Origin of the sequence: Klebsiella sp. WOUb02 (genome assembly GCF_050058015.1) — a bacterium.
Taxonomy (GTDB): Bacteria; Pseudomonadota; Gammaproteobacteria; order Enterobacterales; family Enterobacteriaceae; genus Klebsiella.
The window spans coordinates 3,110,751-3,226,093 of record NZ_CP170110.1; the positions used below are offsets into that span (position 1 = coordinate 3,110,751).

Sequence of the window (115,343 nt, forward strand, 5' to 3'; positions counted from 1 at the left end):
ATTATGAATACGGATGATAAAAGCAGAAAGCCAAGAACAGAAAAAACAATTAAGCAAAAAATAGCATCAGCTCAAATGCGTCTGAATCGCCTTAAGAGTAAAGATAAATCTCTATCCAAGAGCGCAGAGACACGCTTAAAGATCATTTTGGGTGCAGAAGTGGCTAAAGCTATGGGCTGTAAAGTTGAAGATGTCGATAAGGAGTTCGTATTGGGGATATTATTACAAACTTCGAACATTAATGCGGATGCTAAAGCAAGAGTTAAATTACGAGGGAAAAGATTCCTTGAGAATTTGGTTGGACGGCAGGAGTAATGACTCAAATGTATAACATAATGATAATAAAGATTTTTGCCGCATTCAGCGACAGTTGGGTATTTAGAACTACAGAGGTGATTGTTCAAATAGTGTTCGTTTTTGAGATCGTGCTCAAGAAAATCCATGTGCTTTATGGTGTAGTTTAGCTTAGGTGATTGTTCATTAAAGTATTGTGGAGAAGGTTTTTTTGAAATTTGGCTTTTCCATGAAACCACAATCTTTTTTATTGAGGTGAGGTGGATGTTATGGATGAAGTCAATGTTGCTCAATATTTGAGAATGTCTACAGACCATCAGCAGTATTCAATATTCAATCAATCTCAATTCATAAGTAAATTCGCGTCAGAACATAAGATGAATATCATTCATACATATGATGACTCTGGAAAAAGTGGGGTTACGGCAAACCGAAGACTGGCATTTCAACAGTTAATAGATGATGTGGTTGAAGGGAAAATAAATATTAAAGCAGTTTTAGTTTATGATATAAGCCGTTTTGGGCGATTTCAGAGTATAGATCAATTTGGATATTATACCCATCAACTTCAAATGCATGGTGTTGGCATCATATATTGTGCAAACCCTATTATTGAAGGTAATAGTGATTATGCTGATTTTCAATTATTCATAGATCGAAAAAAAGCTTCTTCTTTAAGTCGGGATTTATCACAAAAAGTCTTTCTTGGACAAGCTAATCTGGCTGGTCGTGGATATCACCAAGGCGGGCCTGCTGGATATGGTTTACGAAGAATGTTGATAGATGAAAACCGTAAACATAAAGGGATACTTAAATATAGAGAGTGGAAAAGCATCCAGACTGATCGAATAATCTTAGTATTAGGGCCGGAAGATGAAGTCATAACGGTTAGATGGATATACGATCAATTCGTTAATAACTCTAAGCCAGAGAGGGTTATTGCGTCTGAGTTGAATAGAAGAGGGATTACTGCAGAGCATGGCACTAAATGGACCAGAGGAAAGATACACGAGATTTTAACTAACGAAAAGTATATTGGTCATAATGTCTATAACCGAACCTCTTCGCGTTTAAAGCAGCGTCTTATCCACAACCCACAGCATGAATGGATAAGATGTGAAAATGCTTTTGAAGCTATTATTTCTCCTGAGTTATTTTTACAAGCGCAGACTATTATTAGTAACAGAAGTATTCACCTTAGTAATGATGATTTACTTGGTAAACTCTCCGAGCTTTTTAAAACGAAAGGGAAACTATCCGGTATAATTATAGATGAAGATGATGATACACCTTCCTCATCTGTTTATAGGAAACGTTTTGGTGGCCTATTACAGGCTTATAAATTAATTGACTATAAACCAAAGCATGATTATGACTATTTGCGAATTAATTCCTTGCTAAGAGAGAAATACCATAGCTTAGTTGAAAAACTCATTTTTGATATTACAGAGCAAGGCTGTTATGTTGATTATGATGAGGAGTCTAAATTATTTACTATTAATGATGAAGTAAAAATGTCTGTAGTTATCTCCCGTTGTTTCATGAATAACATGAGAAAACGTTGGAGAATACGGTTTGAGCGAAAGTTTAGCTATGATATTTGTATCGTTGTTAGACTTGATAGTCAAAACGTGAACACCAAAGATTACTATATATTCCCTTCAATAGAGTTATTAGATAATCAGTTTGTTTTTGAAGAGTTAAATCCTTACCAGTTAGAGTTTTATCGATATGATGACTTGATACCCTTTTTGCAAATCCTTAAACGTGATGTTTTTTAAAAGGAATCCACTGATGAATGAATATGAAGAAATAAAGCTTATAGATATCTCAGAGATCAGGATCGTTAATCCACGTTCAAGAAGCAAATCTATTCACGATGAACTTGTTGAAAGTATAAAAAACATAGGGCTAAAAAAACCTATTACGGTTAGGTTATCTGACTCAACCAGTAAGACGTATGTGTACGATTTAATTTGTGGTCAAGGGCGGATTGAGGCTTATCAAATATTAGGGGAAAAACAAATTCCAGCAATAGTAAAGTCAGTAGATCCTGAAGATGGTCATATCATGAGTCTTGCAGAAAATATTGCTCGAAGAAAACCACGTTCGACTGAGCTTCTCAACAGCATTATAGAATTAAAGAATAAAGGTTTTTCTGAGTTAGAGATTGCTAATAAAATTGGTCGTTCTAAAAATTGGGTATCTTCTATTGTATCATTAAAAGAGAATGGTGAAGATAAATTACTTTCTGCTGTTGAGTCTGGCAGAATCCCGATATATATAGCGGTAGAAATATCAAGAGCTAAAGGAGTTGATATACAACACCTTCTTTTAGAAGGATTTAATTCTGGTGAACTTAACTCAAAGCAGATAGGTGCAATTAAAAGGATCTCTATCTCAGAGAGAAACATCAGGTAAGGGAAGTGATAATAATTCTTTTGTTCAGGGGGTAAAAAAGAAGCGGATTACTTCTGATGAGTTAAAAGAACTTTATCAAGAAAATGTCAAAAGGCATAAAATTATTCATACAAGATCTGAGTTTACAATATCTAGCCTAATGGTTGTTAAAGAGATAATGGTTAATTTATTGAGGAATAGAGAGTTTTCAGAACTTCTATCTGTTGAGAGCCTGAATTCTGTGCCTGCATTTATTCTGGATAATGTTGACCCAGAACGAGGTCTTGAAAATGAATAAACCTAAGTTCGGTAATAAGTGTTTTATTATTAATGTTTCTGATCTGCTATATGGGAAAGAGTTGCCTATAAATGTGAAATCAAGCGTAAAATATCATCAGATCCTTTCCACGGTGAAAACAGTTGGTATCATAGAACCCATAGTTATTTATATTAATAATTTGTCAGAAAAGATAATACTTGATGGTCATTTAAGAGTTGAAGCATCAAAGGATATAGGACTATCCACTGTACCTTGTTTGATTTCTGAGGATGAAGAATCTTACAGCTATAACAAGTATGTCAATCGATTACCAGTTATTCAGGAATATCGTATGATATTACAGGCTGTGGATGCTGGTGTTTCAGCGGAAAAAATTAGTCAATCTCTGAATATATCAGTAGATACTCTCAGGGCAAAGTTTAGATTACTTGATGGGATTAGTCCGGAAACTACCGCTTTATTAGCAAATCAACATGTTCCTCAAGCCATATTCGCTATTTTACGTAAAATGAAACCAGAAAGACAGACTGGAGGCGGTATCTACGATGATGAGTATAAACAATTTTAGTCGTAAATTTGCTCTATCATTATTACATTACACTCCCGATGATATGCTAATAAATCCTAAAGATTCGAAACTAAAGCAACAAGACATAGCAAAAAATTTTGCCAGAATGGAACGAGAAATGGCTGCTATGGAAATAGAGACTAAACAACTCGAGAATATATATGGAACAAATAATTTAAAGTTAGCCGTGATTATTGGACACATAAAAAAACTACTTTCTAATTATTCTGTATTAAATTGGTTGGTAGATAATAATCCGGATTATTTAGCTCAACTAAAGAAAATTGCTGCTATTGACTCATTGCCAGTGTACGAAGACAAAGAGTTGCGTTAAATACTATACGGACCACTATGGACAATGCATTTTATGTTGTAGTGTGTTGTTCATAGTTGTGCTATATAATTATATATTGTTTTTAAATCTGAAAGTTTTAGAGAAATAAATTTGACAATTGATATTTAATATCGTATTTAATAAGTGTTCCTTGTGAATATTCACTTCAACGAAGTGTCTGATTGCCCCACATATGGGGAGGTGTTTACAGCCCAATGGGCTGATTGAGTTGCCCCACGTATGGGGATAAGTATTCTCTCCAATGGAGAGTTCCCTTTAAGGGAAAACGAAAGGGCCGAAAGGCCCTTTCTTTATTATATTAACCGTTCATTTTCGCGGAGATGCTTCTAACATTAATAAAAAGGGTCAAAAAACCCTATCTATTTTAATTATTTTGATTCTCGGATTTGGGTTTTCTTTTTTTCCCACCATCCTCATCTAATTTTTCTTCTTCTTGCCCCCAATATAATCCGGGACGAGGAACTCGATAATAAGATGAATCTTCATCAATATTCGGTCTTTCAGTTGTGATTACCGATTTGAAGCGGCCTACTGCGCCTTGTAGATATTCTTCCACCATTTCACAGCATATCCAGTTTCGGCCTAAACGTTCCGATACTTCACCAGTCATGCAACTACCGCCAAATGGATCAATAACGGTATCACCGGCATCAGTTAACATTCTGATAAAATACTCAGGTAAATCAGATGGATAACGTGCAGGATGTGACTTTATACCTTCATCTTGACAATACCGTAAATAAGAGCTATTACTTTCTGTATTGGGTATAGCCAGAAGATTTGGTGGTATTGCTGCACCATTATCGATACTAAATTTTTCACTTATGTCATGCCCACTAGGTCTTTTCTTAGCTTTGTATCCTTTCTCTAATAATGTCCTCATACTTGGGCTATATGGCTGCAATACCTTACGATTACTCGCCTTTGGCCAAGGGGATTTTGATAACCACCATACAGTATTTATTGCATCTTTAACTCTTATTCTTCTAACTGTAACCCATTCAGCAGGAGTAGGCAATTTTGAAGGATTCCACCAATAAAACTCTTGTGCAAGATTGAATCCGAACTCTTCGCATAACATAATTAGCAATTTAAAATGATAAAGGCTTCTCGTTGGCTGTCCTTGATTCCACGCACCACCGATATCTATCACGAGACTTCCGCTATCTTTTAAGATTCGTTTGAATTGGATAGCAAAACTCTTGAACCAGTCAAGATAATCATCAGAATGAACATTTCCATATTCTTTTTTTCTTACCAATCCAAAAGGAGGACTCGTCATGATTAGATCGACACTACTATCTGGTAATGTACTCATGACATCCAATGAATCACCAAGAAAAATTTTACCTAGATCAGTTTTATGATAAATTCTTGGTTTGATTTTTTTGTTACTCATACAAATTCTCTTAGATGTCAAGTTTCTTCAAATTCATAGCATGTGAAGCTTCTCTATTGAAAGCCTCAACTATATATGATGGATTATCCCTGATTATATTCAAGTCGTCTCTATCGACCATTACCACGCAAAGATTAGATTCTGCCATAATTTTGTTCGCATAGCGACGAGCTTCGCTTCCAATATCTCCAGTACTAACCATTACAATTGCATTAGACTTTAGGAAATGAGTTAATCCGACTTCCTTAGCTACATCATCTAAAGATACACGTGATGTATTTTTACATTGGACTTGCCACCTTGAAAAGACAAGGTGGGATGACTGAAATATGATATCAATCTCAGCACCACCAGTGGATTGTGCTCTAAGCCGTGTAGCTGCATAGTCCATTGCTAAGAGTCGCATAAGTTTGAACGCTAAAGCTTCCAATGCGAGCCCGCTAATATAGCGATCAGAAGAATCGATTTCCTCTAATATTTCTGCAAGAGGCTTTCTTAGTAACTCAATTAATTTAGGATCTGTTTGTTGCTCTAACTGATTCAATAAAGGCATGATTATTTCTGCAACTAATTTATCAGTTGCTGTAATCATAAATGGTTTCGCCCCTCGCCCTTCTGTCGTTTTTCTAGCAAGAATATAGCCACACTCTTCTAATTTATTCAACACTTGCTTAGGTAAGCTTTTTTCAGGAAACTCAATTCCATAAGTAGCCTCCGCCAACTTTACTATATGGTTTGCGGGTATTTCATCCTGACTATCAATATTAGCAAGCGTAAGGACAAACGCTTTTTGCTGAGACGTTAAAGACGCTAACTGAGGGAAGTCATCGGTATCCAAGCCAAGTATATCTTTTATCGCTTGATCATTTACTTGCCAACGACTACCGATAAACACCCCAGCTTTAGCTAACCAAAGACGCATCATACTCGGATGCTTTCCACCTGAAGGATAATGCACTCCTCGCTCAGCTAACCCTTTTCGGAGGGTGGTCAGATTGACTATTTCGCCTGCAACAGTCATGTCTTTTATACATTGGACAAGAGTCATACCATTCAAGTTCAGTAATATATGTCGCGCAAGTTCTTTATATAAATCTGATGATGATATTTTTAGCGTAAGTAATTTCCTACCAAAATCAGTAAATTTTCCATCTGCATTAATTATTCCATATGCCTTCAACCCCAGCCGACAATTCATGGCAAGTTTATTCTGGTTTCTTATATTCCCATTACCATGTTTGGAAAAGAAAGCATTTCTGATTGCCTCTTCTAAAGTTTTATTGTTCTCATTTTGCGCGATCATGTCCAAAAGCCCGACAAGATCAATTTGGGACGGAGAAAACTCACTTCCAAATGGTAAATCGCTTCGCTGGCTCATAATCACTCCATAATTAAAAAACTCTCAATTATATCGCAAGAAATGTTGAAAGTCAAATATTTATATCATCCAATGTTTGGGGATAGTTAATGAAAATGCACTTTCAGCATATGTGAGATTTTTCATAATACTTAAATATTTTTCTTTATCGTAGGCTAATTTATTATTTTTTGCAGCTAAAATATTTTTCAACTCTTTTAATTCAAACATATCTAACAGAAATAAATTTGTCCACGTAGCATCTCCAAACAGGTTATAAATAGTTTCTGTACCATCCCTTTCACTAGCTAGTCTTTTTTCACCAACGATTTTTGAAAGATAATATTCAGCTTTTTCTTTATCTTCATATGTATTTAAAAGTTTCATATTAAAATCTTATAAAGTGATTGAAACATAGATCCGTCAGAATTTAGCGGATGCGTAATGTCTACATTCTACGTCATAGACATATAGCCATCAACCTAAGATGGCTAATTATGTTATTGTAATGAAATGATTATTTCATTTGCTTACGCAAAGATATGTTATTTATTGGAAAAATCAAATGGCCTTACCATATAGTTAAGATTGGCATCAAGATAGTCAGCCCACCACTGTAGCATTAACCTACGCTCATCGAGATGCTCAGCAAGGTGGATGTAAGCGGCGCGAACATTATTACGCTCCTGATGGCTCATCTGACGCTCAACAGCATCCCTTGACCATAAACCTGATTCTATCAACGCACTACAGGCCATTGCCCTAAACCCATGCCCGCAAACTTCCGTTTTGGTATCATAGCCCATCGAGCGAAGGGCCTTGTTAACAGTGTTCTCACTCATTGGCCTATCGGGCTGGTGATCGCCTATGAATACCAATTCGTAGTCCCCACTGATCTGTTTTATCTCCTCTAAGACTATCAGTGCCTGACGGCTTAAAGGTACGAGGTGAGGGCTACGCATTTTAGAACCACGATGTGAGTATTTAATGCCCTTTAGGGGTTCTCGTTCTGCAGGTATCGTCCAAAGCGCATTTTTAAAATCGATTTCTTGCCACCTTGCAAAACGCAGTTCACTTGAACGTATGAATACCAGTAGAGTGAGTTTCACTGCCAATTTCGTCAACTTTCGACCTTTAAAGCATTCGATACGATCAAGTAATTCGGGTATACGTTCGAAATCTAGAGCCGGGCGGTGCACTCGTTTAGCTACAGCGATTGCACCAGCCATATCTTGAGCTGGATTATAATCAAGTAGACCATTTTGTACGGCAAAACGTAGGATTGCAGTCGTTCGCTGTTGAAGGCGCGAAGCTACTTCATATCGCCCACTCGCCTCTACTACCTTTATTGGAGCGAGTAGATCCCGAGTTTTCAGTTCCGAAATCTTACGTTTACCTAACGCAGGGAAAAGATTATCCACTAAGCTTTTAAGCACCCGCTCACTATGGGACTCCGACCATTTTTTGCTACAGGATGCATGCCAATCTCTTGCTACAGCCTCAAAGGTTAGTGCTCCGCTTTCTTCAATTTTATCCTCTTTTTTCTTTTGAGAGGGATCAATACCATCAGATATCAGTTTCTTTGCTGCATCGCGCCTCTTACGAGCCTCTGCCAACGAAACCATTGGATAAACCCCTAACGCCAGCATCTTCTGTTTGCCATTAAAACGATATTGAAGACGCCAGTATTTTGAGCCATTGGGGTTAACCAACAGGTGCATCCCCTCACCATCGGTAAGTTTGAAAGGTTTGTCTGCAGGCTTAACTGTTCTGACTTTGATATCAGTAAGAGCCATAGATCCCCCTCCCCTTGTTGGTATCAATTTCAATCGAACCGAAGCTACCAACAGTTATACCATCATTTGTTGGTAGATGTTGATATACGACAGTAGACTTTAATAGACCTGAAACAAGAGGCAGGATATCTAACTTATTGATTTTGTATACGTAAATAGACTTTAGTAGACGAAAAAAAAGACTTGATTGGTGCGAAACCCGGATCCTAACCGGAACTCAAATACCATAAAAAAGTTTTTTTGCATTTAACTGTTCACACTGTTCACCTCCTTATTTTTCTTTTTAATATCATAATGATAGATGGTGAACGGTTGGTGAAGAGTGAACAGTCAACTCTTCACCTCAGCGCGTTTCTGGCCTGTTTCCGGCGACCATCACTGCAATACGATGGTGATGAGGGGGGGTAAAAAGTTTTTTTGGGTTTAACTGTTCACACTGTTCACCTTTGGTTTTTTATCAATATTTTCATAGTGATACAGGGTGAACATACGGTGAAGGGTGAACAGTGGATTATTCACCCTTGAGGGAGGGACAGATACAAAAAGACCGGCGGTTGCCGGTCTGAGACAGGTTAAGTCGCGGTGGGTTCGTCGCACTTCGGCAGCCAGTCGCCGTAGCTTTCTTCTTTCAACGTCAGGTTGGTTTGTATCCCCTGCTTGGTGTGCCGCTTCTCATAATTCATCCCGTACTCTTTCAGCATCATGGGCAGTCCCAGCCCGAACATTTTCAGGCTGAGCACATTCCTGTACCCGTTGGCCTCCATATAGGCCAGATACGCGTGATAGAGATATTTACGGTAATTACGCGGGATGATACTGGCATTACCCATAAACATCCCGTTGGTCTGCGGCAGCGCCTCCAGATAGCCACAAAAATCAAACGTCGGGTCAGCGTCGCGTTTAATACTGAGCGCCTCGTCGGAGTTCTGCTGCGACTGGAGCAGCGCGCGGGCACTCATCGGGTCGCTGAACTGCTGCATCAACTGGCGCACAATTACGGCCAGCTCGCGGGCGATTTTATCCCTGAGCTGCGGGTCGCGCTCCTCCGGGGCTATCTGCTCCGGGAAGTGGATGATTACCCGTCGGCGTGACACGCCGCCGCTGCGGTCGGTGAAGCGCATCGGGTTATTGTTCACGGCCAGAATGACCGCCGGAATGTGCGTCGAGTAGGGATTCTGGTATTTCGGGTCAACGGAGACCGCATCGCCGCCGGTAATGGCCTTGAGTCCGGCACCGTCACCGCTCCATTTCTCCTGGTCAGGCAGACGAATGAGCGAGAAGCCAATCAGGGAAGCACGCTTGCGCGGGTCCTCCAGCGTGTCGATGTCGGCTGATGTGGCGTTATCCTCTCCGGCCAGCATCGTGGCAATTTCGGCGAGAATACTTTTCCCGCTGCCGCCGGGGCCGGTCACTTCGAGAAAGAGCTGCCAGTCGTAGCGGTTCGCCAGCACCATAAACAGCGCGGCCAGAATCACGTTACGTTTTGTCGGGTTGCTGCTGGCCGCCCGGTCGAGCCAGCGCCAGAAGTTCGGCGCGTGGGTTTCCAGCGTTTCCCCTTCCACCGGTGGGGTAAAATCCACGTCGCACAGGGTGCGCAGCCAGTGTGATTTGCTGTGCGGGCTGAACAGACCGGTTTGGGTGTCGAGTACCCCGTTGCGAAAACCAATCAGACGGCGTGCCGGTGCATCCTGCTGCGGAATAATCAGTTTCAGGGTCTCCACCACCGAGGCAATTCTCCCCGACGAGAACGGGGCGCGCAGGCGCTGAAACAGTCCGGCCACATCGCGGGCAAAATCAGACGGCGTTATCACCTTCCAGATGCCGTTTTCATAGCGGGACAGGAGCTGGCCGTTCGCATCGACGGCCAGCGCTTCGCCGTAATGCTCATGCACCCGCATCGCCTTATCACTGGCGCTCATGGCGGTAAATTCCGCCTCGCTCATGGTGTCAAACGGGCTTTGGGCCGCTGGCCGGATGGCGGCATAAATGGCTTTCCTCGTGGCGTCCTCCCCCTTCAGCATCATCGCATCATTCCAGTCACCGAACACCGGCGGCAGGGCGACAACGCCCTCACAGGCCTGAGCGGCTGCGGTGGCTTTGTTCTGGCCGTCGCCGTTCAGGTCACGGTCGGCGGCGAGGATAATCTGACAGGCCGGGTGTTTCTGACGGGCCAGGCTCGCCAGAGAAAGAAGGTTCACGGACGACAGCGCCACCATGACGGTTTCTCCGGTCAGGTGATGCACGGTAAGGGCCGTTGCATAACCCTCCGCTATCCACAGGCGTTTCCCGGCCTGTTTCTGCCCGTCGATAAGATGGCATGCCGCTTTCACCAGCCCGCCTTTCAGGGTGCGCTTGAGCCCCTCAGCGTTAATAAACTGGAGGTTAACCAGCGCGCCGGTCCCGTCATACAGCGGCACCACCACATCACCGGCACAGTAGGCCACGCCGCCGGTTTTGTGCGACGTGGTCAGCGTCAGACACTCACGACCGGGAAAGCCCTTGCGGGTCAGGTAGGTGTTGCCGGTGGCCGGGCGGGTTTTCTCCAGCAGTCTGACGGCCAGCGCGGCCGCTGCTTTGCGGTCGGCATCCGTTCCGGCGTCTGCGGCCGCCACCACCTCCGGGGCCACCGGTGGCAGGTGGCCGGTGACGGCGTTCACCTTCCCGGCGGCCTCGGATGCCGATATGCCGAACACCTTCTCAACCAGTGTCAGGCCGTCACCGGCGCCGCACTGGTTACAGAACCATGTGCCGCGCCCCTCTTTATCGTCAAAGCGGAAACGGTCAGCGCCACCACACACCGGGCAGGCCTGATGGCGGTTTTTTATCACCTTCATGCCCAGCGCCGGGAGAATGCGCGGCCAGTGGCCACATGCCTGTTTTACGGTGTCCGTTACGTTCATTTTCATTGTTATTTTCTTCCTCAGTGCAGTACAGGCGATGTGATGTGACGGGCGCAAAGCTCATCCATCACGGCGAGCCCGAGGAAGGACAGCGACGGAGCGGCTTTCAGCGGCCCGGCCTCCATCAAATCTTCCAGCAGCGCACAGGCAATCAGACGGCCTTTTTCCTCGCCGTGCTGGCGCAGGTAGAAGCCCTCCAGCTCGGCGGCGATGGCGCTTTCCAGCGCGTCGAGGGTGAGGTGGGGATAGCGGCGCTGACGTTCGCACAGGGTCAGCCAGGCACAGGCCACGGCGCGGCGATACAGGGCGGCACGCAATACAGGCGGCAGAGGAGTTTTCATACGTTGCCCTCCCCGGTGAACCAGCGGTGGTTGCAGCGCTCGACCACGCCGTCAAGCTGGGCGGTCATCAGGTAAATCACGGAGGTGAGCTGTAACTGCTGAGTCGGGTCACGACGCAGGGAGGTGCAGTCCTGCACCTGCATCAGCTCGCCGACGAACTGGCCGACATTACGCAGGTGCTCAAGGCATTCGAGGTCTTTCACGGTGATGGCGGGCTGTTTCATGCGCGCACCTCCACCACCGGCAGACGACCGGCAAACGAGAGGACGTAATCGCGGACGAGCGAAAGGCGTGCGGCGTGTTCATCCCCGGCGACGGCGCGGAGCATACAGATACGGGGTTTACGGTCTGCGCGACGAACAGCGGCAAACACAAAGACAAACTGCGGGTGTGACGGGGTGAGGATCGTAGCCATAAGGCAACCTCCGATGGATAGCTGATTATTGCTATCGCCGGAGTTCTCACGCTCGATGGCGATAGCCCAGACGGGGGTGAGAATACCGGCTCCATCGAGTACCGGCCAGCCCGAGGGCTGCCCCGCCTGAGCTACCATTGACATGACGGCATAATGTACGAATACGGGCAGGAGACAGAGAGTTACACCTGCACGAATGTTCGCACACCACACCATTATCTGGTGCTCTGTGGCGTTGATTGCGACACAAAAAAAGACGCGTGGCGCGTCTGGTATCGCCGATGGATTGCTCGGGTTCTCACGCCCGGCTGCCGATTTTGCGACAGCGATAAAACTATACCTGGAAACGGCGAAGGGAAGCAAGCCAGAAAAAGGGGCTTTTTGCGGAACGGGCATCATCATGCGTCATAGCCCCGGTTGCGTTCGGCGATACGGTCAGCCATCCACCCGGTGATTTCCGACTTCGCCCACGCCACGTTTTTTCCGCCAAGGGAGATTTGCTTCGGGAAAGCCTCCCGACTGATGAGGTCGTAAATCGTGGAGCGGGACAGCCCGCACAAATGCATCACTTCGGGCAGACGAATAAAGCGCTCGTGAACGGTATCAGAAACCGGCATCAGCGGCGCGGCAGGGGCAGAAGACGGGGAAGAAAAAGCGGTGTGCATCGGGCTACCTCATAAAGTCCATACAGTGCCGGTCGTGTCCGTCCGGCTTCGGGTAGCTCTCTATTTTGTGAATATTTTCTCTGAGGGCAACAAGTCATTTTGTGGTGTCCCACCACACAACAGGCTAATTTTTAACCAGAAAAAGGTGCTGGCCTATATTGGCCATTATTGACCGTTATTGGCCATTGTTGGCAAAGCGATTAATTTCTAAATGGAATTTTAAATAAATTATTTATACCAAATAATTCTAAGTACCTCAAAAACGGTCAGCGGTTAATAAACAGCCAGGGTGAACAGTGGTGAACAGACGGTGAACAGTCAACCCCTCAACTGTTCACCCTTTATCTCACTGTATTACTTATATTTTTTATTATGGTGAACAGTGGTGAATAGTTAACAGTAAAAAAACAAACGGTGAGTATGCTTTTCCTGAGACCTTTCTCTGGCAAGCCGGGTTTTGACGTCCTGTTTGTGCCAGAACTACCACAACTGCAACAGGTCGTGTTGTTGTGTGTGCCCCGGCAGAATCACCTCATGTTGAAACCACGAGGAAACCTGCCATGACCGACAACACCTTGATCCCTGATTACCTGAAACCGGCGCTGGAGCGACTGGCCGCAGCCAGAACGGCCCATCTTGAACAGGCCCGCCTGATGGAGGACACCCTGACGGCCATCACCCGCGCGGAGGAGCAGAAAGCGGCGCTGGAGCAGGACAACGGCAGCGACACCCGCAACTGGCGCGCCGCTTTCCGTGCCGGGGGCGCCATGCTGACCGATGAGCTGAAAAGCGGCCATATCGAACGCGTGGCCCGCCGGGAGCTGGCGCAGGAATGTGACAATCTGACCGAAGTGCTGGCCTTTGAACGTGACCAGCTGAAAGCCACCTGCAACAGCACCGCGCGTGCATTCCGGCAGGCGCATCATGCTGTGTTGAGTAAATACGCTGAGGAAGAGCTTAACCGCGCGCTGAATGACACCCTCGGGCCACTGGTCCGGGCGATGGTGCTGAAAGCGGATGTGATGGCAAACCCGCTCGCCAACACCACCGGCCATCAGGGGTACACCGAGCCGGAGAAGGAGGTTATGCAGCAGGTGGTCACCTTCCTGACCGGGAAAGTGAGCGCCTTCTCTGTCACGCCAGCCGATGAACCGGTGCTCTCCCTGACCGGCTTCCCGGTCGTCGCGCTTCCGCATATGAACCACGACGCCGCCAGCACGCCCGGCGAGCGTAAGGTCTGGCAGGAGAAAATCCGTCAGCGCGAGGCTGACCTGAAAGCGCGGGGGCTGCTGCCATGATGCACTGTCCGTTCTGCAAAAAGTCAGCGCATACCCGTACCTCCCGTTACCTGTCGGAGAACGTCAAACAGCGCTATCACCAGTGCACCAATATTGAGTGCTCGGCGACGTTCCGCACCACTGAAGCCATTGACGAGGTTATCCGTCCTCCGGCGGAGAAAATGCCGACTGTCGCGGAGCCGGTCACACCTCCGGCACCCCGTAAAGTGCAGGGCTGCTACAGCTCGCCATACCGCCATTAATCAGGGGAGAATTGACCATGACCGCCATTACGCTACAGCAGGCCTTTGAGGCCTGTCAGAATAACAAAACCGCCTGGCTGAACCGTAAAGCCGAACTGGCGGCCGCAGAGCAAGAATACCGCGAGCAGATGCTGGCCGGGGATGAACGTATCCCGGCAATTATGCAGGGACTGCGCGACATTATGGACGTCAAAAAATGGGAAATTAATCAGGCAGCCGGGCGCTATATCCGCTCCCATGAAGCGGTGCAGCGCATCAGTATCCGCAACCGGCTGAATGACTTCATGCAGGCGCACGGTGCTGAACTGGCGGCCACGCTTGCCCCGGAGCTGATGGGACTCAGTCAGCAGCCCGCCCTCCTGACCGGCCATGCGCTCGACCGTTCGGCTCATTACCTGAGGGAAGCGCTGTCCGTGTGGCTGAGTACCGGTGAAGAAATTAATTATTCGGCAGAAGACAGCGATATTTTAACGGCCATCGGATTCAGGCCTGACGCGGCTTCGCGGGTGGATAATCAGGAAAAATACACCCCCGCACAGAGCCTGATTTATGCCCGCCGGCGCACGGAACTGGCCAGTAAGTAGCTCCGCAAAAAATCCCCGAAAATACCGCTATTTTTCCCGAATTAAGCCATGCATCCACAGGGTGCATGGTTTTGCATGCGTTTCCTCGCCTTGTTATTCCTGTCCGGCCCCTGTCCCGGCGCGGCCTGAGCCTGTCGATGCACCTGCATGAAAACCGCCCCACGAAGCGGGCAGGCGAGGCGGGGAAAGCACTGCGCGCCAGCGGTAAAGTATTTATTTAATGATATTTAATTTCGCGGCCTGGGCGCATCGCTGCGCTGCGCGGATTCGCGGGAGTGTCGGTGGGTGGTGCGGTGCTGTTCGGGGGCGTGGCGAGCCTCTGAGGCGGTCAGGTGAGGGATAAGAAAACACAATACAGTGGATGAGGGAAATCAGTTATTTCGGCGTTGATACTATTGCCCCTTAACGTACTCACCTCCTGTCCATGCATTCATCTGATGCATTCGGGCCTGTTGCAGCTTAATCCACGCCATGCACCTGCATGAAAATAGACCCACGAAGCCCGCAGGTGTGGCGGGGGGAGCATTGCGCGCTATTGCAACTGACAATTTATTTAAGACATTATAGATTTAATGTAATCTTTGATAACATTAAACAATTAGTATGAAACCAATCTTACAAGTTAAGCCCCTAGAGGGTGTAAATCTAAAAACGGGAAAAGTTATGGAAAGCATAGTTTTTTTAATAACAAAGGTGGTGTAGGTAAAACCACATTACTGTGTAATGTTGCTGCCTATCTAAGTTTGGAACTTAACAAAAAGGTACTGGTCGTTGATGCTGATCCTCAATGTAATACTACTTCGTATTGTTTAGGTGAGCAGAAGATATCTCAAATATATAGCAGTGAAAAACGAATTACTATCGAGTACTTTTTAAACCCTGTGCGTCGAGGAAAAGGATATGCTTCGGAAAGAATAGTCCCTATCAAAACAAGTAGGTTTGGGTTTGATCTAATACCTGGAGACCCCAAATTAGCTCTGAGTGAAGATTTTTTAGCATCCGATTGGGATCCAGCAGTGGCTGGGAAACCTCGAGGCATGCAAACAACATTTGTCTTCTCTCATCTTTCCTCACTATACAACGACTATGATTATGTATTATATGATGTTGGTCCATCCTTAGGTGCTTTGAATAGAGCAATAATCATATCATGCGATTTTTTCATAATTCCAATGTCTGTTGACATGTTTAGTTTGCTGGCATTAAACAACATTAATCTGTCATTGAAAAATTGGATGAATGGTATTAAAACTGGCTTAAAAAATCATATAGCCGAAGAAGGGGAAGAATTTACAATTGGAAATGAAGCCTGGAATGTAATTTGCAATTTTTAGGTTATGCAATGCAGCAATACCGAGGAAAAACAGTACGAGGTGAGAAAGTCAAAGTTAATGCTTATGAAAAAATAGCATTAAAGGTTCCTAAAATTATAAAGACGGAAATAGTGGCAAACTACTCTCACAACAAAAACATTGATTTCGAACTGGGCCAAATTGAAAACATGTATAGCCTAATTCCATTATCACAGATGGCTAACGCACCTATTTTTTGCCTTAAGAATAAAGATGGTGTCGTGGGGTCACATTTTTCAAAAGTAAATGACGCCAAAAAATTATTTGACAGCATTTGCTCAAATATCCTAAAAAATATTGAGGCAGTTAAACCATGATAAATTGGGATGAAGCTTTAATATCTGATCTAGCCAGAAGAAAATGTATTCTTTTCCTTGGCGCAGGTGTATCAATGAATAGCACTGGTAACGGAGGAGTCAGGCCTCCAAGTTGGAAGGAGTTTTTGGAAAACTGTTTGCCGGAACTGAATGCGGCGTCTTCAACCCAAATAAAAAAACTAATAAAAATGAAGATTACTTAACGGCATGTGAACTAATCAAGTCAAAATTAGCAAAAGGCAAATTCGACCACATAGCTAAAAGTGCATTTTTAACCCCACAGTATACTAAAGCAGAAATACACGAACTTTTATTCAAGCTGGATTGTAGAATTGTAGTCACTCCAAATTTTGATAAAATTTATGAAACTTTTGCGATAAGAGAAACTGAAGGCACGGTAAGTGTTCGGAACTATTATGATACAGATATAGTTTCTGCAGTGAAAGATAGCGGCAGGGTCGTTTTGAAGATTCACGGTACAATTGATAATACCTCAAAATTAATTTTTTCCAGGACCGATTACGCCAGTGCAAGATCGCAGCACAGAGACTTTTATGAAATACTCAATGCATTAGGGTTAACACACACATTCCTATTTATAGGATGTGGGGCAAATGATCCGGATATCAGATTGCTGCTTGAAGATGCATTTTTCAAACATAATGCCGTCAAGCCACACTATATGGTTGTCTCAGACAAGAGTATTCATAAAGACATGATGCCTGTTATCGAAAAAACATTAAATGTCAACATGCTTGTTTACAAAACCAGTAAAGGTAGCCATCAAGAATTAATTGATAGTTTAAAAAGCTTAGTCCAACAAGTTGAGATTGCACGAGTTGAATTAAAGGAGAATATGAATTGGTAAGCCCCCCCCCCTCATTCATATATTTTAAATGAGGGGGGCAGACTTCGCAAAATCGAATGGTGATATGTAGCCATTAAAGTTACTATAAATATAATCAGCCCACCATTGGACCATTAATGTACGTTCATCCAAATGCTCAGAAGTATGAATATAAGCTGCACGCACATTGTTACGCTCTGAGTGACTCAACTGACGTTCTATCGCATCATCGCTCCATAACCCTGACTCACCGAGCGCACCACGCGCCATCGTCCTGAATCCATGCCCGCAAACCTCGGTTTTCGTGTCATACCCCATAGCACGCAATGCGCTGTTTACCGTGTTTTCACTCATAACCTTTGTTGCGTCATGATCACCCGGAAAAAGCGACTCTTTATCACCACTAGGCTGTGTCCCTTAATTACATAACCTCTTGTAAAACAATCGGATGCAACCCAGTTTCACCATCGCCAGATAATTCCTCGCCGTTTTGTCGTAACGTGTGGCAATGCGGCGGTATTCTTTCAGGCGACCAAAGCACCTCTCAACAACATTGCGATTGCGGTAGGCTTCACGATCGAGTGGTGAACGACCATCTGTGGCCATTTTTTCATTGGATTTACGCGGGATGACAACTTTTATCCCTCTTCTTTTCAGTTCGTTACGTAACGCATGTCCGGAGTAGGCTTTATCAGCCAGTACTGCATGACCACGGCGCTTGATACTTCCGTTCTGGCGCTGAACACCGATACCGTCCAGAAGACGTTGTGCAAACTGGCTTTCGTGAGCCTGACCGGGACTCAGTACGATGTTTAACGGCAGACCACTTCCGTCTGTCGCCAGATGAATTTTGGTGCCAAAACCACCGCGAGAGCGACCCAGCCCATTATCTCCGGTGATATCGGGTTGTTTTTTTGCGCACCGGCAGCACATTTCAGCGCCCGGATATTGCTGCCATCCAGTGCAGTGGCCGACCAGTCCACGAGGCCATGTGCATCCAGAGCTGAAAGTAACTTGTTGAAAATAATGTTAATCACACCCGATTTTGACCATCGGTTAAAGCGGTTATAAACGGTCTTCCATGGGCCGTACCGTTCAGGTAAATCACGCCATGGTGCACCTGAACACAGCACCCAGAACATGCCGTTGATGATCATACGATGCTCCGCCCACGGACGCCCGGCCTGTGGAGAGGCAGACGCTGCTGGCAGAAAGGGTTGGATGATAGTCCATGCTTCATCGGGAATGTCGTAGCGAGCCATAGTTTAATATGTTGTGGAAACAGACAGTTACTATAGCTCAGGTGATTACGGGACACAGCCTAATCTGCTTTAACTGGTTTAGCAAAATCATCGCCTGCCGACTAAGCGGAACGATATGCTCCTCTTTCATCTTCATGCCACGGTATGAGTAACGCACGCCTTTAATTTCTTCTCGCTTTGCAGGTACACGCCAAAGAGATTTATCGAAATCAAACTCTTCCCAACGAGCAAAGCGTAACTCGCTGGAACGTACAAAAGTTAGCAGAGAAAGCTCAACCGCGATCCGCGTCATTACACGGCCACGATATGCAGCAAGACGAGCAAGAAACTCAGGGAACCGGCTAGAGGGTAAAGCAGGATAGTGTCTTGCTTTGGTTGTTGATAAAGCACCAGCCATATCACTGGCCGGGTTAGAGTCTATGTAATCGTTCTGGACGGCATAACGCATAATGGCCGTGACACGCTGCTGAAGACGCTGCGCGACGTCATGCTTGCCACTGGCATCAACCTTTTTAATCGGGGCTAACAGGTGGCTGGTTTTGAGCTGGCGAATGTCGGACGAACCGATATGAGGGAAGATATAAAGCTCAAGATAGCGAAGAACTCGCGCTCTATGGTCTTCACTCCAGCGCTTGTTACTGGCATGCCATTCACGAGCGATAGTTTCGAAAGTGTATGCCCCCGAATTCTCGGCCTGAGCTTCTTTCTGTTCGGCTTTAGGGTCAATGCCCTGCACTAGCAGCTTTTTAGCTTCGTCGCGCTTTGCTCTTGCCTGAGCAAGCGTCACAGTTGGCCAAACACCAAAAGCGAGGCGATCCTCTTTTTTGTCAGAGGGGCGTCGGTATTTCATGCGCCAGTATTTAGAACCCTTGGCCGTAACCTCGAGATACAAACCGCCGCCATCGGCCATTTTGTAGGTTTTGTCTTTTGGCTTTGCGGTCTCTACCTGTCTGGCGTTGAGCTTCATTTTGGGGGCACATTTCTAATCGAAGTTAAGATGCCCCCAATTATGCCCCCAATGACATCCGGATTTCAACGGACAACCTCGGACGACTCAGGGCGTAAAAATCGCTGCAGGCATTGATTTTTAAGGGATAATTGGACTTTCTCGGATGGTCTTGGAAGTACTAATGGTGCCGAAGGCCGGACTCGAACCGGCACGTATTTCTACGGTTGATTTTGAATCAACTGCGTCTACCGATTTCGCCACTCCGGCACAGAAGGGATACGGAAACGTTGTGGATTATACCTGTCGATGGCCGCCATGCAAGCAACAGCATGTGCAAGCTGTGCTAAGTGTCGAAAAAAACAACACAAAGGAATCACGGGGCCGTACGGGCCACGTTTTCCCCCTTTCCCCTCCATTTTCCATAACCGTAAACACAAAACGCCCCCGCCCCCCTTTCGCCACCGCCATCGGCCACCAACAGATACCGTTGATCCCCATCTCCCGCCACCGAAATCCCCTCACGACGCTTTGCTGAAAGACCTCATACCCCGGAAACGATTCATTCAGCGTTCACACTTTTCTCAATTCATTCCCACTTCATCCCCTTTCTCCCCCTTATCTCTCCCAACGCCGATAAACATTCCCGGCGCGCCGCCACAGCCGGGCCCTGCGAACTCCTTTTTAGACATCCCCGCCCGCCCCGCGATATGCCTGTTCATCCCAGGAGCTCACGCAGCAGAAAGCACGCCGTTCCCTCTTCTTAGGGCAGGCATCCCCGCCCCCAATGCTCTACACTTCCTTCTTATCTCCGCCAAACCAAGGAAACCGTGATGAGCACAATTAAAAGCTACGCCGCCAAAGAAGCGGGCGCCGATCTGTCGCTGTGGGAATACGACGCCGGCGAACTCCGGCCGGAAGATGTTGAGGTTCAGGTAGAGTACTGCGGCATCTGCCACTCCGACCTGTCGATGATCGACAACGAATGGGGCGTGTCGAGCTATCCTCTGGTTGCTGGTCACGAGGTGATTGGCCGCGTGGCGGCGCTGGGCAGCGCGGCGCAGAATAAGGGACTGAAGATCGGCCAGAAGGTCGGCATCGGCTGGACGGCGCGCAGCTGCGGGCACTGCGACGCCTGTATCAGCGGCCATCAGATCAAATGTCTGGAAGGCTCGGTGCCAACCATTGCCAACCGCGGCGGCTTCGCCGATAAGCTGCGCGCCGACTGGCAGTGGGTGATCCCGCTGCCGGAAAGCATCGATATCGCATCCGCCGGCCCGATGCTCTGCGGCGGGATTACGGTGTTTAAACCGCTGCTGATGCACAACGTCACCGCCACCAGCCGCGTCGGCGTCATCGGTATCGGCGGCCTCGGTCATATCGCCATTAAGCTGCTGCGGGCGATGGGGGCGGAAGTCACCGCCTTCAGCTCCAACCCGGCGAAAGAGCAGGAAGTGCTGGCGATGGGCGCCGATCGGGTGGTCAACAGCCGCGATCCTGAGGCCTTAAAAGCGCTGGCCGGCCAGTTCGACCTGATCATTAACACCGTGGCGGTGGATCTCGAATGGCAGCCGTACTTCGAAGCCCTGGCTTACAGCGGCAAATTCCATACCGTCGGCGCGGTGATGAAGCCGTTCCCGGTGCCCGCCTTTACCCTGATCCGCGGCGACCTCAGCATCTCCGGTTCGGCCACCGGCAACCCGTCCGAACTGCGCACGCTGATGAAGTTCGCCGGGCGCAGCAAGGTCGCGCCGATCACCGAGCAGTTCCCGATGTCGCAAATCAACGCCGCGCTCAAGCACGTGCGCGAGGGCAAAGCCCGCTATCGGGTGGTGCTGAAAGCCGACTTCTGATGATATCCGTCACATGCGTCTTGTCTGAGCACAAATGATTCAGGCCATGCGCTAACCTTCCCGCCGGGCGCCCCGTCTGCCCGGCAGTTGCTCCCTCGGTCATTAAATAGTCATCTCTCCGCCATATTTTTGCAGTCAAAGCTTCTCACAATCCGTGCTTCGATAATGCCCGATTGAGACGTCGCCGTTATGAGAAAAAGCTGGCTCCCCTGGCTGATACTGTCGCCTTCGCTGCTGTTTTTACTGCTCTTTACCTGGTTCCCGCTGGGGCGCTCGGTCTACGACAGCCTGTTCGATACCCGGATGGTCAGCGACGGCGCGCAGTTCGTCGGCCTCGATAATTTCAGCCGCCTGTTCGCCGATAGCGTCTTCTGGCAATCGCTGGTCAACAACCTGCTCTATATCCTGCTGACGGTGGTGCCGGGCGTGACCCTCGCCCTGCTGCTGGCCGTCGCGCTGAGCGAAAACCACCGCGTCAACCGCTGGCTGCGCACCGCCTTCTTCTTCCCGATGATTATCCCGATGGTCAGCGCCGCCGCGCTGTGGCTGTTTATCTTTATGCCCGGCCTCGGCCTGCTCGACCACTATCTGGCGAAGATCGTCGGCCCGATGAACAACAACTGGCTGGGGCGCAGCAACACCGCCCTGCTGGCGCTGGCGCTGATCGGGGTGTGGAAGTTTGCCGGCTACTACATGCTGTTTTTCCTCGCCGGCCTGCAGAGTATCCCGGCCTCGACCCGCGAAGCGGCGATTATGGAAGGCGCCACCCGCAGCCAGGTGTTCTTTAAGGTCACCCTGCCCCTGCTGCGCCCGACCCTGAGCTTCGTCATCACCACGGCGCTGATCTACTCCATCACCCAGATTGACCACGTGGCGGTGATGACCCGCGGCGGGCCGGACAACGCCACCACCGTGCTGCTCTACTACATCCAGAACCTGGCGTGGGATACCCACGACCTCGGCAAAGCCTCCGCCGCCACCTTCCTGACCCTGGCGGGGCTGTTCGCCTTCTCGCTGCTTAACCTCAAACTGCTGGAGAGAGGAGCCCACCATGAGCGCTGAAATCTCGCCGCTGGCCGTGCGCTCGCCGGGCGCATCGCGTCCGCTGTGGCTGCGCCTGCGCCGTTCGCAGCCCTTTACCCTCAGCGTACTGATGTGCTGCCTGGCGCTGCTGTGGATCAGCCCGTTTATCTGGATGCTGGCGACCTCGTTCAGCGCCACCACCTTCGGCGAGGATATGGCCTCGCTGCTGCCCCGGCTGCCGCTGACCCTCGATAACTTCCGCGACGCCTGGGCCAGCGCCGACTGGCTGAGCCTCTACGCCAACACCCTTATCTTCGCCTTCGGCACCTTCGGCGTGCAGCTGCTGACCATCACCACCGCCGGCTACGTCTTCGCCTGCCACGAGTTCCGCGGCAAGCAGACCCTGTTCCTGCTGTTTTTAGTGCAGCTGATGATCATGCCGGTGGTGATGATGGTGCCGAACATGCTGACCCTCAAAACCTTCGGCCTGCTCAACACCCTCACCGGGGTGATGATGCCCTATTTCACCTCGGCGTTCGGCGTGTTCCTGATGCGCCAGGCGTTCCTCGCTATCCCCAAAGAGCTGGAGGAAGCCGCGCTGATGGAGGGCTGCCGCTGGTGGCAGGTGCTGTTCCGCGTGCTGCTACCGATGTCATGGCCGTCGGTACTGGCCTTCGCCACCGTCAGCATTACCTACCACTGGAACGAATACCTGTGGCCGCTGATGATGCTCAACGATCCCGATAAGCAGGTGCTGACCGTGGGGCTGGTCTCCTTCGCCATGGGCGCCGAATCCGGCGGCCAGTGGGGCACCATCGGCGCCGGGACGCTGATGGTCTGCCTGCCGCTGATGCTGGCGTTCATCCTTTTCCAGAAACAGTTCCTGCGAAGCTTCGGCTTCTCCGGGATCAAATAAGGAGTTATTGATGCTGTTAGCGCAAATTTCCGATACCCACTTCCGCAGCCACGGCCAGAAGCTGTACGGCTTTATCGACGTGAATGCCGCCAACGCCGACGTAGTTTCCCAGCTCAACGCCCTGCAGGAACGTCCGGACGCGGTGGTGGTCAGCGGCGATATCGTCAACTGCGGCCGCCCGGAGGAGTACGAGGCGGCCCGCCAGATCCTCAGCGGCCTGAACTACCCGCTGTATCTGATCCCCGGCAACCACGACGATAAAGAGTCTGTTTCTCGAATACCTGCATCCGCTGTGCCCGCTGCTCGGCAGCGACCCGCAGAACATGCGCTACGCGGTGGACGATTTCGCTACCCGCCTGCTGTTTATCGACTCCAGCCGCGCCGGCACCTCCAGCGGCTGGCTGACCGACGAGACCATTAAATGGCTGGAAGCGCAGCTGTTCGACGGCGGCGATAAACCCGCCACGGTATTTATGCACCACCCGCCGCTGCCGCTGGGCAACGCCCAGATGGACCCCATCGCCTGTGAAAACGGCTATCGCCTGCTGGCGCTGGTGGAGCGCTTCCCGTCGCTGACGCGCATTTTCTGCGGCCACAACCACAGCCTGACGATGACCCAGTATCGCCAGACGATTATCTCCACCGTGCCGGGAACCGTGCATCAGGTACCCTATTTCCACGAAGATACCCGCCCGTACTACGACATGTCGCCGGCCTCCTGCCTGATGCATCGCCAGGTGGGCGAGCAGTGGGTGAGCTACCAGCACTCGCTGGCGCACTATGCCGGGCCGTGGCTGTATGACGAAAACATCAGCTGCCCGACGCAAGAGCGCTAATCACGATGCTGAGTCTGCAAAATATCACCAAACGCTTCGACGGCAAGCCGGCCCTCAGCGCACTGTCGCTGGATATTCACGAAGGCGAGTTCGTGGTGCTGGTCGGCCCCTCCGGCTGCGGTAAAAGCACCCTGCTGCGCCTGCTGGCCGGGCTCGATCGGGTGAGCGACGGTGAAATCTGGCTGCACGAGCAGAACATCACCGATATGTCGCCGCGCGAGCGCAATTTCGCGATGATCTTCCAGAATTACGCCCTGTTCCCACATCTATCGGTGCGCGACAACATCACCTTCGGCATGAAGGTGCGCAAAGAGGAGAAGGCCAGCTGGCAGCCGCGGGTGGATAAAGTCGCGCAGATGCTGCAGCTGGACGCCCTGCTGGATCGCAAGCCGGCGAAGCTCTCCGGCGGCCAGCGCCAGCGGGTGGCGATGGCCCGCGCCATCGTGCGCAATCCGCGGCTGTTCCTGATGGATGAGCCGCTCTCCAACCTCGACGCGCGTCTGCGCAGCGAGGTGCGCGACAGCATTATGGATCTCCACCAGCAGCTGAAAACCAGCACCGTGTACGTCACCCATGACCAGACCGAGGCGATGTCGATGGCGGACCGCATCGTGGTGATGAACGCCGGCCACGTGCAGCAGGTCGGGCGTCCGGAGCACCTCTACGCCCACCCGGCCAACCTGTTCGTCGCCGGGTTTATCGGCTCCCCGGCGATGAACCTGCTGTCGCTGCCCTGCGCCGACGGCGAGGTACGGCTCGGCGAGCTGCGTCATCCGCTGCCGTCGCGCTATCGCGACGAATCCCGCGTATGGGTAGGCATTCGCCCGGAACATATCAGCGATCGCGTGGAGGAGGGCCACCTACGCCTGCCCGCCACCGTGCTGCAACGAGAACTGATGGGAGCCGACTATCTGCTCCACGTCAGCACCCCTATCGGCACCCTGCGCTTTAGCCGCCGCCATCGCGGCGCGGCGCCGGAGAAAGGCGATTCGCTGATCCTCGGCTTTTCGCCCGGGGATATTCATCTTTTTCATGCTGAGCAACAGCACAATTTAGCGCCGGCTCATCAGGCGTTTACTCCAGGAGATTGACCATGCTTAAAACTCTTACAGCGGTCGGGCTTTCGCTCGCGCTGAGCGGCGCGGCGCTGGCGCAAGAGAAGATCGATTTCATGTTCCCGGCGCCGGTAGACGGCAAGCTGACCATGGAGATGACCCGCGTCATCAAAGCCTTTAACGACTCGCAGCAGGACGTGGAAGTGCGCGGGATCTTTACCGGCAACTACGACACCACCAAGATCAAAGCCGAGTCGGCGCAGAAGGCCGGGCAGCCGCCGGCGCTGGTGATTATGTCCGCCAACTTCACCACCGACCTGGCGCTCAAGGATGAGATCCTGCCGATGGACGAGCTGTTTAAATATGGCGACCAGAAGGCCGGGGATTTCCTGGTCAACGAGTTCTGGCCGGCGATGCACAAGAACGCCCAGGTCATGGGCACCACCTACGCCATTCCGTTCCATAACTCGACGCCGATCCTCTACTACAACAAAACCCTGTTCGAGCAGGCCGGGATCAAGCAGCCGCCGCAGACCTGGGCCGAGCTGCTGGCGGATGCCAAAAAGCTGACCGACGAGAGCAAAGGCCAGTGGGGCATTATGCTGCCGTCCACCAACGACGACTACGGCGGCTGGATCTTCTCGGCGCTGGTGCGCGCCAACGGCGGGAAATACTTTAACGAAGACTATCCTGGCGAAGTCTATTACAACGCCCCGACTACCATCGGCGCCCTGCGCTTCTGGCAGAACCTGGTGTATCAGGACAAGGTGATGCCCTCCGGCGTGCTGAACTCGAAGCAGATCAGCGCGTCGTTCTTCTCCGGCAAGGTCGGGATGGCGATGCTGAGCACCGGCGCGCTGGGCTTTATGCGCGAAAACAGCAAAGACTTCGAGCTCGGCGTGGCGATGCTGCCGGCCAAAGAGCAGCGCGCGGTGCCGATCGGCGGCGCCAGCCTGGTGAGCTTTAAAGGCATTTCCGACGAGCAGAAAAAAGCGGCCTATCAGTTCCTCACTTACCTCGTCAGCCCGCAGGTCAACGGCGAGTGGAGCCGCTTTACCGGCTACTTCTCCCCGCGCAAAGCCGCCTACGATACGCCGGAAATGAAGGCCTATCTGCAGCAGGATCCGCGCGCGGCCATCGCCCTGGAGCAGCTGAAATACGCCCATCCGTGGTACTCCACCTGGGAAACCGTCGCCGTACGTAAGGCGATGGAAAACCAGCTGGCGGCGGTAGTCAACGATGCGAAGGTCACCCCGGAAGCGGCGGCCCAGGCGGCGCAGAAAGAGGCCGATGCGCTGATGAAGCCGTACGTGGATAAAACCGCCCTCGCGGAGATAAAGTAATCTCCCACCTCGTCGCCCCGACGGCCGCACCGCGCCGAGCGGGGCGACAAGGAGTTTTAACACCCTCCCCCGCGGGGATACTTCGGGGTAACGCCGACTTAGACCTTATCCGCCTGGGATTCGGCCCACACCTTACGCGCGCTCTTGCGCTCTTCGCTGGTATCAAGCCGGTCCTGCAGATAGTGCTCAATCTGCTCGAGGCTGCGGTTGCGGGTTTCCGGCACGCATTTAATAACGAACAGCGCGCCAAATACGCCGATTCCGGCGAAGATAAAGAACGTCCCGGAGAGGCCAATCCACGACAGCAGTATCGGGAAGAAGAGCGAAATCAGGAAGTTGGCGATCCACATTGAGAACACCGCCCCGCCCATAAAGATCCCGCGCAGGCGGGTGGGGAAAATCTCCGACAGCAGCAGCCAGGTCACCGGCGACAGCGCGCCCTGCTGGAAGCTCAGGAACAGCAGCATGCCCGCCAGCACCATGTAGGCCCGCAGCGCGTCCGGCTGGCCGTTGACGGTTTCCGGCAGCAAATAGCTCACCGCGCCGATAAACACCAGGCAGGCGGTACAGCCAAATTGGCCGATCATGGTCATCGTCCGACGACCAATTTTACCCAGCATCCAGATGCCGACAAAGGTCATCAATACCGACACCACCCCGTTGGCGATGGTGGCAAACAGCGCGGCGTTATCGCTCATCCCCACCGACGTCAGCACCGTTGGCGCGTAGTACATGATGGTGTTTACGCCGGTAAGCTGCTGAATAACGGCAATACCGATGCCAATCATAAACAGCTTGAACAGCCACGGAGTCATAATTTCGCGCAGCCGCGGCTTGCCGAGATTGCGCTGCTCATCGAGGGTTTCGCTAATCTCCATCAGCTCCCATTCGACGTCCTCTTTGCGGCGGGTGCGCTCCAGAACCCGCCGCGCCTCCGCCAGGCGCCCTTTCATCGCGTACCAGCGCGGCGAATCGGGCATAAACATCATGCCGAACCACAGCAGCACGGCCGGCAACGTGGCGACCGCCAGCATCCAGCGCCAGGTGCTCTCTCCGCCCCACACGGCGTGGAATCCGGCGTTCGAGATATAGGCCAGCAGCTGGCCCGAGACAATCATCAGTTCCTGCAGCGTGACCAGCTGCCCGCGCTTATTCGCCGGCGCCATTTCGGCGATATAGACCGGCACGGTCGCCGCCGCGCCGCCGACCGCCACGCCGAGCACCAGGCGAAAGAAAATCATCCAGCTCACATCGGGCGCCAGCGCGGTCCCGATGGCGCCGACGGCGAAGATAACCGCCAGCCAGAGGATGATTTTCTTTCTACCCGCCGCGTTGGCCATGGAGCCGGAAAGCAGCGCGCCGAACGCGGCGCCAAACAGCAGTGAGCTGGTCACCAGGCCGGTGGTGAACGGGGTGAGATGCAGCTCACTGCCCATAAACAGCAATGCGCCGGAGATAACGCCGGTATCGTAGCCGAACAGCAGGCCGCCGAGGGTTGCTATCAGCGCGACGATTTTCACAAACGGCGTGGTCGGGGCATCGCTATTCGGCCCCGAGGCCCTGTTGAGGGTGAGATATTGTTCCTTTGACATAAAAGACTCCAGTAACCTGCCTTGTTGGGGGAGATCCGCTCTGGTCTGAATGCAGAGGCGATGGCCTCACTGACGTGGGTGTATCTGATTAGCGCGTAGCGCCTGGAAAAAGCAGGCCACGCTGCCGCATGGCCTGAAAAGGAAACAACGATTAGATTCCTGCCGTTTCGCGAATATATTTCCGCGCTTTCAGCGCATATTCAAAGGGGTTGGCCAGCGCCGGATCCTGCTCGGCTTCCACCACCATCCAGCCCTTGTAGCCAAAATCATCCAGCAGCTTAAATACCGGACGGAAATCGATTGTGCCGTCGCCGGGGACGGTAAAGGTGCCCTTTTTCACGCCGTCGAGGAAGGAAAGCCCGTCGCGACGCACCTGCTCAATCACCGCCGGGCGCACGTCCTTCAGGTGCACATGGTTGATCCGCGGCAGATACTTTTTGAGGATCGCCAGCATCGGCTCTTCGCCGCCTTCGGAGTACCAGGCGTGGCCGGTGTCGTACAGCAGGAAGACGCCGTCATCCACCAGCGACATAAATTTATCGATCTCTGCCGTCGTTTGAACGCCGGTACCCATATGGTGGTGCAGGCAAACCTGCATCCCTTTTTCAGCGGCCAGACGGCCCAGGGTGTTGTAGCCCTCGGCAACCCGCTGCCACTGCTCTTCGCTAAAGCACGGCTTAGCGTCGGCCAGAATCGGCTTGTCCAGCCCCTGAATGCTGCCGCTCTGTTCGGAGCAGCCGATCACCTTCGCCCCCATCGCATGGAGGAAATTCATATGGTTAACGAATTCATCAATGGTTTTTTCGCGCTGCCCGTCGGCAAAAAAGGTACTAAACCAGGCGTTACAGATCTGGATGCCGCGGATCGCCAGCATCGGCTGCAGCACCGCCGGATCGCGGGGGTATTTACTGCCGACTTCGCTGCCGCTGAAGCCCGCCAGCGCCATTTCGCTGACGATCTGCTGGAAGGTATTTTCGCCGCCCAGCTCCGGCATGTCGTCGTTAGTCCAGCCGATCGGGGCGATGGCCAGTTTGATATTATCTTTGTTCATTAGGTTGCTCCTGCCGCCGCGTCTTAACGACGCAGCAATTCACGTTCGATGAGTTCACGGGTTTCCACTGCCTGGTACTTCATCTTTTCCGGGTAGCCGAACAGGGAGGCGGCCACAATCGGCTCGCCGCCGACTTTGAACGTCCGTTCGGCAAATTTCATCTCGCGCAGCGTGCGGAACAGCGCATTGAAATCAACGTCCCCTTCGCCGACGCCCACATGCTGGTGAACGGCGGCATCAACGCCCGGCGGGTTGACGATGTAGCGGCAGTGCCTGGTATGGTTGCGGGTATCGGCAATCAGCACGTGGGAGAGATCGCCGCCGGCGTAGCGCAGCATCTTCTCCACGTCGCCTTTCCCTTTGTCGTAAAAGAAGGTGTGCGGCACGCTGTACACGTACTTCACGTTTTCGCTGCGGAACGACTTCACGATATCGACGGTTTCATTGTTCTCTTCGCAGAAGTCCCACGGATGCGCCTGGATCTCGACGCGAATGCCTTCGCGTTCAAAGATCGGCAGCAGCTCTTCCATCGAGCGATAGAACATCTCTTCGCAGATTTCCGGCTGGTTGGGGTCGCCGGAGAACTCGGTGTTGATCACCTGGACGCCCATCTCTACCGCAACTTCGATCAGCCGCTTCCAGTTTTTTACCGCCGCTTGACGACGCGCTTCATCCGGACCCGACCAGCGATAGACGCAGATGAATGAAGAGAGCTCGACGCCGGTGTCGCGCAGCGCCTGCTTGTACTCGGCAATCACTTCGCGCCCGGCGCGCGGGTGCTTATAAAACGGGTTAATCTGCGGATGCGGCGACTGCTCAATATAGCGGTAGCCCCACTCCGCCACCTGATGCACCATCGCGCTAATTCCGAGGTCTTTAATCACATCCACATCAAAGGCAATTTTCATCGTCGAGTCCTGGTTGCAGAGGTTCCGGAAATGAAGTCCCGCTTAGCGCTGGTAGAACGCCGGGCACTCCGGCAGCGCGACCGCTACCGGCCCAGCGCTTTCCTGCGCCTGCAGGCAGGCGTCGGCGGCGACGGAGGCCGCATAGCCATCCCACGCCGACGGGCCCTGCAGCCTGCCGGCCTGCACGTCGTTGATAAAGGCCTGCAGCTCGACGTCGTAGGCTTTGATAAAGCGATCTTTCCAGTCGGTGAGGATCGGGGTCGACAGATTGGCCGCTTTGCGCATCTGCACCGCCGACGGCTCCGGCAGGCGAGCAATCCCGGTTTCCCCCACCACTTCACACTGGATGTCGTAGCCGTACTGGCAGTTGACGAAAACCTCGACGTCGATCAGGGCGCCTTTTTTGGTTTCAAACGAGACGATCTGCGGATCTCTCAGCCGGGCGTGGGTGTGGGAAGTCGCGCGCGGGAAGCGAACCTGCACCGAGCGATAGTCGTCGTTAAGCAGCCAGCGCAGCACGTCCAGCTCGTGGATCAGGGTGTTGGTGATCGCCATATCGGTGGTGTAGTTCTCGCCGACGCTCTGGTTACGGTGCGCGCACTTCAGCATCAGCGGCGCGCCAATGTCGCCGTCATCAATCACTTTTTTCAGCGCCAGATAGCCTTCATCGTACGGGCGCATAAAGCCGACCTGCACCAGCCGACGGCCGGCTTTTATTTCGGCATCGACAATGCGGCGGCAGCCTTCGGCGCTCATCGCCAGCGGCTTTTCGCAGAATACCGGCTTGCCGGCGGCAATCGCCGCGAGGGTATACTCTTCGTGGGTCGGGTCCCATGAGGTCACAAGGATCGCGTCAACGTCGCTGGCGTTAATCACATCGTGACCGTCGGCGTAGACTTCGGCGTGAACGCCGGGCAGCGCAACCGCCGCCCGCGCGTTGTCGGCGTTGATGTCCGAAACGGCCACCACCGTGGCCCCCTGTAATACCTGCGTGCAGCGACGAATATGCTCTTTACCAATGGCGCCTGCGCCGATAACGCCTAATCTGAGTGACATAATAGTGTTCTCCCGCGATTCTGTAGGGTTCAGGGTAAGTGTTCTGTTTTAGTAGTCCCGCGCCTCGGCGCGTTTTTCATTAATCTGCTCTGCGACTTTGCGGATCCGTTCGGAAAGCGCCGTCTGGGCCACGCCGACGTTCCACCAGCTGCCGTACGAGTGCACCATGGTTTTCGGCAGCACTTTAATATCAATCAGCGTACTAACCGTTTCGCGACGGGCGGCGTCCAGCGCCTGGCGCAGCTCATCGAGGGTGGTGACGCGCCAGGTTTTGCAGCCGTAGCCCGCGGCGATAGTCGCAAAATCAACCGGCACCAGCCCGCCCTGTAACTGGCCATTTTCCGCCGAGCGATAGCGGAACTCGGTGCCGAAGCTGCCCATACCGTGGCCAATCTGCAGGTTGTTGATACAGCCGTTGGCCATATTGTCGAGCAGCACGACGTTGATCTTCGCGCGCTCCTGTAAAGAGGTGACCAGCTCGGAGTGCAGCATCATGAATGAGCCATCGCCCACCAGCGAATAGACCTCGCTTTGCGGCTGCGCCAGCTTGACGCCCAGCGCGGCATTCACCTCATAGCCCATGCAGGAGTAGCCGTACTCAACGTGATAGGTGTTGATCGCCCGGTTGCGCCAGACGCGCTGCAGATCGCCGGGCAGGCTGCCCGCCGCCGCCACGATCACCGCGTCGGAGGCCATCGTTTCGTTCAGCACGCCCAGCACGCTGCACTGCGTTAAGGTTGAATCGGTGATCTGGCGGAATTCGCGGTACACCGCATCGCGATCCAGACGATCGTCAATTTCCGGGACGAAAGACTCCTCCTGCCATACCGCCTGATAGACGCGCTGGGTCTCTTTCAGACTGACGGCTCTGGGCGCTGTCGATCTGCGCTCCCCATTGCGCCTGCCAGGACTCGCCCGCCAGCGCGCCGTCCAGCGCGGTAAGCGCTTCGCGGGCATCGGCCAGCAGCGGGATCCCGTCGAGCTTCCAGGCGTCAAAGTTGCTGACGTTGACGTTGAGGAAGCGCACGTCGGGGTGCTGGAAAAGCCATTTTGAGGAGGTGGTGAAATCGCTGAAGCGGGTGCCGACGCCAATCACTAAATCAGCTTCTTTCGCCAGCAGGTTGGCCGCGAGGCAGCCGGTTTCCCCCACCCCGCCGACGTTCAGCGGATGGGAAGAGACCACCGAGCCTTTCCCGGCCTGCGTTTCCGCAAAGGGGATGCCGTAGCGTTCGGCGAAGCGGGACAGCGCCTCGCCGGCGCCGGCGTATTTCACCCCGCCGCCGCAGATAATCAGCGGCTTGCGGCTGGCCTTGATCGCCGCCAGCGCATCCGCCAGCTGCGCGGCGCTGGCCGGGCGGCGGTCGAGACGGTGCACCCGTCGGGCAAAGAAAGCGGGCGGGTAATCCCAGGCTTCGCCCTGCACATCCTGCGGCAGACAGAGGGTGACGGCGCCGGTCTCTGCCGGGTCGATCAGGACGCGCATCGCGTTGATGCAGGCGCTCATCAGCTGCTCCGGGCGCGTAATACGGTCCCAGTATTTGCTCACCGCGCGAAACGCGTCGTTGGTGCTGATGCTCAGGTCATAGCTCTGTTCAACCTGCTGTAGAACGGGATCGGGCTGGCGGGTAGCAAACACGTCGCCGGGCAGCAGCAGGAGAGGAATACGGTTGGCGGTGGCGGTCGCCGCGGCGGTAATCATGTTGGCGGCGCCGGGCCCTACGGAAGAGGTGCAGGCGATGATCTGCCGGCGCAGAGACTGCCTGGCAAAGCCGGTCGCCGCGTGCGCCATTCCCTGCTCGTTACGCCCCTGGAATACCCGCATTTCGCCTCTGTCCTGCTCCAGCGCCTGGCCCATCCCCAGTACGTTGCCGTGGCCGAAGATGGCAAAAATACCTTTAACGAATTTATGCTCTTCGCCATCGACTTCCAGATACTGGTTATCAAGGAACTTCACCAGCGCCTGCGCCATTGTCAGTCTAAGTTTGCCCATGTTGCACAATCCTTATTGTTCAGTATTTGTGTGTGGGTTAGCGCTTTTGCCCCTGCGGCAATCCCGGGAGGAGAGAGGGAAATCGTTAACGGCCACTGCAATACTGTTGGATTATAGGCAAACATTTTTTTCATTAAATACAAATACAGAAAAAACATTTCATTTTGCGAGAAGGATCAAACTCTCAGCGCATTTCATTCGTTTCATCGACATCGGCGCGCAATTCTCCTCGCATTCTGCGCCACCGCGGATGCTAATATCCTTTTAAAAATCATGTATAAAGGTGGTTATCATGCGCCGATTTTCACCAGGACGCAGCCGGCACCGGCAATCCTTTGTATAAGGGCGCCCGGCGCCGCAGAGTGGTAGATCCCTCACACTTTTGTTTTTTTTAATTTCGATCCAATTTGCAAATGAAATATTTATTTCTCAAACTAAGGGGAATCGTTCACCCTCAGGCTGTTTGTGGAGACCTCGTCGCTATCGACCCTTCCGTACAGCAGACATGCAAAAGGAAACCCTAGCTATGAATGCAGCAGTAAAGCGGCTCGACGTCATCTGTATTGGCCGGGTGGCCGTCGACCTCTATGCCCAGCAGATTGGCGCAAGGCTGGAAGACGTCGCCAGTTTCTCTAAATATCTGGGCGGCTCCTCCGGCAACGTGGCCTTTGGCACCGCCATTCAGGGCTTAAAATCGGCGATGCTTGCCCGCGTGGGTGATGAGCACAATGGCCGCTTTTTACGTGAAACGCTAAACCACGCCGGGGTCGATACCGAATATCTGATCACCGACCCGCAGCGCCTCACCGCGCTGGTGATGCTGGGGATTAAAGATCAGGAAACCTTCCCGCTGATTTTTTACCGCGACAACTGCGCCGATATGGCGCTGACGCCGGAAGATATTAAGGAAGAGTACATCGCCTCTTCCCGGGCGCTGGCGATCACCGGTACGCACCTTTCGCATGCCCACACCCGCGCGGCGGTACTGAAAGCGCTGGAGTACGCCCGGCGCCACGGCCTGCGGACGGCGCTGGATATCGACTATCGCCCGGTGCTGTGGGGATTAACCTCGCCCGGCGATGGTGAAACGCGTTTCATTGCTTCCGATTCCGTCACCCGGCAGCTGCAGGAAGTGCTACATCTGTTCGATTTAGTGGTCGGGACAGAAGAAGAGTTTCATATTGCCGGCGGCAGCACCGATACGCTGACGGCGCTGAAAAACGTCCGCCACGCCACCAAAGCCACCCTGGTGTGCAAACGCGGTCCGATGGGCTGCGTGGTGCTGGAAGGCGAGATCCCCGACAGCTGGGACAGCGTGCCGCTGCAGCAGGGCGTGCGGGTGGAGGTGCTCAACGTGCTGGGCGCCGGCGATGCCTTTATGTCCGGCCTGCTGCGCGGCTGGCTGAACGACGAGGGCTGGGAGCAGGCCTGCCGCTACGCTAACGCCTGCGGGGCGCTGGTGGTCTCACGCCACGGCTGCGCGCCGGCGATGCCGACCAGGGTTGAGCTGGATGACTATCTGTTGCGCGCGGAATCGGTCCCGCGTCCGGATCTCGACGCGCGGCTGAACCATCTGCATCGGGTGACCAGCCGCCGCCAGCAGTGGCCTGAGCTGTGCATTTTCGCCTTTGACCACCGCAAGCAGCTGGCGGAGCTGGTGCGGGAAACCGGCCGCGATACGGCCTGCATTCCTCAGCTCAAGCTGCTGCTGCTGGCCGCCGCCGAAGCGGCGGCGCAGGAGGCGGGGCTCGATAGGCGCAGCGGTATCCTCGCCGATGGCACCTACGGCCAGCGCGCGCTGAACGCCATTACCGGCAAAGGCTGGTGGATCGGCCGGCCAATCGAGCTGCCGGGTTCGCGCCCGCTGCGTCTTGAGCATGGCAATATCGGCTCCCAGCTGATCGACTGGCCGCTGGAACAGGTGGTTAAGTGCCTGGTCTTCTATCATCCGGCCGACCCGGCGGCGCTGCGCGCCGAGCAGGACGCGCTGCTGCTGGAGGTCTGGCAGGCCTGCAATAAGTCCGGGCACGAGCTGCTGCTGGAAGTGATCCTGCCGGAGAGCGGCCCGGATAAGGACGAGCGCCACTATTACGCCATGCTGGAACATTTTTACCAGCTCGGTATCCAGCCCGACTGGTGGAAGCTGCCACCGCTCTCCAGCGCGAGCTGGGAGCAGATCGCCGCGCTGATCGCCCGCGAAGATAGCCTGTGCCGCGGGATCCTGATCCTTGGCCTCGACGCGTCCCCCGATCGCCTGCGCGCCGGATTCGCCGAAGCCGCGAACCACCCTATCATCAAAGGCTTTGCCGTCGGCCGCACCATCTTTGGTCAGCCTTCACGCCGCTGGATGCAGGGCGAACTTAGCGACGAGGGGCTGATCGATGAGGTGAAACGCAACTACCTGGCGCTTATCGGCTACTGGCGAGAAGCCCGCGGCTAATCCTGCCCGGCCCGCACCTTCCCCCCTTCGGTGCGGGCCTTTTCCGATTTCTTCGTGAAATGAATCGCGTATTTCATCGCAAAAAATGAAAAATTCGCTTCATTTGGTACACTGGAAGTTATATTTCTTTCATTTCATCAGAGCGCAACTTATGGCCAATAATCCAACCCAACTTACCATCCTGCAGGATGAGATCAGGCGTCGCTACGATACGTTAAGCAAACGCTTAAAACAGGTCGCGCGCTATATTCTGGATAACAGCAATAGCGTGGCTTTCGATACCGTCGCGTCTATCGCCCAGCAGGCCGACGTTCCGCCATCAACCCTGATTCGTTTCGCTAATGCTTTTGGCTTCAGCGGCTTTAACGAAATGAAGCAGATGTTCAGACAGCATCTGATGGAAGAGACCGCCAACTATACCGAGCGCGCGCGTCTGTTTCGCCAGACCACCAGCGATGAGAGCTCGCCGCCGGAAACCCCGACCGAAATTCTCAATATGTTTACCATGGTCAACACCCAGGCGCTGCAGCAGCTTGCGATGCAGACCTCCGGCGACGATCTTGAGCGCGCCGTGGCCCTGCTGGCGGAAGCGGAGAATATCTACGTCATCGGCCTGCGCCGCTCGTTTAGCGTCGCCTCCTATCTGACCTACGCCCTGCGTCATCTCGACCGTAAGGCCTTCCTGATTGACGGGCTCGGCGGCATGTTTACCGAGCAGCTGAGCCTGGTCGGCCCGAAAGATGTGGTGGTGGCGGTCAGCTTCTCGCCTTACGCCCGCGAAGTGGTTGAGCTGGTTGAGCTCGGCGCCCAGCGCAAGGCGCGGCAAATCGCCATCACCGACAGCCAGGTCAGCCCGCTCGCGGCATTCAGCGACGTCTGCTTCGTGGTGCGCGAGGCCCAGGTTGACGGCTTCCGCTCGCAGGTTGCTTCGCTGTGCCTCGCCCAGACGCTGGCGGTTTCGCTGGCCCTCAACAGCAGCAAAGAGCCGCAGGCGCAATAGCGCCAGGCCGGATTGCGGCGTCAGCGCCTGCTCCGGGCCCGCGCCGCACGCGCCCCATAAAGCCCGCTCAGGCAACGCGACAGGAAAATCTTCGGCAACAAAAAAGGCCGGTTAGCGAATCTAACCGGCCCTGCGTGGCGTTTACGGCGTATCAGTCGTGACGAGGGTAGTCGGGGCTATTGATCCACGCGTGATCCTCTTCCCAGCTAAACAGCCACCGACGATCCGGCCCGGCCATCACGTTCAGATAGTAGCTGTCGTAGCCGGCGATCGCCGCCACCGGATGATAGCCGCGCGGCACCATCACCACGTCGTGGTTGTAGGGCGCCATGCAGGCGTCCAGGCTGCGGTCATCGGTATAGACGCGCTGGAAGGCAAAGCCCTGCGGCGGATCGAAGCGGTGATAGTAGGTCTCTTCCAGCTGGGTCTCGCGGCCCGGCAGCGCGGTATCGTGCTTATGCGACGGCCACGAGCTGGTGGCCCCCTCATCGGTGTAGACCTCGACCACCAGCAGGCAGTCGGCCTGCGCGCTATCCGGCAGAATATTGTGCACCCGGCGCTGGTTGCGCCCTTTCCCGCGATGCTCAACGCCGACCTCCTGCGGGCGAATCACCCGCGCCGGGAAGCTCCCCTTCCCCGGCGCGCTGCACACCGCCAGCTCGAGATCGGAATCGGCGATGACCTCGACTTTATCCTGCGGCGGCACGTAGACCGACCACGGCGGCGTGCGCTCAAACGGCGACATCCGCTGCCCGAGATCCGGGAAATCGGCCTTCGTCGTTTTGACCGAGGCTAGCCCGGCGACCAGCACCAGGCACAGCTCGCGCTCGCCGCTTTCCAGCGTCACGCTCTGTCCCTTTTTCAGCATCCAGACGTCAAAGCCGATATAGCGCCAGCCGGCGCTTTGCGGCGTAATATGCTGGATCTGCCCCTCTTTTTGCGATTTAGCCAGTAACGACATGGCGCTCTCCTTCGCCGATTAGCCTAAAGTCGGCATGCTGAATTCAGATACGGTTTGCTGCCCTTCCGGCCAGCGGACGGTGGCGGTTTTCATGCGCGTGTAGAAACGAACGCCGTCCGGCCCGTGGACGTTCAGGGCGCCGAAGACGGAGCGCTTCCAGCCGCCAAAGCTGTGGAACGCCATCGGTACCGGCACCGGCACGTTGACCCCGACCATCCCGGCCTGCACGTCATGGACGAATTCACGCGCGGTGTGGCCGCTGCTGGTAAAGACGGCGCTACCGTTGCCAAACTCGTGGCTGTTCACCAGCTCCAGCGCGCTGTGATAGTCGGCGACGCGCACAATTCCCAGCACCGGCCCGAAAATCTCTTCCCGCCAGATGGTCATTTCAGGCGTCACGTTATCAAACAGGGTCCCGCCGACGTAGTAGCCTTCGTCATAACCCGCCACGTGCGGCTTACGGCCGTCGACGACCAGCTTCGCGCCTTCGCTGACGCCCTTATCAATATAGCCCAGCACTTTTTTCTGATGGCTGTCGGAAACCACCGGGCCCATTTCGTTCTCTTCTTTACCGCGCATGCAGCCAGGGCCGACCTTCAGCGCCTGCACCAGCGGCTGGAGGCGCGCAATCAGCTTGTCCGCCGTGGCATCGCCAACGGCGACCACCACCGGCAGCGCCATGCAGCGTTCGCCCGCCGAGCCAAACGCGCCGCCCATAATCGCGTTCACCGTGGCATCCAGATCCGCATCCGGCATGACGATCGCATGGTTTTTCGCCGCGCCGAACGCCTGCACCCGCTTGCCGTGAGCGCTGGCGGTTTTGTAGATGTGCTCCGCCACGCCGGAGGAGCCCACGAAGCTGACCGCCGCAATCCGCGGATCGGTGTAGAGTCTGCCCGGCGTCTTCGTTGCTGCAGTGGATCACGTTAAAGACCCCATCCGGCAGGCCCGCTTCTTTTAACAGTTCAGCAAGGCGCACCGCGGCGGTAGGCGCCAGCGCCGGCGGCTTGAGGACAAAGCTGTTGCCGCAGGCCAGCGCGAGCGGGAACATCCACATCGGCACCATCGCCGGGAAGTTAAACGGCGTAATTCCCGCCACCACGCCCAGCGGCTGCATCAGGGAATAGCTATCCACGCCGGTACCGACGTCGGATGAATATTCGCCTTTAATCAGGTGCGGGATCCCGCAGGCAAACTCGACCACTTCCAGGCCGCGGGTCAGCTCGCCCAGCGCATCCGACCACACCTTACCGTGCTCGCTGACGATGATCCCCGCCAGCTCTTCGGCATGTTGTTCCAGCAGCATTTTAAAATTGAACAGCACCCGGGCGCGGCGCAGCGGCGTGGTACGCGACCAGCTTTCAAACGCGTCGCGCGCGACCTGAATGGCGTCAGAGACCTCCTGCGCGGTGGAGAGCGTGACTTCGCGCACCACTTTTCCCGTCGCCGGGTCAAACACCGGCATCGTTTCATTGCTGCTGCTGGTCACGGTCTGCCCGCCAATAAAGTTTCCTGTGATCGTCATGTTCTCGCCTCATGGTGTGGAAGGCCAACGCTGCGGCCCATCTCCGATTTTGCTGTGCTATAACCGTAGTAAAATGAAATTTATATTTCAACATAGATATAAAATGAAATTCTATTTTGGTGATGATGGTCGCAATTTTCAGCAATAACGCTTCTGTTCCAGCAAGAAAGCGCGATCGCCCGAAAACAGACGCCGCGGCGTTTTTCCCCGGCACGCATAGGTTCTTTATCATTCGCTATTTTGCGAGGCGGCTCAAAAAATCGCCATTTCACGCATTGCCAATTATGAAATAAACGTTTTGAATAGAGGGCAATCGAACGAACTCACTTCATCCTGTTCCCGGAGAGTAAAATGACTATTGCCCGGCACCGCTTCTGCATTAATCGCAAGATTGCTCCTGCGCTGAATATCGAGTCCTTCTTTCGCCTGGTGAACGGCCTCGGGCTGAACAAAGTCGAGCTGCGCAACGATTTACCCGGCGGCAAGGTGACGGACGACCTCAGCGCCCGTCAGGTGCGCGAACTGGCCGAGCGCTACCATATTGAGATTCTGACCATCAATGCGGTTTATCCCTTCAACTGCCGTACGCCGGAGGTGCGCAGCCTGACCGAATCCCTGCTGAAGGAGGCGCAGGCCGTTGGCGCGAAGTCGCTGGTGCTCTGCCCGCTCAACGACGGCAGCGCGGTCTCCACCGACGAGACGCTGAGCGCGCTGCGCGAGCTGGCGCCGCTGTTCTCTTTTTACGGCGTCCAGGGGCTGGTTGAGCCGCTGGGCTTTCCGCAAAGCTCGCTGCGCTCGGCTGCCCGGGCGCAAACGCTGATTCACGACGCCCGCGTGCCGTTTAAGCTGCTGATCGATACCTTCCATCATCACCTCTACCCGCCGGCGGATGAGGAGTTTAGCCAGTTGGAGATCGACGCCATCGGCCTGGTCCACCTCTCCGGCGTCGAGGATAGCCGCCCGCGCGATGAGCTCACCGACGATGAGCGCATCATGCTGACGCCGGGCGACAGGCTGGGAACCTGCGAGCAGGTCAAAAATCTGGAAGCGCGCGGCTATCGGGGCGTTTACGCCTTCGAGCCGTTTGCGCCGGAGGCTGGCGAACTGGCGTGAAGACGATATCCGTCGTGAGGTGGAACAGAGCATCGCGCTGCTTCAGCAGCGCTGCGCCTGAAGAAAACCGACGCCCGCGCCGGGGTAAAGTGTCGATTCCTCTCACCTCTTTGCGACGAGTCTGCCTATAATCGACGCAGGATAAATGGAGGAATCGACCATGAGCTCACCCCTGCTGATTGCGCGTACGCTGGAAAAACAGCTGCATCTACTTCCCGGAATGGCCAACCGTCACGGCCTGATCACCGGAGCCACCGGGACCGGTAAAACCGTCACCCTGCAAAAGCTGGCGGAGTCATTTTCCGAAATCGGCGTCCCGGTATTTATGGCCGACGTGAAGGGCGACCTCACCGGTATTGCCGAAGAGGGCCAGAGCAGCGAAAAACTGCAGGCCCGACTGGACAAAATCGGCGTCAACGACTGGCAGCCGCACGCTAACCCGGTGGTGGTGTGGGATATTTTCGGCGAGAAGGGCCACCCGCTTCGCGCCACGGTTTCCGACCTCGGGCCGCTGCTGCTGGCGCGCCTGCTGAACCTCAACGAGGTCCAGTCCGGGGTGCTGAATATCATTTTCCGCATTGCCGACGACCGCGGCCTGCTGCTGCTCGACTTTAAAGATCTGCGCGCCATTACCCAGTACATCGGCGATAACGCGAAAAGCTTCCAGAATCAGTACGGCAACATCAGCAGCGCCTCGGTGGGAGCGATCCAGCGCGGCCTGCTGACGCTTGAGCAGCAGGGGGCCGAGCACTTCTTCGGCGAGCCGATGCTGGATATCGCGGACTGGATGCGCGTCGATGCCAACGGCAAAGGGGTGATTAATATCCTCAGCGCCGAAAAGCTGTATCAAATGCCGAAGCTGTACGCGGCCAGCCTGCTGTGGATGCTCTCGGAACTCTACGAGCGCCTGCCGGAAGCCGGCGATCTGGACAAACCGAAGCTGGTCTTCTTCTTCGACGAGGCGCACCTGCTGTTTAACGATGCGTCGCAGGTTTTACTGGATAAAATCGAACAGGTTATCCGCCTGATCCGCTCCAAGGCGGTGGGGGTTTACTTCGTGTCGCAAAACCCGGCGGATATCCCCGACGCGGTGCTCGGCCAGCTGGGCAACCGCGTGCAGCACGCCCTGCGCGCCTTCACGCCGAAGGATCAGAAAGCGGTCAAAACGGCGGCGCAAACCATGCGCGCCAATCCAGCGTTCAGTACCGAACAGGCCATTCAGGAGCTGGGCACCGGCGAGGCGCTGGTTTCGTTCCTCGACGAGAAGGGCAGCCCTTCGGTGGTAGAGCGCGCGATGGTTATCGCCCCCTGCTCGCGGATGGGGCCGGTGACGGACGATGAGCGTAACGGGCTGATTAACCACTCCGCGCTGTACGGAAAATATGAGGAGGAGGTCGATCGCGAGTCGGCGTTTGAAATGCTGCAAAAAGGGGTGCAGGCCACCACCGGGCAGCAGGACGCGCCGCCGGCCAAGGGTCAGCAGCAGAACGGCGGCGACGACGATGGTCTGCTCGGCGGCCTGAAGGATATTCTGTTCGGTACCACCGGCCCGCGCGGCGGCAAGCGCGACGGTATTGTGCAAACGGCGGCCAAAAGCGCGGTGCGTCAGGTGACGAATCAGATAGTGAGAGGGATGCTGGGAAGCTTACTCGGCGGGCGAAAACGTTAGGTTAATCTCCCCCTCTCCGCGCCGGAGAGGGGGAAGTGCGCTAGCTTTTTCTCATCATCAGCCAGAGGCTTATCAGGAAGAAGCTGGCGCTCGGCAGCAGCGCGCCGATCATCGGCGGAATGCCGTAGACCAGGGTCAGCGGGCCAAAAATCTGGTCCAGCACGTAGAAGATAAAGCCGAAGCTGATCCCGGTGACCACCCTCACGCCCATCGCCACGCTGCGCAGCGGACCAAAGATAAACGACAGCGCCATCAGCATCATTACCGCCACCGACAGCGGCTGGAAGATCTTGCTCCACATATTGAGTCTGATAGCGGCCAGAATCCTGACCGCTGGACTTCAGATAGGTGACGTAGTTATGCAGGCCGCTAATCGACAGCGCGTCGGGATCCAGCGCCACCACGCCCAGCTTATCCGGCGTCAGTTTGGTATTCCAGGTGCCGCTAACCATCTGCGAACCGGTAATCTGTTTCGGGTCGGTGAGGTTGGACTCATCGACCTGCGACAGGCGCCAGACCTTATTCTCGCTATCGAATTTCGCCGACGCGGCGTAGCGGACTGACTGCAGGCGCCGCGCATCGTTGAAGGCGTAGATGCTCACGCCGCCCAGCTCATCGTTGCCCTTCACCCGTTCGATATAGACAAAATTGTGGCCGTCTTTCGCCCACAGGCCCTGCTGGGTGGAGAGCAGCGAGCCGCCGTACATCTGTTGAGCGCGGTAGTTACGCGCCATCTGCTCGCCCTGCGGCGCAACCCATTCCCCCATCGCCATCGTCAGCAGAACCAGCGGGATCGCGGTTTTCATCACCGCCAGCGCCACCTGCAAACGGGTAAAGCCGGAGGCCTGCATCACCACCAGCTCGCTGCGCTGCGCCAGCGCGCCGAGGCCAAGCAGCGCCCCGAGCAGCGCCGCCATCGGGAAGAAAATCTGCACGTCTTTCGGCACGCTGAGCAGGGTATAGAGCCCGGCGCCCAGCGCATCGTAGCTGCCCTGCCCGGCCTTTTTCAGCTGATCGACAAACTTGATAATGCCCGACAGCGAAACCAGCATGAACAGCGTCATCATGATGGTGTTGAAAATCGTCTTACCGATGTAACGGTCAAGTACGCCAAACGCCTGCATCACGCCGCTCCTTTGTTAAAACGGGCACGGAAGCGACGCATTGGCACCGTATCCCACAGGTTCAACAGCACCGCCAGCGCGAAATAGAGCAGGTTGACGCCCCACATCCAGATCATCGGGTCCATTTTCCCTTTGCCGCCGTTGGACTTAATCGAGGTTTGCACCAGGAAGAAGATCAGGTAGAGCAGCATTGCCGGCAGCATCGACAGCACGCGGCCCTGGCGCGGGTTGACGACGCTCAGCGGAACCACCATCAGCGCCATGATAAAGACGGTCGCCACCAGCGTGAAGCGCCAGTGCAGCTCGGCGCGCGCGCGATCGGTCTGGGTATGCCACAGCGTGCGCATATCCATCTGTTCGGTATCATCGGGATCCGAGGTGACCGCCTGATGGCCGACAATCGCCTGATAGTTTTTGAAATCGGTGATGCGGAAATCGCGCAGCATCGCGGTACCCTCAAAGCGGGTCCCCTGATTCATGGTCACCACCTGCGAGCCGTCTTTTTGCTGCGAGAGTTCGCCTGAATCGGCGACCACCACCGACGGGCGAGCGTTGCCTTTCGGCCGCAGCTGCGCGAGGAATACGTCCTGGAAACGCTTGCCGTTAACGTTTTCAATAAACAGCACCGCGCTTCCGTCGCTGGCCTGCTGGAACTGGCCCTGGGCCAGCGCGGCCATGCCGGGGTTCGCTTTCGCTTCCGACAGCACTTCGTCCTGATGACGGGACGACCACGGCCCCGCCCACATCACGTTAACCGCCGCGACTGCGCCGGTGAACAGCGCGAGGATCATCGCCGCCTTCACCAGCACCGCTTTGCTCAGGCCGCAGGCGTGCATCACCGTGATTTCGCTTTCGGTATAGAGTTTGCCCAGCGTCATCAGCAGCCCGAGGAACAGGCTCAGCGGCAGGATCAGCTGCGCCATCTCCGGAACACCCAGCCCTAACAGCGAGAGCACCAGATTGGTCGGGATCTCGCCATCGACCGCAGCGCCGAGGATCCTGACCAGTTTCTGACAGAAGAAAATGAGCAACAGGATGAATAGGATCGCCAACTGGCTTTTCAGCGTCTCACGAACCAGATATCTTATGATTATCACTATAAATACGCCCGTAAAAACCCGTCTTATTGCAGGAAAATTGCTTGTTTCATGGCTTAAACGTCATTTATTCTCTTTGGTCGTCGAAAACATCGCTAAGATTAAATGACTCATCGGTTCTGCGTATCAGGTTTTTTTCTGACGAACCAAGGCCGTAATAACGTTAAGATTAACACGAAGTCACCACAACAGCGGACATGAGTTACGAAAGCTTGCAATTCTATCCGTAGCCACCGTCGTTGTCTTTAAGATTCAGGAGCGTAGTGCATGGAGTTCAGTGTAAAAAGCGGTAGCCCGGAGAAGCAGCGGAGCGCCTGTATCGTGGTCGGCGTCTTCGAACCGCGTCGCCTCTCCCCCATTGCCGAACAACTCGATAAAATCAGTGACGGCTATATCAGCGCCCTGCTGCGCCGCGGTGAACTGGAAGGTAAGCCAGGTCAGACCCTGCTGCTGCACCATGTGCCAAATATTCTGTCAGAGCGCATTCTGCTGATTGGATGTGGCAAAGAGCGCGAGCTGGATGAGCGCCAGTACAAGCAGGTGATCCAAAAAACCATTAATACCCTGAATGATACCGGGTCGATGGAAGCGGTTTGTTTTCTGACCGAGCTGCATGTCAAAGGGCGTAACAACTACTGGAAAGTTCGCCAGGCCGTTGAAACCGCCAAAGAGACGCTGTACAGCTTCGATCAGCTGAAGACCAACAAGAGCGAGCCGCGTCGTCCGCTGCGTAAAATGGTCTTCAACGTGCCCACCCGCCGCGAACTGACCAGCGGCGAGCGCGCAATCCAGCACGGCCTGGCCATCGCCTCGGGGATCAAAGCGGCAAAAGATCTCGGCAACATGCCGCCGAATATCTGCAATGCGGCCTATCTCGCCTCCCAGGCGCGCCAGCTGGCGGATACTTACAGCAAAAACGTTATCACCCGGGTGATCGGCGAACAGCAGATGCGCGAGCTGGGGATGAACTCCTACCTCGCGGTCGGCAACGGGTCGCAGAATGAATCGCTGATGTCGGTGATTGAGTACAAAGGCAATCCGGCGGAAGACGCGCGCCCGATCGTGCTGGTCGGTAAAGGCCTGACGTTCGACTCCGGCGGTATCTCCATCAAGCCAGCCGAAGGCATGGACGAGATGAAGTACGATATGTGCGGCGCGGCGGCGGTGTACGGCGTGATGCGCATGGTGGCCGAGCTGCAGTCTGCCGCTGAACGTCATCGGCGTGCTGGCGGGTTGTGAAAACATGCCCGGCGGCCGCGCCTATCGCCCGGGCGACGTCCTGACCACCATGTCCGGCCAAACGGTTGAGGTGCTGAATACCGATGCCGAGGGCCGCCTGGTGCTCTGCGACGTCCTGACCTACGTTGAGCGCTTCGAACCGGAAGCGGTGATTGACGTGGCGACGCTGACCGGCGCCTGCGTGATTGCCCTGGGGCACCATATCACCGGCCTGATGTCGAACCACAATCCGCTGGCCCATGAGCTGATTGGCGCATCCGAGCTGGCGGGGGATCGCGCGTGGCGTCTGCCGCTGGGCGACGAGTTCCAGGATCAGCTGGAGTCTAACTTTGCGGATATGGCCAACATCGGCGGCCGTCCGGGCGGAGCCATTACCGCCGGCTGCTTCCTGTCGCGCTTCGCCCGCAAGTACAACTGGGCGCACCTCGATATCGCCGGCACCGCGTGGCGTTCGGGTAAAGCCAAAGGCGCAACCGGTCGTCCGGTGGCGCTGCTGTCGCAGTTCCTGCTCAACCGCGCCGGCTTTACCGGCGAAGAGTAATCTTGCGGGCCGGATAGCGCGACGCTTATCCGGCCCGTGAGTTCGAGCAATTAGAATTCTGTACCCTATGGATTTCGAGTTGCATCGCGGCGGCAGTGCGGCGCACACTCCCGCCAGCATCCCAAAGGCGGCCAACCAGGAAGCAACGGGAAAGACAACGGGTAGAGATATGAAGAACGCAACCTTTTATCTTCTGGACAATGACGCGCAGCAGGACGGTTTAAGCGCCGTCGAACAGCTGGTGTGTGAAATTGCCGCAGAACGCTGGCGCGGCGGCAAACGCGTGCTGATCGCCTGCGAAGATGAGCAGCAGGCTATTCGCCTCGACGAAGCGCTGTGGACGCGGCCACCGGAGAGTTTTGTCCCGCACAATCTGGCGGGAGAAGGCCCCAGAGGCGGCGCGCCGGTGGAGGTCGCCTGGCCGCAGAAGCGCAACAGCAGCCCGCGGGACATTCTGATCAGTCTGCGGGTAAACTTTGCAGATTTTGCCACCGCTTTCACAGAAGTGATAGACTTTGTCCCTTACGAAGACTCTCTGAAACAACTGGCGCGCGAACGCTACAAAGCGTACCGCATGGCTGGTTTCAACCTGAACACGGCAACCTGGAAATAATGGAAAAGACATACAACCCACAAGATATCGAACAGCCGCTTTACGAGCACTGGGAAAAGCAGGGCTATTTCAAACCGAATGGTGATGAAAGCCAGGAGAGCTTCTGCATCATGATCCCACCGCCGAACGTCACCGGCAGTTTGCATATGGGTCATGCCTTCCAGCAAACCATCATGGATACCATGATTCGCTACCAGCGCATGCAGGGTAAAAATACTCTGTGGCAGGCCGGTACCGACCACGCGGGTATCGCAACCCAGATGGTGGTTGAACGTAAGATTGCCGCCGAAGAGGGTAAAACCCGCCACGATTACGGTCGCGACGCCTTTATCGATAAAATCTGGCAGTGGAAAGCGGAATCCGGCGGCACCATTACCCGTCAGATGCGCCGCCTGGGCAACTCCGTGGACTGGGAGCGCGAGCGCTTCACCATGGATGAAGGCCTCTCCAACGCCGTCAAAGAAGTCTTTGTCCGCCTGTACAAAGAAGATCTGATCTACCGCGGCAAGCGCCTGGTCAACTGGGACCCGAAGCTGCGCACCGCGATTTCCGACCTCGAAGTGGAAAACCGCGAGTCTAAAGGCTCAATGTGGCACATCCGCTACCCGCTGGCCGACGGCGCGAAAACCGCCGACGGCAAAGATTACCTGGTGGTCGCCACCACCCGTCCGGAAACCGTGCTCGGCGATACCGGCGTGGCGGTGAACCCGGAAGATCCGCGCTATAAGGACCTGATCGGCAAATTCGTTATTCTGCCGCTGGTCGACCGCCGCATTCCCATCGTCGGCGACGAACACGCCGACATGGAAAAGGGCACCGGCTGCGTGAAGATCACCCCGGCGCACGACTTTAACGACTATGAAGTCGGTAAACGTCACTCCCTGCCGATGATCAACATCCTGACCTTTGACGGCGATATCCGTGAAAGTGCGGAAGTGTACGACAGCAAAGGCAACGAGTCTGACGTCTACCCCAACGCGATCCCGGCACAGTTCCAGAATCTGGAACGTTTTGCTGCGCGTAAAGCGGTGGTTGCCGCCGTCGACGCTCTGGGCCTGCTGGAAGAGATTAAACCGCACGACCTGACCGTACCGTACGGCGATCGCGGCGGCGTGGTTATCGAGCCGATGCTGACCGACCAGTGGTACGTTCGTGCCGACGTGCTGGCGAAGCCTGCCGTGGAAGCGGTAGAAAACGGCGACATTCAGTTCGTGCCGAAGCAGTACGAAAACATGTATTTCTCGTGGATGCGCGATATTCAGGACTGGTGCATCTCCCGTCAGCTGTGGTGGGGTCACCGCATCCCGGCGTGGTACGACAATGAAGGCAACGTCTACGTTGGCCGCACCGAAGACGAAGTGCGTCAGGAAAACAACCTGGGCGCTGACGTCGCCCTGCGTCAGGACGAAGACGTACTGGACACCTGGTTCTCCTCCGCGCTGTGGACCTTCTCCACCCTCGGCTGGCCGGAAAACACCGACGCGCTGCGTCAGTTCCATCCCAGCAGCGTCGTAGTCTCCGGCTTTGACATCATCTTCTTCTGGATTGCCCGCATGATCATGATGACCATGCACTTCATCAAGGATGAAGACGGCAAACCGCAGGTACCGTTCCATACCGTCTACATGACCGGCCTGATCCGCGACGACGAAGGGCAGAAAATGTCCAAATCCAAGGGCAACGTTATCGACCCGCTGGATATGATTGACGGGATCTCCCTGCCGGAACTGCTGGAGAAACGGACCGGCAACATGATGCAGCCGCAGGCTGGCGGAGAAAATCCGCAAACGCACGGAGAAACAGTTCCCGAACGGCATTGAGCCGCACGGCACCGACGCCCTGCGCTTCACCCTCGCGGCGCTGGCCTCCACCGGCCGCGACATCAACTGGGATATGAAGCGTCTGGAAGGGTACCGTAACTTCTGTAACAAGCTGTGGAACGCCAGCCGCTTCGTGCTGATGAACACTGAAGATCAGGACTGCGGCTTCAACGGCGGCGAAATGGTGCTCTCTCTGGCCGATCGCTGGATCCTCGCCGAGTTCAATCAGACCATCAAAGCGTACCGCGAAGCGCTGGATGGCTACCGCTTCGATATCGCCGCGGGCATTCTGTACGAGTTCACCTGGAACCAGTTCTGCGACTGGTATCTGGAACTGACCAAGCCGGTGATGAACGGCGGCACCGAGGCCGAGTTGCGCGGCACCCGCCATACGCTGGTGACCGTGCTGGAAGCTCTGCTGCGCCTGGCGCACCCGATTATTCCGTTTATCACCGAAACCATCTGGCAGCGCGTTAAGGTGATTGGCTGCATCAGCGCCGACACCATCATGCTGCAGCCGTTCCCGCAGTACGATGCATCCCAGGTTGATGAAGCCGCGGCTTCCGATACCGAGTGGCTGAAGCAGGCCATCATCGCCGTACGTAACATTCGCGCGGAGATGAACATTGCCCCGGGCAAACCGCTGGAGCTTCTGCTGCGCGGCTGCAGCAGCGATGCCATTCGTCGCGTAAACGACAACCGCAGCTTCCTGCTGAACCTGGCGCGTCTGGAAAGCATCACCGTGCTGGCTGCCGATGATAAAGGTCCGGTTTCCGTCACCAAGATCATCGACGGCGCCGAACTGCTGATCCCGATGGCCGACCTTATCGACAAGGACGCCGAGCTGGCGCGACTGGCGAAAGAAGTGGCGAAGGTCGAAGCGGAAATTGGCCGTATCGAAGGCAAGCTCGCCAACGAAGGCTTTGTCGCCCGCGCGCCGGAAGCGGTCATTGCTAAAGAGCGTGAAAAACTGGAAGGCTATGCGGAAGCGAAAAGCAAGCTGGTTGAACAGCAGGCCGTGATCGCCGCGCTGTAATCCTCTGCCCCTTGCCTGACCGGGCAAGGGGCACAATCACCGCGTATTGCCACGCGCTAACGGCCGTCGCGTTGAACAGCGCTTGCGCTGCCCCCTTTTCCGATGTTATTAACAACAGCATCATCCGCCATTTTTGCTATGAGTAATCGTATGAATACGATCGCGACCATCACGGTGTCGCTGCGCCGGATCACCGCGCAAGACAATGCGGCCATCGCCGGCGTTATTCGCCAGGTTTCAGCCGAATACGGGCTGACGGCCGATAAAGGCTATACGGTAGCCGACCCTAATCTGGATGAGCTTTTCCAGCTCTACAGCCAGCCGGGTTCCGCATACTGGGTGGTGGAGCAAAATGGTCAGGTAGTCGGCGGCGGCGGCGTAGCGCCGCTGGCCCATAGCGAGCCCGATATCTGCGAGCTGCAGAAAATGTACTTTATGCCTTCCGCGCGCGGACAGGGGCTGGCGAAAAAGCTGGCGCTGCTCGCGCTGGATCATGCCCGCGAGCAGGGCTTCAGGCGCTGCTATCTGGAAACGACCGCCTTCCTCAAGGAAGCGGTGGGTCTATACGAGCACCTTGGCTTCGAGCATATCGACGGACCGCTGGGTCATACCGGCCACGTTGACTGCGAAGTGCGGATGCTTAAGACGCTGTAATTAGCGCGATAATTTACGTCCCCGGACGCGCTGCGCCTGTCGGGGACCCGCTTCAGGCAACGACCGGCACCCCGCTATGGAAGCGAATCTCGGCCTCCGGCGCATTGATCAGCGCGGCTTCCGCGACGCCCAGGCTGGCGCACGCGTTCGCTGATATCTTCCCCGGCAATCTGCTGCGCCAGGCGCAGATAATCCTCGAAGTGGCGCGCTTCCGAGCGCAGCAGCGACAGGTAGAACTTCTGCAGATCGCCTCCCAGCCACGGCGCCAGAGCGGCAAAGCGCTCGCAGGAGCGCGCTTCGATATAGGCCCCGCAAATCAGCTTATCGATCAGCATCGCCGGCTCATGGGATCGCACCTCCCGGCGTAATCCGCGGGCGTAGCTGCTGGCGGTCATTTTGACGTAAGGGATGTCGTGCGCCAGCATGATCTCGCGCACCTGCCAAAAGTGATGCAGCTCTTCTTTAATCAGCAGCACCATGCTGTCAATCAGTCTGGCGTCCCCACGGGTCGTCCGTATGCGGCATGGTGCTTTTATTGATCTGCCTGTGTAGCGCGAGAAAATCCGGCTCCGGGCCCCAGCGGTAGGTAAAGTCCTCGTAAGGTTTCAGGCAGGCCAGCAGCTCGTCTGCGCCGTCTTTATCCGCGACATATTTACGCACCAGCAGCATGGCGTTTTGCGCCGCTTTCAGTTCGCAAACCATATGATCGGTGAGCAGCAGCGGCAGGTTTTCCGGCTTACGGGCTTCATCAATCCACGCTTGCGGGGTGGTGCAGTGCAGGAAGTTGAGTATGGGGGAGAGTATTTGCGGGTAGTCCATCGAGATTCCTTGCTATACGGCGGCAGATACCGCCGTATCCATCAGCGGCTTAGTGACGTACGCCGTCGTCGTCTTCATCGACGAAATCTTCGTCATCGTCTTCGTCGCCATCTTCACCGTTAGGGTCTTCGAAGTAGGTGCCCCAACCGTCATACTCCACGCCAAACTTTTCTGCCAGCGTCAGCAGCTGTTCAACCTGGGCGTCAATCAGCTCAACCTTCAGCGCGCTCTCGCTCAGGATATCGCAGCAAATAACGGTATCGCCCTCTTCAACTTCCAGCTCTTCCGGCTCGGTCACTTCATAGCCCAGCTTGAAGGCTTCTACCGCAACTTTTTCCAGCGTTTCGAAATCGTCGGCGGAGAGATGATGCTCGATGGTGTACAGCGCGTCCGGATCGCTGCCGTCTTCGAGCAGCTCTTCAATAATCAGACGCGTTTCTTCACGCTGTTCTTCCAGTAGTTCCGGGTTTGCCATGGCTCGTTCCTCATAATGTGCGGCAGTTACTTCTATTGTCACATACCGCCGTGATTGCCTCCACCTTTGCGCGAAAGATTTGTGTTACGGGGTTGCAAATGAATATTCATACATATAAAGTGAATTTTAATTCAATAAGTGGCTTAAGCCATGTGAGGGAACCATGTCAACGTTTTACCAGAAGCATTTTTTGAAGTTGCTTGATTTTACACCTGCAGAAATCACCACCCTGCTCAAGCTGGCGACCAGACTCAAAACCGATAAAAAAAATAGCATTGAAATCCAGCATCTCGCCGGCAAAAACATCGCGCTCATCTTCGAAAAAGACTCTACCCGCACACGATGCTCTTTCGAAGTTGCCGCATTCGATCAGGGCGCGCGCGTGACCTACCTCGGGCCAAGCGGCAGCCAGATCGGCCATAAAGAGTCCATTAAAGACACCGCCCGCGTGCTGGGGCGGATGTATGACGGTATTCAGTATCGCGGCCACGGCCAGGAAGTGGTTGAAACCCTAGCCCAATACGCCGGCGTCCCGGTGTGGAACGGCCTGACCAACGAATTTCACCCTACCCAGCTGCTGGCGGATCTGCTGACCATGCAGGAACATCTGCCGGGGAAAGCGTTCAACGAAATGACCCTCGCCTACGCCGGCGACGCGCGTAATAACATGGGTAATTCGATGCTGGAAGCGGCGGCCCTTACCGGACTGGATCTGCGTCTCGTCGCGCCGTCGGCCTGCTGGCCGGAAGAGAGCCTGGTGGCCAAATGCAAAGCGCTGGCGCAAAAGCACGGCGGCAACATCACCCTGACCGAAGATATCGCCGCCGGCGTAAAGGGCGCGGATTTTATCTACACCGACGTGTGGGTCTCGATGGGCGAAGCCAAAGAGAAGTGGGCCGAGCGTATCGCCCAGCTGCGTGACTATCAGGTCAACAGCAGCATGATGGCGCTGACCGGCAATCCGCAGGTGAAGTTCCTCCACTGCCTGCCGGCGTTCCATGACGATCAAACCGCGCTTGGCCAGCAGATGGCCGCCGAGTTCGGCCTGCACGGCGGCATGGAGGTTACCGACGAGGTGTTTGAATCCGCGGCGAGCATCGTCTTCGATCAGGCCGAAAACCGCATGCATACCATCAAGGCGGTGATGGTCGCGACCTTGAGTAAATAACCCGGCGGGGATGTCCCGGAGGCGGCGCGCGGCGCCTGCTCCGGGCTACCGCACCGGCCCGTCGCCCCGGGAAGTGCAGCACGACCGGGGATTGACGGCGCTTAGCCCATCAGCATCTTCACCACCGCTTTGCGCACTTTGGCGGGCGAGCCCACCGCACACAGCGGCTTATGCACCTCCCCCGGATAAAACACCACAAAATCTCCCGCGCTGAGGATCATGGTTTTCTCCTCCTCGCCGGCGGCGAGGAACGCAATGTCTTTATCCGCCAGCCAGTCGATATCCGGCGTCCCGGCGGGCCGGGTGCTGAAGGTCATCCCCTCCTCGCCCTGCAGCACAATCTGGATATCCAGGTAGCGCGCGTGATACTCGGCGCGGCGCTCGCTGAGCGCTTCGGTAGCGTCCTGCGAAATCAGATAAAACAAATTGTTGCCATCAATATCATGCTTACCGAGCGGCGTCTCCTCGCTGACGTGAGCCTTAACGTATTCGATAGCCTGACGCAGGGGCTGCGGTAGCCAGTCCTGCAGGTGGTGAATGTTGCCGACGATCATAATAACCCTCAAATATAAAACAGCTTTTCATTTCTGGTTTTTATACGCCCCTTGCGACTGCCATACCACCACTTTTTAACGCTTTTTTGCGCTGACGCGGGGTTATCGAAGCAAACGTTTACCTGTTTGTGGACGAATCGCTTGATCCGAAATTTGAGCTGCGTATAATGCCGGTCGATTTGCCGGGAGGAAGCATGGTCTATTGCGTACGACATTTTGTCTTAACGCGTCTGAAAACAGGCGCTGGCGTAGCGTTTTTCTTTCCGTTGCTCAATGAATTTTCGAAGCCCCTTATTTAAGGGGCTTTTTTTTTGCCCAGGCGTCAGGAGATAAACATGGCTAACCCGCTATATCAAAAACATATCATTTCCATAAACGATCTCAGCCACGAAGACCTTGAACTGGTCCTGGCGACCGCTGCAAAGCTGAAAGCGCGCCCGCAGCCGGAACTGCTGAAGCACAAGGTTATCGCCAGCTGTTTCTTTGAAGCCTCCACCCGCACCCGACTGTCGTTCGAAACCTCCATGCATCGCCTCGGCGCCAGCGTGGTCGGCTTCTCCGACAGCAGCAACACCTCGCTGGGCAAAAAAGGCGAAACCCTCGCGGACACCATTTCGGTCATCAGCACTTACGTTGACGCCATCGTGATGCGCCATCCGCAGGAAGGCGCGTCGCGGCTGGCAACCGAATTCTCCGGCGGTATTCCGGTGCTCAACGCCGGCGACGGCGCCAACCAGCATCCGACGCAAACCCTGCTGGATCTGTTCACCATCCAGGAAACCCAGGGCCGCCTGGAAAACCTTAACGTGGCGATGGTCGGCGACCTGAAATATGGCCGCACCGTGCACTCCCTGACCCAGGCGCTGGCGAAATTTAGCGGCAACCGCTTCTACTTTATCGCCCCTGACGCGCTGGCCATGCCGCAGTACATCCTCGATATGCTTGATGAGAAAGGGATTGCCTGGAGCGTCCATAGCGCCATTGATGAGGTGATGGAGGAGGTGGATATTCTGTATATGACCCGCGTTCAGAAAGAGCGCCTCGACCCGTCGGAATATGCCAACGTCAAGGCGCAGTTTGTGCTGCGCGCCGCCGATCTGGAAGACGCCCGCGACAATATGAAAGTGCTGCATCCGCTGCCGCGCATTGATGAAATCACCACAGATGTTGATAAAACGCCGCACGCCTGGTACTTCCAGCAGGCCGGCAACGGCATCTTCGCACGCCAGGCGTTACTGGCACTGGTACTGAATAGCGAGCTGGATCTGTAAGGGGAAACGACCATGACACATGATAATAAACTGCAGGTAGAAGCCATTAAGCGCGGCACCGTCATCGACCACATCCCCGCGCAGGTGGGCTTTAAGCTGCTGACGCTGTTCAAGCTGACCGAAACCGACCAGCGCATCACCATCGGCCTGAATCTGCCATCGGGAGAAATGGGCCGCAAGGATCTGATAAAAATCGAGAACACCTTCCTCACCGACGAGCAGGTCAACCAGCTGGCGCTGTACGCCCCGCACGCGACGGTCAACCGTATCGACGACTATGAAGTGGTCGGCAAATCGCGGCCTAACCTGCCGGATCGGATTAACAGCGTGCTGGTGTGCCCGAACAGCAACTGCATTAGCCACGCCGAGCCGGTTTCATCCAGCTTCGCGGTGAAAAAGCGTGAAAACGACATCGCTCTGAAGTGCAAATATTGTGAAAAAGAGTTTTCACATTATGTGGTTCTGGCCGACTAATTGAGGTTGGTATTGGCAACCCGGCTCCCTATAATGGCCGGGTCCTTGCGCGCTATCCTTCAAGCTGCTTCCTTGACGGCGACTCGCCCCCTGCCGCGTCGATGCAATTCGAAGGATGCTGCGTCACTTCTTAATTAAGCTGTTATTCAGGAGAACTCATGTCTAAAACTATCGCGACGGAAAATGCACCCGCAGCTATCGGCCCGTACGTTCAGGGTGTTGATCTGGGTAGCATGATCATCACTTCCGGCCAGATTCCGGTTGATCCTAAAACGGGTAGCGTACCGGAAGACGTTGCCGCTCAGGCGCGCCAGTCTCTGGACAACGTAAAGGCTATCGTTGAAGAAGCGGGCCTGAAAGTGGGCGATATCGTTAAAACTACCGTATTCGTCAAAGACCTGAACGACTTCGCCACCGTGAATGCCGCGTATGAAGCGTTTTTCACCGAGCACAATGCGACCTTCCCGGCACGCTCCTGCGTTGAAGTTGCGCGTCTGCCGAAAGACGTGAAGATTGAGATTGAAGCGATCGCGATTCGTCGCTGATTGTTCAGCCCTCTCCGCTGCGCGGGGAGGGTTATCTTCGGCGATCATCTTATGACGACGCATTCCTCTCACGCACAAAATCAATAAACGCCTGCAGGGGCACGGGGATTAGGCGCCGATCGTTGTAGTAAAGATAGGGCCCGGAGAACGACAGCCACCACGGCTGTAATATTGGCTCGAGCTGGCCGCTGGCGATGGCGGGCTGCAGCCACTCTTCGAATAGATAGATAATGCCGGTGCCGGCAATCGCCGATTCGACCGCCAGGTCCACCGCGCTGCCGACGCTCACCACCAGCGGGCCATTCACCTCCACGCTGTAGCTCTCTCCCTCGCGCTCAAATTCCCACGCCGGCATAACGCCCGTGGCATAACGGCCGCGTATACATTGATGGTGCATCAAATCGCGCGGATGCACAGGCCTGCCGTGCTGGCTTAAGTAGGCCGGGGCGGCGGCTACGGCAAAACGCTGACGGCGCGGCCCAATGGGGAGGGCAATCACATCCTGCTCGAGCCGCTCGTCATAGCGAATGCCGGCATCGCAGCCGTCACGAAACACATCCTGGACGTTACTTTCGGCGACGATCTCCAGCTGAATATTGGGATAACGGCGGATAAACTCCGGCACCAGAGAGGGCAATACCAGCCGCGCGGCGCTGACCGGCACGTTCAGCCGCAGCGTGCCGCCGGGAGTATCACGATAGCGATTGAGCGAATCCAGCGCGGCGTCCACTTCGTTCATGGCCGGCAGCAGACGCTCAATCAGCGCCCTGCCGGCTTCGGTCAGCACCACGGTACGCGTGGTGCGATGAAACAGCCTGATGCCGAGTCTGCTCTTCCGCACGACGCACCGCATCACTTAGCCGCGACGCGCTGCTGCCGGTGATCCTTGCGGCCTCGCGAAATCCCCCGGCCTTCGCCACTTCGACTACCGCATGCAGCAAACCAATATCCATCGACACTGTGCGCCACCTCGTACAGGTTGTTCTTATTTAGCTGGATAGTTGCACAGCGCATTCATCGATACAATCGAAACACACTCATACAGGAGAGCACCATGTCAAAACCCACAATGACTTACCGCCTCGGCGACCGCGAAGTTAACCGTTTAGGCTATGGCGCAATGCAGCTGGCAGGTTCGGGCGTTTTTGGTCCGGTTAAAGATGAAACGCGGGCAATTCAGGTCCTCCGTGACGCCGTCGCCTCCGGCGTCAACCACATTGACACCAGCGATTTTTACGGCCCGCATGTGACCAACCGGCTGATTAAAAAGGCGCTGCATCCCTATTCCGCCGACCTGAGCATCGTCACTAAGGTTGGCGCGCGTCGGGATGAAAAGGGCGGATGGATCCCAGCCTTCAGCCCGCAGGAGCTGACCCGCGCGGTAGAAGATAACTTACAGAATCTGGGGCTGGACGCCATGCAGGTGGTGAATCTGCGCAGCATGCATGACGTCCATACGCCGAAGGAAGGCTCGCTGGAAAAAGAGCTGGAAACGCTGATTCAGCCTGAAAGAGCGCGGATTAATCCGCCATATTGGCCTGAGTAATGTGACCGCCAAACAGATCGCCGATGCGCAAAAGATGACGCCGATTGTCTGCGTTCAGAATATGTATAACCTTGCCAACCGTCAGGACGACGAGCTGGTTGATAGCCTGGCCGCGCAGGGCATCGCCTACGTGCCGTTCTTCCCGCTCGGTGGCTTCTCGCCGCTGCAGTCCGCGCTGCTCGATGACGTCGCCAGCGAATTACAGGCAACGCCCATGCAGGTCGCCCTCGCCTGGCTGCTCAAGCGCTCGGCCAATATTCTGCTGATCCCCGGCACCTCATCGCCGCAGCATTTGCAGGAGAACCTGGCCAGCGCGCAAATTGCACTGTCCGATGAAGTGATGGCAAAGCTGAACGGGATCGCTGGCTAGGCCGCCAGTCTCTACGCAAAGCGTCCTCTGCCACCGTGCCGGCCCTTAAGGCCGGCACTGGCATATCTCCCCTACTCGACCTTCGTCGCCCGCAGCAGCTTCTCCAGCGGATAGACCGCCGCAATCACCAGCTCATCCTGGGTTTTCGCCGCCTCATCCAGCTGCGCCTGCACCGACGCATACTCCTTATCATCCAGCGTGCCCTGGCGGGCCACCAGGTCCGTCAGGCGCAGGCTCAGCGTCGCCAGTTTATCAACCTGCTGCACCACCGGGCCGATCGCCGCCAGCTGATAGCTGCTTTCCGTTAGCGCCAGCGCATCGGCGGTATTATTTTGCCAGCGGGTAAAGACGTGACGCAGCGCGTCCGCGCTTTCGTTATCTTCCGCATCGCTAATCAGCCTTTCGGCCCAGCGGTTTAGGCTGCGCACGGTGTCGCTCTCCGCCGGCAGCGCATCGGCCAGGCGGTTCAGCGGCTCGAACTGATGATAGTTGTTGGCCTGGAATTTCAGATGCTGGCGGGTGTAATAGTGCGCCGGCTCGATGGCCTGGGCGAGGATCTGCAGCGCCAGGGTGCTGCCGCCGTTTGCCAGCCGGGTGAACTGCACCAGCTGCTGGCCGTGCTGCTGCAGGCCGACCGAAACCGTCGACCAGCCGTCCATCGCCTGCAGGCGCTGGTACATATTGTCGCTGTCTTTGACATCCTGCGCCGACCACAGGCGCTCGGCGACCGCGAAGGCCCGCGGCCACAGCTTGATATCCAGCACCGGCGCCGCCACGTTTTCCGCCCACAGCGCCGCTTCGCCGCCGAGCAGGTTCTTCTGCTGTTCGCCATCGGGAACCACCGGCTGACTCCCCTCGGGCACGTCGTCCAGCCGCTGCCCGCTCACCGGATAGCGGACGTTGCCCAGCAGGAAGTAGCCGCCAAGCTTATCGTCGTTGACGGTCAGCACCGGTCGGGTTTCCCCCATCCAGGTATCGACGCTAAAGGTTATCTGGTTATCGTTCAGCCACGCGATATCCTGCACCGCCCGTCGAGATTTGCCTTTAAAATCAATAAACCCGCGCCAGCCGCTCTCCCCTTTTATCAGCGTGAAGCTGCCTTCCACCGCGCTCCCCTTCAGCCGCGGCATCACGAAGCTCCAGCTCTGGGCGCTGTCGTTATCGGTAATGACGTCGACCCCGTTCAGCCCCTGCGGCACGACTTCATTACGGTAGTGATAGGCGGTGTACTGCGGCTGATCGAGATAAAATCCGGTAGAGAGGATCCCGCGGTAGCCGTGCTTCGCCACTTCCCCCAGCGCGTCCTGCCCCTGCCACGACTGGATCAAAATGCTTTTCGGCAGATCGGGGTGATAGATTTCGTCCCAGCCCACCATCTGGCGGTGATGTTTTTCGAGGATCGTCTCCAGCCGGCGGTTGAAGTACGCCTGCAGCGCGTGGCTGTCCGCCAGCCCCTTGTCGCGCATAAATTTCTGGATCACCGGATTCGCCCGCCACTGGCTGTCGTCCACCTCATCCCCGCCAATATGCAGATAAGAGTCGGGGAAGATCGCCGCCAGCTCGCCGATCATCGCCTCGGCAAAGGCGTAAGTGGCCTCTTTGGTCGGGTCGAGCACCGGCTTAAGCACGCCCCAGTGGCGCTCCATTTGATAGGGGCCCGGCGCGCTCATCAGCTCCGGATAGGCCACCGCAATGGCCGAGGCGTGCCCCGGCATGTCGATTTCCGGCACCACGCGAATGCCGCGATCCGTCGCGTAGCGCACGATCTCTTTCATCTGCGCCTGGGTGTAGAACAGCCCGTCGCTGGCCTGCTGCTGCAGCTTCGGATAGCGCGTGGAGGCAAAGCGCCAGCCCTGATCGTCGGTCAGGTGCCAGTGGAAGACGTTGAGCTTGGCGGCCGCCATGCCGTCGATCTGCCGCTTAATGGCCTCCATCGGCATAAAGTGGCGCGCGGAGTCCAGCAGCAGCCCGCGCCAAGGGAAGCGCGGCGCATCGTCGATCGTGACGTAAGGAATGGCGGTATTCTCCGCGCCGTTCTGTATTAGCTGGAGCAGGGTTTCCATCCCGCGCAGGGCGCCGAAACGCGTATTCGCCTTGAGGGTCACGCCCTCGGCGCTCACCTTCAGCTGGTAGCTTTCATCGCTGTCGGGGCGCGGAATGGCCGGGACCTTTTTGGCAATCACCACGTTAATCGTCGGCGCTTTCGCCGGCGCCAGCTGCGGCTGCAGCGTCCAACCGGTCTGGCGGGCGATGCGCTCGCGCCAGCGGCCGGCGGCATCCCCCAAATCGTCGCCGCTGACGTTTAGCGTCAGCTGATTATTCAGCACCAGCGCGCCCTGAGCCTGCGGGCGCTCGACGTGGGCCGGCCAGGGCATAAGCGGCAGGTCGCCCGCCGGAGCGGCGCAGGCCAGGCCGCTGAGAATTAATCCGCTGGTAAGCAGTCCATAGCGCACGGTGTTAAGCATGAGTTTTCCTTTTGATGACGGGCCCAAAAAAAGCAAAACATTTGGTTAACATGCGCTAAAAAGAGCGTCAAGGAAATGAAATGACGCGCGTCACAACTTGATGAAGTTTAAGATAAATACCCTCTCCCTGAGCGGGAGAGGGGCGGAGGAAGCCGGGTCTACTGCCAGCCGTAGCGGCGGCTGTAGAAGCCTTTGACCATCTGGGTCAGGGTCATGTAGCCCGCCAGAATCGCAATCAGCCACGGGAAGTAGCTCAGCGGCAGCGCCTGCAGCTGCAAATAGCCCGCCAGCGGCGAGAACGGCAGCGCGATGCCGACCACCATCACCACCAGGGTCATCGCAAACAGCGGCCACGCGGCGCGGCTCTGGACGAACGGAATGCGGCGGGTGCGGATCATATGCACAATCAGCGTTTGCGACAGCAGCCCTTCAATAAACCAGCCCGACTGGAACAGCGTCTGCGCCTCCGGGACGTTGGCTTGGAAGACCCACCACATCAGGCAGAAGGTGAGAATATCGAAGATTGAGCTTATCGGGCCGAAGAAGACCATAAAGCGCCCCAGCTCGGCCGGGTTCCAGCGCTGCGGTTTACGGATCTGCTCATCGTCAACGTTATCAAACGGGATCGCCACCTGGGATACATCGTACAGCAGGTTCTGGATCAGCAGATGCAGCGGCAGCATCGGCAGGAACGGCAGAAATGCGCTCGCCACCAGCACGCTGAAGACGTTACCGAAGTTCGAGCTGGCGGTCATTTTGATGTACTTGAGCATGTTGGCAAAGGTGCGGCGCCCTTCGATCACCCCCTCTTCCAGCACCATCAGGCTCTTTTCCAGCAGGATGATATCCGCCGCCTCGCGGGCGATATCCACCGCGCCGTCGACGGAAATCCCGATGTCCGCCGCGCGCAGCGCCGGGGCGTCGTTAATCCCGTCGCCCATAAAGCCCACCACGTGCCCCTCGCGTTTGAGCAGCGTCACGATGCGCTCTTTATGCAACGGCGCCAGGCGCGCAAACAGGGTGGTTCGTTTCGCCAGCGCCGCCAGCTCATCATCGCTGAGCGCTTCAATCTGGCTGCCAGTCACCACCTCTCCCGCGTCCAGCCCCACTTCATGGCACACCTTCGCCGCCACCAGTTCGCTATCGCCGGTGAGAATTTTGACGGTAATGCCGCTGGCCTTCAGCGCTTTCAGCGCCGGGGCGGTGGTCTCTTTCGGCGGATCGAGGAACGCGATATAGCCTTCGAGGATCAGATCCGACTCGTCGGCCCGCTGATAGTCCCCTTCCCGCGCCGGCAGATAGCGGGTCGCCACCGCCACCACGCGCAGCCCCTGGCGGTTGAGGGTATCGGTGACGCGGCGGATGCGGCGCAGCATGGTCTCATCCAGCGGCACGATGTCGCCGTTGTAGCGAACCTGGGTCGAGACGTTGAGGATCTCCTGCAGCGCGCCTTTGCAGATAAGCTGATGGACGTCTTCCTGCTCGCTCACCACCACCGACATCCGGCGACGCTCAAAGTCGAACGGGATCTCGTCCACTTTCTGCCAGCGTTCGGCAAGCTGGCGGGCGGCGTCCAGCTCCACGCCTTCCAGCACCGCGGTATCCAGCAGGTTTTTCAGCCCGGTCTGGTAGTGGCTGTTAAGCCAGGCGCTGTGCAGTACGAGTTCACTGGTTTTACCGGACACATCGGTGTGGTTCTCCAGCACGATTTTGTCCTGGGTCAGGGTGCCGGTTTTATCGGTACAGAGGATATCCATCGCGCCAAAGTTCTGGATGGCGTCGAGGTGCTTAACGATAACCTTCTGTTTCGACAGCTTCACCGCCCCGCGCGCCAGGGTCGAGGTGACGATCATCGGCAGCATTTCCGGCGTCAGGCCGACCGCCACCGACAGGGCGAACAGCGCCGCTTCCCACCAGTCGCCTTTGGTAAAGCCGTTGATCAGCAGCACCACCGGCGCCATCACCAGCATAAAGCGGATCAGCAGCATGCTGACGCGGCTGATGCCCTTCTGGAAGGCGTTGGGTTCGCTCTCCTGCTCGCTCACCCGTCCGGCCAGCTGGCCGAACCAGGTGCCGCCGCCGGTGGCGAAGACGATCGCCTGCGCCGTTCCGCTCACCACGTTGGTGCCCATAAAGCACAGGGTGTCGCACTCGAGCGGGTTGCTCTGCAGCGGATCGCGGCTGCATGCCACTTTTTCCACCGGCAGCGATTCGCCGGTCAGCGACGCCTGGGCGACAAAAAGATCGCGCGCCTGGAGGATGCGCAGGTCCGCCGGGATCATATCTCCCGCCGAGAGTTTAACGATATCCCCCGGCACCAGCCGATCGATAGGCAGCTCGCACCAGCGGCTTTCGCCCTGCTCGTTGACGACCCGCAGCACCGTAGCGGTGTTGCTGACCATCGCCTTCAGCGCATCCGCCGCTTTGGTGGAACGGGCTTCCTGAATAAAGTTGAGCAACGTGGAGATCCCGACCATCAGCGCAATTACGCCCGCGGCGAACAGGTCCTCCGTGGAGTAGGAGATGACGCCCAGCACGGTCAGCAGCAGGTTGAAGGGGTTGCGATAGCAGATCCACAGATGCACCCACCACGGCGAAGGCTGCTGGGCGGGGATTTGGTTGTCGCCGTGCGCCGCAATTTTCTGCGCCACTTCGCCGGCGTTGAGCCCTTCCGGGTGGCTGTCGAAGGCGCGCCAGATTTCGTTTTCATCCATTGCCGCCACGTTCAGGCAGCGCTTGCCCAGCGAGTCCGGGATCGGCGCGCTGGCCAGATTGCGGGCATCGGGCAGCGGATCGCGCTGCACCAGGCGGCGTGGCAAATGGCGGCTAAGCTGCGTAAACAGCTGCCGGGTAAAATTTTTCAGCATAAACAGTCCCTCCGCGCTCGCACAGCGAACGCAGCACAATCGACAGGCACGATAAAACCTTACCTGTCAGGCATTATTTTTTTATGGCAGGGACATCAAGGACGTCACTGCTTTACGCTTCCGGTAAAGCAGTGCTAAGCAGGCTTACCGGAAAGGGGTATAACTCCATCGAGGATGAGGAGTGGGATCGGGGTCCATAAAATCTCCGGTAAGTGAGTAAAAAACGGCGCGGATTATACCGCGACCTGCGATCTATTTGTGGCAATTATGGCTATGGTAACCCTGCGTAACTAAACCAAACGTATACGCGCAGGCGTTGAGGAGTGTTTATCACGCGTTCAGCATCGCTGAACGCATTAGCGCCGCCAGCGCATCGCTCAGCGCCTCCGCCATTTCGCCTAAGGCCTGTTTTGTCTCTTCATACTCTCCCGGCAGCCGATCGAACCACGGGCAGGTAATCACCGCATGGGCGTAGCTATCCGGCCCGAAAACGGGCCACGAGGCCGACGTCAGGCCAATAATGCGATCGTGGGGGATTTCCGCAAACCCCTGGGATTTGATGCGCGAGAGCTGTTCGACCATCTCCCCGCGTAGCGCCGTATCCAGCGCGTAATGACGAATCAAACGCCAGCTATCCTGGTCGCTGGCGAAGGCCAACAGCACCAGCGATGAGCTTGAGCGGATGGTATGCAGCAGCGCCCCTTCTCTGGCGCTTATCGACGGGGTGAAGTCCGGATGACGATGGGCGATAACCACCACCCGATCGTCCCGCAGCCCGGCAAGGTGGCAGGGCTGATTGGTGCGCCAGGTGAAGTCCTTCATCAGCTGCTGGCAGCGTTCCGACTGCGCCAGCTGCTCGATATAGCGGTACTGACGGGTGAAGGAGAGTTTATCGGTCAGATGATAATAGCGCCGGGCATCCTGCCTGAGATAGCCCTCCTCTTCCAGGCACTGAATAATCCGGAACAGGTGGTTAAAGGAGAGGCTTAGCGCCAGGCTTATCTCCCCCATCGTCATGGGGACGCCCGACGCCGATAAATATTCCAGTACGCGTAAACCCCGGCTTAGCGCCGGGGCTCGATAATCGGTCATAACGCTCCTTTCTGCGGCGTATCGGTATGGTGCAGCGGACCGTGGTCATCGCTGCGCCGCTGCAAATAGCGAATCGTCAATAGCGTCACCACGCAGCCGATGGCCATACACCCGCCTAAATAGTACATCGGGGCGCTGACGCTCCCCGTCAGGTCGCGTACCGCCGGGACGGTATTCTGCGCAAAGAAGCCGCCGAGGTTAGCCAGCGAGTTTATCGCCGCTAATCCGGCCGCCGCCGCCGAACCGCCTAAAAACCGCGTCAGGGTCCAGAAGCAGGGCTGAATTGAAAATATAGCCATAATCACCAGAGTTATGCATAAAAAGCTCAGCCAGGGCGTGGCGATAAACAGCGCGCTGCCGGCGAGGAAAATAGCGGCCACCAGCATCGGCAGGGCAATATTCTTCACCGGATCGGAGGTTCGCGCCGGATTGCGCGTCATCCACCAGAGCAGCAGCATCGCCATCAGCCAGGGGATCATGTTGATCAGCCCGTTGGTCATATCGGATACGCCGAACCCTTTGACAATGGTTGGCATCCAGTAGCTCAGACCATAGGCGCCGAAGGAAATAAAGCCCAGCACCAGCGCCAGCAGCAGCACCCGCGCGTCTTTCAACGTTTTCAGCACGCCGCTCACCTGACGATCCCGATCCCGGCTCTGCTCCTGCTGCAGCATCGCCCCAAGCCAGGCTTTTTCCTCGACGCTCAGAAAGCGGGCCTTTTCCGGCGTATCGGGCAGCCAAAAAAGGACCGGAACAATAAACAGCAGCGCCGGCAGCCCGGTGCCAATGAAAATCCACTGCCAGCCTTCAAGATTCAATATGCCGTGAATGCTTAATAGCGCGCCGTTAATCGGGGCCCCGATCAGGTTCGCCGCCAGGCTGGCCATAATCAGATAGCCCACCACCCGGGGACGATACGCCAAAGGAAACCAGCGGGTCATGTAATACAGCAGGCCGGGATACAGGCCCGCTTCGGCGGCGCCAAGGCAAAAGCGTAAAACGTAAAACATGCTGGCGCTGGTGGTAAAAGCCATTAAAACCGTAATCGCGCCCCACGTCAGCATAATCCTGGCAAACCACAGGCGGGCGCCAACCTTATGCAGCATGATATTGCCCGGGACTTCAAATAATAAGTAGCCGATAAAGAATAACGATGCGCCAAGACCGTAGGCGGTTTCGCTCAATGAGAGGCTTTCCGCCATATGAAGCTTGGCAAAGCCGATATTCTGCCGATCGATATAGGCAATAACGTAGAGCATCACCATGATCGGTATTATCTTCAGTGAAATTTTATTTATCGTCGTTCTTTCAATACGACGGTCTGCAGAACACATAGTTGCATCCTTAATTTAGTTCATCAAATAATGATGTCGATACATAAGCGTGATGGCAGAATAAAAATTTGCAGAGCAATAAAATAACGCTTACATAATACCGAACTTATCAAACGCCTCGACGGTGCTCATACCCTTTCTCAGCGCATGCAGCACTTCATTTTCACCTTTGGCCTTTTCAAATGCTCCGTGGAAGGCGTCATCCACCGCCTCCGCAGGGATCACCAGCACGCCGTCGCGGTCGCCAAAAATCACATCGCCAGGCGCAACCCGTACGCCGTCCAGCTCAATAGGAACGCGCCAGTCAACCACCTTGCCGCGCGGCCCCTGATCCTGCGCGTAGCTGCCGAAGGAGGCCACCTGGAAACCGAGATCCAAAATTTCATTGCTGTCCCGATGGTAGCCATGAATGACGGCGCCCGCCGCCCCGCACTGCATGGCGCGAGTTGACATCAATCCACCCCATTGCGCATAGCGCGGCGACCCGCCCGCACAAATATAAACCTCATTCTTTTGCAGATCGTCCAGCGCATGAAACATTAAGCCGAACGGCTTTTCGCTGAGCGTATTATGGCCCGGGGCGCTTTGCTGAAAATAATCCGCCTCAAGGACCGGCATCGCCCGGCCAATAATAACCATATTTGCCGCAATTGGTTTTAACTGCGGGGATAAAAACTGATGGAGTAATCCCATTGAATCCAGAATATCCCCCACTAATGCAACAAAGAGCTTTTCTTTTGCTAATGCAAATAACGTTTCATCATCAGACCAGGAGTGGCGCATAACATTTCCTCTGTTCATTATTCAGGATGGGGTTCACGTTTAATTTCGCTACCTGATTTACCCGGTAAAAAGTTCAGGTCGGCGCCGGTATGCGCCTGCTGTACCGTCTGGATATAAAGGCTGGCGTAGCCGCGGGGATAATCCGGATATACCTGAGGTCTATTTTCTTTACGCTTGCTCAGTTCGCTCTCGCTGACGTGCAGCGTCAGCCGACGCTCGCGGCAGTTCAGCTCAATCATGTCGCCGTTCTCCACCATCGCCAGGGTCCCGCCGATGGTGGATTCCGGGCTGACGTGCAGGACAATCGTGCCAAATGCGGTGCCCGACATCCGTCCATCAGAGATGCGCACCATATCGCGCACCCCCTGCTGCAGGATCTTCAGGGGCAGGCCAAAGTTGCCGACTTCCGGCATGCCCGGATAGCCTTTTGGCCCTACGCCTTTCAGCACCAGAATGTCATCGGGCCGTACGTCCAGATCCGGGTCATTAATGCGCTGGTTGTAATCTTCAATGTTCTCAAAAACGACCGCCCGCGCGGTGTGGTTGAGCAGCGCCGGCGTTGCGGCCGAAGGCTTTATCACCGCGCCGTCGGCGCAAAGATTGCCCTTCAGCACGATCGTTCCGGCGTCATCCAGCAGCGCCTTTTGCCGCGGCGCAATGACGCGCTCGTTTAAAATCGCCGCCTCGCGGTAGTTTTCCTCTAGGGTTTTGCCGTTGCACTGCAGCACCTGCGTATGCAGCTTGTCGGTAAGCTGGACGATCACCGCCGGAATGCCACCCGCGTAGTAGAAATCCTCCATCAGAAATTCTCCCGATGGTTTCAGATTCGCCAGCAGCGGAACGTTCTGGCTAAAGCGGTCAAAATCCTCCAGCGTCAGCGGCACTTCGATGCGCCCGGCAAGCGCCAGAAGGTGCAGGATAAAGTTGGTTGAGCCGCCGATGGCCGCATTGACGACGATGGCGTTCTGGAAAGCCTCGCGGGTCAGGATCTGCGACATGCGCAGATCCTCTTTCACCATCTCGACAATACGGCGACCGGACAGACGGGAGACCCGCCTGCGCGCGGCATCGACGGCAGGAATGGCGGCAGAACCCGGCAGCGACATGCCCAGCGCCTCAACCATGCAGGAGAGCGTGGACGCGGTCCCCATGGTATTGCAGGCGCCGGGGCTGCGCGACATCGCGTTTTCCACCTCGTCAAATTCGGCCTGGCTCATGAGACCCGCACGTAAATCCTCGCTAAACTTCCACAAATCGGTGCCGGAACCGATATCCGCCCCGCGATATTTGCCATTGAGCATCGGTCCGCCGCTGACCACCAGCGTCGGTAAATCAACGCTGGCCGCTCCCATCAGGCAGGATGGCGTCGTTTTGTCGCAGTTGGTGAGCAGCACCACGCCGTCGATGGGATTCCCACGAATCGACTCTTCAACGTCCATGCTGGCAAGGTTGCGGAACAGCATGGTCGTCGGCTTCATTAGCGCTTCGCCGAGCGACATCACCGGAAATTCAAAAGCCACGCCGCCCGCTTCGAGAACGCCCATTTTGACCTGCTCGGCAAGATCGCGCAGATGCGCGTTGCAGGGGGTTAATTCAGACCAGGTATTACAAATCCCAATAACCGGGCGACCATCAAAAATATCATTGGGCAGCCCCTGATTTTTTAACCAGCTTCTGGCAATAAACCCTGATTTATCCTTACGTCCAAACCACGTCTGGCTACGATATTTTTTCATTACGCTGCGCTCATTTTCCAGAAAAGGTGAGAGTTAGCGGCAGTGTAATTGATGTGGCGATCCCGTCAATTCGCCGCGAGATACGGGCAAAAGCCGCCGTTTGTGAGTAAGTAAATAAAATCTTCGCCCACGCTCGCCCCACGCTTTTACGTGTAAAAGTCAAAAATCATCCATCGCCATGGATGGACAAAATATTATTTAATATCAATGCAATATAGTTAGGCGGCTTTTTTCGGGTTTCATATATAAAAGTTAAATTCTCGCGAATAAATCGCGAGAATGTGATCTGTATCGAAGTAGCCGCCACGGTCTGGCGCAGCGGCTGCCGCAATAAGCGGCGCAAAGAGGCCGCGGATCCGCCGCCGGAGGTAAACCAGACTTTGCTCATTGCGGCCTGGTTGAGTAGCATTAGGCTCAATTTAATCGGACCACCGCGAGAATCCTGCATGCAAAACCGGCTGACCATCAAAGATATCGCGCGCTTAAGCGGCGTCGGGAAATCGACGGTATCGCGCGTGCTCAACAATGAAAGCGGCGTTAACGAGCGCACCCGCGAGCGGGTGGAAGCGGTCATGCTGCAGCACGGCTTCTCGCCCTCCCGCTCCGCGCGCGCCATGCGCGGCCAGAGCGACAAAGTGGTGGCGATTATCGTCACCCGTCTGGACTCGCTGTCGGAAAACCTCGCCGTGCAGACCATGCTGCCCGCTTTTTACAAGCAGGGTTACGATCCGATTATGATGGAGAGCCAGTTCTCCCCGGCGCTGGTTAGCGAGCACCTCAGGATCCTCGCCCGCCGCCACATCGACGGCGTGGTGCTGTTCGGCTTCACCGGCATTACCGAAGAGATGCTCACGCCGTGGCGCGAAACCCTGGTGCTGCTGGCCCGCGACGCGCCGGGCTTCGCCTCGGTCTGCTACGACGACGACGGCGCGGTGAAGATGCTGATGCAGCGTCTCTACGATCGCGGCCATCGCCATATCAGCTTCCTCGGGGTGCCGCACAGCGACGTCACCACCGGCCAGCGCCGCCATCAGGCCTATCTCGATTTCTGCCAGCAGCACCGGCTCACGCCCACCGCCGCGCTGCCGGGCCTCGCCATGAAGCAGGGTTATGAAAACGTCGCCAGCGTCCTCGGCGCCGACACCAGCGCCCTGCTTTGCGCCACCGATACCCTCGCCCTTGGCGCCAGCAAGTACTTGCAGGAGAAGCGCATCGAAGGCCTGCAGATCGCCAGCGTCGGCAGCACGCCGCTGATGAAGTTCCTGCACCCGGAAATTCTCACCGTCGATCCGGGCTACGCAGAGGCCGGACGCCAGGCGGCGCGGCAGCTGATCGAGCAGATCGCCGGCAACGCTAACCCTCGTCAAATCGTCATTCCCGCGGCGCTGATTTAGCCCCGCCGGCAGGATTTATGTGATCGTGGCTGCGTTTCGGGAACGTTCCCATTTTGCAAATGAAGCGGAGCGGTTAGGATTCGTCTCAGTTCATTACGCAATCTCTTCCCTCTGTTTTGAGGCCTCACAATGAGTAAAGTAAATCAGCAGGACATCGATAAATTAATCGAACTGGTGGGCGGACGTGACAACATCGCCACCGTCAGCCACTGTATTACCCGTCTGCGCTTTGTGCTGAATAATCCGGCCATCGCCAAACCGAAAGATATTGAGCAGCTACGCATGGTGAAGGGCTGCTTTACCAACGCCGGCCAGTTCCAGGTGGTGATCGGCACGGACGTGGACGATTACTACAAGGCGCTGCTGGCTACCACCGGCCAGGCATCTGCTGATAAAGAGCAGGCCAAACAGGCCGCGCGGCAAAACATGAAGTGGCACGAGCAGCTGATTTCGCACTTTGCCGAGATCTTCTTCCCGCTGCTGCCGGCGTTGATTAGCGGCGGCCTGATCCTCGGCTTCCGTAACGTGATCGGCGATCTGCCGATGAGCAACGGCCAGACGCTGGCGCAAATGCACCCGTCGCTGAAAACGATTTATGACTTCCTGTGGCTAATCGGCGAAGCCATCTTCTTCTATCTGCCGGTCGGCATCTGCTGGTCCGCTGTGAGGAAAATGGGCGGCACGCCGATCCTTGGCATCGTGCTGGGCGTCACGCTGGTTTCTCCCCAACTGATGAACGCCTATATGCTCGGCCAGCAGGTACCGGAAGTGTGGAACTTCGGCCTGTTTACCATCGCCAAAGTGGGCTATCAGGCGCAGGTGATCCCGGCGCTGCTGGCGGGCCTGGCGCTGGGCTTTATCGAAACGCGGATGAAGCGCATCGTGCCTGACTACCTCTATCTGGTAATCGTGCCGGTGTGCTCCCTGATCCTGGCGGTGTTCCTTGCTCACGCCTTTATCGGCCCGTTCGGCCGCATGATCGGCGACGGAGTGGCCTTTGCGGTGCGCCACCTGATGACCGGTAGCTTCGCGCCGATTGGCGCCGCGCTGTTCGGCTTCCTGTATGCGCCGCTGGTGATCACCGGCGTCCATCAGACTACGCTGGCTATCGATATGCAGATGATTCAGAGCATGGGCGGTACGCCGGTGTGGCCGCTGATTGCGCTCTCCAACATCGCCCAGGCCTCGGCGGTAGTCGGCATTATTATCGCCAGCCGCAAGCAGAATGAGCGTGAAATCTCCGTCCCGGCGGCGATCTCCGCCTACCTTGGCGTCACCGAGCCGGCGATGTACGGGATCAACCTCAAGTACCGCTTCCCGATGCTCTGCGCCATGATCGGCTCCGGCCTCGCCGGGCTGCTGTGCGGCCTGAACGGCGTGATGGCGAACGGGATCGGCGTCGGCGGCCTGCCGGGCATCCTCTCCATCCAGCCGACCTACTGGCAGGTTTACGGCCTGGCAATGGCTATCGCCGTCGTCGTGCCGATTGTTCTCACGACCTTCGTGTACCAGCGCAAATTCCGCCAGGGCACCTTGCAGATTGTCTGACTTTATCTTCCTTTCGGGGCGCGAATGCGCCCCCTCGTTGTAGCAGGAAAGCACTATGAATACCCTTCCCCTCTGGTGGCAAAACGGCGTTATTTATCAAATCTATCCGAAGAGTTTCCAGGATACGACCGGCAGCGGTACCGGCGATCTGCGCGGGGTCACCGCGCGGCTCGACTACCTGCGCAAGCTCGGCGTGGACGCCATCTGGCTGACCCCGTTCTACGTCTCGCCGCAGGTGGATAACGGCTACGATGTGGCGAACTATACCGCCATCGATCCGGCCTACGGCACGCTGGCTGATTTTGACGAACTGGTGGCGCAGGCTAAAGCGCGCGGCATCCGTATCGTGCTGGATATGGTCTTCAACCACACCTCGACCGCCCACGCCTGGTTCCGCGAGTCGTTAAATAGAGAGAGCCCCTACCGCCAGTTTTATATCTGGCGCGACGGCGAGCCCACCACCCCGCCGAACAACTGGCGCTCGAAGTTCGGCGGCAACGCCTGGCAGTGGCACGCCGAAAGCGGCCAGTACTACCTGCACCTGTTCGCCGCCGAGCAGGCGGACCTCAACTGGGAAAACCCGGCCGTGCGCGCGGAGCTAAAAAAGGTCTGCGAATTCTGGGCCGACCGCGGCGTTGACGGCCTGCGCCTCGACGTAGTCAACCTGATCTCCAAAGACCAGACGTTCCCCTCCGACGCCGAGGGCGACGGCCGCCGTTTCTATACCGACGGCCCGCGCGCGCACGAATTCCTGCAGGAGATGAGCCGCGACGTCTTCACCCCGCGCAACCTGATGACGGTCGGGGAGATGTCCTCCACCACCCTGGAGCACTGCCAGCAGTACGCGGCGCAGGAGGGCCAGGAGCTGTCGATGACCTTTAACTTCCATCACCTGAAGGTGGACTATCCCGGCGGCGAAAAATGGAGCCTCGCGCGTCCTGACTACGTGGCGCTGAAGGCGCTGTTCAGCCACTGGCAGCAGGGGATGCACAATCGGGCGTGGAACGCGCTGTTCTGGTGTAACCACGATCAGCCGCGCATCGTTTCGCGCTTCGGCGACGAGGGCGAATACCGGGTTCCGGCGGCCAAAATGCTGGCGATGGTGCTGCACGGTATGCAGGGCACTCCCTATATCTACCAGGGGGAGGAGATCGGCATGACCAATCCGCACTTCTCGCATATCAGCGACTATCGCGACGTCGAAAGCCACAATATGTTTATTGAGCGTTCGGCGCAGGGGCAGGCGCCCGACGAGCTGCTGGCGATTCTGGCCAGTAAATCCCGCGACAACAGCCGAACGCCGATGCAGTGGAACGGCCGCGAGAACGGCGGCTTCAGCGAGGGCGAACCGTGGATTGCGCTGTGCGATAACTACCGCGATATCAACGCCGAGGCGGCGCTGGCCGATCCTGATTCGGTGTTTTATGCCTATCAGCAGCTGATCGCCCTGCGCAAAACCACGCCGGTGCTGAGCTGGGGCGACTATCTCGATCTTTGCGCGGAGCATCCGACGCTGTGGTGCTATCGCCGGCAGTGGCAGGGGCAAACGCTGGTGGTGGTGGCCAACCTGAGTCGTGAATTCCAGAACTGGCAGCCGGATGAGATGAAGGGCGACTGGCAGGTATTGATGAGCAACTACGCGGAAGCGGCGAATCGCCCGGCGGCTATGACCCTGCGTCCGTTTGAAGCCGTGTGGTGGCTGCAGGCGTAAGAGCGAGGCCCGGTCTCGCGCTGCGCTTAGCCGGGCTACGTTACGGTAGCCCGGACTGGCGCAGCGCGCCGCCGTTGTCGTCAGGCTCTGTCGGCCGTTGATAGCGCGCTGCCGGCCTCCTCGCGGGTCGAGGCGTGCTCCTCTTTCGCCTTCAGGCGATCCCACGCCCGGAAGAACGGATAGTAAACCACCAGCGAAATCGTCAGGTTCACCACCTGTAGAATGGTCCCGGAAATATGCCCGCCGGTTGCCAGATAGCCGCTAATAAAAATCGGCGTGGTAAACGGCAGCGCAATCCCCGCCGGCGGAGCGACCAGCCCGGTCGCCATCGCGGTATAGGAGACAATCACCAGCAGAACCGGCGTCAAAATAAACGGCAGGAAAAAATAGGGGTTCATCACCAGCGGAATACCGAACACCATCGGCTCGCTGATATTAAACAGCGCGCCGGGGGCGGCGATTTTCCCCAGCTGCTTCATCTGCTGGCTGCGGCTTCTGAACAACATAAAGAGCACCAGCCCCAGCAGCGCCCCGGTACCGCCGGGAGCAATCCACAGATCGTAAAACTGCTGCGTAATAATGTGCGGAATCGGCTGGCCGTTCTGGAAGGCGGTGAGGTTTTCCGACATATTCGACAGCCATACCGGCTGAATAAACACCAGCACGATGGCATCGCCGTGCAGCCCCAGCGTCCACAGAATGCCGATCAGGATAACCGAGAAGATCATACCCGGCAGCGTGCCGCCGACGTGGTGCATCGGAATGCCGATAATGGTCGAGATCATGCTGTTAATGTCGCCGAATGGCGAAGCTTCGACGATCAGGCGCAGCGCCAGCACCACCGCCAGCACGCAGAAGCCGGGGATCAGCGCGAGGAACGATTTCGCCACCGCCGGCGGGACGCCGTCCGGCATGCGGATCACCAGGTTGCGGCCGGCGACAAAACGATAAATCTCGGTGGAGAGCAGCGAAATCACGATGGCGACAAACAGCCCCTGGCTGCCGACCATCCCGACCGGGATCACCCCTTTGACCACTTCCGCCGCGCCGTGCGCCGGCGTAAACAGGGTACTTTGCGGGATCGTCATCATGAAGGCGACCAGCGACATCGCCCCGGCGGTCAGCGGATCAAGCGTGCGGTACTTCTCCGCCAGCCGGTAGGCGATGCCGAAGCTCGATATCAGCGCCATAATGTCGTAGGTCGCTTTAACCGGATAAAGCATTTTATCGCGCCAGACGTCGCCGAACAGACCGCTCATCATATCGGCATAGCCGGGAATGGGCAGATAGGCGAAGATCAGGAAAAATGAACCAATCAGCATAAACGGCATGTTCAAAATAATGCCGTCGCGCACCGACAGGACGTGCTTTTGCCCGGCGATTTTCAGCGCCGCGGGCATGACGTAACGTTCAATCCACGTAGTGTTCGACATGAGACGATCCCCAAAGGAAATAACGGTCAGTTAAATTGCGTCAGCCATTGACGGTTGATGGTTAAGACTTCGTCCAGCAGCGCCTGCGCGTCGGTGACGTTGCCCACCAGCGGGTTGGTCACCAGCGCCAGCAGCGCGCTATCGCGACAGCCGTGTACGGCGGCTTCAATGGTCAGGCGCTCGAAGGCCTTCACCTGCTGCGTCAGGCCGTTCATCGCCGGAGGCAGCGCGCCAAAGGTCAGCGGGCGCGCGCCCTGGGCATCAATAATGCTGTTGGTTTCCACCACCGCATCATCCTCCAGGCCGTGAATCGCCCCGTTGTTGCGGGTATTCACCACCATCTCTTTGCCGAGATTGTTATGAATCGCGTTGATTAACTCCACGGCCACTTCCGAGTAGTAAGCGCCGCCGCGGAAGCTGAGCTGCTCCGGCTTCTCATCAAGGGCCGGATTGGCGTACAGCTCGAACAGCTCCTGCTCGACCTTCATCACCTGCTCGGCGCGGGTGCCTTTGGTTTTTGCCGCCGCGATCTCCTCCGCCAGCATCGCCGGCGTCAGCCAGAAGTAGCGGTGATAAGGGCAGGGAATCGCGTTCAGCGCGCGCAGGAACGGCGCCGGCCACGGCAGCTCTTTGATATTGTTCATCGACAGCGCCTGGCCATCGCACAGCATATCGATCACCTTACGGGTCACGTCTTCGCGCCCCTGCATCACTTTATGCACCCATACCATATGGTTGAGCCCGGCAAAGCGCAGGTTAACCTCTTCTTCTTTCGCGCCCAGCATGCCGGTAATCATGTGTTGCATATTAATCGGCACGTTGCACAGGCCGATAATCTTCGCCTTGCTGTAGCGGCTCACCGCCTCGGTGACAATCCCGGCCGGGTTGGTGAAGTTGAGGATAAACGCCTGCGGCGCCAGCTGCTCAACCTTGCGCGCCACCTCAAGGATCACCGGGATCGTGCGCAGCGCTTTGGCGAATCCGCCCACGCCGGTGGTTTCCTGGCCCAGCAGGTTATACTTCAGCCCGAGACGCTCGTCGCCGGCCCGCGCCGCCAGCTGCCCGACGCGCAGCTGGGTCAGCACGAAGCTGGCCCCGCGGATCGCCTCGTCCAGCGCAAAATGGACGCTGACCATAACGTGCTCCAGCCCCTTGCGGGTGAGCATTCGCCGCGTCAGCGCGGCGATAATCTCAACCTTCTCCCTGCCTGATTCAACGTCAACCAGCGCCAGCCTCCGTTACCGGAAGCTGTTCATAACGAACGATAATTCCTTCAATAAGCTCCGGCGTATAGCTACTACCGCCGCCAATAACGGCAATTTTTAGTGCTTGCATAGAGACCTCTTTCGGCATGCAGAAAGCCGCGCGCGGTCGACGTGAGCGCGCGTGATGGTTCAGGGATATGAGAGAAAAAAATCAGGGATTAAGCAGCGCGAGCGCCTTATCAAGCACCGCCGCGCCGCGCATCATGCCGTAGTCGGCCATATCGATCACCGCGACCGCTTTTCCGTGCGGCGCGGCCAGCGCGCTCAGGCGTCCGGCCTCATATTTCACCTGCGGTCCCAGCAGGATCACGTCGGCGTTGGCCAGCTCGCGCTCAAATTCCGCTACCGCCACCGCGTAGATATCCAGCGACAGCGCGCGCTGCTGCGCCTCGGCTTTCATCTTCGTCACCAGCATGCTGGTCGACATACCTGCTGCACAGCACAGAACGATTCGTTGCATGACCTCTCCCCCGGATGGATTTATGACCTCGCCCGTTAGGGCCTCAGCGAATATATTGTTAAGATTGCGTGAAAGTGAAGGCTATATGAAAATAATTTTCATCGATGTGATCGAAACGTAATTTTTGATCATTATTGCCCACGCCGTTTGCCTGATTAACCGCGAAACCATAGGAAATACCTTGGGCTGATGCTATAAATAGGCACTGGCGGTAAGTGAAAAATATTTTCAACGTGATGTTCTGGAGAAAGGAACGGTCAGGATGGATATCGTAGGTCAGTTGCAGCAAGGGCTGGTGCGTTTTAGCGCCCAGGAGTCGCGGGTTGCGGCATTTATTCTGGAAAACTTGAGCTTTACCGCCAGCGCGTCCATCGATGAACTGGCCGCCAGCGCCGGCGTCAGTCCGGCCACCATCACCCGCTTCGCCCGCTCCGTCGGCTGCGAGGATATTCGCGATCTACGCAAGCAGCTGGCGCAGGCCAGCGAGCGTCGGACCAGCTGGGTGAGCCCGAACAGCCACGCCCTGCCCGCCGCCTGGCGCGACAGGCTGGGCTATCTGGGCGATACGCTTACCCGGCAGCTGGCGCAAACTTCTGAGGCGGAGGTCGAAAAGCTCAAATCCCGCCTGCTGACCGCGCGCGCCGTGCACTGCTTCGCGCTCGGCGCCCAGGATGTCGCGCTGGCCACGCTGTTGCAGCACCAGCTGCTGCCCTCCGGTATCGCCATCAACCTGTGCCAGGACAGCGCCCTGATGCGCATGACGGCCTCGACGCTGAGCGACGACCACCTGCTGCTGGTGCTGGTCACCGCCGACGCGGACGCTATTTTGCAAAGCGCGACCCTGCAGGCGCGAACCCAGGGGGTGACCATCATCGCCCTGACGCCGGAAAACCACGCGCTGGCCAACATGGCCGCCGGGATTATTCCGCTCCCCGATAACCCGCAGCTGGCCCGCTACGCCCTGCTGCTGCTGGTCGATTTGCTTAACGATACGCTGATTGCCTGAGCCGCAATGCCCGCCGCCTTCCCGGGCGGCCTGCGGACATTTTTATGCTTGTTTTTTAAGCAAATAAATTTACATTTAACGCAAGCGCCCACCATCCGTACTCTCACCTTTTTACTTTGTCCTGCGTCAATAAAATCGCAAACATCTTTGATGCAAATCACTACATGTAGAACTTAAAATGCATCCCGGCCCTATATATTGTATTAATCGTCTATTATGTCGACACAGCCCATCGTACTCAGGCGGTGGTGGGATGTGGATAAAATGGTCCGGAACCGCAGGAAGACGGCGGCGGCTATAGCCCCTCGCGCCCTCGGAATACCTTCCGCCTCTGTGGATAACCTGTTCTATAAAATATGGAGTGATCATGACACCGCATGTGATGAAACGAGATGGCTGCAAAGTGCCGTTTAAGTCAGAGCGCATTAAAGAAGCAATTCTGCGTGCAGCTAAAGCAGCGGGAGTCGATGACGCAGACTATTGCGCCACCGTCGCAGAAGTCGTTAGCCAGCAAATGCAGAATCGGGCTCAGGTCGATATCAACGAAATCCAGACCGCCGTTGAGAACCAGCTGATGTCCGGTCCGTGGAAGCAGACTGGCTCGCGCCTATATTGAATATCGCCACGATCGCGATATCGAGCGTGAAAAACGCGGCCGCCTGAACCAGGAGATCCGCGGCCTGGTAGAGCAAACCAACTCTTCCCTGCTTAACGAAAACGCGAACAAAGACAGCAAAGTTATCCCGACCCAGCGCGACCTGCTGGCCGGGATTGTGGCCAAACACTACGCTCGCCAGCACCTGCTGCCGCGCGACGTGGTGCAGGCGCACGAGCGCGGCGAGATCCACTATCACGATCTCGACTACTCGCCGTTCTTCCCGATGTTTAACTGCATGCTGATTGACCTCAAGGGCATGCTGACCCACGGCTTTAAAATGGGCAACGCCGAGATCGAGCCGCCGAAGTCTATCTCTACCGCCACGGCGGTCACGGCGCAGATTATCGCCCAGGTCGCCAGCCATATTTACGGCGGGACCACCATCAACCGCATTGACGAAGTGCTGGCGCCGTTCGTGACCGAGAGCTGCAAGAAGCATCGTAAGATCGCCGAAGAGTGGCAGATCCCCAACGCCGAGGAGTACGCCCGCTCGCGTACCGAGAAAGAGTGCTACGACGCCTTCCAGTCGCTGGAATACGAAGTGAATACCCTGCACACCGCCAACGGCCAGACGCCTTTCGTCACCTTTGGCTTCGGCCTCGGCACCAGCTGGGAATCGCGTCTGATTCAGCAATCGATTCTGCGCAACCGCATTGCCGGTTTGGGGAAAAACCGCAAAACCGCGGTGTTCCCGAAGCTGGTCTTCGCCATTCGCGACGGTCTGAACCACCGCTTCGGCGACGCCAACTACGACATCAAGCAGCTGGCGCTGGAGTGCGCGAGCAAGCGCATGTATCCGGATATCCTCAACTACGATCAGGTGGTGAAGGTCACCGGCTCGTTTAAAACGCCGATGGGCTGCCGCAGCTTCCTCGGGGTGTGGGAAAACGAGAACGGCGAGCAGGTTCACGATGGCCGCAACAACCTCGGCGTCATCAGCCTCAACCTGCCGCGGATCGCGCTGGAAGCCAAAGGCGACGAAGCCGCCTTCTGGACCCTGCTCGATAGCCGCCTGGAGCTGGCGCGTAAGGCCCTGATGACGCGTATTGCGCGCCTCGAAGGGGTGAAGGCCCGCGTCGCGCCGATTCTCTATATGGAAGGCGCCTGCGGCGTACGCCTGAAGGCGGACGACGACGTGGCGGATATCTTTAAAAACGGCCGCGCGTCGATTTCGCTGGGCTATATCGGCATTCACGAAACCATCAACGCGCTCTCCGGCAACCAGCATATGTACGATAGCGACGCGCTGCGTGAGAAAGGCATCGCCATCGTCAAACGCATGCGCGACGCCGTGGATCGGTGGAAGGAGGAGACCGGCTACGGCTTCAGCCTCTACAGCACGCCGAGTGAAAACCTGTGCGATCGCTTCTGTCGTCTCGATACCGCCGAGTTTGGCGTCATCAACGGCGTGACCGATAAGGGCTACTACACCAACAGTTTCCACCTCGACGTCGAGAAGAAGGTCAACCCTTACGACAAGATCGATTTTGAAGCGCCCTACCCGCCGCTGGCGAACGGCGGCTTCATCTGCTACGGCGAATACCCGAACATTCAGCACAACCTGAAGGCTCTGGAAGACGTCTGGGATTACAGCTACCAGCACGTGCCGTACTACGGAACCAACACGCCCATCGACGAGTGCTACGAGTGCGGCTTTACCGGCGAGTTCGAGTGCACCAGCAAAGGGTTTACCTGCCCGAAATGCGGCAACCACGACGCGGCCCGCGTCTCGGTGACCCGCCGCGTGTGCGGCTATCTCGGCAGCCCGGACGCCCGCCCGTTCAACGCCGGCAAACAGGAAGAAGTTAAACGCCGCGTTAAGCATTTGGGTAACGGGCAGATCGGTTAATTCCGGGCGGTTTAGCCCCTCCCCCTCTCCCCAACGAGGAGAGGGGATCAATCAGTAGCCGTTTGACCATTCAGGAGCCGCTCCCGGATCGCGCCGCAAAGCGCTTTTTATCCAGGGCTACCGCCACTATATGGGTTTCCTCAAATCAGTTGGCGTTGTAGCAAGGCGGCAAGCGAGCAAGTCCCGGGGAGCTTACTGTAGTAAGTGACCTGGGCGCACGAGCGCAGCCAACGCCGCTACAGCGTCAAATGAGAAGAGGAAACAATGAATTACCATCAGTACTACCCGGTCGATATCGTCAACGGTCCCGGCACCCGCTGCACCCTGTTCGTCTCAGGCTGCGTCCACCAATGCCTCGGCTGCTATAACAAGAGCACATGGCGGCTCAACTCCGGCCTGCCGTTCACCACCGAGATGGCCGACCGCATCATCGCCGACCTCAACGACGCGCGCATTAAGCGCCAGGGAATCACCCTCTCCGGCGGCGATCCGCTGCACCCGCAGAACGTGTCGGAGATCCTCGCGCTGGTGCAGCGCATTCGCGCCGAGTGTCCCGGGAAGGATATCTGGATGTGGACGGGCTACAGGCTTGCGGAGCTCAACGACGCGCAGATGGCGGTGGTCGACCTGATTAACGTGCTGGTCGACGGCAAGTTCGTGCAGGATCTAAAAGACCCGATGCTTATCTGGCGCGGCAGCAGCAATCAGGTGGTGCATCATCTGCGCTAGCCGCGCTTAAAAGCGGCTGACGCACTCCATTGCCACGGTTTTAAATTCGTCAAAACTGCCGGTGGCGGCAAGGCGGGCCATCGCGCGTTCGCGCAGGAAAGTCACGAAAATATCATAGATCGCCATCGCCTCTTCATACTCGCTTTTGCTGATGGCCAGCAGGAATATGAGATGGGCGGTCTCATCGCCCCAGACTATGCCGTTTGGGGCAATCACCGTATAGACCACCGTTTTTTTCGCCAGCAGGCCAAGGGCGTGCGGCAGCGCAATCCCGTCGCCGAGCATGGTGCTGACGATCGCCTCACGCTCGACAACGGAGTCATAGAACCCGGCGTCGACAAAACCCTCCAGCAGCAGTCTGCCGGCACAGTTCGGCAAACAGCGTCTGGCGATCGACGGGGGTATCAATCACCCGGAAATGGGCCTCATCGAAATACTTATCCAGCATCCACGGACGGGTTCTGTCCACCAGCACCAGCTTGCCGATTTGATCCAGCTGATAATCCGTCGGGAACGGCGCGATGGTCACCACCGGCTTATCCTTTTCACCGATGCGCACGGTGGAAATAACAAAATCCTCGGCAACGGCCTCAAGCTGTTCGTAATCGCGCTGCGAAAGGGTGGCGGCAATTTCCAGTCTGCGGATATTTACGCTGCAGGGTCGCCTCGATCATCCGCACCATCGCGTTGCTGGTATCGCACACCAGCAGCACGCGCGGCTGGCGCTGGTAGCCAATATTGTAATGACGCTCGAGGCCGACGCCGATATGCAGCACCAGGAAACCGATCTCGTTTTCGCTGATCGCATAGGGGGTGTACTTTCCCCAGCTGGAGACCGCCGCCAGGGTCATATCCCACGCCATCGGGTAGTGCTGCTTGATGTTATCCAGCAGCGGATTGGGGATCATGATCTGGTAGCGCACCCGGGTGATCATGGTCTTAATATGGGTCAGCAGATCGGCGTGCAGCTGGGCGTCATCGAGCAGGTTGTAGTTATACTGGGTGTTGATATAGCGCAGGATGTAGTTCACCAGCGCTTCGTCATCATCGGCGCTGATGGTGCCCGGATCGAGGTCCTGCACCTGGCGGGCGGCAAGGTGTACGCACAGCCACTCCTCCTCCGCCGCCGAGAGCGCCTTCCCCGCCAGCTGCTGCAGCATCCCGGCCAGCTCCCGGGCGGCATCGCGCACGTTCTGCGCCACGTCTTCAGCGCTAAATTCCGCCAGCGGATAGCCCTCGCTGGCGCGGCGCACCACCACCGTGCTGTAGAGGCGGATAAAGCGCTCGCCTTCATCCGTCAGGCGGACGTGGTGGCGGGTGAGGATCTCCTGCAGCTCGCGCGCCAGCCGCGCGCCCACCTCGGCGCTCAGCCCGCCTTTATCGACCGGCAGAGGCAGTCCCCCCTGCTGCGAATGTTCCCACAGAAGGTCGGTCAGGCAGGCGCGAATCGACACTTCGCTGCCGAACAGCTTCATGCCGTGGCGCGGGCGAGTCTCCAGAGTCAGCTGGTAGCGCTGGAAACGTTCGCGCACGTCCACCATATCGCTCTGCAGCGTGGCGCGGCTGACGAACCACTCGTCCGCGAGGTCTTCGAGCTTGAGCGAAAAGGCCGAGGTCAAAAAGCGTATCAGCAAAAAGTTGATGCGATCCTGCGCGGTACGCGGAATATGCTGCGCCTTCGGAGCCGTTTCCGCCAGCGTCCGGTAGAGCGCCGGGTCGTCAACGCTGAGCCGATAGCCGCTGCCGCGGAGCAGGATAAACTGCGCGCCGTAGGGCAGTAACAGCGCGTTAAGCGCCGTAATATCGGCGCGTACGGTACGGGTAGAAACTGACAGCCGCTGCGCCAGTTCATCCTGCGGCAGCGTTTCGTTTTGCAGCAGGCTAAACAGTCTGTGCTAAACGTTGGTTGGGAAATCGCATGTCAGTTCCTTCATCTTTACGGCTCAAGGTTGAGCGGATATCACCATCTGTGACGGGCTGCCTACCGGAGTATAGTCCGGGGCAAAGGTCAGCCTGCCGCTTTTGGGCGCCACGCTGAAACGGGTGATATTATCGCTACGCTGGTTCATGACGTACAGCCACTGCCCCTGATTATCCAGCGTTAGCGTTCGTGGGTAGTCCCCGCGCGTCCAGATATCTTCCTGATGGCTCAGGCTACCGTCCGCCATGACGCTAAAGTGCGCGATGCTGTTATGCAGGCGGTTCGCCACGTACAGTCTGCCTGCCGTCGGCGCTCAGCGCCAGACCGGCGGCAAAGCTGGTGCCTTTATACTCCTTCGGCAGCGCGGAAACCGTTTTGCCCTCGCGCAGCAGGCCGCTGGCCTTATCAAGATGATAGAAGGTGAGCGTCGAGGCCTCTTCGTTAATCAGCCATAGCCCGTCGCCCTTCGGCGTGAAGACAAAGTGACGCGGCCCGGCTCCCGGCGAAGATGCGGCGATAAACGGCGGATCGTTGGGCGTCAGCTTGCCGCTGGCGCTGTCCATCCGGTACTGATAGATCCGATCCAGCCCCAGATCGGTGGAGTAAACGTATTTCCCGCTGGGATCGGCCGAGATCATATGGGCGTGGGGGCCGTTATGGTCGCTAATGGCGAAGCTGCCCTCAGCGGCCGCCGCCGGGCGCGCCGCGCCGGCCGGACCCTGGTCCTGATGAACGTCCACCGCCTCGCCCAGGCGACCGTCTTCCTGCACCGGCAGCACGGCCGTCGTGCCGCTAACGTAGTTTGCCACCAGCAGATGGCGACCGTCCGGCGTCAGGGAGAGATAAACCGGCCCGGCCCCGCCGGAAGAGACCTGGTTTAGCTCGCTCAGCTCGCCGTTGGCCCCCACGCGCCACGCCTGCACCACGCCCTTTTCCACTTCGCTGGCGGCGTACAGGGTTTTGCCGTCGCGCGAAGCGGTAAGCTGCGCGACGTTGGGCAGCGAGTCTGACCAGCGTTCGGTTGCTCAGCGCGCCGGTTTTCGCTTCAACGGTAAAGCGATACAGACCTTCGCCGTTGGGGTTATAGGTGCCGACCCAGGCGTACTGCGCCTGGGCGCAGGCGCTGGCGGCGAGCAGGGAAAGTGAAGCAACAAGCAGGTGACGAGCGGCAGGCATAGTGACTCCTTGATGGTTCGGTGGGATGAAAGTGGGTGTCCCCCGCCCTTACGGAAAGGTTCGGGGGACGGCAGAGCAATGACTATTTAACCAGCGCCCTGGTCATCTCCAGCAACTGACGCACGTCGGCCGGGCGGGTGTTGCCGCTCTCTTTATCAATAATAGAGCTGTAGATGTGAGGGATGATTTTGCTGACCCCGGCGTCCAGCGCGATCTGCAGGATCTCGCCGTAGTTTTCCAGATCGATGCCGCCGGTCGGCTCCAGCCAGAAATCGTGGCGGGCGCAGGCCTGGGCGACGGCGAGGTACTCATCGCGATGCTTCAGGCCGCCCATCGGGAAGTATTTGATCGAGCTGCCGCCCATGTCTTTTAGTAACGCAATGGCGGTTTCCAGCGGAACGATCCCGTCCGCCGCGCCGCTGCTCAGCGGGCCGGTGGAGATCTTCACCATCCCCGGCGTGCCGGTCGGGGAGACCAGGCCGTTGACGACGGTTTCGCTCTGCCCCAGCAGCGCGCGGCTGGCGCCGACGCCGGTAAAGACCTGGTTGACGTGCTGCGGCTGCACCTGACGGGAGATCTCGCTGACCATCGCCGACTGGTTTGGATCGCCCGCGCCGAGGCCCACCGACAGCGCGTTATCGATAAGCCGGGCGTATTCACGCATATCGGCCACCGCGCTCGCCACGTCCGGGTAATTTTTAGAGAGCACGCCGACCAGAACATGACCTTCCGCCGCTTCGTAGATGTCGCGGGCGTTGTCTTTGCTACCCGCCAGAACGTTCAGGCACACGCGATCGCGATAAAAATTCGGGGTCAGTTTCATGCTTTCTTCTCCATATTCAGAACTTCGCCGATGCGGCGGGAGACGATCTCCAACTGCTGTGCGCTTACGCTGCGCACGTCGGCCTCAATAATGCCTTCGTTGGCCTTATAGCCGCGGAAGTAGATGGCGTATTCGCCCTGCTTCAGCGCCTCAACCAGCTCGCCGGTGGCGATGCCGGTGACGGCTTCAGTAAACTTAATTTCCGCCCGCGCGATATCGCGGCCGGCGCTATCCCAGACCACCCGGGCGCTTACCCCGGTGAGGGCGTTGAGCTGCTCAATAAACGGCGTCATCTTCGCCACCATCTCATCGCCGCTCTCCTTGCGCGCCGTCAGGTAGTGCTCAATGGCGCAGGTCAGGCCCAGAATGCCCTCTTTACCGACCTTCATCGCCCGGCCAATGCCGGCGGACTGGCGTTTGACCCACTCGACGTACTGCGTTTTGCCGATCACCAGGCCGCTGGTTGGGCCCTCAATCGCTTTGGCGCCGCTGTAAATCACCAGGTCGGCGCCGGCGCTGTAGTAGCACTGCAGATCTTCTTCCGCCGCCGCATCGACGATCAGCGGCAGGTTGTGCTTACGCGCCACCACCACCGCCTGCTCAACGCTGAGCATGCTTTTCTGCACGCAGTGGTGAGATTTGATGTACAGGATCGCCGCGGTGCGCGGAGTGATCGCCGCCGCCAGCTGATCGGCGGAGCATTCGTTGGCGTAGCCGGCTTCCACCAGCCGGCCGCCGCCCAGCGCGACCATCGTACCCACCGGCGCGCCGAAGTTGACGTTGTGGCCTTTCGGCAGGACGATTTCGTTGTTTTCGATCGGGGTGACGTGGAGGTTTTCCAGCAGCCAGCTGCTGTCTTTCACCAGCACCGCCGCCACCGACTGGGCGATTCCCGCGGAAGCGCAGGAGACAACCGTCGCCCCTTCGACGTCCAGCAGTTTCGCGATGTACTCGCCGGTCTTGTTGACCAGGTCTTTCATTTCGAAGTAGTGATTCATGCCGCTCATGACGGCTTCGACCACTTCCGGGCGCGGCGTGGATACGCCCAGCGCCGTCATGCGGCCTGATGTATTAATAACTTGTTTTAAATTGTATTTTTCAAAAATCGAAGGCATTTTCCGCGCTCCCTTGTTCGGTCAGATAGCCCTTGCCTGCGCGAATCGCAGCAAGCGGCACCAGAATATTGTCAGCCTGCAGGCTCTCTTTTTCGGCGTCGACCAGCACCGTCGGCGCATGCTGCAGGGTAAAGAGGGTTAAATCCGCGTCGTAGCCCACGGCCAGGCGCCCTTTTTGCGTCAGGCGCAGCCCGTCGGCGGCGCTGGCGGTAACGCACTCCACCACCTGCGGTAGCGACATGCCGATGGCGAGAAACTTCGACATCACCAGCGCCAGCGAACGCACCGGGCCGTCAATACGGTTGCGGCAGTAGATATCGGAGCTGATGGTCTGCGGCAGGATGCCCAGCGCTATCGCCCGGCGCGCCACCTCAAAGCTGAAGCTGGCGGTGCCGTGGCCGACGTCAAGGCGCACGCCGCGTTTGAGGGCGCGGGTCACGGAGGCGCGCAGCTCGCCGGAAGCGGTCAGAATGCGGTTCGGCTTGCCGTTATAGCAGTGGGTGATGATATCGCCCGCGCTCAGCAGGTCGGCAATTTCATCGAGATTTGGCGGGTTGTTGCCGATATGCACCATCAGCGGCAGGTCGCCGTTTTCGCGCTGCATCGCCTTCGCCCGTTCCAGAGGGGTAATGCCGTTGTCGCCGACCACGCTGCTGCTCATGCGCGCCTTCAGGCCGACGATAAAGTCAGGGTGGCGCTTCACCGCCTGGGTTACCGCATCGGCATCGACGTTGGCCATATTGGCCAACTCGTTCTGGGCGATCAGCCCGACGCGGGAGATGTTGAGCAGCGCAAAGACCTCGGTGGCCGCGCTGCGGGTCAGCTGATAAAAATCGTCGATATCGTCCGCGCCGGTGCTGCCCGCATCAATCACCGTGGTCACGCCGGTGGCAATGCCCACGCTGTCCGGCTGGTCGTGATAAATCGGCGAGTTCGGGTAGCAGTGAACGTGGGAGTCAATCCAGCCGGCGCTGGCGTAGTAGCGGCCGTCCAGCTCAACGGTTTTGCGCGCAGGCGCGCTAATCTCGCCCAGCGCCGCAATTTTCCCGTCCTGAATGGCGATATCGGTCAGGGTATCGTCGACGAGGCGCGCACGGCGCAGGAGTAAATCAAACATGGGTCTCTCCTGTTAAAGCGGGCGCTCACGCGCCCGCAGGACTTAACCAATAGCAATCGGGAATAGAGAGCCGAGGATCATCGCGCCAAGGATGGCGCCGCCGGTGATCGGCTTCTGCCAGATGTAGAACAGCAGGGCCCCGACCAGAGAACCGATACCGATAGGAATCGACGCGGTCATCGCGCTGAGGATAATTAGCGGCCCAAGGAAGCGGCCGGAGGCGTTACCGGCCCCCATCATGACGTCGGCGCCGTAGGTGGAGTCGCTCTGATTGATGGTGAACTTACGCGCCAGAATAATGATGTAGCCAACGGCCAGGCCCAGCGCCAGGCCGGTAGCCAGCGAGGCGGCAAAGTTGGCCACCGGGAAGACCAAGCCCGCGCCCAGCAGCAGCGCCGGCACGCCGAGGCCAATACCGGTTTGGATCGCGCCGCCGATATCGAGGATCCCCACCAGCGAGCCTTCAATGATGCGCGCAAACAGGAAGCTGGCGCCAAACGCCGCGACCGCCCCGTAGGCGCCGGTATCGATGCCCGCTTTCAGCATCGCCACGAAGGCCACTTCGTTAAACGCGCCGATGCCGTAGAGATAGTACATATGTGTCCCGGCGAAGACGCCGGAGGAGAGCAGGCCAACAAAGATCGGGAACGACCAGTCGGCATACCAAAAACCTTTATTCTGTTCCATTTAGAGGCTCCTGTTATTTGCCGCTGAGCGAATTGTGAATCAGATCCAGCCAGTTCGGTACGCCCAGATGGAAGGATTGCAGGGTCTTAATATCGAAGCCGCGGAAGAAGGCGCTCAGCACGAACAGTGCGACAATAGCGGACATCATCACTTTAGTGACGCGGTGCCAGCCGCTCTCTTCAACGCCCTTACCGATCAGGATGCCCAGCACCAGACCCGGAACGGCGTTACCCATAATCAGCTGCGCCGCGCCGCCGAAAATGGTGGCCCAGAAGCCCGATTTCTTCCCGGCATCGATGGCCGCCAGCCAGAAGATCACCGGCATAACCGTATTAACCAGCAGGTTAGCCGCCGGGACCAGCACCTTAACGGCGGTGACCTGCAGCGCTTCCGGCACGGAAGAGGCGGTCAGGTTAAGGAAGGAGACCACGAACATGCCGATAACGCCGCAGGCAATCGCCATCTTCTTCGGATCGTGCAGCGTCTCGCCGACGTTGCGGTTTTTCAGCATCAGCGCGGCGGCGCCCCAGTTAGGAATGATGCGGTGATCGACGTCCTGGGTGAAGGAGCCCGCTGCGACGGAAGAAGCCCAGGCGTTAAAGAAGAAGCCGAGGCCAAAGGAGAAGTGGGAAGCCGGATCGCCTTCGCAGGAGTTCAGCTCGCCCAACGTACGAAATGCGCCCATCCCTTGCGTGGTGGGCGCATGAAACATACGTGCCGCTCCGGCGCCCACGCCGACGCCGACCAGGCCGCCGATAATGAGCGATTTTATTAAAATTATCAGGAACATAGTTTAACCCTATGGTGAGAATCAGGTTTGCGTGACGAAATCCACTTTATCGAGATTAATGGCGGTCACGTTGACGGTGACGTTCAGCTCCACGCTGTAGGTCCGTCGTTCACGGCGCAAAAAGAAGAATAAAAACGCTTCTTTGCGCACCGCTTCACGCGCATGAACAACCTCCACATCCTGTGGCTCAATACGCAGTAAAATGTGCGGCGAGGTTTTCATCACCGCCGCCTGCACGTGGTTGAGGGCATCGGCGAACGCCCGAGTTTTGCTCTCGCCTTTGCCCGTAACGCTCACCGTGGTGGTGAATTGCTCTTTCATGCTCAGACGCCGTATTTCTTTTTCCAGGCTTCGACCAGGCGCTCGCCCAGCTCTTCTTTATCCATAAAACCGAAGCCCAGAACGTTGTAGCCTTCGTTGATGGCGGTGACGCCTTCATCAACGGAACGCATGCCGTATTTCGCTTTGTAGCCGTGCTTGTTTTGCGCGGTGATGGCGCCTGCGCCGCCGCTGCCGCAGAAGGAGATGCCGAAGGTGGCGTTTTCTGCTTTCATCACGTCGCCCAGCTTCATATCAGCGGCAACGCCCGGAACCACGACTGCACGAGCTCCGGCTTTTTCCGCGCCAGCGGCAACTTTCTGTCCTTTACCCAGGCGATCGCCGATGACTAAGGTGATTTGTTCCATTTTTTAGCTCCTTACAGGTTTTCTTTTGCGACTTCGAAGTGGACGGACAGCAGCCAGGACTCTTCCTCTGGCAGGTTGCCGAATTGCGCGACCACTTCGCGGGCCAGCGTCATTGAATCTTCTGAAATTTCTTCAAACAGGCTGGCATCCACTTCCGGCAGCGGCTCGCCGCTAATTGACCGGTGGGCCATAGCCCGCACGTGGGAGGTCAGCATCTGCTCCTGAACGGCGTTGGGGATGATGTTACGGCGACCTAGCAGGGTATAAACCTGCTGCAGCATCTTCTCGGCCAGCTGCTCGGTTTGCGTTGCCTGCTCCCCTACGTCGTGTGTTACCGCTCCGTTATTCATTTGTCTTACCCCGTTGATGTCTCTGGGGATAAAACTAACGCCGGGGGAGAGGAGTTTGTAGCGAGTTGTTTTCCACTTCGAAGTGGAAAGGCCGCCGGAAGATGCGATCCATTGCACAGAATTGGCGTAAATTTGCCATTTTCGGCAAAACAGCGTGATGAGGGTCACAAGATAGCCGCTGAACCGGCGAGCGGAAGCGGCCGAACCGGCGGCTGAAGAGAGCGGCGAAATGTGACAGGGATTGGGTTTTAGCGCAGACGAAGTGCAGGAGGTACCGGCTGATACCTCCTGGAAAAGAACTTAACGGTACTTCTGGTGGTAGGTATTACGGGTAGTTTTGAACTCTTCCGCGGCGGCCTGCGCCTCTTTGACCTTGCCTTCATTGGCCAGCTTCAGGGCGCCGTCAATCTGGCCAATCAGAATATCGAGGCCGTGGCGGTAGTCCTTCATCTCCGCGCTGTCCGCGGCTTTGCCTTCCAGCTTCGGCGGGGTCTCTTTCTGCGCATCGACGGCGGCGTCGCGCATCTTCGTCAGCGCCGCTTTTTGCTCACCGGCATCAGAGGTCTTCTGCACCACCTGCAGATTTTGCGCAAGGGTGTCCATATCCTCACCCAGATCGGCGGCAAACGCCGATGCGGAACCCATCGCCAGGGCTGAAACAGCCAGCACTGCTAACAGTTTTTTACGCATTGCTCACTTCCTTTTTTATTATTTAAGCACAAGGAAAAGGCGCCACCTGGGCGCCCTTACATACCCGTTATTCCTCAGGCCGTAGCCTGAACAATCCGGTATAACACGCCATTATTGCCCGGCGATTTTCATCTCTGGCAGCAGCACGGAACCACACTGGATGTTGCTGCGCATTTCGATATCGTCGGCGACGGTCACGATATTACGCCACATATCTTGCAGATTTCCGGCGATGGTGATTTCGCTTACCGGATACTGAATTTCGCCATTCTCAACCCAGAATCCGGATGCGCCGCGCGAGTAATCGCCGGTAACGCCACTGACACCCTGCCCCATCAGTTCGGTGACGACAAGCCCGGTGCCCATCTCTTTAAGCAACTTTGCAAAACTCAGGCCGCGGCCGTTGATTCGCCAGTTGTGAATGCCGCCCGCGTGGCCGGTGCTCTTCATGCCCAGCTTGCGCGCCGAGTAGTTGGTCAGCAGCCACTGCGTCAGAATACCGTCCTTAACGATGTCGCGCCGCTCCGTACGCACGCCTTCGCTGTCGAACGGCGTTGACGCCAGCCCTTTCAGCAGGTGCGGATGCTCCTCAATGGTCAGCCAGTCCGGCAGGATCCGGGTGCCAAGCGCGTCAAGCAGGAAGGTCGATTTGCGGTACACCGCGCCGCCGGCAATCGCCCCGACCAGGTGACCAAACAGCCCGGTCGCCACTTCATTGGCAAAAATCACCGGCGCCTTCATGGTCGAGAGCTTGCGCGGCGCCAGGCGCGAGAGGGTGCGGCGGGCGCACTCGTCGCCCACCCACTCCGGCGACTGTAAATCTTCAATCGCGCGGCCGATGGTATAGGCGTAATCACGCTCCATATCGCCGTTTTCTTCCGCGATAACGCAGACTGGAGAGCGAATGGCGGGTTGAGCAGTAGCCCTGCAGCATGCCGTGGCTGTTACCGAACACCTTGATGCCGTAGTGGCTGTTGAAGCTGCCGCCTTCGGTGTTGGTGATGCGTTTATCGGCCTGCAGCGCCGCCTGTTCAGCGCGGGCGGCCAGCTCGATGGCCCGATCCGGGCTCACTTCCGCCGGGTGGAACAGGTCGAGGTCCGGGGCGTCAAAGGCCAGCAGCTCTTTGTCGGCAACGCCGGCGAACGGGTCCGGCGAAGTATAGCGGGCAATATCCAGCGCCGCCTGCACCGTGCGGGCAATCGCCTGCGGGCTAAGATCGGTCGAAGAGGCGCTGCCCTTGCGATGCTGGTGATAAACGGTGATGCCTAAGGCGCCATCGCTGTTGAATTCTACGTTCTCCACCTCGCCGTAGCGGGTGCTGACGCTGATGCCGGTGGTTTTGCTGACGGAGACTTCCGCACCGTCGGATTTACCTGCCGCCAGTTCCAGCGCCGTGGTCACGGCCTCTTCCAGCGCCTTACGCTGCTGTGCAACTTGAGAGATGACTTTCATCGCTAATGCCATAATGTAGGAAGGAGTTAATTGAAGTCTAACAGAGAACCGTTTTTCAGTGCGCGCCTTAACTGGTAACATTAGCCTCTTTTTTAAGGAGCCTGAGATGACAAAGCAGCCCGATGACTGGCTCGACGACGTTCCCGGTGATGACGTCGAAGATGAAGACGATGAAATTATCTGGGTCAGTAAAAGTGAAATTAAGCGTGACGCCGAAGAACTGAAGCGTCTTGGCGCAGAAATGGTAGAGCTGGGGAAAAACGCGCTGGATAAGATCCCGCTCGATAGCGACCTGCGCGACGCCATTGAGCTTGCCCAACGGATCAAGAAAGAGGGCCGCCGCCGCCAGATGCAGCTGATTGGCAAAATGCTGCGCAGCCGCGACGTGGACCCGATTCGCCAGGCGCTGGATAAGCTGAAGAACCGCCACAACCAGCAGGTTGCGCTGTTCCATAAGCTGGAAGTGATCCGCGACCGCCTGATTGCCGATGGCGATGACGCGGTGCCGGAAGTGCTGAACCTGTGGCCGGAAGCTGACCGTCAGCAGCTGCGTTCGCTGATCCGTAACGCGCAAAAAGAGAAAGAAGGCAACAAGCCGCCGAAGTCCGCGCGCCTGATCTTCCAGTATCTGCGCGAGCTGGCCGAAGCCGAAAGCTAGTTCCGCCGCCGCCCGGCTTCCCGCCGGCGGCGCGCCCGTCCGGGCTATCTGATAACCTTTTTCCCATAGCCCGGCATGCCTGCGCATTGCCGGAGCGTCGGCTCAGGCCATCACCACCTGGCGCAGCTGCTGCGCAAAGCGCCGGTACTGCGCTTCGTCAATTGCCTGCGGGTAGCTCAGCACCACCAGCGCATGATCGGCGATGCCGCAATGATAGGTCGGGTGGCTATGCGGCCACGGGTTGTCGCTAAAGCCCATCGCGGCGTAAAACTGCAGCCGCCTGCGGGCGATTTCCGTGGTGAGCGGATCGATCTCAAGGATGGTTAGCGGCGCGCGCCGGAGTATCTCCGCCAGCAGGCGTTTGCCGTAACCGCGCGAACGCAGGCCGTCGTCAATCGCCAGATGCTCAATGTAGCCATAGTCCGCAAACTGCCAGCTGCCGCTCAGCCCGATAAACTCGCCGTCATCAAACCACGCCTCCAGGGCATAGTGCGGGTCGCGCAGCGCCCGCTGCTTAGCCAGCGGCTCACGCTGTTCGTGCCAGGGAAAAGCCTTGACGTACAGCGCGTCAAGCGCGGGGAAGTGCGGAGAATCGGTCGAGGTTAGTTTTTCAGCAGTGAGCATGACAAAATCCAGGATAGCAAAAAATCTGCCCTCACGCGGAGGGCAGAGGGACGATCGTCGGGATTATTCTGCCGCGGCCGCCTTGCTGGCCAGCTTATCCAGCAGCTTCTGATGAATGCCGCCGAAGCCGCCGTTGCTCATCACCAGAATGTGGTCGCCAGGATGGGCGGTTTTGATAATCATATCCACCAGCACGTCGACGTCTGCGCTCCAGTGGGCAGGCTGCACGCAGGCTTCCGCCACCTCGGCGACCTGCCACGGGATATGCTGCGGCTGGAGCAGGAACACTTCGTCCGCGCGGCCCAGCGACGGCGCCAAATCGTCTTTGCAGACGCCCATTTTCATGGTGTTCGAGCGCGGTTCGAGCACCGCCAGAATGCGGGCGGTGCCGCCAACCTTAGCGCGCAGCGCCTGCAGCGTCGCCAGAATCGCCGTCGGATGGTGGGCAAAATCGTCGTACACGGTGACGCCGTTCGCTTCGCCGCGCAGCTCAAGGCGACGGCGGGCGTTAATAAAGCTGCCCAGCGCGTTGGCGGCGTCCGCCGGCACCACGCCGACGTGGCGGGCGGCGGCAATCGCCATCAGGCCGTTGTGCATATTATGCTCGCCAACCAGCGCCCACTTCACTTCCCCAACCTTCTCGCCGTCAAGCCAGACTTCCCACTGCGAGGCGTCGGCGTTGAGCTTCTTCGCCTGCCAGTGGCCCTGTTCGCCCACCAGCTCCTGCTCGCTCCAGCAGCCCATCGCCATGGTCTGCTTCAGGTTGATGTCGTTTTCCGGCAGGATAATTTTGCCCTGGCCCGGGACAATGCGCACCAGATGATGGAACTGCTTCTGAATAGCCTTCAGGTCATCAAAGATATCCGCGTGATCGAACTCAAGGTTATTGAGGATCAGGGTTCGCGGGCAGTAGTGAACAAACTTCGAACGCTTATCAAAGAAAGCGCAGTCATATTCATCCGCTTCGATAACAAAGAACGGGCTGCCGCCGAGGCGCGCGGAGACCTCGAAGTTGCCCGGTACGCCGCCGATCACAAAGCCGGGCTGGTAGCCGCAGGCTTCGAGGATCCAGGTCGCCATGCCGGCGGTGGTGGTTTTACCGTGGGTGCCGGCCACCGCCACAACCCAGCGATCGCGCAGGACGAAATCATGCAGCCACTGCGGGCCGGACATGTACGGAATGTTGTTTTCCAGCACCGCTTCTACGCACGGATTGCCGCGCGTCATCGCGTTACCAATGATCACCAGGTCCGGCCGAGGCTCCAGCTGGCTGGCGTCATATCCTTGAATTAAATCGATTCCCTGGTTTTCCAGCAGGGTACTCATCGGCGGATAGACGTTAGCATCCGACCCCGTTACCTCATGACCGAGGGAACGCGCCAGCATCGCCAGCCCCCCCATAAACGTGCCGCAGATACCTAAAATATGAATGCGCATTCGTCACTTCCCTCTTTAATCTGGCGCACATTTTACCCTTATGTTCGGCATCAGCGAAATGCATTTCAGGCGAATCCGTTTTTTGCTGGCGCGATTCACCTGTGCGTATTTTTTTTATTCTTTGTTAAGATTGTTGCGTTCGTTTTACTTCACATAAACATGCAGGGAACGGGTTATGAAAACGTTAGGTGAATTTATTGTCGAAAAGCAGCACGAGTTCTCCCACGCAACCGGCGAGCTAACTGCTTTGTTGTCGGCGATAAAACTAGGCGCCAAGATCATCCACCGCGATATCAATAAGGCCGGTCTGGTCGATATCCTGGGTGCCAGCGGTGCTGAAAACGTCCAGGGCGAGGTGCAGCAAAAACTCGATCTGTTCGCCAATGAAAAATTGAAGGCCGCACTGCGAGCACGCGATATTGTTGCCGGGATCGCCTCTGAAGAAGAAGACGAAATCGTCGTCTTTGAAGGCTGCGAACACGCCAAATACGTGGTGCTCATGGACCCGCTGGATGGCTCCTCTAACATCGACGTTAACGTCTCCGTTGGGACTATCTTCTCCATCTACCGTCGCATAACCCCGGTCGGTACGCCGGTCACCGTCGAAGATTTCCTGCAGCCTGGCAGTAAACAGGTCGCGGCAGGCTACGTGGTTTATGGCTCCTCCACGATGCTGGTTTATACCACCGGCTGCGGCGTGCACGCCTTCACCTACGACCCTTCTCTTGGCGTATTCTGCCTCTCCCAGGAGCGCATGCGCTTCCCGGAAAAAGGCAATACCTACTCCATCAACGAAGGCAACTACATCAAGTTCCCGCTGGGCGTGAAGAAGTACATTAAGTTTTGCCAGGAAGAGGATCTCGGGACCCAGCGCCCGTACACCTCGCGCTATATCGGCTCACTGGTGGCGGACTTCCACCGTAACCTGCTGAAAGGCGGCATTTATCTCTACCCAAGCACCGCCAGCCACCCGGACGGCAAGCTGCGCCTGCTGTACGAATGCAACCCGATGGCGTTCCTCGCCGAGCAGGCGGGCGGCAGGGCCAGCGACGGTAAAGAGCGCATTCTCGATATCGTCCCGGTCAGCCTGCACCAGCGCCGCTCCTTCTTCGTCGGCAACAACCATATGGTTGAAGACGTCGAAAACTTTATTAAAGAGTTCCCGGACGCGTAACGCCTCTGGCTTCCCCTCTCGCCCGGCGAGAGGGGATCTTATGCTAGCGATTCGCCGCCCCGCTCACCCGCGATACCGGCGAATTCTGGCGGTTTTCCCACAGCACCGTCAGCCCGCGCTGCAGCGCAATAAAGATAAACAGCAGAATACCGATCGCAATTTTCGTCCACCACGAGTCTGAGCGTGCCGTCGAAGTTAATGTAGGTCTGAATCAGCCCCTGAATCGCCACCCCGAACAGCGTGCCTAATACCGTGCCGACGCCGCCGCTGAGCAGCGTGCCGCCAATGACCACCGACGCAATCGCGTCCAGCTCAACCCCCACGCCGGCCAGCGCGTAGCCGGCCTGGGTATAGATAGAAAAAACGATCCCCGCCAGCGTCGCCAGCCCGGTCGAGAGCATGTAAATGCGGATCGTGGTTCCACGGGTCGAAATGCCCATCAGATTCGCCGAAACGGCGTTGCCGCCCATGGCGTACACCTGGTTGCCAAAGCGGGTGCGGTGGGCCATAAAAATGCCCGCGATCACCACCAGCAGCATCAACAGCCCCATGGCGCTCAGGCGGCCGCCGCCGGGAATGGTCCACGCCAGCCCGGAGAGCGTGTCGTACACCGGATGATCGATAGGAATAGACTCTTCAGAAACCAGATAGCTCACGCCGCGCAGGAAGAACATCCCGGCGAGGGTAATAATAAATGCCGGGATCTTCAGCGTATCGATAAGCCAGCCCATTAGCGCGCCAAACGCGCAGCCCATCACCAGCACCAGCGGGAACGCCAGCAGCGGCGTAATTCCCCAGACGCCAATCGCTTTCGCGAGGAACACGCCGGTGAAGGCGATCACTGACCCGACCGACAGATCGATGCCGCCGGAGAGGATCACGAAGGTCATCCCGACGGCAATAATGCCAAGAAAAGCGTTATCGGTGAGGATATTGCAGATCACCCGCGTCGAGGCGAAGCCGGGAAACTGGGTCAGGCAATAGAGATAGCCCAGCACGAATACGGCAAGGGTAATCATCAACGGCAGGTTACGTTTTATCACGGCCGCGTACTCCTTTCAGTAGGCTGATAAAGCGCGGCGACTGAACGATCAGTACGCACAGCACCACCACGGCTTTCACTACCTGGTTAAGCTCCGGCGGGAAGCCCGACAGCAGGATCCCGGTGTTCATCCCCTGGATAATAAGCGCGCCGATCACCGACAGCAGGAGGTTAAAGCGCCCGCCCATCAGCGATCCGCCGCCAATCACTACCGCCAGGATGGCGTCCAGCTCCAGCCACAGCCCGGCGTTGTTGGCATCGGCGCCGCGAATGTCCGCCGCGACGACAATCCCGGCTATCGCCGCGCAAATCCCGCTCAGCACGTAGGCCAGCATCACGACGATGCGGGTGTTGACCCCGGCATTTTTCGCCGCCCGAATGTTGATCCCTACCGCTTCAATAAACATCCCCAGCGCGGTTTTGCGGGTGAACAGCCAGAACAGCAGCAGCGTTGCGGCCGCAATAAGCACCGGCATCGGCAGCAGCAGCAGCGAGCCGCTGCCGAGCCACGCCAGATGCGGCGAGTCGAAGGTGACAATCTGTCCGGAGGTGATCAGCTGCGCGACGCCGCGTCCGGCCACCATCAGGATCAGCGTGGCCACGAACGGCTGGATCTTCAGCACCGCCACCAGAATGCCGTTCCATAGCCCGGCCAGCGCACCCGCCCCCAGCGATGCCAGCAGCACCACCGGCAGGCTATGCCCGGCAACGGTCACCGAGGCGGCGGTGGCGCCGGCAATCGCCATCACCGCGCCGACCGACAGGTCAATCCCGCCGGTGGCGATAACCAGCGTCATGCCAACCGCCAGCAGCGCGACAGGCGCCGCGCGGTTAAGAATATCGATGGGGCTGCCGAACAGGCGCCCCTCCTGGAGGACAATCTGGAAAAAGTGCGGCGCCACCAGGCTGTCGACGACCAGCACCAGCAGCAGCGCAATGATTTGCGGCATACCCTTCGGCCAGCTGAAGCGACGCTTCGTTTGGCCGGTTTGTGGAAGAGATCCTGGCATCATGATTTACTCCTATGCCGCGATTGCGTTCATGATCGCCGGGACGGAGAACTCCCCGAGCGGGATCTCCGCCACCTGCCGGCGATCGCGCATGATAATCACCCGATCGGCGTAGCCCACCAGCTCTTCCAGCTCCGACGAAATGACCAGCAGCGCCAGGCCATCGGCGCACAGGGTTTCAATCAGGCGGATGATCTCGGCGTGGGCGCCGACGTCTATTCCGCGAGTCGGCTCATCAAGGATCAGAAACTGGGGTTTGGTCAGCAGCCAGCGGGAAAGCAGCACCTTCTGCTGGTTGCCGCCGGAAAGAAATTCGATCGGCTGCTCGGCGCTGGGAGTTCGAATCCCCAGCTGGCGGATAAAGCGTTCGGCAATCTCATTTTGCTCGCGCCGCGGAATCGGACGCAGCCAGCCGCGCTGCGCCTGCAGGGCCAGCACGATGTTCTCCCGTACCGACGCCGCGGCGATAATGCCGTCGGTTTTTCGGTCTTCCGGACAAAAGCCGATCCCGAGGCTCGAGGCCTGGTGCGGCGAGCGCAGCGTCTGCGGCTTGCCTTTGATCCACGCGCTGCCGCTATCGGCCGGCTTGATGCCAAAAATGACTTCCGCCGTCTCGGTGCGCCCGGATCCCAGCAGCCCCGCCAGGCCAACAATTTCGCCGGGGCGAACCTGGAGGTCGAACGGCTCGATGGCGCCCTTTTTACCAAACCCTTCAAAGGCGGCGATCGGCTTCTCGCTCAGCAGGGTGCGGCCCGCGCGCTGTAGCGCGTTATGCTCCAGCTCGCGTCCCAGCATCATTTTCACCAGCTCAATCTGCGGCAGTTCGCGGGTTTCCCGGCAGCCGACGAAGCCGCCGTTGCGCAGGACGGTAATCCGATCGCTCACGGCGTACACCTGATCGAGAAAGTGGGTAACAAAAATCAGGCTGACGCCGCTATCGCTCAGCTGGCGCATCAGGGTAAAGAGCATTTCCACCTCCTGAGTATCCAGGCTGGCGGTGGGCTCATCGAGGATCAGCACCTTAGCCGACAGGTCAATGGCGCGGCAGATCGCGACAATCTGCTGCATCGCCACGGAAAAGCGGTTAAGCGGCTCACGAACGTCGAGGGAGAAACCGTAGGAGGCCATCAGATCGGTGGCGCGCTTTTCCATCTCTTTGCGCCGCAGCAGGCCAAAGCGCCGGGGCTCGCGGCCGATAAACAGATTGTCCGCCACCGACATATTCGGCAGCAGGTTGACTTCCTGGTAGACGGTGCCGATGCCCAGCTGCTGGGCGTGGGCGGTATTTTTCGGCGCTATTGCCTGACCCTCGAGCCAGATAGTGCCGCGATCGGCGTGATAAACGCCGGTGAGCGCTTTGATCAGGGTCGATTTACCCGCGCCATTTTCCCCCAGCAGGGCCATGATCTCGCCGCGCCGCAGGCTGAAGTTGACGTTATCCAGCGCCTTGACGCCGGGGAAAAATTTGCTCAGTCCCTCGGTACGAAGGATCTCCTGATGTACTTCGTCGTTCATGGTTTCCCCTCCCCTAACCCTCTCCCCGCCGGGGAGAGGGCACTAAACCGAGCGTCCTGATGAACTACGCCCACTCAATAGCCCATATCTTTCTTCTTCTCCAGCTGCTCTTTCGCCGTATCCGGCAGGAAGAGCATCGACTTCGTAATGGTCAACTTCTCAGGCAGGGTGCCGTCTTTCTTGAATTTTTCCAGCGCATCGAATGCCGGCCCGGCCATATTTGGCGTCAGCTCGACGTTAGCGTTCGCTTCGCCGGCGATCATCGCTTTGTAGATATCCGGCACGCCGTCAATGGAGCCGGTGAGGATATCTTTGCCCGGCTTCAGGCCGGCCTCTTTAATCGCCTGGATGGCGCCGATGGCCATATCATCGTTATGGGCGTAAACCATGCAGATGTTCTTGCCGTTGTTTTCCGCTTTGATAAAGCTCTCCATAACCTCTTTCCCTTTGCTGCGGGTAAAGTCGCCGGACTGAGAGCGGATAATTTTAATGTTCGACGCCTTAGCGATGGCTTCAGCGAAGCCTTTTTTGCGGTCAATGGCGACGCTGGCCCCGACGGTACCCTGCAGCTCAACGACGTTGCACGGCTTGCCGTCGACGGTTTTCACCAGCCAGTCGCCAATCAGCTGGCCCTCCAGCACGTTGTTGGCGGTGACGGTGGTCATGTAGAGATCTTTGTCTTTTACATCAATGGAGCGGTCGAGCAGGAAGACCGGGATTTTGGCCTCTTTGGCCTCCTTCAGCACCGGCTCCCAGCCCGTCGCCACGACCGGGGCGATAAAGATGGCGTCGACGCCCTGCGCAATGAAGGAGCGTACGGCTTTAATCTGGTTTTCCTGTTTTTGCTGACCGTCGGCAATTTTCAGAGTAATACCGCGCTTCGCGGCCTCCTCCTTCGCAACGCTGGTTTCGGCCGCACGCCAGCCGGATTCAGAGCCGACCTGCGAAAATCCTACGGTCAGAGGGGCAGCTATTGCCATTGACGACATAGCTGCGGAAACTGCGGAGACAAGAAGTAAGCGCTTCCACATAAGGCGATCCTCGTAGGGTTATTGTTAGTGAAATCGTTATCTGCGGAATTACTATAGACAATCAGAAATGTAACTGGATGAGTTACATCACACTTCAGAAAAGTAAATTTTATGTTGATTAAGGCCGTTTACTGCACCTTATAGCGGATAAGAGCTGCGAAATGCGATCAACATAGCAACGGGTGGCTAAATTTAAAGCTCATTATCAGCAGCGGAAGACGAGGTGTAATCGCTTACATAAAAGTATGTAAAATGTGGCTATATTTATGGATTTCAGGCCCGTTTAGCGGGGGGAAATTACGCTATCTTTCTGCCCCCCTGAATAAAAAGAAGCGAAGACATTCGATGTGAGTTGGCTATAATACCTGGCACTTGTTTGCTATACATTTTAAAGGAACAGACATGAGCTTACTCAACGTACCTGCGGGTAAAGATCTGCCGGAAGATATCTACGTCGTGATCGAGATCCCGGCTAACGCAGACCCAATCAAATACGAAGTCGACAAAGAGAGCGGCGCGCTGTTCGTTGACCGCTTTATGTCCACCGCGATGTTCTATCCGTGCAACTACGGCTACATCAACCATACCCTGTCTCTCGACGGTGACCCGGTAGACGTGCTGGTCCCGACGCCGTATCCGCTGGAGCCAGGCTCAGTGATCCGCTGCCGTCCGGTTGGCGTTCTGAAAATGACCGATGAGTCCGGTGAAGATGCCAAGCTGGTTGCGGTACCGCACACCAAGCTGAGCAAAGAGTACGATCACATCAACGATGTGAACGACCTGCCGGAACTGCTGAAAGCACAGATCACCCACTTCTTCGAGCACTACAAAGATCTGGAAAAAGGCAAGTGGGTTAAAGTTGACGGTTGGGACAATGCTGCTGCGGCGAAAGCCGAAATCATCGCTTCCTTCGAGCGCGCGGCGAAGAAATAAGTTCTTCTCTGCCTGAAACCCTGAACGCCGGTCTGCCGGTCAGTAAGGGTTTTTTTATGCCTGCGGTTTGCCTGCGCCGGGCTAATCCGCGATAGCCGCAAAAAAAACAGCGCCACCCGAGGGTGGCGCTGTCGTTTTTAATACTGGTCTCTGTCTAACCAGTTACCGCTCTCTATCAGCGTAAACCCCTCAACCGGGCGCTGATAGACATACATCCATGCGCCGCCGTACGGCGTCTGGATAAGATGGCGCGCGTATTCGCCGCCTTTGGTACGCAGAGCATCCAGCTCGGCCAGCGTCGATGCGTCAATACGATAAACTTCACCATGTACCGTGCCTTCACCGGGCACCGCGCCTGGATAGTGGCCCAGGCTGTACAGCTGATAATCGTTGACACTATGATCGCCCAGCCACTGAGCGTTGGTCATCCAGTGGCTGTTGCCTTGTTTGCGTCGTAAACTGCCGTAAACAAATATTCGCATTGCTAAAACTCAAACTGATAGAGCAAATCGAGAGCCTGGTCTACGCCAGACACCGCTTCCATATATAGCTTAGGCATCAGGCGATAACGCAATGTCAGCGTCGCCAGGGAGTCGAAGATACCGACCCCGTATTTTACCTGTAGACCCGGCAGCACATAGCCGCTGACTACCACCTGGGAAGAGTCGCCTACTCCCTCGGTATCCAGCGCCAGATTGCTTACGCCAAACGTCTCGCCGATTTTACCCACAACCTGACCACTTTGTGCAACCCCCAGGCCAATAAGCATTGACGTCATTGCGGCGCTATCGCTCTGCCCGCTGCTCAATCCCTGACCGCGCAGCAGATAAGAAAGCGCTTCCTGCTGCGACATGACCGGGTCAGAGAAAATCTCCGCCTTCGGCTGGTCGGCGGAGCCGGTGACGCGAACGCCGGCAATCACGTCGTCTTCTGTGGCATCCGGGTTGCGAATGGCTTCAATATTCAGTGAAGGCTGATCCGGCGGACCGGAGAACAGCAGCTCGCCTTTACGCACGATCAGATCCTGACCGTAGGCGTGGAAGCGCCCTTCAGGAATATTAATCTGCCCGTTGAGGCCCAGACCTTGTTTATCCTGAGCCACTTTTAAATCGCCGGTCAGGCGCGCCTTCAGACCAAACGCGCTGAGGCGGACGTTGTTACCGACATGGATCGTCAGGTTGCTGTTGATCGGGATAGCGGCGCTCTGCGGCTTAATCGGCTGCAGGGAGTCGTTCAGCATCACCTCATCGGAAGAGACGCCGACCGCGCTCTCCGGCACGTCGTTAACCACAATACGCGCCCACGGAACATCGACGCTACCGTCAAGATTAAACAGGCTCGGGGTCGCGGTAAAGACCACGTCCGGCGAAACGTCCAGCCGCACCATCGGCGGCACCGTGATCCGCACCCGGCTGCCCTTCGCCGCGATCTGCGCGCGCCAGTTGTCTATCTGGGTCCAGTCGGCGTTGCCGTTAAGGCTAATCTGGCCCTGGCTCGTATTCACCGTTCCCTGCAGCGTCGAGCGGGTGCCGTTGAAGTTCATCGCCAGCTGGCTCGGCTGCATATCGAACGGCATAAAGTTACCGTCAATGTCGACGCCGTTGAGCTGCATCTGGCCAAACAGCTGCGGATTTTGCACATCGCCGCCGAGGCGCAGGTTGGCGTTGAGCCGGCCTTCCGCCTTCTCCCCGCGGGAGAAGATCGGATTAATCATCGCCAGCGAGAAGTTATTGATGTTGATATTACCGCCGAGATTGCGTCGGCCCTGCGGGTCGGTGACCAGAACCTGGCCGTCAAGCTGACCGTTATTGGTCAGGCGGATCAGCCAGCCGAGCTGCGCGCGGTTGTTGTGCAGATCGGCGGTGAGGTTCAGGGTATCGAAAGCCACCGGCAGCGGCGCATCGTTGACCGTCTGGGTCACCTTCACGTTGCGGCCGCTCAGCGTTACCTTGCCCTGCGGCAGCCCCTCTTTGGTGGTGTCCCAGCTGACGTCGGCGTTGCCGCTAAACACGCCGCTGGCCTGGGTGGCCTCCGGCATAAACGGCTTCAGCATCGCCAGATCGAAACGGTTGAGGTTGACGACCGCCCGGCCGCTCGCGCCCGCATCGATCGCCTGTGGCACGCAGAGCTCGGCGTTCGGGTTGACCCAGCAGTGCGGCCCAATGTTAATTTTCTGCTCGCGGTTGCGGTAGTCCAGCGCGATATTGCGCGTCAGCGAAACCGGGCCCACCGGCGTCTGGAAGCGGGTATTGCTCAGCGAGCCCCTCCAGCGCTCCTCTTTGCGGTCAAAGCTCCCCGCCAGCGACAGCTGGCCGGAGACCGGCTCCCCCTGCACTTTAAGCTGCAGATCATGCTGCTTCTCGTTGCCCTTCGCATTGAGCTGCACCAGGCTGATATTGACGCCCGGCTGGCTGATACGGTCGATACGCACATCGAGATTGCCGGCAATCTGATCGCTGGATTTAACGTCGCCCTTGACGTTAACCTGGGCGATCGACAGCTCCTGCCAGCGCAGGGCGCGGGCGCTGATATCCGCCAGCAGTCTGAGGCGCCTCCACGGTGCCGCGCACTTTCACCAGCCCTTTCGCCGTCCCGCCAAGACCCGGCAGCGCGTTGTCGAGATGCGGCGCATCAATGGTGGCGTCGAGATTCAGATCCTTAACCCCCAGCTCGCCTTTGACATCGGCGCTGTTGGGGCCTAGCGCCAGATGCAGGCCGGGGATTTTCCACTGCATATAGCTATTGCCCTGCAGGGAACCGCTGACATCAACCTTATTCTGCTTCACGTTACCGGTGATTTTCAGCTCCGGCACCGACATCTGCCAGCTGCCGCCGTACAGGCTGCCCTGGGTCTTGATCAGGCCGTTGAGCTTCGAGGGCCAGTCCGGCACCTCTTTGGCCGTATTAATCCCGTCAAGGGTCAGCTCGCCGCGCCAGCTGATCGCCTGCTGCCAGTCGAGCAGCGCCTTCAGCTCGGTTTTCCCTTCCAGCGCGGCGACGGTCAGCTTATCAATATTCACCTGCTGCTCGTTGCCCTTAGCATTGAGGCTGATTTTCGCCGGCGGCAGAGATTGCCCCTTCACCGCGGTGCTCAGCGCCAGGGCGTAGTCGGTCATCTTGCCGCTGAATTTCAACTGCAGATCGTCGGCCTGGAACTGCTTTTCGCCGCTGAACGGCCAGTACAGCTGCTTGCTTTTCAGCTCCATATTGAGCGGCAGCCCGGCTTCCGCCAGCTGCGCATCGGCGCGCAGCGTCATCGCCACCGGGCCGGCTAAATCAACGCCGACCGTCAGCTTTTTACGCATCTCGCCGCCGACCTTCAGCTGCACCTTCTCTCCCTTGAGCGGGTCAATATTCAGCGTACCGTCGAGGGTGATATCCACCGGCCAGCTATCCTGCAGCTGCGCGCTGCCCGCGGCGCTGACCTTGCCCTGGTCGGAATCGATATCCAGCGCATCGAGCTTCATCTGTCCGTCAATGCTGCTGACCTTCAGCAGCAGACTGTAAATAGTCATATCGGTATCGCCGGTGAGCCGCAGCTGCTCGCCGCGGAACGCCTCGATATTGAGGTTGAGCGGCAGGTGGACGTCGGCCATTTCCGGGAGCACCGGCTTTGCAAAGAGCGCCTTCATCGTCTCGCCGAGCGGTTTTTCCTCCGGCTGCGGATGCTCTATCTTCGGCTCAACGACCTGCTCCTGCGCCACCTTAGCGACTTTTGGCAGCGCGATAAGCAGCCCCTGCAGCGACGTCGGCGTCAGGGTCAGGTTTTTCTCCTGCCAGCGCAGGCCGGTGGAGAAGTCGCGCACCGAGACGGCGGTATCATCGATTTTGACGTTAACGTTTTGCAGCGCGACGCGGCTCAGGGTGATGGGATACGGCGTGGAGAGATTCAGCGGCCCTGAATCCTCCTCTTCCGGCGGCGCGGAAGGCGGCATTTTTGAGGTATCGATAGCGACGTAGATATCGCGTAGCGAAATGTCGTTGACGCACAGGCTGCTGTCCCACAGGCAGCGTAGCTTCACCGCAAGATGGAGCTGGCCGGCGGTCACCGCCACGCCCGGTTGGGCAAAATGCACGTTCTCCAGCGTCAGGTCACGCCAGCCGCCGGTAACCTTGCCGATCTCCAGACCCGGCACCCAGCGGTCCGCCGCCTTCAGCACCAGATGCAGGCCGCTGGTGGTGCCGACCAGGAAGCCAACCGTGCCCAGCAGCAGGAGCAGAAAGAGCACGACCCCGAGGCTTATCTTCTTCCATAAACTCATAATTCAGGCCCCAGACCGATGTAAAACTGTAAACCGTGTTCGTCTTTGTCGCCGACCGGCGCGGCGATATCCAGCTTGATAGGGCCGACCGGCGACTGCCAGCGAACGCCAACGCCGGCGCCGGTTTTGAAGTCGCTTTTGCGGATATCGCTTACCGCTTCGCCGCCGTCGACAAACATCGCGCCCCACCACTTGCCGCTGACGTTGTACTGGTACTCCAGCGAGCCGGTGGCCAGCTTCGAGGCACCGATCAGCTTGCCGTCATCGTCTTTTGGCGAGATCGATTTGTATTTGTAGCCGCGAATGCTGCGGTCGCCCCCGGCGAAGAAGCGCAGATCCGGCGGGACCTTGTCGAAATTGTCGGCCTCAATCCAGCCGAGGTTACCGCGCACCACAAAGCGGTGGCGATCGTAAAGGGTGCGGATCCACACGTCCTGCGCCTGGGCGACGACGAAGTTAATGTCCGAGCCCCAAATGGTGTTGGAGTAATCGACCGAATAGCGCTGAGAGTCGCCCCAGGTCGGCATCAGGCCGCCCCGCGAGCGGGTGCGGTTAACCGATACCCCGGGATAAATCAGCATGGTGGTATTGGTGACGTTAGCCTGGGTAAAGTGATCGAGGCTCCAGCGCAGGTTGATGGCGCGCTGCCAGCCGCTCGACATCTCCCAGTAACGCGATGCCGCGAGGGTGGTGGAGTCGGCTTTGGTATCGTTGAGATCCGTACGCTTAAAGCCGCCCTGCATCAGGTAATACTGCTCCAGCGGGCTCTTCAGCAGCGGGACCTTATAGCTGAAATCAAACTGTTGCTCCGGCGCGGAGAGGCTGACGCTGGAGGTCAGGCTGTGGCCATAGGAGTTGATCCACGGCTTTTTCCACGTCGCCTTCACCCGCGGTCCGACGTCGGTCGAATAGCCGATACCGGTTTCGACGGTATTCTCTTTGCGCGGAGAGACGACGCCCTTCAGGGGCAGAACTTTCGTTTTTCTCGATTTCTCAAACTCCGGCGCGACCACCACTGAGTCTGAACCAGCCGGTGGCCGCCAGGCGGCGGTTTAGCTCCGCCAGATCCTCGGAGGTGTACTCGTCCCCCTGCTTAAACGGCACCAGATTTTGCAGGTATTCGTCGCGGATCTGCGACCCGCTGAAGGTCACAGCGCCGAAGCGATAACGCTCGCCGCTGTTGTAATCGATATCCCAGAAGGCCTGATGGCGATCGAGAGAGACCCCGAGCTGGCTTTTATTGAATTCACTATCAAAGTAGCCTTTGCGCAGCGCCACGCGGGTCAAGGAGCTTTTAAAACCGTCGTAATCGCCGTGATTCAGCACGGTGCCGATGGCTGGACGCGTTTTTAACAAATTCAGATAGTCACGGTCGGTGCGCGCACCGCCGCGCAGAATGACGTCGGTGCCGCCGATCCGCACCGGTTCGCCGGGCGTCACTTTGGCAATTAGCACCTGCCGCCCTTTTGCCGGCGGCGGACGTAAATCAAAATCGATCGTCGGTTCGTAGTAACCCAGCGCTTTCAGGCCTTCACGGATGGCATCATCAACGCGCGCGCGAAAGCGTCGATCCGGCGTGACTTCATCACTTTGGATCGTCGACAGCTGGGCACGGACGTTTCTTTGCAGCTCCCCGGATAGCCCCTCAACCTGCAAACGCACGCTCGCAGCGCTAGCGACCCCGCTGACCAGCAAAAGGCTGGTGACACATAACTGGCGGATTTGTAGCACGTTTTCTCCTGAATATCCTTGTTTCCCCCCGCAGGAAACGAAAGCGCCGATCCCCGGCTTAACAAAACCCTAACAGCTAAGGGTTGAAAAAATGACGATAACCCAAATAATTCTTATGTTTAATCCAGACGTAGCGATCGTGTTTATTGTGTAAAAAGACACGCATCGTTACAACCTTAACTACGACTTATGTTTCAGAGAGGCCAACCGTGAGTCTATTTGATAAAACGCATCTTGTCGCCCAGGCGGATGCGCTCCCCGGACGTAACACCCCCATGCCGGTGGCAACGCTCCACGCCGTCAATGGCCACTCCATGACTAACGTTCCTGCGGGAATGGAAGTTGCGCTGCTGGCGATGGGCTGCTTTTGGGGAGTTGAGCGCCTGTTCTGGCAGCTGCCCGGCGTTTACAGCACCGCCGCGGGCTATACCGGCGGCTACACCCCTAACCCAACCTACCGCGAAGTCTGTTCCGGCGACACCGGCCACGCCGAAGCCGTACGCATCGTGTACGACCCGCAGGTCGTCAGCTATGAGCAGCTGCTGCAGGTATTCTGGGAAAACCATGACCCGGCTCAGGGAATGCAGCAGGGCAACGATCACGGTACCCAGTATCGTTCGGCTATCTATCCGCTGACGCCGGAGCAGGATGCGGCCGCTAAAGCCAGCCTGGCGCGTTTTCAGACGGCGATGCGCGACGCCAACGACCCGCGTCAGATTACCACCGAGATAGCCGCGGCGAAGCCGTTCTACTATGCTGAAGACGACCACCAGCAGTATCTGCATAAAAACCCGTACGGATACTGCGGGATTGGCGGGATCGGCGTATGCCTGCCGCCGCAGGCGTAATAGTGAATATTACCGGGGCGCGCAATTAACGCTCTGGCGGCTTTACAGTACCTTACGCTATACTAGGCTGTGTTGTAGCCGGTCCAGAGCCTTCGGACCGGTTTTTTATGTATTCCACATTAGCGTTATCAACTTCCCTTCCGAGGATCTGGCCTCAACGGCTGGATAAACTATGTTAAACAGTATTTTAGTAATACTTTGTCTGATTGCCGTCAGCGCATTTTTTTCGATATCAGAAATCTCGCTGGCCGCTTCACGTAAAATCAAACTCAAACTGCTGGCCGATGATGGTCACGTGAACGCGCAGCGCGTTCTCAAAATGCAGGAAAACCCCGGGATGTTCTTCACCGTCGTGCAAATCGGCCTCAACGCGGTGGCGATTCTCGGCGGTATCGTCGGCGACGCCGCATTTTCACCGGCTTTTAACATCCTGCTAAGCCGCTATATGTCGCCGGAACTCTCCGAGCAGACTCAGCTTTATTATCTCTTTTACTCTGGTCACCAGCCTGTTCATCCTGTTTGCTGACCTGACCCCGAAACGCATCGGTATGATTGCGCCAGAAGCCGTGGCTTTGCGCATCATCAACCCGATGCGCTTCTGCCTGATGGTGTTCCGCCCGCTGGTGTGGCTGTTCAACGGCATGGCCAACAATATTTTCCGGCTGTTCAAATTACCGATGGTGCGTAAAGACGACATCACCTCCGATGATATTTACGCGGTCGTCGAAGCCGGCGCGCTGGCCGGCGTGCTGCGTAAGCAGGAGCATGAGCTGATTGAGAACGTGTTCGAGCTGGAATCACGTACCGTTCCGTCGTCGATGACCTCGCGTGAAAATGTTATCTGGTTCGATCTCCACGAAGATGAGCAGAGCCTGAAGAACAAGGTTGCGGAGCATCCGCACTCCAAATTTCTGGTCTGTAACGAGGATATCGACCATATCATCGGCTACGTGGACTCCAAGGATCTGCTGAACCGCGTGCTGGCTAACCAAAGCCTGGTGCTGACCGGCGGCGTGCAGATCCGCAATACGCTAATTGTCCCTGATACCCTGACGCTGTCAGAAGCGCTGGAGAGCTTTAAAACCGCCGGCGAAGACTTCGCGGTGATCATGAACGAATATGCGCTGGTGGTGGGGATTATTACCCTGAACGACGTCATGACCACCCTGATGGGCGACCTGGTCGGCCAGGGGCTGGAGGAGCAGATCGTCGCCCGCGACGAGAACTCATGGCTGATTGACGGCGGTACGCCGATCGATGACGTGATGCGCGTGCTCGATATCGACGATTTTCCGCAGTCCGGCAACTATGAAACCATCGGCGGTTTTATGATGTTTATGCTGCGCAAAATTCCGAAACGCACCGACGCGGTGAAGTTCTCTGGCTACAAGTTTGAGGTGGTGGACATCGATAACTACCGCATCGATCAGTTGCTGGTCACCCGCATCGACAATAAACCGACGGTGATGGTACCGAAGCAGTCGGAAACGGCGGTAGGCGAAAAAGAGTCGGCGTAATCGCCGCCTGCAGAAACACTAACGGCTCCCATCAGGAGCCGTTTTTTTTACCGTACAGCTATACCACTTTTCAGATTAAGCCATCTCAGTTTGCAGACGCAGAACCTGACGATTGACCTCGGACATCACAGAAAAATGCTGCTTGTCCTTTACCTTCGGGATAAGGATTTTGCCCTTATCAAACTCAAAAGCGCCAACATCCTTGATATATAACCGTCCACGGAACAGGATCTTCACGTACTTCGCCACTTGTAGCGGATTGTAGCGTTGGAAAATTTTCATTGTTGTCTCCTGCCAGGGTTACGCTCCCGTGGTGCCACACTTAGCCCACGAATCCAGAACGCAAATTTTAATGCCCTGAAACTATAGTCCAGAACTTCTGTAATACCCAGCATGCATAAGTTTATTTACCTTTTGATGACATTAAATAAGAATTTTCTTTTCATACATACGTAGAAGTGAGTATAAGTCACCGATTTTATTCGAATATGTGCGTTAACACGCAATCTGGCACTCTGATTGCGTGTCATGCCGTTAAATCGCACATATGCTTAAGTCAGACCAAGTGGTCGGATCACCTGCACATAATAAGGAAACATCATGACCCTACGTAAAATTCTGGCGGCCTCCCTCCTTCTGCTTCCGCTGATCGCCTCGGCGCATAATTTTGTCGACGGTCAGCGCGTCGCGCCGGTTGGCATCGCCGACCGGGGAGAACTCATCCTGGATAACGATAAGTTTAGCTACAAAAACTGGAATAGCTCGCAGCTGGCAGGAAAAGTGCGGGTGATACAGCACATCGCCGGGCGCACGGCGGCAAAAGAGAAAAACGCCACGCTGATAGAAGCGATCAAGGCCGCGAAGCTGCCGCACGATCGCTATCAGACCACCACTATCGTCAATACCGATGACGCGATCCCGGGCTCAGGGGTGTTCGTGCGCAGCAGCATTGAGAGCAACAAGCAGCTCTATCCGTGGTCGCAGTTTATTGTCGACGATAACGGTCTGGCGCGTAAGGCGTGGCAGCTGCAGGAGAAGAGCTCGGCCATCGCGGTGCTGGATAAGGACGGGCGAGTTCAGTGGGCCAAAGACGGCGCGCTGACCCAGGATGAAGTGCAGCAGGTTATCGCCCTGCTGCACAAGCTGCTCAGTAAATAGAGACCCGGAAGCCGGGGTTGAGGAAGGATTCGCGCGGCGTGTAGTCGAGGGTTCTTCCCTGCCAGTCGTGAACGTGCGCCCCGGCGGCAACCGCGACCGCATGGCCGGCGGCGGTATCCCAGCTATTGGTCGGCCCGAAACGCGGATAGAGCTGGGCCTGACCTTCCGCCACCAGGCAGAACTTCAGCGACGAGCCGATCGAGGTGGTTTGGTGTTCGCCAAGCTGCTCAAGGTACTCCTCCAGCTCCGGATCGTTGCCGTGGGAGCGGCTGATGACCACCAGCGGAGGCCGGGCGTCGCGGACCTGAATTTGCTTACGCCTGCCGCACTCCTCTTTCCAGGCCTTGCCGTTTTCCGCGCAGTACAGCACCTTCATCACCGGCGCATAGACCACGCCAAGCACCGGTTTACCGTTTTCAATCAAGGCGATATTGACCGTAAACTCGCCGTTGCGCTTGATAAACTCTTTGGTGCCGTCCAGCGGGTCCACCAGCCAGTAGCGCTGCCAGTGCTGGCGCACCTGCCACTCCTGAGGGTCTTCTTCAGACAGGATCGGGATATCGGGGGTCAGCGCCAGCAGGCCGCTCATAATGACTTTGTGCGCCGCAATATCCGCCGCGGTGACCGGAGAATCATCCTTCTTGCTGGCGACGTCCATCGGCTGATTTCCATCATAGACTTCCATAATGGCATCGCCCGCGATCCGTGCAAGCTGACATACTTGTTCTAACATTCTCCACCTCATCTGGTTGCAGTGGCGTTAACTCGTTGTTTTATTTATATCGCATCGCTGCGAGTTGCGCTATCTGTGATAGCGATGGCGGTTTCAATTGTCGCTTTTCTGGCATGATTCACAATTCTGTAAGCAACAAAATGTAAATACATTTTCTTCTGTGCCATAGCTCATAAAAAAGGACGCCTCTGATGATTAAGTTTAGCGCAACGCTCCTGGCCACGCTGGTCGCTGCCAGCGTAAACGCGGCGACGGTCGATTTGCGGATCATGGAAACCACCGACCTGCACGGTAATATGATGGATTTTGACTATTACAAAGATGCCGCTACGGAAAAGTTTGGCCTCGTGCGCACCGCCACGCTGATTGAAAAAGCCCGTCAGGAGGTGAAAAACAGCGTGCTGGTCGATAACGGCGACGTTATTCAGGGTAGTCCACTGGGCGACTATATGGCAGCGAAAGGTCTCAAAAGCGGCGATATTCACCCAGTTTATAAGGCCATGAACACCCTGGATTACGCCGTGGGCAACCTCGGCAACCACGAGTTCAACTACGGCCTCGATTTTCTGCACAAAGCCCTTTCCGGGGCGAAATTCCCCTACGTCAACGCCAACATTATCGACGTAAAAACTGGCCAGCCGATGTTTACTCCCTACCTGATTCAGGAGACCAAAGTCGAGGATAGCGACGGCAAAACGCAGACCTTGCGCATCGGCTATATCGGCTTTGTGCCGCCGCAAATCATGACCTGGGATAAAGCCAATCTCGCCGGCAAAGTGACCGTGAACGACATTACCGCCACCGCGCGCAAATACGTTCCACAAATGCGCGAGCAAGGCGCGGACCTCGTGGTGGCGATCGCCCATTCGGGGCTCTCCGCCGATCCCTATCAGGTCATGGCGGAAAATTCGGTGTATTACCTCAGCCAGGTTCCCGGCGTTGATGCCATCATGTTCGGCCATGCGCACGCGGTATTCCCGGGGAAAGATTTCGCCAGCATCAAGGGCGCGGATATCAATAAGGGCACGCTTAACGGCATTCCGGCCGTGATGCCCGGCATGTGGGGAGATCATTTAGGCATCGTCGATCTGGCCCTCAGCCACGATAACGGCAGGTGGCAGGTCACCCAGGCTAAAGCCGAAGCCCGCCCAATCTACGATCCGGTGGCGAAGAAGTCGCTGGCGGCGGAAGATGGCAACATGGTGACGGTGCTAAAAGCCGACCACGACGCGACGCGCGAATTTGTCAGCAAGCCGATCGGCCGCGCCTCCGACAATATGTACAGCTTCCTGGCGCTGGTACAGGACGACCCGACCGTACAGGTGGTCAATATGGCGCAGAAAGCCTACGTCGAGCACTTTATTCAGGGCGATCCTGACCTGGCGAAGCTGCCGGTGCTCTCCGCCGCCGCGCCGTTTAAGGTCGGCGGACGCAAGAACGATCCCGCCAGCTTCGTCGAGGTGGAGAAAGGCCAGCTCACCTTCCGCAACGCCGCCGATCTGTATCTCTATCCGAACACCCTGGTGGTGATGAAGGTCAGCGGCAAGGAGGTCAAAGAGTGGCTGGAGTGCTCTGCCGGGCAGTTCAATCAGATAGACACGACCAGCAGCAGGCCGCAGTCATTGATCAACTGGGACGGTTTCCGCACCTATAACTTCGACGTGATTGACGGAGTTAATTACCAGATCGATGTCAGCCAGCCGGCGCGCTATGACGGCGAGTGCCAGATGATTAACCCGCAGGCGCAGCGCATTAAGGATCTGACCTTTAACGGCAAGCCCATTGACCCAGCGGCCACCTTCCTGGTCGCGACGAATAACTACCGCGCCTACGGCGGCAAGTTCGCCGGTACCGGCGATAGCCACATTGCTTTTGCTTCCCCGGATGAAAATCGCTCGGTGCTGGCGGCGTGGATTAGCGCTGAGTCGAAAAAAACGGGGGCCATCCACCCGGCGGCGGATAACAACTGGCGCCTGGCGCCGCTCCACGGCAAGGTGCCGCTGGACATCCGCTTTGAAACCGCGCCAACCGAAAAAGCGGCGGCATTTATTAAAGAGCAGGCGCAGTACCCGATGCGTCAGGTTGCCACCGACGATATCGGCTTTGCCATCTATCAGCTGGATCTGAGCAAGTAGCTATCTGCTCAGGCAACGGTCTGCTCGTGGTTCGCCAGAACCGCGGGCAGGTTCAGCTCAACCCAGTCGGCCAGCGCCGCCACCTTCTCGCTCACCTGCTCACCCAGCGGAGTCAGGCTATATTCAACGTGCGGCGGGACCACCGGATACGACACCCGGTCGATAAAGCCGTCCTGCTCCAGCGCCTGCAGCGACTGGGCCAGCATCTTTTCACTCACGCCGCCCATCTTGCGACGCAGATCGCTGAAGCGGTGGGTTCCCGCGCGCAGCGCCACGAGGATGAGCACGCCCCAGCGGCTGGTGACGTGCTTCAACACATCGCGCGACGGGCACTGCTCGGCAAACAGATTGCCGTCGCGCAGCTGTTCACTTAGCGTCAGATTCGCCATTTCATACTTACCTTTTTGTACGTACTTACTAAAAGTTAGCTAAGGTGTTAGCTTACCACAACAGTTAATAAACACGAAGGAGAAGACCCATGATCGCAATTACCGGCGCCACCGGCCAGCTGGGCCACCACGTTCTGCAAGAGCTGTTAAAAACCGTTTCCGCCAGCCAGATTGTGGCGATTGTCCGCAACCCGGCGAAGGCCGAATCCCTGAGCCAGCAGGGTCTGGTCGTCCGTCAGGCGGATTACACCGACCAGGCGGCGTTCACCGCCGCGCTGCAGGGCGTGGATAAGCTGCTGCTGATCTCATCCAGCGAAGTGGGCCAGCGTGCGGCCCAGCATCGCAACGTCATCCAGGCAGCCAAAGCCGCCGGGGTTAAATTTATCGCCTACACCAGCCTGCTGCATGCGGATAAATCTCCGCTTGGCCTGCACGTTGAGCACGTGGAAACCGAGAAGATGTTGGCCGAATCCGGCATCGCCTATACCCTTCTGCGCAACGGCTGGTACACCGAAAACTATCTCGCCAGCGCGCCGCCGGCTCTGGAACACGGCGTCTTTATCGGCGCCGCCGGCGACGGCAAAATTGCCTCCGCGACCCGTGCCGACTATGCCGCCGCCGCCGCCCGCGTCGTCGCCGAAGAGGGCCATGCCGGGAAGGTTTACGAGCTGGCGGGCGATGAGGCCTGGACCCTGAGCGCGCTGGCCGCCGAGCTGAGCAAACAGAGCGGTAAGAACGTGGTTTATCAGAACCTTAGCGAAGCCGACTTCGCCGCGGCGCTGAAGGGCGTGGGCCTGCCGGCAGGGCTGGCGGATATGCTCGCGGACTCCGATATCGGCGCCTCTAAGGGCGGCCTGTTTGACGACAGCCATACCCTGAGCAGCCTGATTGGCCGCCCGACCACCTCCCTGGCGGAGAGCGTCAAAGGCATCCTGTAACTGTTGCAAACTGGTTAATTTTTGTAGCATCCCCGTAGGTCATCTCCGATAATCAAAGATGGCCTATGGGGAGAAAGCAGATGCAGGGCGTACCGGAACAGTTCAGCGATGAGAGAGACAGCGCGCGCTTTCGCCATCTGGCGCAGGTGCCGGGCGTGGAGCTGTATCATGCCCATATCTCCCGCTACGCCTTCGAACCACATACCCACGAAGCCTTCGGCATTGGCGCGATTGAGCTGGGCGCCGAGCGCTTTCGCTATCGCGGCAGCCAGTACGTCGCCGCGGTAAACTCCATCGTCACCATGAATCCCGACGAGCTGCACACCGGCGAAGCGGAAACCGCCGACGGCTGGCGCTATCGGATGGTTTATCTCGATCCCGCCCTGCTGGAAGAGGTGACCGGCGTGCGCCACTGGTGGTTCAGCGAAGTGGTGCGCCAGGATCCGCTGCGTTCGCAGCGGCTCTGCCATCTTATATACGGCCTGTGGCACGCCGACGATCCGCTGGCCCAGCAGGGCCTGCTGCTCGACGTGATCGATACCTTTCGCCCGTTTGCCCGTCACGCGCCGGTGCTGACGGAAGCCGCCCACCGCTTCGAACGCGTGCGCGAGTATCTGCACGACAACTACATGCGCGCGGTCACTCTCGATGAGCTGGCGCAGGTTGCCACCCTCAGTCCCTGGCATTTTCAGCGCCAGTTTAAAGCCCATTTCCACGTCACGCCCCACCAAATGCTGATGGCTATTCGCCTGTGGCGCGCCAAAGCCTTCCTGACGCACGGGATGCCCGCCGCCGAAGTCGCCGCCGCCGCCGGTCTTACCGACCAGTCGCATCTGACCCGCGCCTTTACCCGCCGCTACGGGATCACCCCGGTGCGCTATCAAAAACAGGTCATCCGGCGCTAATGCGCAATCTCATACAATATTCTCCCGCCGGCCTCGCCTACACTTTGGCCAACAATAATGATGATGGATGGCGTGATGATTAGCGGCGTGCTGTATGCCCTGCTGGCAGGGTTGATGTGGGGTCTGATTTTTGTCGGCCCTCAGGTGGTGCCGGAATACCCGGCGGTACTGCAGTCCATGGGCCGCTATCTGGCGCTGGGGCTCATCGCCCTGCCGCTGGCGTGGCTTGGCCGCGTAAGGCTGCGCCAGCTTTCGGCGCAGGACTGGCGGGTGGCCTGCGGGCTGACCATGATGGGCAACCTTATCTATTACGTTTGCCTCGCCAGCGCCATCCAGCGTACCGGCGCCCCGGTCGCCACCATGATTATCGGCACCCTGCCGGTGGTGCTGCCGGTGTTGGCTAACCTGCTGTACAGCCAGCGCGACGGCAGGCTGCCGTGGCGGCGCTTATTCCCGGCGCTGGCGTGCATTGCGCTTGGCCTGGCGTGCGTCAATATCGCCGAGCTGCGCCAGGGCGCAGGGGCGTTTAGCTTCTGGCGCTATGCTTCCGGGATCGCGCTGGCGCTGGTCTCCGTGGCCTGCTGGGCGTGGTATGCGCTGCGCAACGCCCGCTGGCTGCGCGAGAATCCGGATAAGCATCCGATGATGTGGGCAACCGCCCAGGCGCTGGTGACGCTGCCGCTTTCGCTGGTGGGCTACATCGCCGCCTGCTGGTGGCTACACGGCCAGCAGGTCAGCTTCCCCCTTCCCTTTGGTCCGCGTCCGCTGGTCTTCGTGACGCTGATGCTGGCCATCGCCGTGTTCTGCTCGTGGGTCGGAGCGTTATGCTGGAACATCGCCAGCCAGAAGCTGCCGACGGTGATACTCGGG

Annotated in this window: 89 protein-coding genes, 1 tRNA gene and 22 pseudogenes (1 of these 112 only partly in view); 50 read left to right on the plus strand and 62 right to left on the minus strand. The window is 57.0% G+C overall.

The window, feature by feature from the left end:
• Positions 1 to 3 precede the first annotated feature (3 nt).
• From ABOC21_RS22000 to ABOC21_RS22025, 6 genes are all read left to right on the plus strand, one after another.
• Positions 4 to 315 carry a conjugal transfer protein TraD gene (locus ABOC21_RS22000; protein WP_426813280.1) on the plus strand — a complete coding sequence of 104 codons (312 nt, stop codon included), beginning with the start codon at positions 4 to 6 and terminating at the stop codon, positions 313 to 315.
• A gap of 248 nt (positions 316 to 563) precedes the next feature.
• Entirely contained in the window at positions 564 to 2,075 is a 1,512-nt protein-coding gene (locus ABOC21_RS22005; protein WP_426813281.1) for a recombinase family protein, read from the plus strand.
• Positions 2,076 to 2,088: 13 nt separating this feature from the next.
• Positions 2,089 to 2,715, plus strand: coding sequence for a ParB/RepB/Spo0J family partition protein (locus ABOC21_RS22010; protein ID WP_426813282.1), 627 nt, complete (start codon positions 2,089 to 2,091; stop codon positions 2,713 to 2,715).
• A complete protein-coding gene (locus ABOC21_RS22015; protein WP_426813283.1) occupies positions 2,672 to 2,992 on the plus strand; it encodes a hypothetical protein in 321 nt (106 codons plus the stop codon). Before ABOC21_RS22010 ends, ABOC21_RS22015 begins: the two co-directional genes overlap by 44 nt.
• Positions 2,985 to 3,542 carry a ParB/RepB/Spo0J family partition protein gene (locus ABOC21_RS22020; RefSeq protein WP_426813284.1) on the plus strand — a complete coding sequence of 186 codons (558 nt, stop codon included), beginning with the start codon at positions 2,985 to 2,987 and terminating at the stop codon, positions 3,540 to 3,542. Before ABOC21_RS22015 ends, ABOC21_RS22020 begins: the two co-directional genes overlap by 8 nt.
• The gene (locus ABOC21_RS22025) at positions 3,520 to 3,876 is read left to right on the plus strand and encodes a plasmid partitioning protein RepB C-terminal domain-containing protein (RefSeq protein ID WP_426813285.1); all 357 of its coding nucleotides are present in this window, start codon (positions 3,520 to 3,522) and stop codon (positions 3,874 to 3,876) included. The genes ABOC21_RS22020 and ABOC21_RS22025 overlap by 23 nt, the downstream gene beginning before the upstream one ends.
• A 385-nt stretch (positions 3,877 to 4,261) precedes the next feature.
• Here ABOC21_RS22025 and ABOC21_RS22030 read toward each other — a convergent pair whose 3' ends face one another.
• From ABOC21_RS22030 to ABOC21_RS22075, 10 genes and pseudogenes are all read right to left on the minus strand, one after another.
• Positions 4,262 to 5,296 carry a DNA-methyltransferase gene (locus ABOC21_RS22030; RefSeq protein ID WP_175341513.1) on the minus strand — a complete coding sequence of 345 codons (1,035 nt, stop codon included), beginning with the start codon at positions 5,294 to 5,296 and terminating at the stop codon, positions 4,262 to 4,264.
• 10 nt (positions 5,297 to 5,306) lie between these two features.
• The gene (locus ABOC21_RS22035) at positions 5,307 to 6,674 is read right to left on the minus strand and encodes a restriction endonuclease (protein WP_426813286.1); all 1,368 of its coding nucleotides are present in this window, start codon (positions 6,672 to 6,674) and stop codon (positions 5,307 to 5,309) included.
• A 60-nt stretch (positions 6,675 to 6,734) separates the two neighbouring features.
• Positions 6,735 to 7,040 (minus strand): hypothetical protein, encoded by a 306-nt coding sequence (locus ABOC21_RS22040; RefSeq protein ID WP_175341515.1) that lies wholly within the window; start codon positions 7,038 to 7,040, stop codon positions 6,735 to 6,737.
• Between the two features lie 158 nt (positions 7,041 to 7,198).
• The gene (locus ABOC21_RS22045) at positions 7,199 to 8,449 is read right to left on the minus strand and encodes a tyrosine-type recombinase/integrase (RefSeq protein ID WP_426813287.1); all 1,251 of its coding nucleotides are present in this window, start codon (positions 8,447 to 8,449) and stop codon (positions 7,199 to 7,201) included.
• Positions 8,450 to 9,021: 572 nt separating this feature from the next.
• Entirely contained in the window at positions 9,022 to 11,355 is a 2,334-nt protein-coding gene (locus tag ABOC21_RS22050; RefSeq protein WP_426813288.1) for a primase-helicase zinc-binding domain-containing protein, read from the minus strand.
• A gap of 14 nt (positions 11,356 to 11,369) precedes the next feature.
• Positions 11,370 to 11,690 (minus strand): DUF5375 domain-containing protein, encoded by a 321-nt coding sequence (locus tag ABOC21_RS22055; protein WP_259545960.1) that lies wholly within the window; start codon positions 11,688 to 11,690, stop codon positions 11,370 to 11,372.
• A complete protein-coding gene (locus ABOC21_RS22060; RefSeq protein ID WP_004098168.1) occupies positions 11,687 to 11,914 on the minus strand; it encodes a hypothetical protein in 228 nt (75 codons plus the stop codon). Before ABOC21_RS22060 ends, ABOC21_RS22055 begins: the two co-directional genes overlap by 4 nt.
• Positions 11,911 to 12,105 (minus strand): host cell division inhibitor Icd-like protein, encoded by a 195-nt coding sequence (locus ABOC21_RS22065; RefSeq protein ID WP_259545975.1) that lies wholly within the window; start codon positions 12,103 to 12,105, stop codon positions 11,911 to 11,913. Before ABOC21_RS22065 ends, ABOC21_RS22060 begins: the two co-directional genes overlap by 4 nt.
• A gap of 24 nt (positions 12,106 to 12,129) precedes the next feature.
• Positions 12,130 to 12,507 (minus strand): annotated as a pseudogene (locus ABOC21_RS22070) (ash family protein); the annotation flags it as partial.
• Positions 12,504 to 12,770: a helix-turn-helix transcriptional regulator gene (locus ABOC21_RS22075; protein ID WP_408942091.1), complete on the minus strand. Its 267-nt coding sequence runs from the start codon at positions 12,768 to 12,770 to the stop codon at positions 12,504 to 12,506. The gene ABOC21_RS22075 and the pseudogene ABOC21_RS22070, both read right to left, overlap by 4 nt.
• A 560-nt stretch (positions 12,771 to 13,330) precedes the next feature.
• Here ABOC21_RS22075 and ABOC21_RS22080 point away from each other — a divergent pair.
• From ABOC21_RS22080 to ABOC21_RS22105, 6 genes are all read left to right on the plus strand, one after another.
• On the plus strand, positions 13,331 to 14,068 hold the full coding sequence (locus tag ABOC21_RS22080) for a glycoprotein 3 (RefSeq protein ID WP_426813289.1): 738 nt from the start codon (positions 13,331 to 13,333) through the stop codon (positions 14,066 to 14,068).
• Positions 14,065 to 14,310, plus strand: a complete 246-nt coding sequence (locus ABOC21_RS22085; RefSeq protein WP_408942089.1) for an ogr/Delta-like zinc finger family protein — start codon at positions 14,065 to 14,067, stop codon at positions 14,308 to 14,310. Before ABOC21_RS22080 ends, ABOC21_RS22085 begins: the two co-directional genes overlap by 4 nt.
• A gap of 17 nt (positions 14,311 to 14,327) precedes the next feature.
• Entirely contained in the window at positions 14,328 to 14,894 is a 567-nt protein-coding gene (locus ABOC21_RS22090; RefSeq protein WP_039102772.1) for a phage polarity suppression protein, read from the plus strand.
• A gap of 716 nt (positions 14,895 to 15,610) precedes the next feature.
• Complete coding sequence (locus tag ABOC21_RS22095; RefSeq protein ID WP_426815558.1) at positions 15,611 to 16,228, plus strand: ParA family protein; 618 nt, start codon at positions 15,611 to 15,613, stop codon at positions 16,226 to 16,228.
• Complete coding sequence (locus ABOC21_RS22100; protein WP_426813290.1) at positions 16,216 to 16,563, plus strand: hypothetical protein; 348 nt, start codon at positions 16,216 to 16,218, stop codon at positions 16,561 to 16,563. The genes ABOC21_RS22095 and ABOC21_RS22100 overlap by 13 nt, the downstream gene beginning before the upstream one ends.
• A 112-nt stretch (positions 16,564 to 16,675) precedes the next feature.
• Positions 16,676 to 17,431: an SIR2 family NAD-dependent protein deacylase gene (locus ABOC21_RS22105; RefSeq protein WP_426813291.1), complete on the plus strand. Its 756-nt coding sequence runs from the start codon at positions 16,676 to 16,678 to the stop codon at positions 17,429 to 17,431.
• A 24-nt stretch (positions 17,432 to 17,455) separates the two neighbouring features.
• Here ABOC21_RS22105 and ABOC21_RS22110 read toward each other — a convergent pair.
• The 4 genes and pseudogenes from ABOC21_RS22110 to ABOC21_RS22125 form a co-directional block, all read right to left on the minus strand.
• A pseudogene (locus tag ABOC21_RS22110) lies at positions 17,456 to 17,821 on the minus strand (tyrosine-type recombinase/integrase); the annotation flags it as partial.
• 6 nt (positions 17,822 to 17,827) lie between these two features.
• Positions 17,828 to 18,672, minus strand: a protein-coding gene (locus tag ABOC21_RS22115) for an IS5 family transposase (protein WP_426812222.1) whose coding sequence is annotated in 2 segments (ribosomal slippage) — positions 17,828 to 18,327 and positions 18,327 to 18,672 — 846 coding nt in all. Because the reading frame shifts where the segments join, the coding sequence is not laid out codon by codon here.
• Positions 18,673 to 18,733: 61 nt separating this feature from the next.
• Positions 18,734 to 19,639 (minus strand): annotated as a pseudogene (locus ABOC21_RS22120) (tyrosine-type recombinase/integrase); the annotation flags it as partial.
• A gap of 164 nt (positions 19,640 to 19,803) precedes the next feature.
• Positions 19,804 to 19,888, minus strand: a tRNA-Leu gene (locus ABOC21_RS22125).
• 563 nt (positions 19,889 to 20,451) lie between these two features.
• Between ABOC21_RS22125 and ahr the strand changes: the two genes are divergently transcribed.
• From ahr to ABOC21_RS22155, 6 genes and pseudogenes are all read left to right on the plus strand, one after another.
• Positions 20,452 to 21,471, plus strand: coding sequence for an NADPH-dependent aldehyde reductase Ahr (gene ahr, locus ABOC21_RS22130; protein ID WP_426813292.1), 1,020 nt, complete (start codon positions 20,452 to 20,454; stop codon positions 21,469 to 21,471).
• 189 nt (positions 21,472 to 21,660) lie between these two features.
• Positions 21,661 to 22,533 carry a carbohydrate ABC transporter permease gene (locus ABOC21_RS22135; protein WP_426813293.1) on the plus strand — a complete coding sequence of 291 codons (873 nt, stop codon included), beginning with the start codon at positions 21,661 to 21,663 and terminating at the stop codon, positions 22,531 to 22,533.
• Entirely contained in the window at positions 22,523 to 23,410 is an 888-nt protein-coding gene (locus ABOC21_RS22140) for a carbohydrate ABC transporter permease (protein WP_426813294.1), read from the plus strand. The genes ABOC21_RS22135 and ABOC21_RS22140 overlap by 11 nt, the downstream gene beginning before the upstream one ends.
• A gap of 10 nt (positions 23,411 to 23,420) precedes the next feature.
• Positions 23,421 to 24,246: pseudogene (locus ABOC21_RS22145) on the plus strand (phosphodiesterase).
• A 5-nt stretch (positions 24,247 to 24,251) separates the two neighbouring features.
• On the plus strand, positions 24,252 to 25,337 hold the full coding sequence (locus ABOC21_RS22150) for an ABC transporter ATP-binding protein (protein ID WP_426813295.1): 1,086 nt from the start codon (positions 24,252 to 24,254) through the stop codon (positions 25,335 to 25,337).
• Between the two features lie 2 nt (positions 25,338 to 25,339).
• Positions 25,340 to 26,644, plus strand: coding sequence for an ABC transporter substrate-binding protein (locus tag ABOC21_RS22155; protein WP_426813296.1), 1,305 nt, complete (start codon positions 25,340 to 25,342; stop codon positions 26,642 to 26,644).
• A 98-nt stretch (positions 26,645 to 26,742) separates the two neighbouring features.
• Here ABOC21_RS22155 and ABOC21_RS22160 read toward each other — a convergent pair whose 3' ends face one another.
• From ABOC21_RS22160 to iolD, 5 genes and pseudogenes are all read right to left on the minus strand, one after another.
• The gene (locus tag ABOC21_RS22160; protein WP_426813297.1) at positions 26,743 to 28,236 is read right to left on the minus strand and encodes a sugar porter family MFS transporter; all 1,494 of its coding nucleotides are present in this window, start codon (positions 28,234 to 28,236) and stop codon (positions 26,743 to 26,745) included.
• 151 nt (positions 28,237 to 28,387) lie between these two features.
• Complete coding sequence (gene iolE / locus ABOC21_RS22165; RefSeq protein WP_426813298.1) at positions 28,388 to 29,287, minus strand: myo-inosose-2 dehydratase; 900 nt, start codon at positions 29,285 to 29,287, stop codon at positions 28,388 to 28,390.
• A gap of 23 nt (positions 29,288 to 29,310) precedes the next feature.
• Positions 29,311 to 30,195: a sugar phosphate isomerase/epimerase family protein gene (locus tag ABOC21_RS22170; protein WP_095104251.1), complete on the minus strand. Its 885-nt coding sequence runs from the start codon at positions 30,193 to 30,195 to the stop codon at positions 29,311 to 29,313.
• A 42-nt stretch (positions 30,196 to 30,237) separates the two neighbouring features.
• Positions 30,238 to 31,251, minus strand: coding sequence for a Gfo/Idh/MocA family protein (locus ABOC21_RS22175; RefSeq protein WP_237374926.1), 1,014 nt, complete (start codon positions 31,249 to 31,251; stop codon positions 30,238 to 30,240).
• Positions 31,252 to 31,299: 48 nt separating this feature from the next.
• A pseudogene (iolD, locus tag ABOC21_RS22180) lies at positions 31,300 to 33,241 on the minus strand (3D-(3,5/4)-trihydroxycyclohexane-1,2-dione acylhydrolase (decyclizing)).
• Between the two features lie 526 nt (positions 33,242 to 33,767).
• On the opposite strand from iolD, the gene ABOC21_RS22185 reads away from it, so the two are divergent.
• The gene (locus tag ABOC21_RS22185; RefSeq protein WP_426813299.1) at positions 33,768 to 35,681 is read left to right on the plus strand and encodes a bifunctional 5-dehydro-2-deoxygluconokinase/5-dehydro-2-deoxyphosphogluconate aldolase; all 1,914 of its coding nucleotides are present in this window, start codon (positions 33,768 to 33,770) and stop codon (positions 35,679 to 35,681) included.
• 151 nt (positions 35,682 to 35,832) lie between these two features.
• Entirely contained in the window at positions 35,833 to 36,681 is an 849-nt protein-coding gene (locus ABOC21_RS22190) for a MurR/RpiR family transcriptional regulator (protein ID WP_426813300.1), read from the plus strand.
• A gap of 151 nt (positions 36,682 to 36,832) precedes the next feature.
• Here ABOC21_RS22190 and iolB read toward each other — a convergent pair whose 3' ends face one another.
• Positions 36,833 to 37,642, minus strand: coding sequence for a 5-deoxy-glucuronate isomerase (gene iolB, locus ABOC21_RS22195; protein ID WP_426813301.1), 810 nt, complete (start codon positions 37,640 to 37,642; stop codon positions 36,833 to 36,835).
• Between the two features lie 18 nt (positions 37,643 to 37,660).
• Positions 37,661 to 39,167, minus strand: a pseudogene (locus ABOC21_RS22200) (CoA-acylating methylmalonate-semialdehyde dehydrogenase).
• Positions 39,168 to 39,518: 351 nt separating this feature from the next.
• Between ABOC21_RS22200 and ABOC21_RS22205 the strand changes: the two are divergent.
• Together ABOC21_RS22205 and ABOC21_RS22210 are read left to right on the plus strand one after the other, a co-directional pair.
• Positions 39,519 to 40,341: pseudogene (locus tag ABOC21_RS22205) on the plus strand (TIM barrel protein).
• A gap of 99 nt (positions 40,342 to 40,440) precedes the next feature.
• Complete coding sequence (locus ABOC21_RS22210) at positions 40,441 to 41,949, plus strand: helicase HerA-like C-terminal domain-containing protein (RefSeq protein ID WP_426813302.1); 1,509 nt, start codon at positions 40,441 to 40,443, stop codon at positions 41,947 to 41,949.
• A 40-nt stretch (positions 41,950 to 41,989) separates the two neighbouring features.
• Here the strand turns inward: ABOC21_RS22210 and lptG are convergent.
• Positions 41,990 to 43,073 (minus strand): annotated as a pseudogene (gene lptG, locus ABOC21_RS22215) (LPS export ABC transporter permease LptG).
• Positions 43,073 to 44,170, minus strand: a complete 1,098-nt coding sequence (gene lptF, locus ABOC21_RS22220; protein ID WP_426813303.1) for an LPS export ABC transporter permease LptF — start codon at positions 44,168 to 44,170, stop codon at positions 43,073 to 43,075. Before lptF ends, lptG begins: the two are co-directional and overlap by 1 nt.
• A 267-nt stretch (positions 44,171 to 44,437) precedes the next feature.
• On the opposite strand from lptF, the pseudogene pepA reads away from it, so the two are divergent.
• From pepA to ABOC21_RS22240, 4 genes and pseudogenes are all read left to right on the plus strand, one after another.
• Positions 44,438 to 45,950: pseudogene (pepA, locus tag ABOC21_RS22225) on the plus strand (leucyl aminopeptidase).
• 169 nt (positions 45,951 to 46,119) lie between these two features.
• The gene (gene holC / locus ABOC21_RS22230; protein ID WP_426813304.1) at positions 46,120 to 46,563 is read left to right on the plus strand and encodes a DNA polymerase III subunit chi; all 444 of its coding nucleotides are present in this window, start codon (positions 46,120 to 46,122) and stop codon (positions 46,561 to 46,563) included.
• Positions 46,563 to 49,419: pseudogene (locus ABOC21_RS22235) on the plus strand (valine--tRNA ligase). The gene holC and the pseudogene ABOC21_RS22235 overlap by 1 nt, the downstream one beginning before the upstream one ends.
• A gap of 150 nt (positions 49,420 to 49,569) precedes the next feature.
• Positions 49,570 to 50,073 (plus strand): GNAT family N-acetyltransferase, encoded by a 504-nt coding sequence (locus ABOC21_RS22240; RefSeq protein ID WP_426813305.1) that lies wholly within the window; start codon positions 49,570 to 49,572, stop codon positions 50,071 to 50,073.
• Positions 50,074 to 50,125: 52 nt separating this feature from the next.
• Here the strand turns inward: ABOC21_RS22240 and miaE are convergent.
• Positions 50,126 to 50,892: pseudogene (miaE, locus tag ABOC21_RS22245) on the minus strand (tRNA isopentenyl-2-thiomethyl-A-37 hydroxylase MiaE).
• A gap of 49 nt (positions 50,893 to 50,941) precedes the next feature.
• Positions 50,942 to 51,367 carry a ribonuclease E inhibitor RraB gene (gene rraB / locus ABOC21_RS22250; RefSeq protein ID WP_426813306.1) on the minus strand — a complete coding sequence of 142 codons (426 nt, stop codon included), beginning with the start codon at positions 51,365 to 51,367 and terminating at the stop codon, positions 50,942 to 50,944.
• Positions 51,368 to 51,465: 98 nt separating this feature from the next.
• On the opposite strand from rraB, the gene argL reads away from it, so the two are divergent.
• Entirely contained in the window at positions 51,466 to 51,561 is a 96-nt protein-coding gene (gene argL, locus ABOC21_RS22255; RefSeq protein WP_426813307.1) for a putative translational regulatory protein ArgL, read from the plus strand.
• A complete protein-coding gene (argF, locus tag ABOC21_RS22260) occupies positions 51,531 to 52,535 on the plus strand; it encodes an ornithine carbamoyltransferase (protein ID WP_426813308.1) in 1,005 nt (334 codons plus the stop codon). Before argL ends, argF begins: the two co-directional genes overlap by 31 nt.
• 101 nt (positions 52,536 to 52,636) lie before the next feature.
• Here the strand turns inward: argF and ABOC21_RS22265 are convergent, their stop codons facing one another.
• Positions 52,637 to 53,089, minus strand: coding sequence for a YhcH/YjgK/YiaL family protein (locus tag ABOC21_RS22265; protein WP_426813309.1), 453 nt, complete (start codon positions 53,087 to 53,089; stop codon positions 52,637 to 52,639).
• 194 nt (positions 53,090 to 53,283) lie between these two features.
• Here ABOC21_RS22265 and ABOC21_RS22270 point away from each other — a divergent pair, with 194 nt between their 5' ends.
• The 5 genes from ABOC21_RS22270 to ridA all read left to right on the plus strand — a co-directional run bounded on the left by ABOC21_RS22270 (position 53,284) and on the right by ridA (position 55,379).
• The gene (locus ABOC21_RS22270; RefSeq protein ID WP_426815559.1) at positions 53,284 to 53,388 is read left to right on the plus strand and encodes a pyrBI operon leader peptide; all 105 of its coding nucleotides are present in this window, start codon (positions 53,284 to 53,286) and stop codon (positions 53,386 to 53,388) included.
• Positions 53,363 to 53,422 (plus strand): pyrBI operon leader peptide, encoded by a 60-nt coding sequence (locus tag ABOC21_RS22275; protein WP_426815560.1) that lies wholly within the window; start codon positions 53,363 to 53,365, stop codon positions 53,420 to 53,422. The genes ABOC21_RS22270 and ABOC21_RS22275 overlap by 26 nt, the downstream gene beginning before the upstream one ends.
• Positions 53,423 to 53,424: 2 nt before the next feature.
• On the plus strand, positions 53,425 to 54,360 hold the full coding sequence (pyrB, locus tag ABOC21_RS22280; RefSeq protein ID WP_426813310.1) for an aspartate carbamoyltransferase: 936 nt from the start codon (positions 53,425 to 53,427) through the stop codon (positions 54,358 to 54,360).
• A 12-nt stretch (positions 54,361 to 54,372) separates the two neighbouring features.
• On the plus strand, positions 54,373 to 54,834 hold the full coding sequence (pyrI, locus tag ABOC21_RS22285) for an aspartate carbamoyltransferase regulatory subunit (protein ID WP_426813311.1): 462 nt from the start codon (positions 54,373 to 54,375) through the stop codon (positions 54,832 to 54,834).
• A gap of 158 nt (positions 54,835 to 54,992) precedes the next feature.
• Positions 54,993 to 55,379 carry a 2-iminobutanoate/2-iminopropanoate deaminase gene (gene ridA / locus ABOC21_RS22290; protein WP_426813312.1) on the plus strand — a complete coding sequence of 129 codons (387 nt, stop codon included), beginning with the start codon at positions 54,993 to 54,995 and terminating at the stop codon, positions 55,377 to 55,379.
• Between the two features lie 49 nt (positions 55,380 to 55,428).
• Here ridA and ABOC21_RS22295 read toward each other — a convergent pair.
• Positions 55,429 to 56,338 (minus strand): annotated as a pseudogene (locus ABOC21_RS22295) (LysR substrate-binding domain-containing protein).
• 95 nt (positions 56,339 to 56,433) lie between these two features.
• Here ABOC21_RS22295 and ABOC21_RS22300 point away from each other — a divergent pair.
• A pseudogene (locus tag ABOC21_RS22300) lies at positions 56,434 to 57,295 on the plus strand (aldo/keto reductase family oxidoreductase).
• 71 nt (positions 57,296 to 57,366) lie between these two features.
• On the opposite strand, the gene ABOC21_RS22305 reads toward ABOC21_RS22300, so the two are convergent.
• The 8 genes from ABOC21_RS22305 to ABOC21_RS22340 form a co-directional block, all read right to left on the minus strand.
• Positions 57,367 to 59,760 carry a beta-N-acetylhexosaminidase gene (locus ABOC21_RS22305; protein ID WP_426813313.1) on the minus strand — a complete coding sequence of 798 codons (2,394 nt, stop codon included), beginning with the start codon at positions 59,758 to 59,760 and terminating at the stop codon, positions 57,367 to 57,369.
• Between the two features lie 158 nt (positions 59,761 to 59,918).
• Positions 59,919 to 62,627 carry a magnesium-translocating P-type ATPase gene (gene mgtA / locus ABOC21_RS22310; protein WP_426813314.1) on the minus strand — a complete coding sequence of 903 codons (2,709 nt, stop codon included), beginning with the start codon at positions 62,625 to 62,627 and terminating at the stop codon, positions 59,919 to 59,921.
• 144 nt (positions 62,628 to 62,771) lie between these two features.
• Entirely contained in the window at positions 62,772 to 62,825 is a 54-nt protein-coding gene (gene mgtL, locus ABOC21_RS22315) for a mgtA regulatory leader peptide MgtL (RefSeq protein ID WP_220432789.1), read from the minus strand.
• Between the two features lie 132 nt (positions 62,826 to 62,957).
• Positions 62,958 to 63,719 (minus strand): IclR family transcriptional regulator, encoded by a 762-nt coding sequence (locus ABOC21_RS22320; RefSeq protein WP_426813315.1) that lies wholly within the window; start codon positions 63,717 to 63,719, stop codon positions 62,958 to 62,960.
• Positions 63,716 to 65,053, minus strand: a complete 1,338-nt coding sequence (locus ABOC21_RS22325) for an MFS transporter (protein WP_426813316.1) — start codon at positions 65,051 to 65,053, stop codon at positions 63,716 to 63,718. The genes ABOC21_RS22320 and ABOC21_RS22325 overlap by 4 nt, the downstream gene beginning before the upstream one ends.
• 90 nt (positions 65,054 to 65,143) lie before the next feature.
• Positions 65,144 to 65,836, minus strand: coding sequence for an RraA family protein (locus tag ABOC21_RS22330; RefSeq protein WP_426813317.1), 693 nt, complete (start codon positions 65,834 to 65,836; stop codon positions 65,144 to 65,146).
• A 17-nt stretch (positions 65,837 to 65,853) separates the two neighbouring features.
• Positions 65,854 to 67,572, minus strand: a complete 1,719-nt coding sequence (locus tag ABOC21_RS22335; protein ID WP_426813318.1) for an IlvD/Edd family dehydratase — start codon at positions 67,570 to 67,572, stop codon at positions 65,854 to 65,856.
• Positions 67,573 to 67,738: 166 nt separating this feature from the next.
• Complete coding sequence (locus tag ABOC21_RS22340) at positions 67,739 to 68,020, minus strand: hypothetical protein (RefSeq protein WP_426813319.1); 282 nt, start codon at positions 68,018 to 68,020, stop codon at positions 67,739 to 67,741.
• Between ABOC21_RS22340 and treR the strand changes: the two genes are divergently transcribed.
• The 3 genes from treR (at position 68,019) to treC (ending at position 72,225) form a co-directional block, all read left to right on the plus strand.
• Entirely contained in the window at positions 68,019 to 68,966 is a 948-nt protein-coding gene (gene treR, locus ABOC21_RS22345) for a trehalose operon repressor TreR (RefSeq protein ID WP_426813320.1), read from the plus strand. The genes ABOC21_RS22340 and treR overlap by 2 nt on opposite strands.
• A gap of 129 nt (positions 68,967 to 69,095) precedes the next feature.
• Entirely contained in the window at positions 69,096 to 70,514 is a 1,419-nt protein-coding gene (treB, locus tag ABOC21_RS22350; protein WP_426813321.1) for a PTS trehalose transporter subunit IIBC, read from the plus strand.
• Positions 70,515 to 70,569: 55 nt separating this feature from the next.
• Positions 70,570 to 72,225, plus strand: coding sequence for an alpha,alpha-phosphotrehalase (treC, locus tag ABOC21_RS22355; protein WP_426813322.1), 1,656 nt, complete (start codon positions 70,570 to 70,572; stop codon positions 72,223 to 72,225).
• An 80-nt stretch (positions 72,226 to 72,305) separates the two neighbouring features.
• Here treC and celB read toward each other — a convergent pair whose 3' ends face one another.
• The 3 genes and pseudogenes from celB to ABOC21_RS22370 all read right to left on the minus strand — a co-directional run bounded on the left by celB (position 72,306) and on the right by ABOC21_RS22370 (position 75,338).
• On the minus strand, positions 72,306 to 73,658 hold the full coding sequence (celB, locus tag ABOC21_RS22360; RefSeq protein ID WP_426813323.1) for a PTS cellobiose transporter subunit IIC: 1,353 nt from the start codon (positions 73,656 to 73,658) through the stop codon (positions 72,306 to 72,308).
• A gap of 26 nt (positions 73,659 to 73,684) precedes the next feature.
• Positions 73,685 to 74,993 (minus strand): annotated as a pseudogene (locus ABOC21_RS22365) (6-phospho-beta-glucosidase).
• Positions 74,994 to 75,074: 81 nt separating this feature from the next.
• On the minus strand, positions 75,075 to 75,338 hold the full coding sequence (locus ABOC21_RS22370; RefSeq protein ID WP_426815561.1) for a PTS sugar transporter subunit IIB: 264 nt from the start codon (positions 75,336 to 75,338) through the stop codon (positions 75,075 to 75,077).
• A gap of 307 nt (positions 75,339 to 75,645) precedes the next feature.
• Between ABOC21_RS22370 and ABOC21_RS22375 the strand changes: the two genes are divergently transcribed.
• From ABOC21_RS22375 to nrdG, 3 genes and pseudogenes are all read left to right on the plus strand, one after another.
• Positions 75,646 to 76,389: a MurR/RpiR family transcriptional regulator gene (locus ABOC21_RS22375; RefSeq protein ID WP_426813324.1), complete on the plus strand. Its 744-nt coding sequence runs from the start codon at positions 75,646 to 75,648 to the stop codon at positions 76,387 to 76,389.
• 367 nt (positions 76,390 to 76,756) lie between these two features.
• Positions 76,757 to 78,896 (plus strand): annotated as a pseudogene (gene nrdD / locus ABOC21_RS22380) (anaerobic ribonucleoside-triphosphate reductase).
• Between the two features lie 264 nt (positions 78,897 to 79,160).
• On the plus strand, positions 79,161 to 79,625 hold the full coding sequence (gene nrdG / locus ABOC21_RS22385) for an anaerobic ribonucleoside-triphosphate reductase-activating protein (RefSeq protein ID WP_426813325.1): 465 nt from the start codon (positions 79,161 to 79,163) through the stop codon (positions 79,623 to 79,625).
• Between the two features lie 6 nt (positions 79,626 to 79,631).
• On the opposite strand, the pseudogene ABOC21_RS22390 reads toward nrdG, so the two are convergent.
• The 12 genes and pseudogenes from ABOC21_RS22390 to pmbA form a co-directional block, all read right to left on the minus strand.
• A pseudogene (locus ABOC21_RS22390) lies at positions 79,632 to 81,545 on the minus strand (BglG family transcription antiterminator).
• A 23-nt stretch (positions 81,546 to 81,568) separates the two neighbouring features.
• Positions 81,569 to 82,722, minus strand: a pseudogene (locus ABOC21_RS22395) (lactonase family protein).
• 82 nt (positions 82,723 to 82,804) lie between these two features.
• Entirely contained in the window at positions 82,805 to 83,545 is a 741-nt protein-coding gene (gene dagF / locus ABOC21_RS22400; RefSeq protein ID WP_426813326.1) for a 2-dehydro-3-deoxy-phosphogluconate aldolase, read from the minus strand.
• Complete coding sequence (locus tag ABOC21_RS22405; protein WP_426813327.1) at positions 83,542 to 84,660, minus strand: DgaE family pyridoxal phosphate-dependent ammonia lyase; 1,119 nt, start codon at positions 84,658 to 84,660, stop codon at positions 83,542 to 83,544. The genes dagF and ABOC21_RS22405 overlap by 4 nt, the downstream gene beginning before the upstream one ends.
• Entirely contained in the window at positions 84,644 to 85,777 is a 1,134-nt protein-coding gene (locus tag ABOC21_RS22410; RefSeq protein ID WP_341799306.1) for an amidohydrolase/deacetylase family metallohydrolase, read from the minus strand. Before ABOC21_RS22410 ends, ABOC21_RS22405 begins: the two co-directional genes overlap by 17 nt.
• A gap of 42 nt (positions 85,778 to 85,819) precedes the next feature.
• Complete coding sequence (locus tag ABOC21_RS22415; protein ID WP_341799307.1) at positions 85,820 to 86,464, minus strand: DUF4310 family protein; 645 nt, start codon at positions 86,462 to 86,464, stop codon at positions 85,820 to 85,822.
• A gap of 13 nt (positions 86,465 to 86,477) precedes the next feature.
• The gene (locus tag ABOC21_RS22420; protein WP_045853320.1) at positions 86,478 to 87,254 is read right to left on the minus strand and encodes a DUF4311 domain-containing protein; all 777 of its coding nucleotides are present in this window, start codon (positions 87,252 to 87,254) and stop codon (positions 86,478 to 86,480) included.
• A gap of 21 nt (positions 87,255 to 87,275) precedes the next feature.
• Positions 87,276 to 87,575 (minus strand): DUF4312 family protein, encoded by a 300-nt coding sequence (locus ABOC21_RS22425; RefSeq protein ID WP_041143761.1) that lies wholly within the window; start codon positions 87,573 to 87,575, stop codon positions 87,276 to 87,278.
• Between the two features lie 2 nt (positions 87,576 to 87,577).
• Positions 87,578 to 87,940, minus strand: a complete 363-nt coding sequence (locus ABOC21_RS22430) for an SFCGS family glycine-rich protein (protein ID WP_341799308.1) — start codon at positions 87,938 to 87,940, stop codon at positions 87,578 to 87,580.
• An 11-nt stretch (positions 87,941 to 87,951) separates the two neighbouring features.
• Positions 87,952 to 88,290 carry a glycine dehydrogenase gene (locus ABOC21_RS22435; protein ID WP_426813328.1) on the minus strand — a complete coding sequence of 113 codons (339 nt, stop codon included), beginning with the start codon at positions 88,288 to 88,290 and terminating at the stop codon, positions 87,952 to 87,954.
• Positions 88,291 to 88,590: 300 nt separating this feature from the next.
• Positions 88,591 to 88,980 carry a cytochrome b562 gene (gene cybC / locus ABOC21_RS22440; RefSeq protein WP_341799309.1) on the minus strand — a complete coding sequence of 130 codons (390 nt, stop codon included), beginning with the start codon at positions 88,978 to 88,980 and terminating at the stop codon, positions 88,591 to 88,593.
• 111 nt (positions 88,981 to 89,091) lie between these two features.
• Positions 89,092 to 90,445, minus strand: a pseudogene (gene pmbA, locus ABOC21_RS22445) (metalloprotease PmbA).
• 94 nt (positions 90,446 to 90,539) lie between these two features.
• Between pmbA and yjgA the strand changes: the two are divergent.
• Positions 90,540 to 91,091, plus strand: a complete 552-nt coding sequence (yjgA, locus tag ABOC21_RS22450) for a ribosome biogenesis factor YjgA (RefSeq protein WP_426813329.1) — start codon at positions 90,540 to 90,542, stop codon at positions 91,089 to 91,091.
• A gap of 102 nt (positions 91,092 to 91,193) precedes the next feature.
• Here yjgA and ABOC21_RS22455 read toward each other — a convergent pair whose 3' ends face one another.
• Positions 91,194 to 91,715, minus strand: coding sequence for a GNAT family N-acetyltransferase (locus ABOC21_RS22455; RefSeq protein ID WP_426813330.1), 522 nt, complete (start codon positions 91,713 to 91,715; stop codon positions 91,194 to 91,196).
• A gap of 63 nt (positions 91,716 to 91,778) precedes the next feature.
• Positions 91,779 to 93,152 carry a UDP-N-acetylmuramate:L-alanyl-gamma-D-glutamyl-meso-diaminopimelate ligase gene (gene mpl, locus ABOC21_RS22460; RefSeq protein WP_426813331.1) on the minus strand — a complete coding sequence of 458 codons (1,374 nt, stop codon included), beginning with the start codon at positions 93,150 to 93,152 and terminating at the stop codon, positions 91,779 to 91,781.
• A gap of 175 nt (positions 93,153 to 93,327) precedes the next feature.
• Here mpl and fbp point away from each other — a divergent pair, with 175 nt between their 5' ends.
• Positions 93,328 to 94,326 (plus strand): class 1 fructose-bisphosphatase, encoded by a 999-nt coding sequence (gene fbp, locus ABOC21_RS22465; RefSeq protein WP_426813332.1) that lies wholly within the window; start codon positions 93,328 to 93,330, stop codon positions 94,324 to 94,326.
• A gap of 43 nt (positions 94,327 to 94,369) precedes the next feature.
• Here the strand turns inward: fbp and yjfF are convergent.
• The 4 genes and pseudogenes from yjfF to ytfQ all read right to left on the minus strand — a co-directional run bounded on the left by yjfF (position 94,370) and on the right by ytfQ (position 98,924).
• Positions 94,370 to 95,369: pseudogene (gene yjfF, locus ABOC21_RS22470) on the minus strand (galactofuranose ABC transporter, permease protein YjfF).
• Positions 95,356 to 96,381, minus strand: a complete 1,026-nt coding sequence (ytfT, locus tag ABOC21_RS22475; protein ID WP_426813333.1) for a galactofuranose ABC transporter, ATP-binding protein YtfT — start codon at positions 96,379 to 96,381, stop codon at positions 95,356 to 95,358. Before ytfT ends, yjfF begins: the two are co-directional and overlap by 14 nt.
• 9 nt (positions 96,382 to 96,390) lie before the next feature.
• Positions 96,391 to 97,893 (minus strand): galactofuranose ABC transporter, ATP-binding protein YtfR, encoded by a 1,503-nt coding sequence (gene ytfR, locus ABOC21_RS22480; RefSeq protein WP_426813334.1) that lies wholly within the window; start codon positions 97,891 to 97,893, stop codon positions 96,391 to 96,393.
• A gap of 74 nt (positions 97,894 to 97,967) precedes the next feature.
• Entirely contained in the window at positions 97,968 to 98,924 is a 957-nt protein-coding gene (ytfQ, locus tag ABOC21_RS22485) for a galactofuranose ABC transporter, galactofuranose-binding protein YtfQ (protein ID WP_426813335.1), read from the minus strand.
• A 402-nt stretch (positions 98,925 to 99,326) separates the two neighbouring features.
• Between ytfQ and ppa the strand changes: the two genes are divergently transcribed.
• A complete protein-coding gene (ppa, locus tag ABOC21_RS22490; RefSeq protein ID WP_426813336.1) occupies positions 99,327 to 99,857 on the plus strand; it encodes an inorganic diphosphatase in 531 nt (176 codons plus the stop codon).
• A 137-nt stretch (positions 99,858 to 99,994) separates the two neighbouring features.
• Here the strand turns inward: ppa and ABOC21_RS22495 are convergent, their stop codons facing one another.
• The 3 genes and pseudogenes from ABOC21_RS22495 to tamA all read right to left on the minus strand — a co-directional run bounded on the left by ABOC21_RS22495 (position 99,995) and on the right by tamA (position 105,850).
• Complete coding sequence (locus tag ABOC21_RS22495) at positions 99,995 to 100,339, minus strand: gamma-glutamylcyclotransferase family protein (protein ID WP_095104349.1); 345 nt, start codon at positions 100,337 to 100,339, stop codon at positions 99,995 to 99,997.
• A 2-nt stretch (positions 100,340 to 100,341) separates the two neighbouring features.
• Positions 100,342 to 104,119 (minus strand): annotated as a pseudogene (gene tamB / locus ABOC21_RS22500) (autotransporter assembly complex protein TamB).
• Positions 104,116 to 105,850, minus strand: a pseudogene (tamA, locus tag ABOC21_RS22505) (autotransporter assembly complex protein TamA). The pseudogenes tamB and tamA overlap by 4 nt, the downstream one beginning before the upstream one ends.
• 209 nt (positions 105,851 to 106,059) lie before the next feature.
• On the opposite strand from tamA, the gene msrA reads away from it, so the two are divergent.
• Complete coding sequence (gene msrA, locus ABOC21_RS22510) at positions 106,060 to 106,698, plus strand: peptide-methionine (S)-S-oxide reductase MsrA (RefSeq protein ID WP_426813337.1); 639 nt, start codon at positions 106,060 to 106,062, stop codon at positions 106,696 to 106,698.
• Positions 106,699 to 106,870: 172 nt separating this feature from the next.
• Positions 106,871 to 108,215 (plus strand): annotated as a pseudogene (locus ABOC21_RS22515) (hemolysin family protein).
• Positions 108,216 to 108,290: 75 nt separating this feature from the next.
• On the opposite strand, the gene ABOC21_RS22520 reads toward ABOC21_RS22515, so the two are convergent.
• Complete coding sequence (locus ABOC21_RS22520) at positions 108,291 to 108,497, minus strand: DUF1107 domain-containing protein (RefSeq protein ID WP_041143739.1); 207 nt, start codon at positions 108,495 to 108,497, stop codon at positions 108,291 to 108,293.
• Between the two features lie 318 nt (positions 108,498 to 108,815).
• Between ABOC21_RS22520 and ABOC21_RS22525 the strand changes: the two genes are divergently transcribed.
• Positions 108,816 to 109,373 (plus strand): YtfJ family protein, encoded by a 558-nt coding sequence (locus ABOC21_RS22525; protein WP_426813338.1) that lies wholly within the window; start codon positions 108,816 to 108,818, stop codon positions 109,371 to 109,373.
• Here the strand turns inward: ABOC21_RS22525 and cysQ are convergent.
• The gene (gene cysQ / locus ABOC21_RS22530) at positions 109,363 to 110,106 is read right to left on the minus strand and encodes a 3'(2'),5'-bisphosphate nucleotidase CysQ (protein WP_426813339.1); all 744 of its coding nucleotides are present in this window, start codon (positions 110,104 to 110,106) and stop codon (positions 109,363 to 109,365) included. The two genes, ABOC21_RS22525 and cysQ, sit on opposite strands and share 11 nt — an antisense overlap.
• Positions 110,107 to 110,297: 191 nt before the next feature.
• Here cysQ and ABOC21_RS22535 point away from each other — a divergent pair, with 191 nt between their 5' ends.
• Complete coding sequence (locus tag ABOC21_RS22535) at positions 110,298 to 112,241, plus strand: bifunctional 2',3'-cyclic-nucleotide 2'-phosphodiesterase/3'-nucleotidase (RefSeq protein ID WP_426813340.1); 1,944 nt, start codon at positions 110,298 to 110,300, stop codon at positions 112,239 to 112,241.
• Positions 112,242 to 112,249: 8 nt separating this feature from the next.
• On the opposite strand, the gene ABOC21_RS22540 is transcribed toward ABOC21_RS22535, so the two are convergent.
• Positions 112,250 to 112,630, minus strand: a complete 381-nt coding sequence (locus tag ABOC21_RS22540; RefSeq protein WP_426813341.1) for a winged helix-turn-helix transcriptional regulator — start codon at positions 112,628 to 112,630, stop codon at positions 112,250 to 112,252.
• Positions 112,631 to 112,719: 89 nt separating this feature from the next.
• Between ABOC21_RS22540 and ABOC21_RS22545 the strand changes: the two genes are divergently transcribed.
• From ABOC21_RS22545 to ABOC21_RS22555, 3 genes are all read left to right on the plus strand, one after another.
• Positions 112,720 to 113,568 (plus strand): SDR family oxidoreductase, encoded by an 849-nt coding sequence (locus ABOC21_RS22545; RefSeq protein WP_426813342.1) that lies wholly within the window; start codon positions 112,720 to 112,722, stop codon positions 113,566 to 113,568.
• A gap of 80 nt (positions 113,569 to 113,648) precedes the next feature.
• The gene (locus tag ABOC21_RS22550) at positions 113,649 to 114,473 is read left to right on the plus strand and encodes an AraC family ligand binding domain-containing protein (protein ID WP_426815562.1); all 825 of its coding nucleotides are present in this window, start codon (positions 113,649 to 113,651) and stop codon (positions 114,471 to 114,473) included.
• 75 nt (positions 114,474 to 114,548) lie between these two features.
• A protein-coding gene (locus ABOC21_RS22555) for a DMT family transporter (protein ID WP_426815563.1) crosses the window boundary here: on the plus strand, positions 114,549 to 115,343 show its 5' portion. The gene runs 180 nt beyond the window's last position; the window shows 795 of its 975 coding nt (coding positions 1–795); its start codon is at positions 114,549 to 114,551; its stop codon lies off the right edge, out of view.

Bases quoted from the DNA above. Each gene is read 5' to 3' on its own strand.
- ABOC21_RS22060 (WP_004098168.1), bottom strand. From the start codon at position 11,914: ATGAAACAGCCCGCCATCACCGTGAAAGACCTCGAATGCCTTGAGCAC.
- ABOC21_RS22410 (WP_341799306.1), bottom strand. From the start codon at position 85,777: ATGTTTGATTTACTCCTGCGCCGTGCGCGCCTCGTCGACGATACCCTG.
- ahr (WP_426813292.1), top strand. From the start codon at position 20,452: ATGAGCACAATTAAAAGCTACGCCGCCAAAGAAGCGGGCGCCGATCTG.
- ABOC21_RS22135 (WP_426813293.1), top strand. From the start codon at position 21,661: ATGAGAAAAAGCTGGCTCCCCTGGCTGATACTGTCGCCTTCGCTGCTG.
- ABOC21_RS22065 (WP_259545975.1), bottom strand. From the start codon at position 12,105: ATGGCTACGATCCTCACCCCGTCACACCCGCAGTTTGTCTTTGTGTTT.
- ABOC21_RS22430 (WP_341799308.1), bottom strand. From the start codon at position 87,940: ATGGAACAAATCACCTTAGTCATCGGCGATCGCCTGGGTAAAGGACAG.
- fbp (WP_426813332.1), top strand. From the start codon at position 93,328: ATGAAAACGTTAGGTGAATTTATTGTCGAAAAGCAGCACGAGTTCTCC.
- ridA (WP_426813312.1), top strand. From the start codon at position 54,993: ATGTCTAAAACTATCGCGACGGAAAATGCACCCGCAGCTATCGGCCCG.
- ABOC21_RS22190 (WP_426813300.1), top strand. From the start codon at position 35,833: ATGGCCAATAATCCAACCCAACTTACCATCCTGCAGGATGAGATCAGG.
- ABOC21_RS22155 (WP_426813296.1), top strand. From the start codon at position 25,340: ATGCTTAAAACTCTTACAGCGGTCGGGCTTTCGCTCGCGCTGAGCGGC.
- ABOC21_RS22210 (WP_426813302.1), top strand. From the start codon at position 40,441: ATGAGCTCACCCCTGCTGATTGCGCGTACGCTGGAAAAACAGCTGCAT.
- ABOC21_RS22175 (WP_237374926.1), bottom strand. From the start codon at position 31,251: ATGTCACTCAGATTAGGCGTTATCGGCGCAGGCGCCATTGGTAAAGAG.
- ABOC21_RS22005 (WP_426813281.1), top strand. From the start codon at position 564: ATGGATGAAGTCAATGTTGCTCAATATTTGAGAATGTCTACAGACCAT.
- ABOC21_RS22270 (WP_426815559.1), top strand. From the start codon at position 53,284: ATGGTCTATTGCGTACGACATTTTGTCTTAACGCGTCTGAAAACAGGC.
- ABOC21_RS22550 (WP_426815562.1), top strand. From the start codon at position 113,649: ATGCAGGGCGTACCGGAACAGTTCAGCGATGAGAGAGACAGCGCGCGC.
- ABOC21_RS22495 (WP_095104349.1), bottom strand. From the start codon at position 100,339: ATGCGAATATTTGTTTACGGCAGTTTACGACGCAAACAAGGCAACAGC.
- ABOC21_RS22455 (WP_426813330.1), bottom strand. From the start codon at position 91,715: ATGCTCACTGCTGAAAAACTAACCTCGACCGATTCTCCGCACTTCCCC.
- ABOC21_RS22040 (WP_175341515.1), bottom strand. From the start codon at position 7,040: ATGAAACTTTTAAATACATATGAAGATAAAGAAAAAGCTGAATATTAT.
- ABOC21_RS22080 (WP_426813289.1), top strand. From the start codon at position 13,331: ATGACCGACAACACCTTGATCCCTGATTACCTGAAACCGGCGCTGGAG.
- ABOC21_RS22090 (WP_039102772.1), top strand. From the start codon at position 14,328: ATGACCGCCATTACGCTACAGCAGGCCTTTGAGGCCTGTCAGAATAAC.
- ABOC21_RS22525 (WP_426813338.1), top strand. From the start codon at position 108,816: ATGACCCTACGTAAAATTCTGGCGGCCTCCCTCCTTCTGCTTCCGCTG.
- ABOC21_RS22375 (WP_426813324.1), top strand. From the start codon at position 75,646: ATGGATATCGTAGGTCAGTTGCAGCAAGGGCTGGTGCGTTTTAGCGCC.
- ABOC21_RS22305 (WP_426813313.1), bottom strand. From the start codon at position 59,760: ATGCTTAACACCGTGCGCTATGGACTGCTTACCAGCGGATTAATTCTC.
- ABOC21_RS22050 (WP_426813288.1), bottom strand. From the start codon at position 11,355: ATGAAAATGAACGTAACGGACACCGTAAAACAGGCATGTGGCCACTGG.
- ABOC21_RS22265 (WP_426813309.1), bottom strand. From the start codon at position 53,089: ATGATCGTCGGCAACATTCACCACCTGCAGGACTGGCTACCGCAGCCC.
- ABOC21_RS22075 (WP_408942091.1), bottom strand. From the start codon at position 12,770: ATGCACACCGCTTTTTCTTCCCCGTCTTCTGCCCCTGCCGCGCCGCTG.
- ABOC21_RS22340 (WP_426813319.1), bottom strand. From the start codon at position 68,020: ATGCAGGATTCTCGCGGTGGTCCGATTAAATTGAGCCTAATGCTACTC.
- ABOC21_RS22170 (WP_095104251.1), bottom strand. From the start codon at position 30,195: ATGAAAATTGCCTTTGATGTGGATGTGATTAAAGACCTCGGAATTAGC.
- ABOC21_RS22415 (WP_341799307.1), bottom strand. From the start codon at position 86,464: ATGGAACAGAATAAAGGTTTTTGGTATGCCGACTGGTCGTTCCCGATC.
- ABOC21_RS22000 (WP_426813280.1), top strand. From the start codon at position 4: ATGAATACGGATGATAAAAGCAGAAAGCCAAGAACAGAAAAAACAATT.
- ABOC21_RS22330 (WP_426813317.1), bottom strand. From the start codon at position 65,836: ATGCGCCACTCCTGGTCTGATGATGAAACGTTATTTGCATTAGCAAAA.
- ABOC21_RS22535 (WP_426813340.1), top strand. From the start codon at position 110,298: ATGATTAAGTTTAGCGCAACGCTCCTGGCCACGCTGGTCGCTGCCAGC.
- nrdG (WP_426813325.1), top strand. From the start codon at position 79,161: ATGAATTACCATCAGTACTACCCGGTCGATATCGTCAACGGTCCCGGC.
- iolE (WP_426813298.1), bottom strand. From the start codon at position 29,287: ATGAACAAAGATAATATCAAACTGGCCATCGCCCCGATCGGCTGGACT.
- iolB (WP_426813301.1), bottom strand. From the start codon at position 37,642: ATGTCGTTACTGGCTAAATCGCAAAAAGAGGGGCAGATCCAGCATATT.
- ABOC21_RS22425 (WP_041143761.1), bottom strand. From the start codon at position 87,575: ATGAAAGAGCAATTCACCACCACGGTGAGCGTTACGGGCAAAGGCGAG.
- ABOC21_RS22055 (WP_259545960.1), bottom strand. From the start codon at position 11,690: ATGAAAACTCCTCTGCCGCCTGTATTGCGTGCCGCCCTGTATCGCCGC.
- ABOC21_RS22320 (WP_426813315.1), bottom strand. From the start codon at position 63,719: ATGACCGATTATCGAGCCCCGGCGCTAAGCCGGGGTTTACGCGTACTG.
- ABOC21_RS22185 (WP_426813299.1), top strand. From the start codon at position 33,768: ATGAATGCAGCAGTAAAGCGGCTCGACGTCATCTGTATTGGCCGGGTG.
- holC (WP_426813304.1), top strand. From the start codon at position 46,120: ATGAAGAACGCAACCTTTTATCTTCTGGACAATGACGCGCAGCAGGAC.
- ytfQ (WP_426813335.1), bottom strand. From the start codon at position 98,924: ATGTGGAAGCGCTTACTTCTTGTCTCCGCAGTTTCCGCAGCTATGTCG.
- cybC (WP_341799309.1), bottom strand. From the start codon at position 88,980: ATGCGTAAAAAACTGTTAGCAGTGCTGGCTGTTTCAGCCCTGGCGATG.
- ABOC21_RS22140 (WP_426813294.1), top strand. From the start codon at position 22,523: ATGAGCGCTGAAATCTCGCCGCTGGCCGTGCGCTCGCCGGGCGCATCG.
- celB (WP_426813323.1), bottom strand. From the start codon at position 73,658: ATGTCGAACACTACGTGGATTGAACGTTACGTCATGCCCGCGGCGCTG.
- ABOC21_RS22435 (WP_426813328.1), bottom strand. From the start codon at position 88,290: ATGAATAACGGAGCGGTAACACACGACGTAGGGGAGCAGGCAACGCAA.
- treC (WP_426813322.1), top strand. From the start codon at position 70,570: ATGAATACCCTTCCCCTCTGGTGGCAAAACGGCGTTATTTATCAAATC.
- ABOC21_RS22020 (WP_426813284.1), top strand. From the start codon at position 2,985: ATGAATAAACCTAAGTTCGGTAATAAGTGTTTTATTATTAATGTTTCT.
- ABOC21_RS22545 (WP_426813342.1), top strand. From the start codon at position 112,720: ATGATCGCAATTACCGGCGCCACCGGCCAGCTGGGCCACCACGTTCTG.
- ABOC21_RS22025 (WP_426813285.1), top strand. From the start codon at position 3,520: ATGATGAGTATAAACAATTTTAGTCGTAAATTTGCTCTATCATTATTA.
- dagF (WP_426813326.1), bottom strand. From the start codon at position 83,545: ATGAAACTGACCCCGAATTTTTATCGCGATCGCGTGTGCCTGAACGTT.
- ABOC21_RS22405 (WP_426813327.1), bottom strand. From the start codon at position 84,660: ATGCCTTCGATTTTTGAAAAATACAATTTAAAACAAGTTATTAATACA.
- argL (WP_426813307.1), top strand. From the start codon at position 51,466: ATGAATATTCATACATATAAAGTGAATTTTAATTCAATAAGTGGCTTA.
- ABOC21_RS22420 (WP_045853320.1), bottom strand. From the start codon at position 87,254: ATGTTCCTGATAATTTTAATAAAATCGCTCATTATCGGCGGCCTGGTC.
- treR (WP_426813320.1), top strand. From the start codon at position 68,019: ATGCAAAACCGGCTGACCATCAAAGATATCGCGCGCTTAAGCGGCGTC.
- ABOC21_RS22540 (WP_426813341.1), bottom strand. From the start codon at position 112,630: ATGGCGAATCTGACGCTAAGTGAACAGCTGCGCGACGGCAATCTGTTT.
- ABOC21_RS22085 (WP_408942089.1), top strand. From the start codon at position 14,065: ATGATGCACTGTCCGTTCTGCAAAAAGTCAGCGCATACCCGTACCTCC.
- yjgA (WP_426813329.1), top strand. From the start codon at position 90,540: ATGACAAAGCAGCCCGATGACTGGCTCGACGACGTTCCCGGTGATGAC.
- mpl (WP_426813331.1), bottom strand. From the start codon at position 93,152: ATGCGCATTCATATTTTAGGTATCTGCGGCACGTTTATGGGGGGGCTG.
- ABOC21_RS22030 (WP_175341513.1), bottom strand. From the start codon at position 5,296: ATGAGTAACAAAAAAATCAAACCAAGAATTTATCATAAAACTGATCTA.
- ABOC21_RS22160 (WP_426813297.1), bottom strand. From the start codon at position 28,236: ATGTCAAAGGAACAATATCTCACCCTCAACAGGGCCTCGGGGCCGAAT.
- ABOC21_RS22370 (WP_426815561.1), bottom strand. From the start codon at position 75,338: ATGCTGGTGACGAAGATGAAAGCCGAGGCGCAGCAGCGCGCGCTGTCG.
- pyrI (WP_426813311.1), top strand. From the start codon at position 54,373: ATGACACATGATAATAAACTGCAGGTAGAAGCCATTAAGCGCGGCACC.
- mgtA (WP_426813314.1), bottom strand. From the start codon at position 62,627: ATGCTGAAAAATTTTACCCGGCAGCTGTTTACGCAGCTTAGCCGCCAT.
- treB (WP_426813321.1), top strand. From the start codon at position 69,096: ATGAGTAAAGTAAATCAGCAGGACATCGATAAATTAATCGAACTGGTG.
- ABOC21_RS22035 (WP_426813286.1), bottom strand. From the start codon at position 6,674: ATGAGCCAGCGAAGCGATTTACCATTTGGAAGTGAGTTTTCTCCGTCC.
- ABOC21_RS22045 (WP_426813287.1), bottom strand. From the start codon at position 8,449: ATGGCTCTTACTGATATCAAAGTCAGAACAGTTAAGCCTGCAGACAAA.
- ABOC21_RS22325 (WP_426813316.1), bottom strand. From the start codon at position 65,053: ATGTGTTCTGCAGACCGTCGTATTGAAAGAACGACGATAAATAAAATT.
- ppa (WP_426813336.1), top strand. From the start codon at position 99,327: ATGAGCTTACTCAACGTACCTGCGGGTAAAGATCTGCCGGAAGATATC.
- ytfR (WP_426813334.1), bottom strand. From the start codon at position 97,893: ATGAACGACGAAGTACATCAGGAGATCCTTCGTACCGAGGGACTGAGC.
- cysQ (WP_426813339.1), bottom strand. From the start codon at position 110,106: ATGTTAGAACAAGTATGTCAGCTTGCACGGATCGCGGGCGATGCCATT.
- ABOC21_RS22150 (WP_426813295.1), top strand. From the start codon at position 24,252: ATGCTGAGTCTGCAAAATATCACCAAACGCTTCGACGGCAAGCCGGCC.
- rraB (WP_426813306.1), bottom strand. From the start codon at position 51,367: ATGGCAAACCCGGAACTACTGGAAGAACAGCGTGAAGAAACGCGTCTG.
- ytfT (WP_426813333.1), bottom strand. From the start codon at position 96,381: ATGATGCCAGGATCTCTTCCACAAACCGGCCAAACGAAGCGTCGCTTC.
- pyrB (WP_426813310.1), top strand. From the start codon at position 53,425: ATGGCTAACCCGCTATATCAAAAACATATCATTTCCATAAACGATCTC.
- ABOC21_RS22520 (WP_041143739.1), bottom strand. From the start codon at position 108,497: ATGAAAATTTTCCAACGCTACAATCCGCTACAAGTGGCGAAGTACGTG.
- ABOC21_RS22335 (WP_426813318.1), bottom strand. From the start codon at position 67,572: ATGAAAAAATATCGTAGCCAGACGTGGTTTGGACGTAAGGATAAATCA.
- ABOC21_RS22240 (WP_426813305.1), top strand. From the start codon at position 49,570: ATGAATACGATCGCGACCATCACGGTGTCGCTGCGCCGGATCACCGCG.
- argF (WP_426813308.1), top strand. From the start codon at position 51,531: ATGTCAACGTTTTACCAGAAGCATTTTTTGAAGTTGCTTGATTTTACA.
- ABOC21_RS22010 (WP_426813282.1), top strand. From the start codon at position 2,089: ATGAATGAATATGAAGAAATAAAGCTTATAGATATCTCAGAGATCAGG.